Below are 115,343 nucleotides of genomic sequence, written 5' to 3'. Positions count from 1 at the left end.
TAATGTAAGCCCTTTCTTTTATTTGGCCGAAAAAACCTCCGCTTCCACACTTTCCTCGGAACGAAGGCTCGGCCTCAAGCATCCTATAAGTCTTAAGCAGCAGCCGGAGCCTGTTTGCCGCAGCTATGCAAAGTCCGGCATAATCTCCTGAATGCAATCCGGCGACTCGTACGCTTCATTGCCTACCGCATTCGTTACCGGATATGCTCTGAGCTGATACGATTCCAGCGGGTCGAGATGCTTGCGCAGCGAACGGAAATCATGAATGCGCGGATTGAGCCAATCTTCCAGCCCTTCCTCGTCGAGCACGATGGGCACGCGCGGCTGCCAGCCGGATAACGCACCTGAAGAATTAGCCGTAATCATCGTAAATGCGCGTACTTCCTGTCCCTGATAATTTTTCCAGGCATCAAAGAAACCCGCTACTCCAAACAATCGCTGGCTCGGTACCACAATATGCATCGCCCGCGGCTCGCGCTCCTGGCCATATTGCTGCCAGCCAAAGAAGCCGCTGCACGGTACAACACAACGCTGCCTGCGCAGCATCCGCTCGAAAAACGGCTTTTCAGACAAACGCTCGCAATCCGCATTTACGGAATCCTTCGCCCAGAACGGAAACAGGCCCCATCTGGCATCCTGAAGCGTCCGCTCGCCTAAGCGGTCATTCATCACAATCGATACCGACTGGGTCGGCGCTATATTAAACCTTGTCACATCGCAATCAATTACATTCCCAACCTGAAACGAGCGAACCAAATCATCGACACTTGCCTTTACCGAATAACGTTCAATCATCTGTATATCCCCCTCGAAGCTGTGCGGGCAAGCTTTCCGCAACGCTCAAAATATCGTCTTGCCCATTATTTGCATAAGAGGAGGGTTTTTATTCGCTTCTTGGCTTAATTTGTCGTAAAACGCTTGCGGAATTTAAGCGGCGGCATTCCGGTATGGGAGGCAAACAGCCGCGAGAAATGCGGGGTTTGCCGGAAGCCCGTTTCCTCCGCGATGCGGGCGATCGTCCAGTCTGTCTTAATAAGCAGCAGCTTCGCCTGATCCAGCCTATAGTAGAGCAAATATTGCTGCGGCGTACAGCCGAACACCTCGGTCATACAGCGCGTAATATAATTGGTATGCAGCTGCAGCACTTCGCTGAGCATGCCATTGCTGATCGGGCTGCGGTAATTCATTTTCAAGTAGGCAGCTGCACGCTCCGCCACCGATACGCCTGCTCTGGCAGCATCCGAACGCCAGCCTTCATCGAGCATTTGCAGCAAATGCAGAAAACGCTGCTGGCGCTCCCAAAATGCACCATGCGACGAGCTTTGCGCGGCATCATGCAGCTGTCCGAAAATGAGCTTCGCTTCGTCTGGATAGGACAGATGGATTTTTTTCGGCAGCCGAATAGCATACGTATAATAATCTCCCCGCAACGAGCCCGATTGACTCCCCTCTGTTTCTTCCCATGCACCCACCGTTTGAAAATGTACCCAGTCAAACACGGTCGTCTCCTGGCAGGGCTGATACGAATAATGATAGCTGTCCGGCCTTAAAATAAGCACATCCCCAGGGCCCAGCAGCCATTTACGCTCCCCTTCCGAAAGATGCAAAGCGCCTTCATGGACAAACAGCATATCGAATACGCCAATATTGGTCCGGTTCGGAAGTTCCTCACCCGCTTGATACGTCCTGCGGTTTGATTCTATAAAAAAGGGCAGCGGCGGCGAACGAAACGTTAGCAGCAGTTCCTCTGACACGACAATCTCTCCTTGTGCAACTATGTAAGTTAGTATTTATGTATTGCCCCATGTTACATAACTAACAATCGTTTGTCTACCTTTGCCGCCGGATGCGTCATAAGGGAGCAGGCGGCTTGCACGGCAAAAAAGCTTGACGGACATCGTTGTCCCGCCAAGCTGGCTCTCGCCTTATTTTTCCATCGGTTATTGAAGCGCCTGAAGGCCGCCTTTATCGTAAAAAAAAGGGCCTTTGGACCAAGCTGAGGCCAAATGCATCAGCAGCTCCGTCTTAAGACGCTCCCGAGTGGCCGCATGTTGGTCATCACTATATAAATTATGCCATTCTCCTGCGTCGTTCGCCAAATGATACAGCTCGCCCTTCGTTTCGTCTACGCGCGCCGCTGCATCCCGCACCGAACCATCGATGTAGAGGATCAGCTTCCATTCCTTCGTTCGCCACATATAGACGGGCGCCGAATGCGGTGCGGTTACCCCCTTGCCGTGAAATTCGCAGAAGCTTCCCCGCCGCACCGTCTCACCGAGCAGATCGAAGCCCGGCAGCATCGGATTGCGCTCAAGCCCTGCAGCCGCAGTCAATGTAGGCACCAGATCAATTAATTCGGCTGGCCGCTCATCCTCAGTGCCCCACTTATGCTGCTGAATATAGGAGCCCGACAAAATCATCGGCACCCGCACGCTGCTGTCATACAGATTATATTTATTGAAGCGGTAGCGCCGTTCGCCCAGCATTTCGCCATGATCAGAGACGAATACAATGAGTGCATTTTCGAGCCGGCCCTGCTGCTCCAGCTTGTCCAAAGCAAGGCCAAAATAATGGTCAAGCCACGAGCAATTGGCCCAATACCGCAGCGTTGTCCGTCTCTGCTCAAGTGGACTCATCTGCTCCCAAATGCGCTTTTTCTCCAAATAAACCTCTTTGCTGTTCGCATTTAAATCATCGGTTGCCTGTAGATGCGTGTTCTCTTCCACCTCCCAAGGCGGCTGCGGAATATCGGGAATTTGCTCCAGATCATACAAATCCTCAAATTCCTTCGGCACATTCAAGCCCGCATGCGGTTTGAGAAAAGATAGGTAGAAAAACAAAGGCCGCGAAGCATCCAGCCCTTCATCGATAAAAGCAAGCGCCTGCTCCGCCACCCAGCCGTCGCGATGATGGTTCAGCGGCAGCGTACTGGTTAGGCCAATGTAGCCGTTCGAATTTTCCTCGCCGCCCCCGAAGGAGGCCGTTTCCCGGTGATACGCTTCGAGCGCCTCCGGGTTGACATCGCCCATCATAATCGCGCCTGCCTCATAATGCCCGCTTGTACGGGACAGCCCGACTGCCCGCACCTCAAAGCCTCGCGTATCCGGCTCTTCCACGCCCTGGCCGTGGTTCCAGTGGGTTTTGCCAAAGCCCGCCGTCTGATAGCCGGCCCGCTGCATAATAGCCGGAAGCGGCTCCGCTGGCAGCCGGCTCTCGTCGAACAGGCCGCCGTAATTCGTGCGGACGCCCAGCTGCGAAGGGTAATAGCCCAGCATCATGGAGCTCCGGCTTGGGACGCACATCGGCGACTGGCATACCGCCTGATTGAACGCAATCCCTTTTTCTGCCAGCTTGTCAATGTTTGGCGTATGAATATGGGCATTGTATTTGCCGATACAATCCCATCTCTGCTGGTCGGTCATTAGAAATATAATCGTTGGCTGTTCTTCTGATTGATTGGCCATCGTTCACCTCTTCTTCCTGCTTTTATGGTTACTATATGGTTGCCTTATGATTGCTTTAAAGTTAGGCTCGGGCCTTATTTCCCCTGCCCCAAGCTGTGCAAGCGGGTCGGCTCTCCCGCACTCCGAACGACATCGCGGTAGCGGCTTGGCGTAATGCCCTCGCTTTTTTTGAACGTTCGATTGAAGTAGCTCGGCTGGTAGCCGACCAGCTCCGCGATTTCATTCATTTTCAGGTCGGAATGCAGCAGCAGTTCCTTCGCATGGTTTAAACGAACCTTCGTTAAATAATCGATAAAATTGCAATCAAACGCCTGCTTAAAGGATCGGCTAAGCGTATAGGAATTCATGCCGTAGGCGTCAGCAAGCGCTTCAAGCGACAGGACAGAGGCATATTCATTGTCCACATGCTCCTTCATCTTATAGATGGCCTGCTGAATTTGCTTCTCCTGCTTGCCTGCAACCTCGCGAATAAACACGTCGACCACTTGATGACGGAACCACCATAGCACATCGTGGGTATGGTTCAACTGCTGCAGCTCATCAAGGAGCAGCCTGCCTTCGAACAGCTGTACAGGATTGGCGCCAGCCTGCATCATTGCATGCTGAATCGTTCCAAGCAGCTGCAATAGACGATACCTGAGAGCCTGCTCGCCTGCCGCATCGCCACCTTCCCCAGATGCCTCTGCAGCAGAAGCCTCTCCGGAAGCCAGCTCGCCGATGAAGCGGCTAATGCCTTCCATCGCTTCCTCCCCGCTGCCGCTGCGTATCGCATAGACGATGTCATTTTCGAGCGCAAAAGGATAAGGGCTATCTGCACCGGAGGCTTGCTGCTCCTGCTGCGCTAGATCGATAACCGTTTGCGTGCTCGCAAGCAGACGGTGGCGCAGCGTTTGCTTCGCTTTCTCGAACAGCGTGGGAACTCGGCGCAGCTCAAGCACGGTACCCGCAACTACAACCGTCAGGCGTAGACCAAGCGTCTGCTCCACCTGAGCAGTCAACTCGCTGGCTAAACCGAGCAATTGCGTATGCTGCTCATCGGCATTCGACTCGCTGGCATGCCGTTGACTACCGGATGGCCCAGCTTCGCTCTGTTGATCAGCTGGCTGATCGGCTTCCTGCTCTAGTGCAGCCAAATCGCTAGCCGCATCCAGCTTAGGCAGCGCCAGCAGCACCCCAATCGAGCCATCGTGAAAATGCAGCTGCTCAGCAGCATAACCCTGCCGCACTGCAAGCTCCGCCAGCAGCTCGGATACTTCAAGTGAAGCGATATCGCCTTCACTTTGCCGCGGCGACGACTCGCTGCTTCCGAAGCCGCTACCGAAGGAGCCACCTCGAAACTGCACGACCAGCGCCGCCCAGCTGCCGCCGTCCTGCGCAGCCGCGCCCCCGAGCTGCTCCAGCCGCTCCCGCAGCTCCGCTTCGGCAAGCTCAGGCAGATGGCCCTGCGCCAGCTGCAGCAAGAAGCTCTCGCGGATGACTGGAATATGATGCTCCAGCCTGCTGCGCAGCGTCTCACGCTCCCTTTCCATTCCCCGCCAGCGCCGCTCCAGTGCGCCCAACTCGTCGCGTCCCTCCTCCCGCTGCCTCAAACCGCCGCCGCTGCGCTTGTCCCCGATCAGCCTTGCCAGCAGGCCGGCCACCGGAGAATAGATGCGCAGCGAGCCGATCCATGACAGCGCAAGTGCCAGCAGCAGCCCGCCTGCGCTAACCGCTAATATAAAGCGCGAAATAAGCAGCGATGGCGCAATAACCGCCGTCATGGGCGCAGCGGACACATAAATCCAATCCGTACCGAGGCGGCGAAAGCTGCCGTAAGAGACGGAATATGCCTCATCGCCATATTCCAAGCGCAAGGACTCGCCTGAGCCGCGATGCTGCAAGTAGACTTCGCGCAGCTTTGCCGCAAGCGGCGATGCGGGCTCGCTGCCATTCATGAGCCAATTGCCCTCGCTATCGAGCAGAAAGGTCTCTCCCTCTGTATAAGGCGTGAGCGTATCCAGCAGCCGGTTCAGCTTATTCTCGTCGATCGTCGTCGTCACAATGCCCAGCGGCTTCTCCTCTCCGCCCGGCAGGCGATTGACCAGCATTGGCGCTTTGCCGCCTTCGGATCGGGTCCAATAGGCGCCCACAGACTGACGAAGCAGCGCTTTATATTGCTCGAGTTTGTCCAGATCATCGATAAAATCATAGCGGTCCGGCTTCATGACTAGCGGCTGCGGATACAGCAGAAACAGCTCCGCCTGTTTTACTAATGTATGCGAATTGTTCATAATGAGCAGCGTGCGGTACAGCTCATGCACCTGCTTGTATTTATAGACGAAGTCCAGCTGCCGCAGCCGATTATCGAATACGGGATCGAAAGCCCATTGCGAGAAGGACAGCTCAAGCGCCGACAGCTGCTCATCTATCGTCCGCGCCCGCTGCTCGATCTGCTCATGGTGCAAATGCTGGAGCACCGTTTCCATTTTCACCGTAATCGATTTATGCATGACAATTCCCATCACAAGGCCCGGAATGCAGGCGATGAGCAGCACAAGCGCCAAACTCCGGCGAAAATAAGAGCCGCGCAGCATAGCCGCCGCTTCCGTGCGCCTGCCTTTTCCTAAGCCCTCTGCAAAACGTCTGATTCCCATCGCCATCGCCTGCCTTCCTTCGTTTTTTAAGCCTCAACGCTTATGGCATGCGGCATGCAGCATGTGCCCGTTGCCTACCCTTTCACAGAACCGACCATCGCACCCTTGGCAAAATGCTTTTGCAAAAAAGGGTACACCAGCAAAATCGGCGTTATCGCGATAATAACGGAGGCCATCTTGAGCATTTCTGACGGCGGAGCCTCCACAGCCTGGCCTGGAATGGTCAGGTCGATGGTTGAGGCGCTTTTCAGCATATTTTGCAGCAGCACTTGAATCGGCCATTGCGCCGCATCATTCAAATACAGCAGCGCCGAGAAAAACTGGTTCCAATAGCCGACGGCGAAAAATAGCCCGAATGCCGCCAGCGCCGGCAGCGACAGCGGCAAAATAATGGTCAGCCACGTCCGCACCGCGCCACTGCCATCCATCGCTGCCGATTCGCCAAGCTCGGCGGGCAGGCTGTCGAAGAAACCCTTCATCAGCAGCACCGTCCAGCCGTTCGCAAGCGATGGCAAAATGAGCGACCACAGGCTGTTGATCAGCCCCAGCTCTCTAACGAGCAAATAATGCGGAATGATGCCGGGGCTGAACAATATCGTCAGCAGCACCAGAAGCATCAGCGGCCTGCGCAGCAGCATCCGACGCTGTGACAGCGCATAGGCGAAGGACGAGCTGATCGCAAGGCTGCACAGCGTGCCGATGACGGCCAGAAACGCGCTATTGCCGAGCGAGCGCGGGAAAGCCTTCGTCGAAAGTAAATATTCGTACGCCTCGAGGGACCATTTTTGCGGAAACAAAACGAACTTCTTAAGCAGAAATTCGCTCGGATCGGTGAACGAAACGATAAACACATAATAAATCGGGAATACCGTCACCAACGCCAGCAGCCCGAGAAACAGGCCATTAGCCGCTTGGAACACACGGTCGCCGAAACGTTGCTTCATATTGCATTGCTCCTTTTAGTAGACGCCATCCTCGCCCAGCCGCTTCGCCAGCTTGTTGGCAAGCAGCACCAGAATAAGGCCGATGACAGATTTGAATAGCCCGACGGCCGTACTGTAGCTGAATTGGCCCTGCTGAATGCCGACCCTGTACACATACGTATCGAATACTTCCGCTACCTCGGATACCGCCCCGTTATACATGAGGAAAATCTGCTCGAAGCCCACATCCATAATGTCGCCCAGCCGAAGAATGAGCAAAATTACGATAACGCCGCGGATGCCCGGCAGTGTAATATGCCAAATTTGGCGCAGCCTGCCCGCTCCATCGACACGTGCCGCCTCATAAATTTGCGGATCAATGCCCGCAATCGCCGCCAAAAATACAATCGTGCCCCAGCCGCCTTCCTTCCACACCGCTTGCAGCGTCACGAGCATCCAGAACGAATCCGGGTTCGTTAAAAAATCAATTCGCGGTTGCCCAGCGGCTTCAAGCATCGCATTGACAAGCCCCTCCCCCTTGCCCAGCAGCAAAAAGGTCAGGCCGGCAATGATAACCCATGATAGAAAATGCGGCATATAAATGACCGTCTGCACGATCCGTTTGTACAGCATGCTGCGCAGCTCATTCAAACAAAGGGCCACAATAATGGGCACGGGAAAAAAGAGCAGCAAATTCAGCAGGCTGATCGCCAGCGTATTGCGAAACAGCAAAATAAATTCCGAATGAGCGAAAAAACGGGCAAAGTGGGCAAACCCGACCCACTCGCTGCCTAACATTCCTTTGAACGGAAAATAGTTTTGAAAAGCGATCAGTACGCCCCACATCGGCACATATTTGAAAAGAATGAAAAATAACAGCCCTGGCAAAGCCAGCAAATAAAGCGATTGGTCGCGCCGAAGGCTTGAACGCAGGCTTTTCCAATATTTTTGACTGCCGCTGCTTCCCGCGTTCTGCTTGTTGCCATCAGCCACTGTTATAGCTGCATCGGCATCGGTTGCTATTTTAACTGTCGTTTTAGTTGTCGTTTTAGCTGTGTTCTCCGTCGTCGTGTCATATGAATGTATTGGGCTCATTAAACGCTGCCCCTCCTCACCCTGCCGCACCGCTCCATGAAATGGGTGGGCGCAGCAGGTTGATTTTATATTATTCCTATGCACTTAATTGGTTTTAAGATAATAGCATAGGTGTTTTGCTTTGTAAATCTTGTACATCTACTTCGCGTTTCGATTCAAATACGATTCCGTAATTTCCTCGGTCATTTTCAGCACCTGAGGGTCCTTGCGCGTTGCTTCTACGAACGCCGTCCAAGCGCTGAGCGGCTCGCGTCCGAGGATGATTTTCGCCTTCAAATCCTGGATTTTTTTGTTCAGCTCTGGCAAAATCAGTTGGCCCGTCTCCGATTGCAGCCCCGCGGCAATGTTGGCAGCGTACGTTTTCGCCCGCTCTTCATTGACCTTCTGGAACAGTTCATTTGCTGCCGTCTCTTCTTCCGTTCCAGCTTTCGTATCCCATACGACATCGCTCACGTTCACAATATGGTTGAAGTCGGACGCATTATCGGCCTTCAGCTTCTCGCCATCGACGATTTTTTCGCCATTTTCCACACGATAATGGATACCCTCCAGCCCATCGCGCTGAATGGCATATACATCCTCATTCATCCACGTATCAAGCAGCTCCAAAATCCGTTTCATCTTCTCTTCCGGCACATTCTTCGGAATGGCAAGAATCCCGTTGTAGCCGCCGCCCTTCGGATTGTAGCCGTTCAAATTCGCCAGCGGGTAAAAATCGGTATATTTAAAATCAGGAGCCACCTTCTTAAGCTCATCGGCATAAATATTTTTCATCGTTCCCGTCTTGTCGACGATAATGCCTGCTTTATTCGCCTTGAACAAATCGCGCACCTGCGTCAGCTTAAGCGACAGCAAGTCCTCCGGCATCATTTTATTCGCATAGGCCTCTGTCAAATACGCAAGCGACTGCTCCGTTTCCGGCAGGAACGCGGTAAAGATCATTTGCTTGGTCGCCTCATCCCACTTCCAATTGCCGTTCACTCCTGTAAAAGAGCTCTCGATCGCGCCCAGAACAGGCCCGATATTGCCGCCAAAGCCAAGGTCTGCCGGATCAATGTAGGCAGCAAGTGCCGTCGTATCTGCCACACCGTTGCCGTCCGGGTCATCTTGAACAAATGCCTTCATAACGGTTTTCAGCTCATCCGTCGTTGTTGGCACCTCAAGGCCGACCTTATCCAGCCAGTCTTTGCGAATAATAAAGAACGATTCTCCATCGACCGAGCGTGGACGCGGCACGCCGTAATTGCCGCCATCTGACAGCTTCGTCGTCTCCCAAGCGATATCCGGAATGCGGTTTGCGAGATTCGGGTAATCCTTAATATAATCGGATAAATTCCAGAAAGCGCCTTGCAGCGCCATATTCATAAACGTGCTTGCGAATGGATCATTAACCATAATCAGATCGGGAATTTCGCCCGAGGCGAGCGTTAAATTCAGCTTCTCTCCATATATGTTGTTGGAAATCCACTGAATGCTCATTTTCGAATTCGTCGCCTTTTCAATTGCGCGTTTAATGACATTATCATCGGCAGCTGGCGTTGCGCTTGGCGTAATCGTCATAATGCTTAGCTCAAGCGGCGCTTCTGCGCCTTCATTGCCCGATGAAGCGCTTGGCGAGCTACTGCTGCTCTGCCCTCCTTGGTTCGCACCTGCAGACTCAGAAGCTTTTCCGCAAGCAGATAGCAGCAAGGTCATGACGAGCAGCGCCGCCATCCCTCCGCGAGCCCATCTTTTTTTCCTTATTCCTGAACGTATTGCCATATCCACCTGTCCCCTTCCATTTCCTCAAAATTTTCATTTATCCCATGGGTATAATCGGCTTTAATGCAGCACATTCCCGCCCGCAACCTGTCTTGTACTTTATACAATACGGCAATTTCCTGCAACTTCACTTTTTTGCACAGCCGTATTTCCCCTGTATTTTCGCGGTATAATGCGTATTTCAGCTCATAGTGCTACCTGATAGCAGGCATGAAAAAAGAGCATCATTCGATGAACCATCGAACGATGCTCTAGCTTACATAGTAAGGCTGGCTGACTTTTGCAGGACGGCCTCGGCCGCTGCTTCAGCCGTCTTGGTGAAGCATTCGCTGCGCAGCGGGCAGCTCCGGCATTCCGCCGCATTGTTGCTTTTGCGCAGCCGCTCGGCTTCGGGCAGCATAGTCTGCACGAGCCTCATATAATCCAAGGACTGCGGAATATCTGCGCCGCTTGGATAATAGGAAATCCGCTGGCCGCTCATCACCGACAAGACGTCGATCCGGCTCGGCAGCTTGCCGAAGGCGCTGTTACAAAATACGGCGGTCATGTGCTGGAACGTCAGGATGACATCCTCATCCTCGTCCACAACAAACTTTTGCACAATATAGTCGGTATTCGTCCCGTACGGATCTTCGGCGACAATTTGAAAAATTTGCGTCAGCTCCATATCGAGCGGCTCCACAAAGGTGCGATGCTGCTCGAATCGGATAATCGGCGCCGCCTCTTGCTCCTCCATTAAAAATGCCGTCAAATGTGCAACCGCTTGCAGCTTCGAATCCCAATAATGCTCGGCATTATCGAATTTAGCTACTCGCGCTGTCCACCAGCGCTCTGCCAGCTGCTTCACTACATCGGCTGTACGGGCTTGGGGCGGAAGCTCATAAAAATCATTCACAATATGGCTGACAGCGAATTGCATAAGCTGGCGACCATTCACTTCGCCTGCCCGTTTCTTCGCCGTCTGCCTTTTTATGAACCGATAGGGGCAGCGCAGCAGCTCTTCCAACTTGTAATCCTCAATCAGCTTTACTGCTGCGGATTGCTCCATAATCGGCCACCTTCTCTCTTTCAGGTCTTAACAAAAGAAGCAGCAATAGCTGCCCTGCTTATTATCCAGCTACGGTTACAAGGCCAGCTACTTGCTTGCCTAGGTTTTTGCATTGTTCTTTCTCATCATCGGAAGGGTTGTATTCCACCTTCAAGCTCTCGGATACAATTTCCGCCCCCAGCTCGCGCAGCTTCGCTTCGATGGTATCGACCGCTCCGCAGAATACGGGATAGGAGGAATCGCCCGATCCGAATACAGCTGCTTTGCGACCGCTGAGGTCAAGTCCTTCAAGCTCTTCGTAGAAATCAAGAATTTCGTCTGGAAGCTCGCCGTCTCCCCAAGTATACGCGCCGATAATGATGCCATCGTACTCCAGCAAATCAGCTGCATTTGCATCGAAAGCTTCCTTCGATACCACTTCAACGCCCGCTTCCTGTGCTCCAGCAACAATCGCCTCAGCCATTTCCTCTGTATTTCCCGTCATGCTCGCGTATACCACAATTACCTTTGACACCTTTACATTCCTCCCAAGTGTAAATAGCCGTCGCCATTTTGGACAATCGGCCGCTTCATTTCCCATCAGCTGGCGGAGAGCAACCTATCCTCCGCGCGCCAATGGCTAAATTTATATGAACTAGGCATCCAACATTTGAATACCTTGAAACAACGTTGCCATATACAAATTGTCGCCCTGCAGATCCACATCCGTTACCGGAATACCCAGCTTCACAGACAGCAGCGTCACCTGATTGCGGATATAAGCGAGCTGGAACAAACCTTTATCCGTACATACATAAATATCTTTCCCCTTCGCAACAATGGAGAAAATAAACTGCTTGCTAAAGCGGATGCGGTCGAACCGCCCCTTCTTGTCGCCAATCATCAGCTCGCCGCGATCACTGACGCCAATGAGATGGCCCCGGTATACAGCAAGGCTTGTAACCGCACGGTCCAGCTCAAACTCGGACCATTCATCCATAAAACGGTCGTACAGCGCGACTCCGCTTTCATGGCCAACGACGAGATATTGCGGCAGGTTCATGAAATCATATACCCGCTTGTCGGCGCAGGCTGTCTTTTCCCAGCGGCTTCCCGAATTTGACCACAGCCCATAATCCGTTGCAGCATAGCCCGTGCCGCCAAGCATCCGGTATTGATAGCAAGGAATGGCGAGACCATCATTTACCCATTCGCCATTCGTATATTGATAAAGCCCTTCGCTCGTACAGGCATGAAGCACGCTGCTTTGCAGCTGCAGTCGATTAACCATTGCCGATTGCGGCATCCCTGCGCCAAGCTTCATCCACTGCTCTTCACTGTTAATCTGATAGACGCCATAACCGACAGATGCCACATACAGCGCATCCTCGCCCGCCTTCACTGATGAGAACGGGAACAGCTGCCAATTCCACGGCTTGCCCGTTTCGGCTGGCGCATCATTCATTTGATGCTCCTTGCGATTAAACTCTGCCACGATTAAACCAGCTCCATCAATATATACTATCGTATATTATTTTTCATCATTGTATAGGTAGACAAACTGATAATGATTATCACTTTCGTAGTTTATGATAGCTATTCTCATACCTAATGTCAATCATTATCTATCGGAATTGGAAAATATCCCGGGCCGTCGCCAGCATTCGCCCTTTGTTCATTCTTTTGCCATACTACCTAGCCCTTCCCCTTTAATTCCATGGTTATGCATTGCCTGCGATAATGCTATAATGAGCAACAACAAGCAAGCTGAAAGGTGAAACGGCTGTCGCCGTCCTCTGGCGGCGCAGCGCGTTCGGAAGCTTTCGCAAAATGTTAATCCCGGAAGGTGGCTGCACATGGAATATTTATCATCACATTCGCCTAGAGTTGGGCTTGAAGATATCGTTCATGCTCAAATGCATTTGAAAGACGTCATTCTCCGCACGCCGTTGCAATATAACCGCGTGCTCTCCGAGCGCTACGGCTGCAACGTCCTGCTGAAACGCGAGGACCTGCAAATTGTGCGCTCCTTTAAAATTCGCGGAGCCTACCATCTTATGCGCTCGCTGCCGCCAGAGCGGCTTGCCGCTGGCGTCGTCTGCGCAAGTGCAGGCAATCATGCGCAGGGCGTTGCCTACTCCTGCCATGCGCTCGGCATCCCAGGCAAAATCTATATGCCTAGCACAACGCCGCGCCAGAAGGTGAATCAAGTGTCCTTCTTCGGCGGGGATAGTGTTGAAGTTATTTTGACCGGCGACACGTTTGATGATGCTTATGCAGAAGCCATTAAGGAGAGCGAACGCAGCGGAACGGCTTTTGTTCATCCTTTTGATGATTTGAAAATCATTGCCGGCAATGGCACCGTTGGACAAGAGCTGATGGAAGCGTCGGATACGGTACCGGATTTTGTGTTTGTAACCGTTGGAGGCGGCGGCCTGGCAGCTGGCGTAGCTTCGTATGTAAAAGCCATTTCGCCGGAAACGAAAGTCATTGGCGTTGAGCCGGAAGGCGCACAGTCGCTGCGAGAATCGCTCGATGCCGGGGAAGTCGTTACGCTTGAGCATATCGACAAATTCGTCGATGGCGCTGCCGTGAAGCGGATCGGCAAGCTGACGTTCGCGATCTGCCGCGAATTGCTAGATGATACCGTGCCTGTTCCCGAAGGCAAAATTTGTACGACCATGCTCGATCTCTATAATGAAAATGCGATTGTAGCGGAGCCAGCTGGCGCGCTGCCCATTGCCGCGCTTGATATGTTCAGGGATCAAATCGCCGGAAAAACAGTCGTATGCGTCATTAGCGGAGGAAATAACGATATTGACCGCATGCAGGAAATTAAAGAGCGTTCGCTCATTTATGAGGGATACAAGCATTATTTCATGCTAAATTTCCCGCAGCGCGCGGGTGCGCTGCGAGAATTTCTCGATGATGTGCTCGGTCCGACCGATGACATCACCCGCTTCGAGTATACGAAAAAGCACAATAAGGACAATGGCCCGTCACTCGTCGGCATTGAGCTGAAGCACCGCGAGGACTATGAGCCTTTGATCAGCCGCATGCATATGAAAGGCTACTCCTTCATCGAGCTGAACAAAGACCCTGTGCTGTTCAATTTATTAATTTGATGAACGGCTATTCATTCACCGATTACCAAGCGTAAGCTTTAGGTGCGTCGCCGCCCGGCCCTGGGAAAATCTCATCAATGCGGGCGAGCGTCGCGCTATCAAGCTCCAGTTCAACCGCACGAAGCGAGCGCTCGAATTGCTCCAGCGTACGCACCCCAATAATCGGAGCCGTAACCGCCGGATTCGCCAGCAGCCATGCGAGCGATACGAGATCCTCAGGCTCACCCAGTTCATCACAAAGCTTCGCATATTCATCCAGCTGCGCACGATGCTTGTCCAGACGTTTGGTGTCGCCACTGCGGCGTCCGCCATTATCCCGGCGGTGATTTCCCGCAAGCAGCCCGCCATCCAGTGGACTCCACGGTATAACGCCAAGACCGAGCGCCTTCGATGCAGGAAGCACTTCCAGCTCCGGCAGACGGCACAGCAAATTATATTTGTGCTGCTCGGATACGAGCCCCAAAATCCCTCTAGCCTTTGCCTCGCCCTGTGCTACCGCAATATCCCAGCCAGCAAAGTTGCTGGAGCCGACATACCCGATTTTGCCTTGCGAGACTGCCGTTTCAAAAGCGCTCCACAATTCATTCCAATGTACGTTCCGATCCACATGGTGCATCTGATAAAGCTCAATATGATCCGTCTGCAGACGTCGCAGCGAGCCTTCCAGATGGCGGCGAATTTTATAAGCGGACAAGCCGGCTTCCCGGTTCGGGCCATCATGATTATCACTCATATCGCCATATACTTTGGTTGCCAGCACGGTGCGCTCACGGCGCCCGCCGCCTTGACTAAACCATTTTCCGATAATTTCCTCAGTACGTCCGGCGTTTTCACCCCAGCCATAAATGTTTGCCGTATCAATAAAATTAATGCCCGCATCTAGCGCAGCATCCAAAATCCGGAACGCTTCCTTCTCATCTGTATCCACACCAAAATTCATGGTACCAAGGCATAAGCGGCTAACGCGCAAACCCGACTGACCCAAATAAGTGTATTGCATAAAAGAAAGTCACTCCTTCAATTTTTTTATGATTGCCATACCCTTCCTATTATACATGATCAAAATTCCGCCACCAACCTGCAAGCGCATGCAAAACCAGCTCATCCCCCAATGAAAGCATTTAGATGGATTATGGGTAAAATTTTGATACACAGGCGAAAATAAGCCCGTTATGAGCGACAACGGCAGTTGAATGTCGTTTACAAGAGAGGGTGATGGCATGGCTATATTTTCTTCCATAATAATTTTGCTTGCTTTGATCGGGCTGTCCAATATTATCAATCGCCATCTTCCGGTTGTGCCGGTTCCGCTGATCCAAATTGCGCTTGGCATTGCGATTACCCTTATTCCGTCCGGCGTCCATATGACGCTGGAGCCCGAGCTATTTTTCATATTATTCGTAGCACCGCTGCTGTACAACGATGGCAAGCATACGCCGCGCAATGAATTATGGAGGCTTCGCGCTCCGATTTTTCTGCTCGCCGTCGGCCTTGTGTTCGTCACCGTGTTTCTTATCGGCTATGCGATCCACTTTATGATTCCGTCCATTCCGCTGCCGGCAGCGTTCGGGCTTGCTGCTCTGCTTTCCCCTACCGATGCCGTAGCAGTCAATGCTTTAGCGGGGCGGGTTAATCTGCCCAAGAGCCTGCGGCATTTGCTGGAGGGAGAAGCGCTGATGAACGACGCCTCCGGGCTCGTCGCCTTTAAATTTGCGATGGCAGCTGCGCTAAACGGCACTTTTTCCTTAACGAAAGCAAGCATCAGCTTTGTCGTTATTGCGACTGGCGGCCTTGCGGTCGGCTGCGTGCTGGCCTTCCTGATTACAGGACTTCGCGCTGTTTTGCGCAGGTCAGGTCTGGAAGATCCAACGCTGCATATGCTTATTCATATGCTAACGCCATTTGTCCTTTATTTGACCGGCGAGCATCTTGGCGTATCCGGCATTTTGGCAGCTGTAGCCGGGGGCGTCGTCCATGCCGTCGAACGCGATGAATACGATAAGGCGCGGGCCCGGAACGATGAGATGCCTGATCATACATGGCCGGTTATTTTGTACATATTGAACGGGCTTGTTTTTGTTATTTTAGGACTGCAAATCCCTGTTGTCTTCAGCACCGTTTTCGATAATCCCGCGATTAACTCACTTCGAGTGACGGGTTATGCATGCTTGATTTTCGTTATGCTGCTGCTACTGCGGTTTTTATGGACGTACGCCTTCTCAAGAGGGGGCCGTTTATTCGGCTCTGAGCAGCAGACTGAGAAGCTGTCGTTTAAAATTTTGGCCATGACCTCGCTTTCTGGCGTACGCGGCGCCATTACGCTTGCCGGCGCCTTTTCTATTCCGCTGTTTCTTATCGATGGAAATCCGTTTCCTGAGCGGAATGTCATCATTTTTATTGCGACAGCGGTTATATTGTTATCGCTGCTCGTGGCGAGCACCGTGCTCCCGCTTCTGGCAAGCAGCAGCGATACGGGCAATGAAGCAAAACGGACAGAGAAAGAGCGCCAAGGGCAGCTCAAAATGATGAATGCGGCCATTGAAGCCATCCATCAGGCGGCGAGCAAGGAAAATGAAGCAGAAACCTCTGCCGTCCTTGCCGAATATGAGCGCTGGTTCCGCATGCTGGAGCTTCAGAAGCCCCAGACAAAGAAACGAGCGGATGAGGGAATCATTGATATGCGATTTGAAGCGTTCCGTATCGAACGGGAAGCTGCCCGCCGCATGCTGGCACGGGATGAAATCAGCAAGCCGCAGTTTGAGCTGTTCGAGCAAAGCCTGGAGCAGCTTGAGCAAATGCTGGCAGGGCGCCGAAGCTTTTGGCCGATTATTATGAAGAAGCTGTTGAATTCCCTGCTGGAGATGTTATCCCTCAGAAAAACCAAATCGCATGCCAAGCTGGGGCAATCCGATCGCGAGGCGCTGAGAAGGCTGAAGCTGCGAGCCTGTGATGCGGTTATCGGCTCTTTCGACAAGCAGCTGGACGAGCATGGTTCGGAGGAACGAAGCGAGCTGATCAGCCATTACCATTTTATAAAGGAAAAGCTGCAAAAGCCGAGATCGCCGAAAAAGGATGGAGGCGACGCCGACGTGCAGCGCGATTTGCATTGGGTTGCGATTCAGGCGGAGCGAGTCGAGGTGCAAAGCTTGTATGAGCGCGGGGAAATCAATCGGGACATTGCCAATAAGCTGCGGCAGTTTATCCGCAACCGCGAGGCGTCTATTTTGGAGGAAGGATAACAAGCTGGCTGATCGGTCAGGAGTCCGGGCCTGTTCCTCATGCGAGAGCTTGGCAGCTGCCACTATTTTCTGGTATTGTTTAAGCCATACGATGTCGCTTTGAACGGCTGATATTTTGATCAAGTGAGTGAGGGTGTTAACGTATGGCGTTGCTGCAAAATTGGATAGAACAAATAAAGCATATGGATTTGGAGCATTTGCAGCGAACGCTGGAAAGCTATCGGGAATTCGGACCGCTGCTTGGCATCCTTTTACCCCTGCTGGAAGCCTTTCTGCCTTTTCTGCCTCTGCTGGCGATTGTGGCGGCGAATGCGAATATTTTCGGCCTATGGTTCGGCTTTCTCTTTTCGTGGATTGGCGTTTCCGCTGGGGCCATCGGCGTCTTCTGGGTCGTGCGCAAGCTCGGGAAAAATGTCAAAGCCAAAGTCGAGCGGCGCTTCCCGAAATCCGGCCGCTTCTTCGAATGGATTGAGCATCGCGGTTTTACGCCGCTGTTCCTGCTCGCCTGCTTTCCTTTTTCACCGTCCTCGCTCATTAATATTGTGTCGGGCTTAAGCGCTGTGCCATTTCGCACGTTCATCATCGCCACCTTGCTCGGCAAGGCGGTCATGATTTTATGCGTATCGCTGCTCAGCTTTGATATTGGAAATTTCGCGCATGAGCCTTGGCGCATCGTCGTCGCCTGCATCGTCATTGTGCTGATGTGGTTCGGCGGCAAGCGGCTGGAAAAACGATATATTCATTAGCACTCATATATATTCCCTTTCGAGGCATGCTATAGCAGAATGACCCGCCGTCATGTTGGACGGACTATGCATGCCAGGAAAGGGAGATACGATGAACGAACAGCAGTTGGACCAGGAGCAGCAGCATCAACACAATGAGATGGAGCCGATGTCGGGCGAGCCTGTAGAAGTGGCGGGTGTATACCGCAATGAGTGGAATCGTGAAGAGAAACTGGAGCGCGGCGAGGTGTTTCCAGCCGATCCCCAGATGGGGACGGCAACTTGGCGGCTGGTGGAGCTGGACTTCGACAACCATCATGAAGGGCGGACCGATCCGCGGCTCATTCCCAAAGACGATGACAATGATCCCGAAGCCCATATGCAGCATCCAAGACGCCATAAAGGCAGCAATAAGACCGAATAGCGTATGGATTGAGATTGACTTACAGCAGCTCTGTGAAAAATAGCCATGCAAAAGAAACCGCCTCTTCGTCAAATGATCAATCATTTGAAAAAGAGACGGTTTTTTTGTTACTCCTGGGCGCTGACCTTAGCCTCTCTGCCGCTCGCGTTCGTTTCCGCTTTCCATTCCTCGGTCGACATGCCGCGCTGCTGAACCTGATCCACGAGCTTCTCCAGCCTCCGCAGATGGTAGGCATATTCGAATATAGCCGACGCGACGAACACGAGCCGCTTATGCTCGTCCCGCCCCTCGCGGAAATAATCCGTCAGGTCGGTAATCAGGCGCGCTTCACGTTCCTCCTCCGGCTCGAAGCTCAGGTTCGGCTTCATCTTGCCTTCGATTTTCAGCAATATCGATTCGTGGTATTTCGTCAGCTCCTCGATCTGGTTATCGAAGCGCTGCGCCCATTTCCCCGCACCGGCGGCGGCAAAATAATGCTCCTCTACAACCTCAAGCAGATCAACGCCCTTTTGCAGCGCCTTAATCGTCTGCTTGGAGACGAGCAGCTGTCTGGCATGGCTTTTTTTGGCATGGGCGAGCACCTTGCGCTCTTCCTCAAACAAGGTGTAGCGATCCTCCAGCTTGCGCACAGATACATGCAGCGTTTCCTTCTCCTGCCGGAACACGCTTTCCTTCATCTCGTTCGAAACCGCCGTTCGCAGCAGCAAAGACATTTGCCCATAAGCGAGATGCACCTGCTCGGTAAATTGCTTGCGCGGGCGTGGGGGAAATACGAGCACATTAATCGTAAAAGCGGCCCCCATGCCGGTAAGCACCATTAAAAATCGCTGCAGCGCCACATCTAATCCTTGTCCATGCGCTTCCATAATAGCGATAACCATGACGAGGGTCACTCCGATGGTCGCTTCCATCTTCAGCCGGATACAAATAAGGATAACAGCGATACAGACGAGCCCCACCGCAATCGGCGTATGGCCGAATACCTTCATCGCAGCAAGCGCGATTCCTGCGCCAAGCAGGTTCGTCTGAACCTGATCGAGAATTTGCTGCCAGGAACGGTAGATGGAAGGCTGAATGGTTAAAATAGCAGCTACTGCCGTAATGAGGCTGGACGGAAAGCCGAAAAACTGGCTCAGAAAAATCGCCAGCGTAACGGACAAGCCGGTCTTCAGCACGCGAGCTCCAATATTCATTTGCTGTCCGCCTCCTCCAGCTGCAGCTCCGTCTCCGCTGCCTGCACGCCATTCACCCATAGCGTAATGCGGTGAAGCCCTGGATAATGCTTGCGCGTCGTCAAATCGGCGAAGCGGTGCACACGCGACAGCGCGACTTCCGCTCCTCCCCCATACTCGCGGTCAGACAGCAGGAAACGCTTCTGGGAAGGCTTGCCTGAAGCTTTAATAAAATCAATGCCGTATTCGATCCGCAGCTTGAGTGCGTCTCCATCCCGCAGCTTCATCTCGCAGCTAAACCTCGCCTCTTCGCCAATATGGACGACCGCAGGCACTGCCCGAAGCTCGGCATGCACCGTCAATGGTACGCGCTCCTCGCCCTCTTCGCCTTCTCCAGCTGCATAGCCGAACAGCTCCATCAGCGCCGGATTAGCCTGCTTGACTAGCGTGCGGCAGCCACGCCGAATAATCCAGTCTGTCAGCGGATTGTCGCCCGACCACCGCTGGGCCAGCGCAACGACCACATCGGGATGGTCTTTGGCGATGTCATTGAGATTGTTCGCCACGCTTTTGCGGACGTACAGCGAAGGATCGGCCTTCAGCTTGTCCAGCAGCGGAAGGATCGGCTGTGGATCGCGCTTGAACATCGGCAGCGCCTGCGCCCAAGGCAGACGCGGGCGCGTCCCTTCGCTCGCCAGCCGGCGTACATGCTCATCCTCATCGTCCGCCCATATCAGCATTTGCTGCATCATGCGCTCTGGCTCAGCAAGCAGAAAGGGGCGCACGGCAAACTCCCCCGTCGAATAACGGGTGAACCGTGCCAGCGCCTGCATCGACCGGTCAAAGTGCTCCGGTGCCATTCCGTACACCTCCACAAAATCCGGGAAGAAAATATAAGGCAGGCCGCGGCACTGCGAGTCGATCTGCATCAGCACATCAAGCGCGGCCTCGTAATCACTTGGAAGGAAATCGCCCAGTGCTTCGGTAATTCGGCGCGAGCGCGCCTTGAGCGCCAGCTCCTCCCATTCTCCAGCCCGCACTGCCGCCGCAAAGCCTGCCAAGTCGAAAGTCGGCAAAGCCGAGCGCACCATCGCTCCGAAATTTTCTATAAATAAGCCATCGTATAAGGCTTTTAGCGGTTCTGCCATCGTAAGCTCCTCCAGTATAATCATTCATGCTCCATCTATTATGCCATAACCCGCAACCGGAAGTAATAGCAACTAATCAAACCGCCTAGCCCTGTCTTTCTATTGAAAAAAAGCCTGCCCGCCGCGTCATAAACTCGCGGCGGGCAGGCTGCTGCCTTTTGCTATGGCGCTTCTGGGCTCGGCACCTTTACTTCGGCGCCATTAGGGTGTGTATGCAAACCGGAGTAGCCCTGCTACTCCTTGCCCAGAGCCTAATCGAGGCCAAGCTCATCTGACGCTTCAAGGCTTGAGAAACGAAGCGTGCGATTGTTACTGAGAACACTGTGACGGAGCCGCTTTGGCTGCGACCGCGCAATTCGGGACGCTCGCTCCTTTTTTGGAGGATTGAGGTTCCGCTATTCTTGCTTTTGACCCGATTTCAGGCCATAAGCGGACAGGAAATCCGTTATCGTGCTCATCATCCCTTGAAATTGGCTAAAGGCAGCGCATTAGCGGCTCCTGAGTCCGCCACCTGTGTCTTTCCTGGTGATTCAGTTGAAATAGCGGCTGCTCTGTCCGCCAAGTCTATCTTTGCGCTGGGAGTAACCCCCTGAAACGATGAATAAGAAGCTGACTTTTTCGCTTGTCGGTTAAGCGTGGCGCGCGATTATTTTTTCGAGCTGGCTCGCAATCGCTTGCGTACCAGCTTGCAGATGCTCCTGCGTAAAAGCGACGCGGACGAATGTTTCGTCTGTATTCATCGCTTCAGCGAAGAAGCCGCCCAGACCGCGCGCTTTGCGGTCGATTTGCAGCAGCAGCTCCACCTGATGGGCATCTGGATAGAAAATAACCTCCAGCTCATCAAGCTTGCCGCGGAACGGCCCTCCAGCCGGTACAAATTCCAGCTCTTGTACGAAAGGCAGCGAGCGTCCCAAACGCGAAGCGTATTCGCAATCTGCTTCACGCAGACGGAACCCTAGCTGCTCCACCGCTCCCAGCACCATGCCCATCGCTGCATTAGGCACGACCTCAATGCGATCGTTATCGCCGGGATCGATGGCGCCGCGAATGTCGAGCTCGGTTTTCACCCATATTGGCGTTTTCCCTAATGTGAGCGGAGTTTGGAAAGGCAATTGAAAGGAAAAAGGCACTTCGCGATTTTCACCGGCTTTCAGCTCAAACGGCTGGCTGACCGGATATTTTCCAATGACGCAGTTATGTCTGTGCTTCTGGTCATTGCTCTCGCGGATGTATTCGGTCATTACGGACAGCTCAATCTTCTCAATGCGCTGCTCCACGCTGCCGCCGCGAATTTGCACGACGCCGCGCACTTCTTCACCTGGCGCATAACGGGACTTTTCCAGCAAAGTATCAATTTTTGCCGAGCCAATGCCAATGCTTGCTAATAACCGATTAAACATAAGAACACCTCACCGAATAATTTTTTTCTCGCTATTCGGTTGTACGTCGAGCCGTATCCTCGCGTTGCAAAAATTGTGCTGTTTATTATTCATGCCTTTTCTTCCGGGTCCTTGCGGTAGGGAAACTGAATAATAAAGGTCGTACCTTGCCCCATAATACTGTCCGCCTTGATGCTGCCGAGATGGTTGTCGACGATTTTGTAGGTGACCATTAGGCCAAGCCCCGTCCCTCTATCCTTCGTTGTATAAAATGGCTGGCCAATCTTGGACAGCTGCTCCTTCGCAATGCCAGGACCCTCATCCTGAATGCGGATGATGATTCGCGCCTTCTGCGCAAGCTCAAGCGTAATGCGAATGAGGCCGCCGCTTGCCATCGCCTCGATTGCATTTTTGATGACATTGATAAATACCTGCTTGATTTGATTTTCCACGCCGAAGACGTAAAGCGGCTCCGCAGCCATATTCACCCGGATTTCAATATTGTGCATTATGGCCTGCGTCTCCAGCAGCGTCACCGATTCCGCCATAATCTGGCGCACATCCCGGTAGCACAGCTGATAAGCCTGAGGCTTGGACAGCATCAGCAGCTCGCTCACAATGGATTCGATCCGTATCAGCTCGGATTTCATAATGTCATAATAATTATTGTTGCTGCGCCCAGAGGCAATGAGCTGCAGAAAACCTTTCAGCGAGGTGAGCGGATTGCGAATTTCATGGGCAATTCCCGCAGCCAGCTGGCCTGCAATATACAGCTTCTCAGAATTAATCAGCAGCTCCTCATTCTTTTTGCGCTCCGAAATATCGCGGATAATGACTTGATAAGCAAGGCTGCCCGTGTGGCTTGTGCTCGTTCGAACCAATTCCGTATGCAGCAGCTTGCCATGCACCGTTCTCCACTCCAGCTCGACTGGCTTTTGGCGCAGCAAATCCTCATTTTCCTCCTCGCCTAGCAATTGACGAATTTCCTCATGATGCTTCTCATGAAGAAAATTGTAGATCGACTCGCCGATGATTTCATGCTCGCTGTCTGCCTCAAACATCCGCAGTCCGGAAGGATTGAAATATTGCCACTTCCCCGCTTTGATAATCGCAATCGTATCCAGGGAGTTTTCGACCAGCAGCTTGTAATTCGCATCGACCATGCTGTATTTGCGGCTGATCATCCAGGTGGACAAGCAGAAGCTCAATATGAGCATCGTTGCAATGCCGAGCAAAAACGACATAAGCATCATCGAGTCGTTCATGCTATCGGTCGTGTAGATGTTCCAATACTCCACCTTCATCGCCTGCATGCCAATCGTGTGCATAACAATCATCGACAGCCCCAGAATGAGGCTGCTGATCAGCTTGCCATCCTTGCCCCTGCTTTCATACAAATTAAAGGCGACCAGCGCTCCGAAAAAAGCAACCATGATCGACACCATGAACAAATAGCGATCCAGCTCATAGCTTTTCACCTGACTCCCCAGCAGGTTGAAATAATGCAGCATCGTTGAGCCAACAGCAAGCAGCAGGCTGCTTAACGCCCTTCTAACCGGCCCGGGCCAGACAGATTCGTATACCGATATCGAAACATAGGTAAGAGCCATGCAGCACAATAAAGTGTAAAGCATAGTCCAATCCAGAACTAATGGATAAGTCGAACCGAATATGGCTAGCACATGCATCGCCCAAACCCCTAGCCCAAATACGAAAGAGCTGCCAAACTTGCGGCTAAACGCTACTATTTTTTTGCCTGACGGCGGGTAGCCAATCATGCTGAACAGTGTAAAACAGGCAAAGCAAACAATCATAAATGAAAACAGTGTAAAAAAGGGATTCCCTATAACGAATTGGTGATTCATAAAACTCCTCAAATATCCAGTAATTTACTCACAATACTGAAATTCGACAATATCCAATAAAATCCTCTCTTTTTACATATCTTTTTTCACAAAAAAAGCAGAAAATGATGCAAAATGACGAACAAGAGTCGCTCCCAGACTGGGAAGTCATGGCCTTTTTTCAAAAAAACACATCGTGCCTCTGTCAATACCTGTATTCGGAATGGCAAAGAAAATTGTTATTTTATGTAATTTTAGTATTATCTTTTTATGCCGCTGCTTTAGGAATGGTGTTTCTGGCTTGTTTTATATACAATAAAGAGCAATCAGAGCTTTTGCATGGCTGCGTTTTGCTGCGCTCGCTAATGCGATTTTTCCGGGCAAGCTTATTTTATAAAGGAGAGATTTATGATGAAAATTGTACAGGAATTTAAGGAATTTGCGATTAAGGGCAACGTTATTGACCTGGCCGTCGGTGTCATTATTGGTGGAGCCTTCGGCAAAATTGTCACCTCGCTCGTGAACGACATTATTATGCCGCCGATTGGACGGGTTTTGGGCGGTGTCAATTTCAAGGACTTATTCATTAATCTCGATCCGAAGCATACGGAGCAATTGGAGGCTGCCGGTACTGTTATCCGATCGCTCGACGATGCATCCAAAAACGGCATTGCCGTTATCGCCTATGGTCAGTTTATTAATGTGATGCTGGACTTCTTTATCGTAGCCGTCTGTATTTTCTTCCTCGTTAAAGGCATTAATATGCTGCGCCGCAGCAAAACCGAGGAGGCTCCCGCCGAAGCTGCTCCTACGGAAAAAGACTGCCCTTACTGCTTGTCCAGCATTCCGCTGAAAGCGACTCGCTGCAAGCACTGCACGTCCCAGCTTGAAGCTGTCGATACAGGACGCTCTCACTAAGGAGCTGCGAGGAAATGAGTACCCGCTTTTGTCGACAAATTAGCGGTACTTTATTTCGTCGCAGTCTCTAAACGCGCAAACTGCCCTATCTTTTATACAAAGGAGTTCGTGCAATGACAGAGGAATATTTCGATATTTATGATGAGCAGATGAATCACATCGGTACAGCCACACGCTCGGAGACGCATGCCAAGGGCTACTGGCACCGCTCCTTTCACTGCTGGCTCACACGCAAGGAAGAAGCTCGCCGCTACGTCCGGTTTCAGCTGCGGCAGTCCAGCAAGGATACTTGTCCGGACTGCTATGACATTACCGTCGCTGGACATCTCTCGGCAGGCGAAACGATGCGCGACGCCGCACGCGAGCTGCAGGAGGAGATTGGCGTAACCGCCAGCTTCGACGACCTGATCCCGCTTGGGCAGCTGCGTGAGGATACCGTAGGTACGGCTGGCGGCGCCAGTTTCATCGACCGTGAGGTCAGCGATGTGTTCGGCTTCGTCTGCTCCTTGCCGCTGATGGAATTACAGCTGCAAGCCGAAGAGGTGGCCGGCGTGTACGAGGCCGACCTGGAAGAGCTGCTCCAGCTGTTCGAGCACGAGCGGTCGGAGCTCGTGGTATCAGGGGTAGCTGTAAGCCAGGACGGCGGGCAGACGCCTTCCGTAAGGAGCGTGCGGGTAGAGCAGTTCGTGCCGCGCCAAGCGGAATATTACGCAAGCGTAATGCGCGCCTTGCGCGATTGCACGTAGCCGCTAAAGCAGCGACGCCAGTGGAACGCTGCTGCCGCACAGAGCGGCTTTGATTTTGACTTTGAATCTGGCTGTTCTGGCTTTGGCTCTGGCTTTGCCTTTGGCCTTTCGCGTCAGCGCGTTGGCCCCAAGCATTTTCCCAGTTGCGATACCACTGGTCAATTAACCCGTGAATTTGATAAAACGTCGTATGGCGCGGCGCCAAGTCAAAGTCATTGATTTCCGGCTCGTTCATCAGCTGGGCAGAAATCATATGCATACAGCCATGAATGCCGCTGGATTCGATATAGCTGCCCAGCTCATCCAGCGTAGCAAAGGAGCGCGGATTATTTCGAATGCGATTTTCCGCAGCCGGATTATAGCAAGGAGCGCGGCGTATAGCTTCCGGGATTTCCGGCCACGCCGCAATCAGCCTAGTGTCATAGCCTTGGCTGTTATACCAGCTGTACACACGGTTAATGAAGTCGCGGTGAAAACGCATAAATTGATCACCGAACCCGCGAGGCGGAATGGTGCCGGGTATTACATGATGCGTATGGTGCCATACGGCATGCTCCTGGAGCAGCGGCGCGGGGAAATTCGGGATTAGCGGCATCGTTCGTCCCCTCCATTTATAGTTGTTGTCCATACTCGTTATGTCGGCCTAACCTTGCTGTCCTATCGTATGCTGATTCGCGAAGCGCGGTGACAGATTATCAAGCTATGGAAACACGTTTGAGCCATAGAGCATAGCAAGAACCGCCAAGCCCTCGGAGGGGCTTGGCGGTTCTTGCTTATTTTGGCTTCTGCGTGCGACTAGAAACGGTTGCGGTTTTCTCTTCTGATACAAATGTCAAACGAGATTGTAACCGCGTGGTCTCTACCAAACGAACAGCAGATTCTAACGCAATCGGAACGATCTGTGCAGAAGAAGTGAACGACTCGGCAATCGCAGCCGATAATGTTCTGAACCGCCCGAGCATCGTGACAGCGGATCGCTCTGACCAGCCTCTCAGCAACCTCTTCATGCTCCAGTCTTTTGAAAATTTTGCTTAATTCTTTTCCTGCATCCTGAATTCCTTCAACTGCTGGATCTCTGCGATGACAACCATTACTTCTGTTATCATTTGCTGACTCTTGGCGTTGACAGGAACAAGAAGAAGTGCGAGCCCGTTTCGATTGGCGCGATGCTGATTTAATGTTTTTCACTTGAAACTTCGATTTTACTGACATATTAAATGCCACCTCTCTCATGGTTTCTGCTATATCATATTCAAATAGAGTAAAGAGGTATGGACATGTATTCCCCGACAAACACATATCTGCTATTCCTTAATTTCCGTATAGGCCGGCGATTAGCGGGACATATTAAATGGCATCACTGGAAATGGAGGAAAATTTGTGTTTATCCAAAAAACAATCTGCATCACAACGCTCTGCTTAGCGCTAGGAGGCGCTTCCCTTCCCTTAGCCCATGCCGCTGGAAAAACGGTACCCTCTGAGGAAATCAAGCTCGACCTCATTAATAGCAAAGGAGCCGTCATCGGCAAAGCAACCCTGCAGGAGCAAGCTGACGGTGTACATATCCGCCTTGCGGTGGACCAGCTCGCACCGGGCATGCACGGCATTCATTTTCACGAAACGGGGAAGTGCGAGGCTCCCGAATTTACGACCGCTGGGGCGCATTTCAATCCGCTAAGCAAGCAGCACGGATTCAGCAACCCCAAAGGCTTCCATTCTGGCGATTTGCCGAATATTCAAGTTGACGCGTCTGGAAAAGTAGAGGCCGAAATCATTTCGAAAAATGTGACGCTCGCCAAGGGCGAACCTAACTCGCTAATAAAATCAGGCGGCGCTGCTCTGGTTATTCACGAGAAAGCGGATGATTACGTCACTGATCCTTCCGGCAATTCCGGCGCTCGCATCGCATGCGGTGTGATTAAATAGCGATAATAGGATGCTGGATGAAAAACGGGTTAATACGTTACGATGAAACAAATCATTACACGATACTCCAACCGTATGAAAAAAGCGCGGGCTCTGGGTTTTCAGAGCACCGCGCTTTTTTCATTTACATAACGATGAATAAACTGTTCCATCACGTCCTTCTCTCCATTCATAATTGAAAGGCAGACCCGCATCCTTCTTAAAAACCAGCATCATCCCCGCCCCTCCCGCATATAGCTTAATTTAGGATGAGACTCCCTGCTGGCATGCTGCGGGGCAAAGGAGCGATGTTCATATGTCAGAGCAATCAAAGGCAGCGGAGCAAGCGGCAGCTGTGTTGTACCAGGCAGAGCCTGCACATACAGCTATGGTGCAACAGGTGCAAGAGCAGATTCATCGTCTGTGCCACGGACATATGCATAGGCCTGTGCGCGTGCATACGATGGATGGCCATGTATACGAGGGCTATATTGCACATGTGGACCGCTGCCTGCTGTATTTGCACTGTACCGTGCAAGACCCGCGCGCCTTCATTCCTCCACAAAACGCCATTCTTCCACTCGTTCTCTACGAGCTGCTTGTCATTACCCTGCTTTACACCTAAAACGCTGTTCTTCTCCCGTTCATACCCCCATGCTATAATAGTCACAACTTAGGGGGATGAATATGCAAATTATCGCAATGGTTACGATGCTGCTTGATCATATTGGATTGATCTGGTTCCCCGAAGATGATACATGGCGAATTATTGGCAGGCTTGCTATGCCGCTTTATGCTTATGCGCTTGTCATTGGATATTTCCGCACCAAAAACATAAACCAATACTTATGGCGGATGACGGCCATTGCGGCTTTGTCGCAAATCCCATATTCTCTAGCCTTCGCCACTTGGGAAATTAACACCGTGGGCACTCTGCTCGTTTGTCTCGTGTCCCTGAAGCTTCTGGACCAGTTGAGATCGAGTCCTGCCCTTCAAGTATCACTGGCTGCCTTCCTGCTGCTGCTGCTCGAAGTCATTCCATGCAGCTACGGCGCTTATTTGCTAGTGCTCGTCCTCATCTACCGTTATGTCCCGAAACACGGTATGGCTCCGGCCCACCTGCTGCTCAACCTCTTTTATTTATTCTACATGGGCTGGAGCATTCAGATGTTCAGCGTTGTCGCAACCTTGCTGCTTGCCTACTCGCCAAGCATGCTGCAAGCAGCCGATACCATCAAAATTCCTCGCAGCCTTTGGCGCAGTTTTTACCCGTTGCATCTTGCCATTATTGCAGCACTGCAGTATGTAATCCTAGCTGGAAAGTAGCATTTTCCAGCTGACACAATGTGTTAGAAATATATAAGCAAATTAAACAATATTCTTACGGCTGTTTCATAAGCGGCTAAAACGTTTAGGATAGAATAGGAAAAAACGATCGGAGGTGGACAAGGTCATGATGAAAATCATTACCTTCAAAAGTCGTTCTGTACCTGTTTATTATACTAACGAACAAGCCGCATCAGTTGAGCAGCTTCATCATAAACTGCGTGAAATGGAACTCAATTTCGACTTTCGAAAAAAATGGAAACGGATCTCTAAAGTTGAAGTCGTACGTGAGGTTGCTATTTTTCAATACAGCGATGGTACTAAACTTTATCTGGAAGTTAGCTAAACACCCTCTAGCCCCCACTGGACTAAAAGGAACATCATCCCCAACCTAAACAAGCGTAAACGATTTTTTCGCTTTTTATCGACGAAACCGGTACGCGATGGAACCGAAGCATATACGGATCGCATCACTCATTTATTCCAATCGTTTAGAAAAGCCTCCTACCGCTGCGATAGTGGATTTGGAGGCTTTGTTGCGTTTAGAACCATGATCTTTATTCTAATAAAAAAAAGAGCCTGCCCTATCGCTTTCGCTTGGGCAAGCTCTATCTCAGAAGACTATGCGCCTGTTCGTTCAGGCTTGCGAATCATCGATAAATCCAGCATATCTGGCTGTGCGGGCTGGCCCAGCAAATATCCCTGCATGTAATCGCAGCCCCAGTCTCGCAGCAGCTCATACTGCTTCACATATTCGACTCCTTCAGCAATGACGCTAATGCCCAGCTTATGCAACAGCCCAATCATTGCCTCCACGATATGATGCTCAGCGCCTTCCTTATCGATTTCTCTAACAAAGGAGCGATCCAGCTTCAAAGCATGAATCGGCAGCAGCTGCAAATTGGCCAGCGACGAGTGCATGGAACCGAAATCATCCAGCGCGATCAGCACACCGCTTGCATGCAACCTAGTCAAGGCTTTAATGGATCGCTCGCATTTCGCATAATTATAGCCCTCTTTGATTTCCAGCTGCAAACGATGCGGCGGTATTCCGGTCTCCTCCAGCGTATTTAGCACCATGTCAGCATAGGCGCAGTCTGCCAGCTCTGTCGGCGAAATATTGACGGACATGACCAGTGCAGCTTGGTCCGGCAGGCTGGCCAGCATGCGGCAGGCCTGCTTGATCACCCAGGCGCCAATTGGCAATATCATGCCGTTTTTTTCTGCAAAGGGTATAAATTCAGCTGGTTGAATGTTGCCAAGCTCTGGATGATTCCAGCGCAGCAGCACTTCGAAGCCCCGCAGCTTACCCGTTTTCACTTGATAGATGGGCTGGTAGTTCAAGTGAAACTGCCCTTTGTACAGCGCCGTTCGTATGGCAGCCTCCAGCTCAAAATGCCGATTAATTTGCTCTGTTTCCGCCCGCGAATAATAGGAAATCTGGCCTTCTCCCTTTAAAACACCGCTATACAGTGCTGTTTCCGCATGGCAAATGAGCTGCTCGCTTGTCGTACCATCCTGCGGGAACAGGCTCACGCCAATGCTGGCAGTTAAATGATAACGATCGGAGCCAGAGCCTACGGGCTGCTGCACCATTCGTTTGAAACGTTCTAGCAGGCTATATCCATCCGCTTGATTAGCATCCAGCACCACAGCAACCAAAAAAGTACTGTCGCTCATTTGCCAAATTGCAGCCCGGTCCGCTCCAGCCGCCACCAGCCGCTCTTCAATCTGCTGTATCACCTCGCTACCATAGTCCAATCCTCGAGCTCCGATGATGCGGTAAAAATGGTCAAGCTGCACCAGCACCGCGGCAAGCTTATGGCTTGCATTTTGCACTCGCAGCAGCATGTGGCCCAGCTCGCGGCAGGCATTCAGCTTTGCAGGCCATAATGCAATGACTTGTTCCTTCATATTTCCCATCCTTCGATCCAATAGTAAGTTAAATCTATGTTCTCATACAATAATTAGGAAATTTCAGCAATTACCTTTAGATAGTTGTTAGAATGTCATTTTCCATACAAAAAACCGTCTGCATAAGCCAGACGGTCCCTAAAAAATGCATGCTATTATTTCTCCTGGCTGACTGAGGAATTCTGGGCTGTGTACTTGTAGCCAAAGCCCCAAACCGTTCGAATCAGACGAGGCTCCTTTGGATTTTGCTCGATTTTTTTCCGCAGATTCACAATGTGTACATCAATAGCACGGTCGGTGACAAAGGAATCAAAGCCGCGAATGGCATTGATTAACTCTTCCCTGCTGAATACCTTGCCTGGATACGCCAAAAATAGCTTCATAATTTCATATTCCGAAAATGTTGTTTCTACCAGCATGCCTCTGACAAGCAGCAATCTCCGTTCAAAATCAAGCTGGATCGGATCCCGCTCCTCTTCGCCTTGCTCTTGCTCAACCTCTGCTCCGGCCGGCTTAATATTAGCTCTGCGAATCAAGGCCTCGACTCTCGCCGTCATCTCGTGCATGCTGAATGGCTTGCACATATAATCGTCTGCACCAGACTTCAACGCCAGCACTCGTTCTGACACTTCATTTTTCATGGATAAAATCATAATAGGCACATTCGAACGCTCGCGAATCAATGCACATATCTCCATCCCATCCATATCCGGGAGCATAAGATCCAGCAAAACCAAATCAGGTTCGAATTCCGAAATAATACGCAAGCCGTCATTTGCCAATCCCGCTTGTTTGACAGAATAGCCTTCCTCTGACAAATACATAGACAGCATATCACTCATCATGACGTCATCTTCTATAACTATAACTTTATACACTGGCGTCACCCCTTATTGGGATTGAAGATTTCTGTCGAATTTAGTCTGTCTTCTTACTATACAATATAGCTGTGACAGACTACAATAATTTGTTAGAGAATTGTTAGGGTTTTTTGTCGAACTTTTGTCACTTGTCTTGTTGCAAACATTTGAGCAAATGTGTCAATTCTTCTTCCAGATTTGTCAGCCGCTGGCTCCATTCCTGCTCATCTATTTCCTCCTGATTGAACAGCAGCTCCAGCTCTGTCGCCGCATTCGCCACTTGATAAGCGGATAAATGGCTAGCCGCTCCCCTAAGGGTATGCACGAGACGCTTGGCGGTCACGAGATCCCTCTCTGTCATTGAAGCGATTAATCTGTCGATAAATGAAGGGTAATCGGCTTGAAATTGTTCTAACATATGCATCAAAATCGGAAGCTTGCCATTCACTCTGGCGAGCGCCTCCGGCAAATCTACTCCCGGAATGACCGGCAGCGAGGAATAAGCCGTCTGTTCATATTGCGGCTGCACATGGGGCTCATCCTCCCATAACGTCGATACCGGCAATATACCCGTCTGATTCAACCAGTGCGAGAGTACGGAATGGAGAAAGCCGGCGCTGATCGGCTTCGTTATAATATCATCCATGCCAAGCTGCCTGTACTGCTCATGATCGGCGCGCAGCACATTGGCGGTAACCGCAATAATCGGCAGCCCATCATATTTGGGATTGGCCCGAATAAATCGCGTCGCCTCCATGCCATCCATTTCCGGCATATGAATATCCATGAGAATGAGATGCCATTCCTCCCGCTCCAGCATTTCCAGCACCTCATGACCATTTTCGGCCAGACCTACTTCGTAGCCCCGTTCTTTTAACATTTCCAGAGCGACGATTTGATTGATTTTATTATCTTCGGCAAGCAAAATTTTCGCATTGCGCCCTTCCCGCTGTTCAACGGCCACTTCGCTCATCGCCCGGTTCCAAGGGGGAATAAAGGAACGCTCCGTCAAAACTCCTCTCAGGCCGTTAAGCATAGCTAACCGGGTAACCGGCTTTGTAAGCAGGGCAAGCGGACGATCCTTTTCTGGCATTTGCAGCATTTCGTCCCGCCCGAATGAAGTCGTCAGCACAGCCGTCTTCACGCCTGCCGCCACAGCCTCCTGATGGAACTCAAGCCAAGTTTCCGCCCCGTACATATCAGGCATTTCCATATCGAGCAAAATCAGCTTCGGCATCGCTCCGGCACCGATTCGGCGCAGCCGCTCCCGCGCTGTCTTCCAGGAAGCGAAGGGAACCGGGGCCATTTCGAACGATTCCAGCCTTTCGCACCAATGGTGGCGCATCATTTGGCTGTCCTCCACGATCCACACCGGCTGTCCAATCATCTCCTCGCCTAGCTCCATGCTGTAGGACGGCGCTTCTTCAAGCATAGGGAATGTAATGACGAAGCTGAATTTACTGCCGCGGTCAGCCTTGCTCTCCGCGATGAGATTTCCGCCCATCAACGTGACGAGCTTTTGGGAAATAACAAGGCCAAGCCCTGTGCCCCCATATTTCCTCGTCGTAGATCCATCCGCTTGGCTGAATGGCTGGAACAGCCTATCCAGCTGCTCCTCGCTCATGCCGATGCCTGTATCTTCAACGACAAAACGCAGCTGCACTTCCGCTTCACGAAGCTCTACCACTTCTAATCGAAGGCTGACATGGCCTTTTTTCGTAAATTTAATCGCATTGATGCATAGATTCAACAGCACCTGCTCCAGCCGCAGCAAATCCCCAAGCAGCGTGCTTGGCAGATTGTAAGCCGTATGGATCAAAAATTCGAACTGCTCCTTGCCGCCCATAAAGACGCTGAGCTGATCCGCTACCCGGCCAAGCAGCTCCTCCGGATGGAAAGCTAGCAGTTCAACCTCGATTTTCTCCGCCTCTACTTTGGAGAAATCGAGAATATCATTAATGATTCGCAGCAGTGACTCGGATGACGTACTGATTTTGTCCACATAATCTTTCTGCGAATAGGATAATCCCGTGCGCTTGAGCAGCTGGGTCAGTCCGATGATGCCGTTCAGCGGCGTTCGAATTTCATGGCTCATGAGGGCAAGGAATCTGCCTTTGGCCGCATTCGCCTCCGCCGCATCCTGCGACGCCTGAAGCAGCTCCTCCTGAATGATTTTTTGCTCCGATATGTCCCGTGCAATGCAGGAGAAATAATCCTCTCCTGTTCTGCGATTATGATGGGATACGAGCACGAGCGATACATGCTTCAATTGCTTTTTCTTCGTCAAAATTTCGACATTGCCTTCCCAATACCCGTACTGCTTGGCCAGCTCTGAGCCATTCATGAGATAAAAGAACATTTCACTGCTTAGATGCCCGCTCAGCGAAGAAAGATCCATTTCCTCCTCATGGATGCCGAGCATCTCCTTGCCCGCCTGATTAATGTAGATCATTTCACCCTGGGAATCGACCGAAGCGATCAAATCTTTGGCAGAGCCAACGATATCAAGCAGCCGATTGCGCGATTTTTCCACCTGCAGCTTGTCGGTTATATCCAGAAACATACCAACGGCTCCTGTAAATTTCCCATTTGCATCCCGCAGGCCATTCGTGCTGAGCAGGACGGGAATGCGTTTGCCATTTTTCGCAATAAAGGTCCATTCCCGCTCGTAGGAAAACTCGGCATTGCGCAGCTCCTTGAGCACATCCAGTCCCGGTATCACCTCGCGGCCCAATTTCTCCCTAAGCTCCTCGGCCGTTATCCGGATTTCCTCCATGTCCATGAACAGCAGCGGCGTCGCATGCCCCGACACTTCTTCTGTCTTATAGCCGATCATTTCCTCAGCCTTCTTATTGAGATAGGAAATACGGTAATGCTCGTCGAGGACGACAAAGGAATATTGATTTTGATTAATAATCGCTTCCAGCCGTTCAAACATTCTTCTTAGACGCACAACCATGACGTTCACCGAACGCGACAGCTTGCCTACCTCGTCCCCTGGCATTTCTGACAGATGCTCGGCATCAAACTGGCCAGCGGCTGCCTGTTCGGTGACGATCAATATATTTTTCAACCGATTTACCATATTGGCAAAAAAGAGATAGCACAGCAGCACAATGACAAGCTCTGAGCCAACGAGCGTCAGCAGAATGCTCAGCAGAACGGGCAGCGTCCCAATCTCCAAATCCGACATCGGCATTTCAAGCATAAAATGCCAAGCAGCCACACCATCCACCTTGGAGTGAAATACTGCGTATTCATTCATATTTGAGGAAATGATCTCCATGCCATCCTTATTGGACAGCAGCTTTTCATTCACCTGAATTTCCTGTAAATTCCCGTTCATCATGGCAGTCTGCGGCAATACCCCATCATCCGAACAGAACAATACTACGCCTTCCTCGTTATACAGCCAGAAGGTGGCTGCATCCGGCTTGTCCAATTGCAAATAAGGGATAATCATATCCATATCAATAGCTGCATAGACGATTCCGGCAATTTGATTTTCTTCATTGTAGACCGGAACGGCTATGACAAATTGTTCTTTTGGCGAAAGGCTTGTTTTGAAAGGATCGCTGATCAGCACCTTCCCTTTAATCGACGTCTGGAAGAAGGAATGGTTGCTCAAATCAAACGGCGTGCCATCCGTACGTATGGCCATGCCGTCCTTGCCCACAAAGCCAAGGGAGCGGAAGGCAAAGCCTGCCCGCACAAGCTCACGGTTAAAATAGCTGAGCTTCTCTTCGTCTTTTCCATAACGTACGACATCGGTTCGGCTAATGACCAATACTTCCGCCCGCCTGATTGCAAGCCAAGCAGACAGGTTATTCGCACTGCTGTTTAGTTGGCTTAATGTTTTCTCTGTTGCGGAATCAATCATTCCCTGTCTTAAGCCCATATAGTTAATAATGCCGGCAAACAGCAGCGGAATAAAGGTAATTAATACTATAACCAGAAGTCCCTTGACCCTAAGAGACGTGTTGTTCAAGCGGCTCACTTCCTATCCGACAAAGTTTGTCAGTTGTCCCGTTTATTATACAGCCTTTACGAAAGCGGGAGAAGCAAAAACGCCAAGGCGGAGGGCCCTGGCGTTCAAAAAAGACAATGGTTATTTTAGATGGTGCCTCATTGCTAAATTCGCTTGCCTTAATCTTTTAAAATCGATTCAATACGAGCCAGCTCATCGCTAGAGAAGTCAAGCGAGCTGAGTGCCGCAACGTTATCATCAATTTGCTCCACACGGCTTGCGCCGATCAATGCCGATGTTACCCGGCCGCCGCGCAATACCCATGCGAGCGCCATCTGTGCAAGCGTCTGCCCGCGCTCGGCAGCATGAGCGTTAAGCAGCTTGATTTTCTCAAGCTTGCCTTCCGTAATTTGATCGGATTGCAGAAATAAGCTTGGTCCTGCCGCGCGGGAATCCTGCGGGATGCCGTTCAAATAACGGTTCGTCAAGAGGCCGCCAGCGAGCGGCGAGAACACGATGGAGCCGATGCCTTCCGTATCAAGAACATCCTGCAAGCCATCTTCAATCCAGCGATTGAACATCGAATAAGAAGGCTGGTGAATGAGGCAAGGCGTGCCAAGCCGCTGCAAAATAAGGGAAGCTTCAGCCGTCTGCTCCGCACTGTAGTTGGACAAGCCAACATAGAGCGCCTTGCCTTGGCGAACGATATGGTCAAGCGCAGCCATCGTTTCTTCAAGCGGCGTGTTCGGATCTGGACGATGATGATAAAAAATATCTACGTATTCCAGCCCCATACGCTTAAGACTCTGATCAAGGCTCGCCACCAAATATTTGCGCGAGCCCCACTCGCCGTAAGGGCCTTTCCACATATAATATCCGGCTTTTGTGGAAATAATAAGCTCATCGCGGTAAGCAGCCAAATCCTGCTTGAGCAGTTGGCCGAATGTCTCTTCAGCAGAGCCAGCAGGCGGCCCATAATTGTTAGCAAGGTCAAAATGGGTAATGCCCAAATCGAAAGCGCGGCGAACCATCGCCCGTCCATTTTCCAGACGATCCGTACCGCCAAAATTGTGCCAGAGGCCCAGTGATACTGCCGGAAGCAGAAGTCCGCTGCGGCCGGTACGATTGTATTTCATCCCGTCATAGCGGGAATTTGCAGGCAAATACGTCATCGATTAACATCCTCTCTACTATTAAAATTAAAAGTTGGAAACTTTCATTTTATACTTCAAACCAAATATAAAGCGCTTGCCTCCTTCATTGTACACCGCTAAGACGCATGGCGCAAAAAAGCAGCTCCTGCTGAAATCCCTTTATTTTTATTTAAGATTAAGGTTTTTTAACCTGAGTTTTGTTATAGTAGGTTAGACAAGCGTAAACGGTTACGGTGAGCTGGCCTTGATCACCGCAACGTTTCGCGAAACCATTATAAAAAGCGTGTAAGATGATGAAGGGAGTTTGAAGAATGGATAACCAAGAATCGCAGCGTAAAGAAGAAGAGTTAAAAAATGCTGCGGAGCAAGAAACCAACACACACGAGGACAATCAACATACGACTGAATCAACAATAGCTTCACCGAATGCGGCAGGAGGGGCGCCTTTGGGTGGATCAACTCCCCCGCCACCCCGTAAAAGCGGCAACGGAGCATGGATTGCACTTTCAGCAGTTTTAGCTATTTTGCTAGTAATCGTCGCTATTAAACCGGTATTCGGCGGTGGCAACAATGCAGCCGTTGCAACGGTTAACAAAGTCGACATTACGAAAGAAGACCTTTATGAGGAAATGCTGAAATCAGGCGGTAAAACAACGCTCGACAATCTGATTACACAGCAGTTGATTACGCAAGAAGCTAAAGCTTCCAATGTTACGGTTACAGAAGCAGATATCGATGAAGAAATTAATACGCTGAAAGCAAGCTTCGGCACGGACGAGCAGTTCAACGCCGCGCTGGCACAATACGGCGTAACGCTGGAGAGCCTGCGTAAAGATGCTGAGACGCAAGTGAAAATCCGCAAGCTGCTTGAGCCATCCATTACCATTACCGATGATCAAATTAAAGAAGCTTATGAGCAAAACAAAGCTTCCTACGGCACAGGCGAAGAAATTAAAGCTTCGCACATTCTGGTAGCTACGCAAGAGGAAGCAGACGCTATTTTGAAACAATTGAAAGATGGCGCTGACTTCGCAACGTTGGCGAAAGAAAAATCAACCGATACAGGCACGAAAGACAATGGCGGCGATCTTGGCTTCTTCGGCAAAGGCGTCATGGACCCTGCTTTCGAGGAAGCAGCCTTCGCACTGGAAGTTGATCAAATCAGCGACGTCGTTAAATCGAGCTTCGGTTTCCATATTATTAAGAAAACCGGCTTTAAAGCGGCAACTTCCCCGACTTTTGAAGAGAAGAAGGAAGAAATCCGCAAGCAGCTGCTGAATCAACAAATTCAAGAGAAATCAGCTACTTGGATTCAAGAGATTCGCGACAAAGCAACGATTACGAATACGCTCGAAGAGAAAACAGAAGAAGAAACAGACGCAAGCGCTAATCCAGACGCAGCTGTTTCTCCAGAAGCAAGCGCAGCACAATAAGCCCAACCGAATAAGGTTAACGCGCTTATGAACGTGCTTATGAATTAAAAAAAGATCGCTGTCCGCCAGGCTTAATGCCTTTGGGACAGCGATCTTTTTGGTTTTCAGCCGTTATGATATGGGCCGCTTTGATGCTCTGATGCACAGATGCCCAACACAAACCCTAGCTTAGCTTTGTAGACAAAATCAAGCTGTACAGCCACCCGTTTAGCTTTGCAAGGCAGCCCCTTTGCTCACGGTCACTTCTTTGCCGCTGGCCTTCAGCCGCTCTACCACTTTATTGAGTGCCAGCTGCGCCGTATGATCCCAAATGCGCGACTGGCTAAGGTCGATATGAATTTCGTCAGCTTTGCAGTCCAGCTCGATTAGTTCTTCAAGTCCAGAGGACGAAGCGAAAAACAGCTGTCCATACACCCGATAAGTCCGCTTGCTGCCTTCCCATTCGCTATGGATGTGCAGCTTGCGCGACACCGACACAACGAACCATACGAAGCTGATGAGTACGCCAACCAATACGCCAGCAGCCAAATCATGCGTGAACAGTACAGCAGCAACTGTCGCTACCATAACGACCGTTTCGGCAAGCGGCACACTGCGCGGCTTGAACACCGAGCGCCAATCGAAGATCGCGATACAGACCATAATCATAATGCCGACCAGCGCCGCCATCGGCACCTGCGCCAGCACATCGCCGAACAGAACGGCGAGCAGCAAGAGGAACAAGGCGGAAACGAGCGTAGACAGCCTATGCTTCCCGCCCATTTTTACATTAAGCACCGATTCCGCAACGAGCGCGCAGCCCGCCATACCGCCAAAGAAACCCGCGACAACATTCGCGACGCCTTGTCCGCGCATTTCCTTATTTTTGTCCGTACGCTCTCCGGTCATCTCATCGAGCAAATTATGCGTCAGCATCGTCTCCGTATATCCAACGACAGCTAGCGACAAGGAATAAGGAAAAATGATTGCTAGCGTCTCCCAGCTAAGCGGAATATTCGGCAGCAGAAACGATGGCAGCGAAGCATCAATTGCGCCAACCCGGGTAACACCGCCCATGCCGAACACCCATACGGCGAACGTTAGCACGACGACCGCCACCAGCGGCGATGGAATCGCTTTAAAATAACGCGGGAGAAAATAAATAATCGCCAGCGTCGCCGCGACTAACGCATACATCAGCCACGACTCGCCCTGAAAATAACGCAGCTGCGACAGGAGGATGAGAATCGCCAGCGCATTAATAAATCCGGTCAGCACGCCCTGAGGCACATATCTCATCAGCTTGCCCAGCTTAAATACACCCATTAAATATTGCAAAATTCCGGTCAAAATCGTAGCTGCAAACAAATATTCGATGCCATGCTCCTTTACAAGCGTCAGCATCAGCACCGCCATCGAGCCTGCGGCTGCGGAAATCATGCCGGGACGACCGCCAAGAAACGTCGTAACGAGCAGGATACAGATTGAAGCATAAATTCCGACAACAGGCGGTACTCCCGCCATAAACGAAAAAGCCAGCGAATCCGGCACCAGTGCTAGCGTCGCCGTCATGCCCGCCAGCACATTCACCCGCACATCGGTCATCCACTGTCGTTTCCAAGATAAACTGCTCATACCCTTTTCACCTAATATCCTTCGCCTTTGCCGCCGTTCGCGATGGCGACGCTTGCGCTTGCACCAATGCGGGTGGCGCCAGCAGCAAGCATTTTGAGCGCGGTTTCCAAATCTCGCACGCCTCCGGAAGCTTTAACACCCATGTCTGGCCCAACTGTACGGCGCATTAGCGCAATATCTTCCTCTGTTGCGCCGCCTTTGCCGAAGCCGGTCGACGTTTTGACAAAATCGGCGCCAGCCTCCTTGCAAATTTCGCAAGCCCGCACCTTTTCCGCATTCGTAAGCAAGCCTGTTTCCAAAATGACCTTTACGATCGCCCTGCCCTTGCAAGCAGCCACAACCGCCTCAACATCGCTCTTCACGCCTGCTTCGTCACCTGACTTCAGCAGCCCAATGTTCAGCACCATGTCCACCTCGGTAGCCCCGCAGGCAATCGCATCTTCCGCTTCCGCCGCCTTCGCCTTTGAAGTCGTTGCGCCAAGCGGGAAGCCCGCTACCGTCGTAATGCCTACGCCAGAGCCAGCCAGCTGAGCAGCCGCAAGCGCGACCCAGCCTGCATTCACGCAAACGGTGGCAAAATGATACGTTTTCGCTTCGGCACAAAGCTGAATGATTTCCTCTTTTGTCGCGTCGGCCTTTAGCATTGTGTGATCAATAACTCCAGCTACATTCGCTGCATTCGTACTGCTCATTAATAAATCCCTCCACCTATCGTCTCTCTAGCCCGTCCCGTTCACGCCTCCGGCTTGTAATCCAGCAGATGCTTCGCCGTAATGTGATCGGTAATCAACGTATTCGCATATTGACCAGCAAGCGCACCATACACCGCTTCGACCTTGCTTGGGCCGCCAGCTACCAGCACGGACCATTCCTTGCGCTTCAGCTCGCCCAAATCAATGCCAATCGTGCGCAAGTCCAGCTCCTCACTGACCAATTGCCCGTTGATATCTATGAATCTTGAGCAAATATCCCCTACGCCGCGCGAGAAAATAATGCCCAAATCCTCATCGGAAAAATAATTCGCCCGCATCAGCACCGAATCCTCGGTTGGCGCTCCTACGGTAACAACAGCGATATTCGCTTTTTTGCCCATATCAAGAATTTTGCGTATATGACGATCCGCTTCAATCGCATGCTTCACAACCGCATGGTCAACAATAGCTGGAAGCGGAATCAAATAAGGCGACGTTTGATAAGCTTTAGCGAACAGCTGCGCGATCTCGTGGGCATACGTATCGGTCTCGGAATGGCTGACACCTCCGTTGAGCTGCACCACCTTGACCTTCTTCGCATGCTTGTTCGGCAGACGGGTCGCTACTTCATATAACGTCGTGCCCCAGGTAACGGCTATCGTATCGCCATCCTGCACCGTTTCATTCAGAAACGCAGCGGCAGCTTCTCCAATTACCCGCTTGGCCATCGCATCCTCATACTTAGGTACCGTGGCTACAATTGCGCGCTTCAAGCCGAAGCGCTCCTGCAATTGCCGCTCGCGGTCCGCATTGTCTGCTGCCGGGTCCATAATCTTGATCTGTACGATACCGTCAACCTTCGCCTGCTGCAAAAAACGCGAAACCGTTGGACGTGACACGCCGAGCTTCTTGGCTATTTCCTGCTGATTGTAGTCAAGCTCATAGTACATGCGCGCTGCTTCAATCATTTTCATCTTTTTGTCGCTGAGTTCCTCCATCGGGCATCTCCTTTGGTGAGTCGCTCTTCCACATTTATCTATCTTGAGAATATGTTCAAAGAATTGTAAGCAATATTTCAGTTTCATTATATAAGGAAAAAAGCAAAACAACAACTACAGCTTTTGGACAGGATTTTCATGTCAACATGTGGAATACGTATAAGGCGCGACCATAAACGACATTCTGATGGGAGGTATCACCTGCTATGTTGAACAAGTTTAAGTGGTTCACATCCATTCTTTTGACCGCAGCCCTGCTTCTAGGCGCTGCAAGCGTCTCGGCGGCTGCATCCACCCCAGAGAAGGCCGGCAAGCATATTACGCTGCTGCATACGAACGATATGCATGCCCGGGCGGTAGAATCCGAAAGCAACGGTGAGCTCGGCTTTGCACGGCTGGCCGGAATTATCGACAGCTACAGGGCCAGCAATCCGAACACGCTCCTGCTTGATGGCGGCGATGCCATTCACGGCACTACCTTTGCCACGCTCGTAGAAGGCGAAAGCGTCGTACGCGTCATGAACGCAATGGGCTACGATGCGGCAGTCCCCGGAAATCATGAATTTAATTATGGCTACAACCGCCTCGTCGAGCTAGAACCCCAAATGGAATATCCGCTTCTGAGCGCCAACATTAGAGTAAAGAAAGACGATTCGCCGCTGTTTCATCCTTATGTCATTAAAGAGGTGGACGGCGTGAAAATCGGTATCTTTGGCCTGACCACACCCGAAACCGCCTACAAGACGCATCCGAAAAATGTCGATGGACTTGTGTTCACCGACCCAGCCGAGGAGGCGAAAACGATCGTCGCCGAGCTGAAGGACCAGGTCGACGTCATCGTGGCACTCGGCCATATCGGACAGGATGAGTCGAGCGTCGATACGAGCATTGGCATTGCCAAGGAAGTTGCCGGCATTGATGTTTTTATTGATGGGCACAGCCATACGGTGCTGGAAAAAGGGCTTGAAGCTGGCCATGGCACCCTTATTGCAAGCGCCGGTGAATATACCAAATACATTGGCGTCGTCGATTTATGGATCGATCAAGGCAAAGTAATCAGCAAAGAAGCCAGGCTGATTGATTACAAAGCTGCTGCAGCAATTGCCCCTGATCAAAAAATTGCTGAGCTGGTCGATTCCATCGTCGCTGAGCAGCAGGAAATCCTCTCAACCGAGGTTGGCGAAACCGCTGTGAAGCTTGATGGCGAGCGCGAGCAGGTTCGCGCGGGAGAAACGAATTTAGGCAATTTGATTGCCGACAGCCTGCGCTCAATCACGAAGGCCGACATCGCCCTAACGAATGGCGGCGGTATCCGCGCTTCAATTGATGAAGGAATCATTACGCAGGGCGAGATCATTACGGTGCTGCCTTTCGGCAATCAAATCGTGACGCTTAACGTCACAGGCGCCGATATTAAAGCCGCTTTGGAAAATGGCGTTTCGGATTATCCGAATCCGAAGGGCGCTTTTCCGCAAGTATCCGGCATCGCCTTCAAGATCGATACCGCCAAGGCAAAAGGCTCGCGTGTCCATTCCGTTACGGTAGGCGGCGCTCCGCTCGATGCGAAAAAACAATATTCGCTCGCGACGAATGATTTTATAGCAGCCGGCGGCGATGAATATACGATGTTCGCCAGCTATCCGCAGGCCGGCATGTTTGGCGCACTGGACGAAGCGCTCACGAGCTATTTGCGGGAGCTTGGGACAGCAGCAAATCCAGCTGTTGAAGGACGTATTACGGAGGGAACAACGTCTAGCTCCGCTTCCCCTTCTACCAGCACGAAGCCTAAGCCGGAAGTTATCCAGCCCGGCCCGTCGTCTCCGGCAGGCACCACTCAGGAGGAGCCTGCGAAGGCTGCCGACTATGCCAACTACACGGTGAAAAAAGGCGATACGCTCTGGTCGATTGCGAAGCGCTATAATACGACGTGGCAGGCGATTCGCGACGTAAACCAAATTAAAAATCCCGATCGCATTTACATCGGACAGCAGCTCAAAATTCCGGCATAGCAGCAAAACAGCCCTCCGCCATTTTTAAATGGTGAAGGGCTGTTTCTATTATATCTCTGACATGTCCCGGCTAGGCTTGCATTGACTTGCTGATGGACTTGCTGCTGGAATTGCGGCGCAGCCTGCGTTCAAAGCCTACATACAGCACAATGTACAAGATGAAAAAACCGCCAGACAGCAAATACATTGTCGAATAATTGGTCACAGCCGCTACAGCTCCCAGCAATATTGAACCGCTTCCGATGCCGACGTCAAAAGCATTGTAATAGGTCGCCGTCGCTACGCCTCTGCGCTCTGGCTCTACGAGATCGATAACCCAAGCCTGCAGCGCTGGGAACAGGGCCCCAAAGCCAAAGCCATAAAACAGCCCCGACAGCAGCAGCATCGCGGTAGAATGCGTAAAATAAAGCATGACGCTAGCAATAATGCATAGAATAGCAGCAGGCAGCAGCACCCACATGCGCCCTTTGCGATCAAACAACGGGCCGCTAATAAAGCGGATCAGAAACTCGCTGATGGCCACGACAAGGAAGAAAATGCCGACACTGCCCAGGCCCTGCTCTTTGCCAAACAAAGCGATAAAGCTGAGCACCGTGCCGAAGGGGATGCCGATAATCAGGCCAAGCAGCGAAGGCATAAACGCCTTGCGCTCCACGACGCTGTCCATCCAACTTCCCGTTTCCGCCACAGGAGCGGCTGCGGCTGGCGCCTTCTTCTCCACACGCGGAAAACGGACAAAGCAGGTACTGATCAAGCTAAGCAGCATAACAACTGCCCCGATTAAAAACAGTGCCTTAAAGCCATATTCCGTCATAATCCAAATGCCAAAAAAGGGTCCTAAAGCGAATGAGATCGAATTCCCTGTCGCAAAAAAGCCCATGCCTTCCCCTCTTCGAGAGGCTGGCACTAAATCGGATGCCGCTGTGCCGAACAGCGTCGTTGCAATGCCGAAGCCGACGCCGTGCACGACGCGCAGCACAAGCAGTACGGCAAGGGTCGCAGCTAAATAATAGCCGGTAAGCGCGATAAGACTGATGGCTACTCCAAGAAGCAGCAGCTTCTTCTGGCCCAGCCGCTTTATGCCATAGCCTGTTCCAAGCCGGGAAATGACGGCCGTAAACGTAAATAAGCCCATAATTAGGCCAATTTGTGTTTGGCTGCCTCCCTGCTCCGCGGCAAACACGGGAAGTGTCGGCAGCAGCATCTCAAGCGCCATAAACAGCAGCAGATTAGAGCCCATTAATAAAATGAAATTTTTTGACCATAGCGCCTCGCGCATTTTTCTATCTCCTTTATGATTTCAATCTAAGTATGAGAAGTTCCGATCCCCTTACGATTCGTTCATCATATAGCAGTTTGAATACCCTGTCTACGATGAAAACGACTGTCTTCAATTTTCTATTGCGGTCTTCGGCAAGTGTGATAACCTGTAGGAGAGGTTGTCTTCAGAAATCTCATTTTCCACGCGAAGTGAGGAGCCTGTCTATGAAACAAATGATAAGCGATGAACGGCTCGATGGGATTATTTTCAAAAAATTTATTGTTCAGCTTATCCGTAATTATCTGTTTGGCGGGGCTGTCGCTGTCCTTGGGGTAGGAAGCATCCTCATCTTTTCAACCTTGCAGCTATCCAGCATTGAAATTTTTCGGCTGGCGCTGCTGCTCGTCGTTTCGCTGATCATCATGTTCAGCTGCGAATGGTTGGCTTTCAAACGGCATATTAAGCCTATACGCGATATTTTTTACATAGAAGCTAATTCTGCCCAGCTCCGAGAGGCATATTTGCAAGTACATAACTTTCCGCTTTTATCGGTTAAACGGATCGCCGGTCCCCATTTTCTAGGTTTGGCGATTCCCGTTGGCAGTCTCACTTATATAAGTATAAAGCTGCAATGGATCGTATTTCCTTATTACTATATTGCGATAGGCGCGGCATGTGCGGTGCTGATTGCGGCGATGCATGCCATGCTTGAGTTTTTTCTGACAACCAGGGCGATACCGCCGCTCATTACGCATATACGCGCGATGCATATTAAACGGTTTAACGCTGATTTGACGCTGGAGGGGCAAGTTCTGGTGACAATCAGGCGCAAGTTTCTGCTCAGCGCTTTTATTATCGGAACGCTGCCGATGCTTATGTTCAGCCTGGCGACGCAAATTCGCATAGAGGGGTACGCCAGTACCAGCTCCGCTTCTGCCGCCTACTGGCAATGGGCCGTCCTCATTCTTATTATTGGCATTTTATTTTCCTGGCTTAGCGCATCGCTGCTCTCCAAGGATATTCAGTCGCCGATCGAGACGCTTCAGCAGGCGTTGGTCAGCGTTCAGGAAGGCAATCTCGACCATAAGGCCGAGGATATTTATTCGGATGAGTTTTCCAAGCTTGTGGCCGGATTCAACCATATGGTCGATGGTCTGAAGGAGCGCGAGAAGCGCAACGCCCAACTGCTGCAAAGCTATTTCATTACCCTAGCTGCGGCGCTTGAGGCTCGCGACCTCTACACCGCCGGGCATTCCGAGCGCGTAGCTGAATACGCTGTGCTCATCGGGAAGCTCGCTGGCTGGGACGATTCCGTTCTGGATACGATTCGCAAGTCGGCGCTGCTCCATGATATTGGCAAAATCGGTGTCCGTGACGCCGTGCTGCTGAAGGACGGCAAGCTGACTGACGAGGAGTTCGATCAAATCAAGCAGCATCCGATTTTGGGTGAAAATATTTTGCGGCGCATTGAGCCGGCTGATGCGATGGAGCATCTGCTGCCGGGCGTGCGCTCCCATCATGAACGTTTTGACGGCAAAGGCTATCCCGACGGGCTCGCAGGCGAAAATATTCCGCTGCTCGGCAAAGTCATTGCCATCGCTGATGCCTTCGATGCGATGACCTCTGATCGCCCCTACCGCAAGGGCATGACTGTATGCAAGGCGATCACCATTTTGGAAGAAGGCAAGGGAACCCAGTGGGACCCTGGCCTTGCAGAGCTATTCATCCGCTGGCATAGGGAGCAGGAGCAGCAAGCTTCAGAAGATACGCGTGCAGAGGCGTAAGCGAGCTCTGACTCTCGATGCACGGCATGCAGCATAAAGACCAAAAAAATCCGCCTGCATGAGGCGGATCTTTTTATAAAATCGTTTGAATGTTTGGATTAACGTTTAATTAATTGGAAATCATCATAATGGAAGCCCGGGGAAACAATACAGGAGAACAGCGATGGCTCGTCGCCAATCGGCTGCGACATTTGCCACTCGCCTGCTGGCACTACCGCTTGCGGCTGCTGGCCATTCAGCACATCGCCGCCTACAATAATTTCCTTTCTAAGCGTTGGGTCGTCTGAAGTGCCGCCCAGGGAAAGGGTAATTGGGCCGCCTGAATGCCAAATCCACAGCTCATCAGATAGTACTTTATGCCAATCCGACATCTCATGCGGATGCAATAAAAAATAAATCGAGGACGCTGCGGCACGTGGTCCGGAATAAGCCTCACCCAGCAGCTCCTGCGGAATTTGGAAGGAAGCCTTCCACAATTCTTTATACCAACCGCCCTCTACATGCGGTTGTAAGCCCAATGCTTCAACTAACGGCGAAATCGCCTTGTTCGCTTCACTCATCATTCAATCTCCTTCCAGCTGGAAAAAATGCTTATTTCATTTAATTCCCCCAGTGTATCCAACACTTGGGACAACGTCAATACCTTTCGCAGCAGCCTTGTGACATTCGGCCTACAATCATTTATAATAGTAATAAGAGACAGGGGGTGAATAGATGAACAACAACGTTTTGCAGCAGCCGGCAAGGCAAAGCCGGTTAGTGAAAGGCCTGATCATACTAGCATTGCTGTGTACAGCCATACTATTTGCTTATCAGGCGGAGGACTTGCCCGAGCTGAAATCTCCCTCCGACCAACTGACGATTGCAGCAGGGGACCATCATGGTGTCGCGATCCGATATCAATCCGGTATTTTGAAGCAGCTTTTCCAGATGACGCTTATAGGCATCACCATTATTTTAGGAATACTCGCATGCCGAAAGCAGCGGCTGATTCCACTATCCATTCGCCGTGCCTTTATACCGCAGCAAATAAAGGATTTATTTTTGATGCCTGTTAAATTCACCGGAAGCTTTATATAATCTATTGCCAGCATTATACGTATCCGTCCTATCATGATACCCACACAAACTCACGATATAGGAGCTGGCGAATATGAATATTAGAGAATCGGATTTACCAGGCATTGGACGTAAGTATCAAATGGAGACGAGAGGCGGCGACAAGCTCGTTGTCGTCATCCATGATGACGGAAGAAGAGAAATGTACCATTTTGAATACGATGATCCAGATGACAGCATTTCCATGGTTTCCATGGATGACGAGGAGGCCCGTCAGGTTGCTGCCATTATTGGAGGAATGACCTATACGCCGAAGGCGCTTGAGACGATTGAAGTCGCGCTCGACGATTTGACTATTGAGTGGTATAAAGTCGAAGCCGGAGCAAGCTGCGTAGGCAAAACGATCGGAGACTCGGATATCCGCAAGCGGACGGGGACGACGATTATCGCCGCGATCGACAAGGACGGCAAGCATATTAATCCGGGTCCTGATTATATTTTCAAAGCCGATTCTACACTGATAGTTGCAGGTGAACGCCCGCATCTTAAGACGCTTAAGCAGCTGCTCGTGAATGGGAGCCGTTAATTATGGATCATCTGGTGCTGGAGATTGGTCTCGCCGTCACTTTGATTGCCCTAGTCGGCTTAATAGCAAATAAAGTAAAATTTTCAGTCATTCCGTTTTATATTTTGATCGGGATGGCTGTGGGGCCGCATGCTCCTAAATTCGGCGTTTTCGACTTCCGCTTTATCGAAAGCGCCCCCTTCATTGAATTTCTCGGCCGCTTAGGCGTACTGTTCCTGCTCTTTTATCTCGGTCTGGAATTTTCGGTCGGACGCCTGATGAAATCGGGAAAAAACATCGCCGTCGGCGGTACGATTTATATTATTATCAATTTCACGCTTGGACTTGTCTATGGCTTCTCCCTAGGCTTCCCGCTTGAGGAAACGCTCATTATGGCTGGTATTACAACGATTTCTTCAAGCGCCATCGTTGCGAAGGTGCTCGTGGACTTGAAACGAACCGCGAATCGGGAAACCGAGATGATACTCGGCATTATTATGTTCGAGGATGTTTTCCTCGCTGTGTATATTTCCATCCTCTCCGGTCTTGTACTCAGCGGCTCCAGCTCACTTGGCGGCGTACTCCTCTCCGCATCCTATGCGCTTGGATTTATGCTCCTTGTACTCGTAGTTGGACGCAAGGCTGTTCCTCTGTTGAATAAAATATTAAACATCCGCTCGAACGAATTGTTTCTTCTGCTGATCTTCGGGGCTTTATTCCTCGTCGCAGGCTTCTCCGAAACGATTCACGTCGCTGAGGCAATCGGCGCCCTTCTAGTTGGACTAGTGCTAGCTGAAACCGCTCATATGAAGCGGATCGAGCATCTGATTTTACCTTTCCGCGATTTCTTCGGTGCGATTTTCTTCTTCAGCTTCGGTCTGACGATTGATCCGACGGCGCTTGGAGGCGCAGTATGGCTATCGCTAGGTGCTGTTGCCATTACGCTGTTCGGCAACGTGCTTGCAGGCATGCTGGCGGGGAAAAGCGCAGGACTTTCGCCTAAAGCGTCCGCGAATATCGGTCTGACGATCGTCTCGCGCGGCGAGTTTTCGATTATTATGGCGAATCTCGGCAAAGCCGGAGGATTAATGGAACTGCTTCAGCCATTTGCTGCCTTATATGTCCTGCTGCTTGCGATTTTGGGGCCATTGCTCACCAAGGAATCCAAGCTCATTTACAACGGCATGAACAAAGTTTTCCGCTTTGACCGCAAGAAGGCTAAAGACAAAGAACCCATCAAAGAGCCGGACGTTTCCAATTAAACGACGGGTCTGCCTTTGCAGCCTAAAAATTTAACAAGCCTGCCTCAACCGACGAAATGTTATTTTCGCGGGTCAAGGCAGGCTTGCTTTTTTTATAGTTGGGTTATTTAGCTTGGCGTCCTAGTCGATGCCGTCTTTAAAGTTTTTGTTCCAATTTTTATCGCCTTTGTGAACGTAGTCCTCCACTGTCTTGTGCAAGGTGTTCACAAGCTCTTCCTTGATCTTGGCAATTGTGTCGTAAAAGACAATTTCCTCCGCGCCCGAAATTCTCACTCCGGCTACTGCCTGTGCAGCAGCGAAACGGCGATGCTCTGACTCAAAGTTTTCCAACGCCTGCAAGGCATGCTCTACATAATGGGATAATTCCTGATGTTCCTTCGGAAGTTGAGCTTTAAGCTCTTGAATGCGTGTTTTTAATGGCATTAGAATCACCTCAGCGTTAGTATTTACCTCTGTATAATTACTATAACTGATTTTTATGCTTCGGGCATCCCAAAATATGCTAAATCGGCAATGAAGCGCCTATTCACGACGGATTGACCTGTACCATTACTTGCTTGCCGCTTACTTGAATGCCTGTCTGCGGCTTGCCTTGCTCTGTAAGATCAGCGAGCAGGCGCTCCAGCAGCGTCTTGCCAGCAGCCCCCTGCTTGCCTCCTTGAACGCGCACGACGAGCTGCACCGCATGGCCCGACTCCAGCAGCTTCACAGCCTGGCGCTGCTTAGTGTCGTAATCATGCTGCTCAATATCAATGCCGAGACGCAGCTCCTTTACCTTCGCTGGCTGGCCTTGTGCCTTCTCCTGCCGCTTGGCCTGGCTGGCCTCCTGCTTCGCTGTACCGCGCCCCATCAGCTTGCAGGGAGGCGGACTGCTCATAATGGACAGGCATACGAGATCTGCCTTGTGCTGCTTCGCCAGCGCGAGCGCTTCTGCGCGGGAAACGACACCAAGCGGCTCGCCGTTCAAGCCCGTCAGCTCCACCTCAGAAGCTTTGATTTTCTCATTCATCAGCATCGTAACAACCTTCTTTCTGCTGCTCTGTTCTATTCTCATTACCCAGCTAATCGCACAGCTACTCTTGATGCTGCTGAATCAGGTCCATCTTCATCTGCCACGTTTTCTCGCTTAGATGAATCGGATAAAATTCCGGATTCAGCTTGCGCTTCACTTCCGGCAGGAAGCTGCTTAGCTGCTCCTGATGAAACTGCCTAACCTGCGAAAGGGACGGCAGCTCATAAACGAGACTGCCCTTGTCGAAAATACATTTCAGCAGCGGGACCGCTTCGTAGTTGCTCACGTATTTGTATATATACGGGTGCAGCGGATCAAATAGCTTAAGCCTGCTGCCGTCCGGCTTCTCTTCCTCGCCGCATAACGCAATATAATCAGCCCGCGCCAGTCCCGTATTCAGGTTGCGGATACGGAACACATCCTTGCGGCCCGGCGTCGTCACCTTCTCGGGATTCGCAGACAGCTTGATGACGGGCACGTAACGCCCGTCCTTCCAGCGTGCGGTCAGCTTGTACACGCCGCCAAGCGAAGGCTGGTCCGCAGCGGTAATCAGCTGCGTGCCCACGCCCCAGATATCAATGCGCGCCCCTTGCGCCTTGAGGTTAAAGATCAGCGTCTCATCGAGATCATTCGATGCGACGATCTTCACATGCGGCAGCCCCGCAGCATCCAGCTGCTTGCGCGCCTCCTTGGATAGTAGCGCGAGGTCGCCGCTGTCGAGGCGAATCGCGCTGAGCTGCTTGCCTTGGCTCTCCAGCCAGCGAGCCGTCTTAATTGCATTCGGCACGCCGCTTTCCAGCGTGTCGTACGTATCGACGAGCAGCGTCACTTGATCCGGCAGCGCCTCGGCATATTTCATGAAAGCCTCTTCCTCCGTATCATGTCCCTGCACCCAGGAGTGGGCATGCGTTCCTTTAGCCGGGATGCCGAACAGCATCCCCGCCCGCATATTGGACGAAGCGTGGAAGCCGGCAATATAAGCGGCACGCGCGCCCCACACGGCAGCATCCGCCTCCTGCGCCCGTCTTGTCCCAAACTCCAGCAGCGTATCGCCGTCCGCAACCTGCACAATACGCGACGCTTTCGTCGCAATCAGCGTCTGGTAATTCATGAAGTTCAGCAGCGCCGTCTCAATAAGCTGCGATTCAAATATGGTGCCCTCCACGCGAATGAGCGGCACACCCGCAAAGACGACCGTGCCTTCCTCCATCGCGTACATGCTGCCCTTGAAACGGAACTGCCGCAGCCGTTCGAGAAAAGCGGGCTCGTACTGCTCCTCCTGCTCAGCCAAATACGCAAGCTCCTCTTCCCCGAAGCATAGCTCTTCTATATATTTTACAATGCGTTCAAGTCCCGCAAATACAGCATATCCATTGCCAAAAGGCAGCTTGCGGAAATACGCCTCGAATACCGCTGGCGTATCTGCCGTTCCATTTTTCCAATGCGCATACATCATGTTGATTTGGTATTTATCCGTATGCAGCGTTAAATTTGCGCTATTCACAGACACAAGTCACTCCGTTCTAAATGATGTCTGACAGGGGCTGCGAAGAAGGAGTGTCCATGCCTGATGAACGGCGGCGCTTTCAAGGTGAAACGGCTGTCGTCATCCTTTGGCGGAGCAGCGCGTTACAGTCCGAGAAATATAGGGAAAGGAAGTGAAGATCATATCCAATCCTATATTTTAATTTAACGCGACCTTCCTTTTCTGTATAACAGCTTTACCATTGCCAGCAGAAGCAGGCACACCACAATTCCGATGCACGCTCCTGTAAAATCAACGACCACATCCATACGATTGCCCGTTCGGTTCAGGCTGGTTAATTGGTTTCGCTCATCGAGCGCTGCCAAGGTCACCGCCGCTAAAAGCGACAGCATCGCTGGCGCAAGCATACGTCCCTTCATGACGACGCGCAGCAGCATAAACCAGATTGCTCCTAGCATAGCATAAACGAACAGATGGGCGCTCTTGCGAAAAACAAATTCGACAAAATGATACGGATTCGTTTTGGCCTCAATCGTCTTGCCTAAATACGTGATCGACAAATCAGGCAACAGCCGGATCAGCTGCTCCTTCCCGATCCACGCTTGCAGCTTTGGCCTAATCGTCTGCTGGTCGAAGGACTGCGAGGAGAGATGAAACACAAACAAAATCCAAGCTGCCAAAACAACAAGCCATATTCCTATTATATAACGATTGCTCCTAGTTTCCACCTTGTTCAGCTCCTATCCTTCATTCCGCTCTTTCGAAACAAAACGTTTCATGATTGATCCTAATTGTATCAAATTTTCTTTCCGACCTACAACTTGCGCACGCATAACCTGTTAAAAATAAACGAAAAGCCCCCGACTTTGGATCGGGGACCTTTCATCGACTGGCTATACATCGCTCGAAGCGACCTGCCCGCTTTAGAAGGAGCTTCTTATGGCATTCAGGGCATTACGCCAACGATTCAGCATAGGAAAGCACAGTCGCCAAATCCTTCTCAAATGCGGCGCGGTATTCCGCAATAACAGCTGTGCTGTGGCCGTTAGCCGTCAGCTTGGCTGCCGTATCCGCTAATATCGCTTCGAAATCGCTTTTGATCCGGGCAACCTCCGTCTGGGCCTGCAGCTTCAGCTGCTCCTTCGTTGCTTCATCTCGCGCTGCCACAAACGACATATACAAATTCGTCAGCGTCGAGGTCGCTTCGGTTTTGAGCGTATCAAGCTTGCCCTCTGCCTCGCTTGTAATAACCTCATACGCCACCTTCGGCGTATTGTCGACTGCTCCGCCGCCGCCTGTACCAGGCTGGCTGCTTCCTCCGGTGCCTGGCTGGCTGCCTTCCCCGGTACCTGGCTGCGTGCTGCCGGCTCCCGCCGAGCCTTCGCCGCTCCCTCCACTGCCGCCTGCTTCGGCCTGCTCCTGCTGATAAGCGGCCGTTTCGCCAGTTACAGCGCCTGTCTTGCTATCCCATTTAATTGCAGCGCCGGATGCTTCCGCCATAAAGCGGATCGGCACATAAATCGACCCTTTGTAATAAAAAGCGGACTGATTCGCAGGCAAAGCCTGCTCCTTTCCTTCAAACACGAAGGAAGCCTGCACCTCTGTCAGTCTAATTGATACTGGTGAAGAAGTCGCCGCAGCGGCAGCCTCATCATCCGCAATCACGCCAGCAAGCTGCTTTTTCAATGCCGCCGCTTCTTCCGCCGTTGGTTCAGCTACCGTTACCGTCGCCGTCTCGCTATTCCATTTCACCGTCTTTTGAAGCGCATAAGAGACGAATCTAACTGGAACATAAGTCCGGCTCTTATATTCAAATACGTATTGACCGCTTGGCAACTCCAGCTTCTGTCCATCAAAGGCCAGGCTGACGGGAAGCGGCTGTGCAACAATCGCTTTATTGGAACTGGAATCGCCCTGCGCCGAGGCCGCATGAGGCAGCAGCATGCAAAGCATAAGGCCGAGAAGCATAACAGATTTAATTTTAAATGTTTTCATTGGGTAGTCGTTCACTCCATTCCTCGCCCGGCTCCCTTGCTCCCAGATGGCTTAGCCAGCAGCAAGCAAAATAGAAACCGTGCTTTTCCTAAAATCATCTCTTAAATGGGAAGCAGCAGCAAGGGACTCGGCTCTTATATTCAAAATCGGGTTTTGTCCGCATTCAGTCCGCATTCAGTCCGCATTCAGCCCTCATTCGATTGGATTCGACATTATTCTCGCCACCTATTGCATTTGGCCCCCATTGTCCTAGCTCCTTTCAGCCCACTGCAAGGCATTGCGAAAAAAGGAAAGTCTCTTGCGGCAAATTTTGCGCATGGTACAATAACCTTATAATGTAAGAGACTGCGACGAAATAAAGTACCGCTAATTTCCTCGCAGCTCCTAATCCACATGAAAAGATAAGGCGGGATGTTGTATGTCATATTTATCGCTGAACAGCTGGAGCCTGCATAGACTGCTTGGCCCGCTTCATTGGACGTCCTGGGATGCTGAAACGCAAACCCACCAAACGACTGATCATGAGCAGCCCTTGGAGCTGACACTGCTGGAGCTGCCAGCTGTCGCAGCAGCCAAAGGCTATCAAGCCATCGAGGTATGCCATTTCCATTTCCCATCTACGGAAGCCGCTTATTTGCAGCAGCTAAGAGATTCTTTTTCGGCTGCATGTCTATCCTTTGACACACTGCTCGTCGATTATGGCGATCTAACTTCTCCCGAGGCGGCACGCCGAGAAGCTGACTATCAGCTCATGCAGCAATGGATCGACGTAGCGGCAGCTTGTGGGGCCAAGCAGGTCCGCATTATCGCCGGCGAAGCAGAGCCAACCGATCACGCGGCCATTCGCCAGTCTGCCGAAGCTTTAATTAAGCTGGTGGATTACGGCGCCGCGCGCGGGGTGAAGATCGTAACCGAAAACTTTAAATTGCTTACGAGTGTCGGCGACAGCTGTATGGAGCTGCTGGAACAGGCAGGGGATTCGCTTGATCTCATTACGGATTTCGGAAATTTCAGCGGACCAGCCAAATATGAGGATATTGGCCGCACAGCTGTGCACAGCGTATCCATTCATGTGAAAGCGATAAATAATGAGCATGGATATCCCGATCAGGACGAGCTTCGCCGCTGCCTTGATCAGGTACAAGCTTCCGGTTTTGATGGCGCATACGTGCTCGTCTATGATGGGCCGGGAGATATGTGGGAGGGGCTGGAGCGGGTGAAGGCTGTGGTTCAGCCTTATATCGCTTAGTTATTCATAAGAAAGACAGCTAGCGAATAGGCTAACGGCTACCACTAAGTGGTCTGACGCATTAAATAAATAAGCAATGACGTATTTGTATCATACATAGCGTTGCTGCTCGCATAGGGAAGAAGCCTTTCTCTACCGTTATCCATACGGGAGGGAAAGGCTTCTTCTTGCTTGCATGCAACTTACATGTTATATCCAATACACCCATGGTGAGCCGGAGGCTTCAATCGTTTATGAGCCGGAAGGCTTCATTTTGCGCCACAGCGTCGAGCGGTTAATGCCCAGACGCTTGGCAGCAGCAGATTGGTTCATATCCTCCTGCTCCAGCACTGTGCGAATAATATCATATTCAATCTCATCAAGCGTCTTGCTCAAATCAAGCCCGCCTGCTTCAGAAGAATGCTCGGAGCTTTCATGGCCCCCGGCACCTAAGCCGGAGCCCGCCTGCTTCAGCAGCTCCACTCGCTCCGCTTCCACATATTCGCCGTCGGAGCTTCTGACAAATTGATCAATGATGTTGCGCAGCTCGAACAAATTGCCGCGCCACTCATGTGTGCGCAGCGCCTCCATTACTTCCGGGCGCAGGCCGACAATTTGCTTGCCATAACGCTCGTTGTACATAATGAGGAACGTGCGGATGTATTCGTCCAGATCATCCAGCCGCTCCCGCAGCGGAGGCATGCTGACAATTCGCCCGGCAAACGTATCACAGAGCTTGCCGTCTAGCGCATTGCTGCTTTTCAGTTCCAGTGGACTGCGGTCAAACGATAAAATGATTTTGCCCGGCGCTGCGGCAAGCACTGGCGCCAGCTCGCGCTGATCAGCCAGCGACAGCTGGTCAACACCGCGGATATAAATAATAAGCTCCTCATTGTCCGTTGACAGCAGCTTCCTTAACGCAGCGAGCGCTGCTGCATCATAACGCTTTGTGATCGACAGTTCAATCATTTCACTGCCGCTCTGCGGCATGGAGCTCCAGCGCTTAATCGCAAACAGCCGCTTGCCTGCTCCCGTCTCGCCAAACACAGCAAGCGGATAAGCACGCTCGGAAGGCGACTGCCCAGCAAATTCATGATCGGTCATTACGAGCGGCGGGAAGGCATTATCCTGCTTGCTTGTGTACATCATCGTTATGCCAGAGCCCGGCTGCTCTACAGGGCGAACCTTCAAATAAAACATGCAGTCGCCAGCATCATCATTCATTTTGCCGCCAGATACGGCGACCTGGCGCTGCCCATCCAGCTGCACGAGCAGCTCCAAAGCAACGCCCTTGTCCAAATCAGCCATATAACGGCTGAATACGGGATAATCGGCGTACAGCCCGGTTTGATTTTCAGGCAAGTGGAACCACGCATTAAAAGCTTCATTAGAAAATTGGATAATGCCCTTGTCATTCACAATGGCATAGCCAGTATCCATCGTGTCCAGCAGCCGCTCGAAAGCGAGCTTCTTCTGCTTGTAGCTTTCCGACACTTTATAAATTTGCTTCGCCTGAGCGAACGCTTCAAGCACCGACTCGCGCCCAGACGTAATGAGCACGCCCTGCATGCCATGTTCATTGGCTTTGCGCACCGTAATGTTATCGCCTACTATGACTTTGACGCCCTCAGCCTTCGCAAGCCGCAGCGCCTCGTCCACCTCGCTCTCCTGTTGAACCGAGGCATAAGGAATATCAACCTCCATTAAACCGGATACCGAAATAAAGCCCTCTATAATATTAGGAAAGCCGATCATTTTGATCTTGGCCTGATAGCCCTTCACAACCATTAAAATCCGCATAATATCAAAGCCGGACACCTGAATGTCAATGACGGGCAAATACGAATGCTTGCGCAGCAGTCGAGCCGTTCCGCCCCGGCTAATAATGACATCGTAACCATCCAGATGGATGCGGTTCATGAGCGGCAGCACTTCGGATAAATCGCCCTGCAGCACCTTGATTTCGAATTCCTTCAGCTCTTCCCGCAAGCTTGTTGTCAGCTCCACGAGCCCCGGGTAAGGGGCAACTACTACTATTTTTATTTTCATCCTCATCATCACCGTTGCAGTTTAATACACTCATTATAGCTAAACGCGATCCGAATGAACAGTATTGTGCCCGGCAGGGTGTGGCGCGCTGCCACCCCCTCCTCCTTGCAGCAGGTGCAGCGTGCGGACGAATACATCGCCCGAGCCGAAGCCGCCCGCCTTCGTTACCCCATACACTTCTTTTGCTCCTGAAAATAACCCAATCGGCACGCCCGTCTCCACTTCGCCCTGCAGGCGGAACTTCTCCATACCGGCGAAGCGGCAAAACTGCTTCGCCGTATCGCCTCCCGTCAAGATGAGGCGATTCAAGCCATACGCCTCAACCAGCTGTGCGGCCGTACGGCCAAGCGCTTCCGCAATCCTGTCGCTGACTTCCGTCTGTCCCATGCCCAGCTTGCTTCCAGCTTCCATTGCAAGCTTGATCTCTTCTTGTTCGCCGGAGGAATAGAGCACGACTGGCCTCCCCTGCTGCAAGGCAAGTGCCGCCGCAGCGTATACGCGCTTTAGCTCGGCGTTGCAAGCCGCATCAGGTGCAACCATGACATGCGCCGCCAGCCGAATACCAGCAACCTGCGGCTCAGCAAGCAGCAAGGCGAGCTGCTGGCGCGTCTTAAAATTGACGCTACCGATAACAGCAAGCACTGGGACATCGCTCGTCGCCAGCTCAAGCACCGCTTCATGAACGGTACTGCCAGCTGTTGTCAGGCATCCTGCCAATCCAGCCGAACCTGCCCATATGATGCGATATTCAAGTCCCTCAAACAGCGATACGATCCCGCGCAGCTCCTGCTCGCTTTGCGCATCAAATACGAGATAACGGCATCCTTCAGCAGCCAGTTCAGCAAGCCTTCGCTTCAAATGCGCGTGACCAAGCGCCATATCTGCGCTCGAAATCAGAGCCACTGCACGCTCGGATTGCCTGCGAATAAGCTCAGGAATGCCGGAGATGGTAATCGGCGTCTTCGGATCAAGCGCAAATTCCGTCTCATGCAGCAATTGTCCATTTAAATATAAAGAACCGTCCCTCACCGTACGGTTGTATTCCGGATAGGCAGGCGTACAGACGATAAAATCCGGCTGAAGCACGTCCTGCAGCGCATCGAATTCTGCGCCAAAGTTGCCTCTGAGCGTCGAGTCCACCTTTTTGAAAATCACATCAAATGGCTTCGTCTTCACATATTCAGCCGCCGTCCGCACGCGATCATAAGCCTCTTGAGCACCAAGCGAGCGGCTGTCCGTATCTATAATCACAACGTCGTCATCGAGGGCTGCGGCTGTGTTTTCATCAAAATTAAGCAGAACCGAAGCTTTGAGACCGCTTCTTGCGAACTGAACGCCCGAGTCGTTAGCGCCTGTAAAATCATCTGCGATTATTGCAATTTTCAAGTCATCACCCCGCGTCCAAGATCAGCCTTTGACCGAACCAAGCAGCATTCCTTTCGTGAAAAACCTTTGCGTAAACGGATAGATAAGCAAAATCGGCACAACCGCAAGAAAAATCGAGGCCGCTTGCAGGTTTTGCGGCAGCAGCTGCACGCCGTTTACCGTAATATTTTCAAGCGAAGTACCGCCCTTGCTGGAATTAATAATCATATTGTAGAGAATGACCGTAATCGGCTGCATGCTGCGGTCCTGCAAATAAATCATCGGAATGAGGAACTGATTCCAAATGTAGACGGCATTAAATACACTGATCGTTGCAATAATCGGCTTGCTGAGCGGGAAAAACACCCGCCACATGATTTGCCAATCGTTCGCGCCATCGATAACGGCCGCCTCCTCCAGCTCATAGGGCAGCTCGTCGAGGAAGGATTTTGTAATAATGAGCAGAAAGGTGTTGACCGCCATCGGCAAAATCATGACCAGCCAGGAATTGACCAGCCCCAGCCCGTTATAGACGATATAGTTCGGAATGATTCCCGCCTCGAACACCCAAGTGAATAGAAACAGGAGCATAATCGTGTAGCGCCCAACCAGCCTTTTGCGCGACAGCGGGTAGGCCGTCATGAACGTCACCAGCACCGCCACAAAGCCGCCAACGACCGTATAAAATAAAGAATTCAGCAGCCCTGCCGTTACCCCAAGCCGTTCATTGCCGAGTATATATTTGTAAGCTTCGAGATTGATGCCCTTCGGCAGCAAATATACCGAGCCTGCCACGACCGCTTTGCCGTCGCTTAAGGATGTGGCCATTATGAGCACGAACGGATAGACGCACAGCAAGGCGACAAGGACAAGCAAAGTGTTGTTGATCAGATCAAACCAGCTAAACTTCTTCATCTTGCCGCCTCCTAGAACAACCGGGACTCGGAATATTTTTTCGATACTTTATTCGCCATCATCACGAGCACGAAAGCAATGACAGACTGCATCAGGCCAACAGCCGCGCCAAAGCTGTAATTCGGGAAGCCGTCGCTTGCGAACGCTTGGCGATACACGTAGCTTTGAATGACATCCGCCGTATCGTAAATGCTCGGATTGTACATAAGCAAAATTTTATCCAGATCGACGGTCAAAATTTGGCCGATAGCCAAAATGAACATGACGACAATCGTGCTGGAAATCGAAGGCAGCGTCACATGAATAATTTTCTTAAATCGGTTCGCGCCATCAATGTCCGCCGCTTCATACAGATGCGGGTCGATGCTCGTCATCGCCGCCATATAAATAATGGCGCTGTAGCCGAATAGCTGCCATACGTTAAGCATGACATACAGCGGGCGGAACCAGCCGGGATCAGCCATGAAGAATACGCTTTCAAAACCTGCGAAATTCAGCATTTGGTTCACCAGTCCGCCCTGCGGCGACAGCACTTTATACAAAATCGAAACAATAACCGCTGACGAAATAAAATAGGGGAAGAAGCTGAGCGTTTGCACGAAACGCTTCACCGCCGACAGCCGCACATCGTTAACGAACAAGGCGAAAATAATCGGAATCGGAAACACAAACAGCAAATTGAAAAAAGCGAGCAGCAATGTATTTCTGACCAGCTTCCAGAAATAAGGGTCGCTCATGAACTTGCTGAAATGCTCGAGTCCAATCCATTTGCTGCCCATTATGCCTTTGAAAATGCTGTAATCCTGAAACGCTATGACCAGCCCGAACAGCGGCAGCAGCTTGAATAGAATTAAATGAACCAGACCCGGCAGCAAAATCAAATATAAAATTTTGGCGTCCCACATCCGCTTAAGCAGTCCGCTGTTTTTGGATGTTGCCCGTTTTACGATTGAGCTCATCTCAGCCCACCTCTGGATTCAAATTGAAGGGCAGCCCCTCTCTTCCCCTACGCCGGAGCGAAAGGAGCCACCTAAAGCTTATTTAGACATAGCGTCGTATGCGGCCTGGTCGATTTCGGTCAGCTTGTTGTAGCCTGCCTGCTCCATTTCGCCGAGGAAAGCATCCCACTCCGTCAGGCTGCGCTGGCCGCTGATGAATTTCACAAGCGCCGCATTAAGCGCCTGCTTCACATTCGCGAGAAGCACCGTTCTTTCTTTCAATTGATCCGTTGAATATTTCAGCGAGCTGAATTCCTTGGATGTATATTTATCGAAAAACGTTGTTGCAAAAGACTTCGTCAAATCATCCATCCACTGGTAATACGCTTCATTGTTGACAGGTACCGGGAACGTCAGGCGATCCTGAAGGAAGTTCCATACCGGCGTGCCAATCGGCTTATTGCCCTGCTCCTCGAATTTGACGGTAAATGTCTTCTTGCCGCCTTCCTCCTTATACGACTTGCCTTCTACACCGTAGTCCATCAGCGTTCTGCCCTCATCCGAGAACATGTAATCCATAAATTTGATAATGCCTTCCGCTTTGTCCTCCGCCTTCTCATTAATGACGAAAACCCGGTCCATTCTGTATTTCTCCTCAGTTGGAGGCAGCATCGTCTGATTGCCGTCAGCGTCTTTGAACGGTTCCATTACTTTAATGCTGTATTTCGGATCATTTTCCGGTCCGCCGTTGTTCATGAACCACGATGGACGTGTGAAGAAGTCGCTGCTGATTGCGCCTTGGCCCGTCAGCATTTTCGTCTGCCACGATTCCTCGGTCGCAGTGCCTGCTACCCATTCTGGATCAATGAGCTTATCTTGGTACATTTGCGCATACCACTCGATGAGCGATTTAAAGCCCGGTGAATAAATATCCGATCCTTTGCCATTCTCATAAATGCCTTGCACTTTGCCATCGACGATTTTGTCATTAGCCGCAAAAGCTTCCTGAAACTTCAAAAAGCCGTCTCGCCCTGTGAATGGGTAAAAATTGGCTGTGTCCTTGTACGCTTCCTTCAGCTTTTTCAGTACATCTGTAAACTCCTGAACCGTCGTCGGGTTCGCCGTAATGCCCGCCTTCTCAAACATATCCGCCCGGTAAAAGGTTACATTCGATATCGTCGGATATTCCTGCGCCAAGCCAAAAATTTCGCCATCCTTCGTCGTCATCAGCTTGGCATAATCCGGATTCGCATCCAGATAAGCTTTAATATTGGGCGCGAATTTATCAATATAAGGCTTTAGATCAATGAACAGCCCTTGTCCGCCATATACCTCAGATTGTGCCAGCGAGACGATGCCGGAATCCGGGAACTGGCCGGAGCCGATTTTGAGCTCCAAATTTTTCTTGTAAGCATCATCATCTTCACCGCCATTCACCAGTTCAACCTTCGTATTCGTCTTTTCCTCAAGCACAGGGTACCAATTCAAATCCTGTAGCCAATTCGTATATTTTCCCGCCATCATATAGGAAAAGGTTGTCGTCCCTCCGGCCGATCCCTCATTTGTACCCGTTGAAGCTGACGGAGCCGCCTTATTTCCTCCATTGGAGCAAGCGGTCAATGCAAGAAGCAGTACCATCGACATCGTTGTAACGGATTTCCAATTCCATTTGTTGTTCATTTGAGCATTCTCCCCCAATTGTCATTTGGCTTGCATAAGTAAGCACTAACAATTTGAACATCTCCGCTTCATTGAATGTTGCTTATTACAACACATTCCGGTAAATTGATTGACCTCCTGTGAAATGTAATCGCTTTCTTGTATCTAAATTATCGCAAAATAGAGCAAATTGCAATCATTTTTTCTGAAATTCCGCTTCTGGTGAAGTTTGCCTTTTGGCATTTGCAACAATTAGTAGTGATTTCCTTTCCTTTAGTTGAAGCTCCATCGCTTCAGCTGCCTCATTTTATAATGAAATTAGAGCATTGACTTTAAAAAATAAAGGCTGTAGCATGAAATTAAAGCGCTTACTTATCAAGTTCGCATAGACCCTCCATTTTTTCGTTTCATTTAGCAACAGTATTGCCAATATCTATATGCGGCATATCGAAACGGGCGATCATTATTGCGGGGAACTGAACACCCAATACAACCGGCGTTATGAATACCCGTCTCTCATTCAATCAAAGGACGGAATGATCCATGCCTGCTTTGCATACGGGAACCGAACGCATATTAAATATGTCAGCTTCTCCGAGGACTGGGTACGGGGCGCTCACAAAAATAAATGGCCATGGGACAACTTCCCGATGGAATAGAGCCCTTTTTTGCATGGTAGACATATGGAATGGTAATAGCGTAAAGAAGCCCACTCCTCAAGGTGGGCTTTTTTCGCGTGTGAACGCATTGTAGTGCTGTCACAGGATTATAGAGCTTTCATATACCAGGCATCGCAGGCAAAATGCTCGGTTCCCGCCAAAGGCTGCTCCAATTGCACAAAGCCATGCTTTTTATAAAATTTATTGGCCGCGGCCATGCTCGCAAGCGTCTCTAAATAACATTGCTCATAATGAAGCTGGGCAAAGGCCAAGCAAACGTCCAGCAGCCGAAGAGCAGCACCTGTGCCTCGCGCCTCCGGCAGAGCATACATTTTTTGCAGCTCGCAAATGGCTGGGAAACCTTTAACAGGGCCAATGCCGCAGCCGGCAATGACCTTGTTATTTTTCTCCACCACCCAATATTTCGCACCGTCCTGCTGATACAAACGATAAAAATCGCCTAGCGCAGGGTCGGCCCAGGCTGTACCGGGCTTGTCTGCTCCAAACTCAATCAGGCAGGTCCGGATCAACGACTCCACCTGAGCATTGTCTCGCTCCTCTATTTCTCTTAGCTGCATGGATCGCTCTCCCTTTCTCCAATCATCGTGACCAGGCTTAATAAGGCGCTTGAACCTTTCATGTCTGAGCGAAAAATAAATTCGACAGGCAGGTCCCTATACGCTTCCGGCAGTTGATGAAAGGAGACTATACCTTCCTTTGCCGCCTTGGCGATTGCGGATTTTGGCAGCAGGGAGACACCAAAGCCCGCCGACACTCCTTTGACGATTAAATCCAATGTGCCGAACTCGCGAATTTCATAGGAAGTCCGCCCGCTTTCGTGTAAAAAATGCTCTGCCCTCGTCCGATGCGTACAGCCCACGTCAAAAAACAGCATCGGCTTAGCCAGCAGCTCGGCCATATTATCCTTGCCCGCTTCGGATACGAGTACCAGCTCCTCAGAAAATGCCTGTACACAGCTGATATTCCGTTCCTCAATCGGACCATAAACAAAGGCGCCATCAAGCTCGCCTCTAACAACCTTTTGCACGAGCGAATGGGTTCCGCCTGTAGCTAGAGATAGCTGGACAGCAGGAAACTCAGACTGATAGCGGCTAAATAGCGGAAGCAAATGCGTCAATGCGGCCGTCTCAATAGAGCCAATTCGCAGCGGCCCGACTGGCTGCTCGCCATATTTGGTTGTACGAGCCGCTTCATCCAGCAAGGCCAATATACGGTCAGCGTATTGCAGCAGATTTTCGCCCGCCTCCGTTAAAGCCATCCCTCGATTGGAGCGAACGAATAGCGGGAGCCCCAGCTCCGACTCCAAATATTGAATTCGGGTCGTTACGTTAGACTGCACATAGTTAAGCGCTTCTGCCGCCTTCGTCGCACTGCCCTCGCGGGCAACTGCACGGAATATTCGCAAATCCCCGCTTTCCATCTCGTCCACTCTTTTCTACTATGATTATTTGTGATAGCGACTATCTAATTCAATCATTTTACTTGATGATTTTCGCTGTGTACAATTCGTTTAGCTAAGGCTACATCAACGATTAATGGCAGGAGGAATTTGGATGAAGGCAATTTCACATAGAGGAGCAAGCGGGATTGAAGGACTGCAATACGAGGAAAGTGCCGATCTCAATCCGGGGACTGGCGAGGTGAAAATACGGCTGATGGCGGCTGGAATCAACCATCGGGATTTATTTCTAATGGCGGGGCGAACGGCATCAGACGCTCCGTTCATTCTCGGCTCGGACGGCACAGGAATCGTTGAGGCAGTCGGCAGTCTGGACAGCATTGCCGCTGTTGGCGATGAAGTGATTATTCATCCTTGCATAGGCTGGGAAAAAACAGATGAGGTTCCTCCAGTGCCCACTATATTAGGCGGTCCCTCAAACGGCACATTGGCCCAATATGTTATTGTTCCAGCGGCAAATGTGTTCCCCAAGCCAGCCTATTTAAGCTGGGAGGAAGCTGGTGTGCTTCCCTTATCCGCCTTGACCGCCTACCGGGCGCTGTTCACCAAAGGGCAATTGCGGCGGGGCGAGCATGTTTTGATCCCCGGCATTGGCGGCGGGGTTGCTACCTTCGCCATGCTGATGGCGCTAGCAGCAGGGGCAACGGTAAGTGTAACCTCCCGCAGCAAAACCAAGCAGCAAGCTGCTGTCGAACAAGGAGCGAGCTTCGCTTTGGACAGCCATAGCGACTGGCGCAGCAGCTTGGGGCAGCAGGCCGTCGATCTGATTCTGGACAGCATTGGGCCAGCAACCTTCGGGCAATATTTCGAGGTTATCAAGCCGAACGGACGCATCGTCACCTTCGGCGCAAGCTCCGGGGATGAAATCACGATTCCGATCCGGGCGCTATTTTTCTCTCAAATCAGTATAATCGGCACTTCCATGGGCAGCCGCGAGGAATTTGCCGCTATGCTTGCATTTGTCGAGCAGCACCAACTGCGCCCAGTCATTGACCGCATGTACAAGCTTCCTCAGATCAAAAAGGCCTTTGAACGTATGAACCGCGGCGAGCAGTATGGCAACATCGGAATTAGCATGGCTGAGGGTCCTCATGTTCCTTCTTAAGCTTCATCACATACTTCTCCAGCTGGAAGGTGAGGCTCCTAAGCTCATGCTCCTGCTGGAGCAATCCAAGCAGTGCCTGAATAATGACCGCTTTTGGATGGTCACGTGCAAATTCCTCAGCAAGCGCCTCGGTCGCATCGACGAGTTGGATCCGTCTGGAGCCTGTAATGGCCAGCTCCTTAATGACAGCGAGCAAGGCGTCCAGCAATTGGCTGCGCTTCTCTTCCATCGATATCTGTTTGCTCTTCATTTCTTGGCTTATCATATCGAACATCAACACGTCCGTTAAAATCGGTTTCTCCTGCTTGGCCAAAATATTTGCAGCCATTTCCTCCATCCGCTCTAAAACAAAGAGGGTGATATCCCGGATGCGGATCGGTCTATTTTCAAAAATCATCAGGAAGTTAAACTCTTTGATGATCCCGCCATATACCGTCACCATATCCCAAATATGAGGCTTTATTTGTTCACCAAGCAAGCGGATCAGACTGTTTTTATGAAGGTCGTACATCATCGATCTCATTTGGATGAAAAAGGGCGCCAGCTCCTTTTTCGTTTTAATTAATTCCTTAATTTCCTGCATAATAAACTTATTGATCATAAAAAACTCCAGCGTCACTTCCGTTTCCCGCACAAAAACTTCACGAGGCGTGAGCCCCTCTTCCTTAAGAATCCCTGAAAGCTGATCATCCAGCAGTTGCTGCCGACTTTTATGAACTTCCTTGAATAGTTCTTCCTTCGACGGAAAATATTTATATAAGGAGCCTTTGGCGATTCCGCAATCATCGGAAATATCCTGAATCGATGTCGCCACATAGCCCTTCTCCATAAAATGGCGAACGGCCGACTCAATAATTCTGTCTCTAATCAGGCTCAATAAAATCCCTTCTCTCAAAATCATTTGACTTTCAGCAAAAAATCGATAAAATAAAGCCTAGCGTGACCGATCAGTTTTACAAAGAAACCATGAGTCAATCTTACGAAATCTGCTCCTTCTTCGTCAAGGAGCGGCTCGCTAGCCTGTCTATTTCTTTGAGCTAAGATCGGCATACAAAACCCAAGAGAGGGCGAGGAGCCTACACATGTCTACACCAAATGCTTCACAGTTAGCCTCAGAGCCGGAATTTTCCATCAAATCGATATTGGCGCCGCTTCTTGCCGTCATTATTGGGATGATGATGGTTATTTTGGACAGTACCGTCGTCAATGTTGCCGTTCCTAATTTGCAGCATTATTTCGACAGCTCGCTCAAGACGATCCAATGGACGATCACGGGCTATACCCTTGCTTTATCCGCCGTTATTCCGCTTGCCGGATGGATGACCGATAAATTTGGCGCCAAGCGGATTTTTCTAATTACCATTGCCCTGTTTACACTAGGCTCCGTGCTCTGCGCATTAGCGCAAACACCGGAGCAGCTGATCTTGTTCCGCGTGCTTCAAGGCATTGGCGGCGGCATGGTATCCCCGATCGGGATGGCGATGATTTTCAAAATGGCACCTGCCAACAAACGTGGAGCTGTTATGGGCATGCTCGGCATTCCTATGCTGCTCGCTCCTGCGATTGGCCCGATTTTGTCCGGCTGGCTGATCGGCTTTGCCTCATGGCACTGGATTTTTCTAATCAACCTGCCAATCGGTATTGCCGCATTATTCGTCGGTATGAAATATTTGCCGAAGCTTGAACGTCAAAAAACGCCTGCTCTCGATATTATCGGGATGATCTTGGCCCCTATCGCCTTTTCTATGCTGGCATTCGGCGTTAGCGAAGGTGGTACCGACTGGAGCTCGGCCAGAACGTTGACCGGACTCATCGTAGGCGGATCGGCACTTATTCTATTTATTATCGTTGAGCTGCTTCAGAAGCAGCCTCTGCTGGAGCTGCGTGTTTTCCGCTCGTCCGATTTTACTCGCAGTATTATTTTATCATGGATTTCACAAATTGCCTTGTTCGGTTCGATTCTGATGATTCCGCTGTATTTGCAAACCGTGAGGGATTTCACTCCGCTTGAGAGTGGTCTAACGACGCTGCCGATGGCGATCTGCTCGATGATTTTCATGCCAATCAGCGGACGGCTGTTCGATAAATGGGGAGCTCGCCCGTTAGCTATGGCCGGTTTGTCGGTGATTACGATTGCCCTGTTCTTGTTGTCCCGGATTCATGTGGATACAGCCATTGTTATGGTAATGATTCCACTTGGCATGATGGGTATGGGCATGGGCTTGTCGATGATGCCGCTTAACACCCATGTGCTGAATTCTGCGCCGCGCAGACTCGTCAGCCGCGTAACGCCTCTGACTTCAGCTAGCCAGCAGGTCGTTACTTCCTTTGCAATAGCTGGACTGACCGGCTATTTCTCCTCTCAAGCGACTGCGCATATTACGGAAGCGGGAGCAGGCGGCAACATGCTGGAAAGCACCTCTCTGGCATTTGGCGATACTTTCTTACTCGCAGCAGGCATCGCGATAGCAGGCGTATTATTGAGCACAATTTTGCGCAAGCCGAAGCTCAAGGATGATCATGAGCAAGAGGAAGATGCACCGGACCCTGCGATGATGATGGGCCATTAATTTTAAGAGACATTGTTGTTTAGTAAATGAATAAACAAATGAATAAATAAATGAAGGCTAATTCCTGCACGCTGCAGGAGTCAGCCTTCATTTATTTACATGCAAAATGCAAAAAGGCACCTGCGATCTGAGCGTTCAAATCATAGGTGCCTTTGCTGATGATGCTACTTATAATACCGCTTATTTCATACTCTCTTCTTAGTTAAGAAACCGCCGAATTCTCGAACAGCGAAACATGCAGCTTCACGACCGCCTTGCGTATCGTCATTTCCGCTTCAACGCTGCAGCATGGACGGTGGATATCATGCGGGAAAAAGACGGCAAACATGCCGGGCGTAAGCACGATGTCCGATTCATCGCTTACTTCCTTATACGACAATCGGTCGCGGCTGTCCAGCTCGTCTGCTGTAACGACTGCTTCCCCATTATCGCGGGCGACGCGAATGAGCTCCCGACCTTTCAGCAGCAGCTGAATGTCGATATATTGCTTGTGAGACTCCGCCAGCTGCTCTTCCGCCGGACGGGTCTCCACATGCTGGACGAGCACAAATAAGCGCTCGCCATCGATTTCATATTTTCCAGCCGGTGTATCCTCCGTCACTTCCTGCTCCAGCCAAGCCAGTGCCTGCCGAAATGGCGGCAGCCAGCCCGGCTCCTGCTCCCAGCTGCGCAAATCGCTAATGATCATCCTGGTCCGCTCCTTTATAAATGAATTCATCCCATGTTACGGTCTGAGTATTGTGCCTCCAATATAGCGAACGCCGCCTCTTTGTTGAATGGAATCCTTCGCATCATTGAAATAATAAGTCGCCAAAATTTCTCCGGCGGTCGTCTCGACAGCCCGCGGATAGCCAAGATCATTGCTGCCGCCATCATCACGTAAAATCAGCTCTGGCCCCCAGCTTAGCCCATTATCCTCGCTTACCCTTGCCCGAATGCCAAATGGCGGCCTTCTGAAGCCATAGACGGCAAACAGCCTGCCATCCTCCATCAGCGTCAAATGCACCGTATCGCCATGGTCGTTGATCCGCGAGACGAAGCGCCACGTCAGCCCGCCATCGTCCGAGGCGTAAAGTTCGCACCATGCCGCCACCATCGCCGGCTTGCATCTGACTGCAACCATAATGACGCCATCTTTCATGAGAACGGGGGATGGGCAAATCATCCGATACTCCTCGCTATGTGGCATTAATGACACAAGCGACCAATTGCAGCCATCATCGAACGAAGCGAAGACGACGGGGCGATCATGCGGATTATTCCGCGGCCTTGCCGTCAGAAACAGCAGCACAACGCCGTCTGGCCGTACAATATACGACGGCCTGCCCTGATAGCGGGGAATACCGCAGTCCGGAAGCATCACAGGCTCGCTCCAGGTCGCGCCTGCGTCACGCGACATTTTCACCCAAGCCTGGGCGTGATCAACCGCAGAGTTCGGCGTACACCAGCATTCGAGCAGCGTATTGGGGTCGGAGAAGTCGAAGCCCTCCTCGAACGTATGTGGCTTGCCATACGGGAGCTGATCCAGCAGCTTGTAATTGTCGGCGATTTGCGCGGCCTCCTGCCAGCTGCGGCCGCCATCAAGCGTACGGACAGCAGCAATCCGCCCGAAGGTTTCTACCCGGTCATGATTCAGGTTTCCAGGAATCTGATAGTCACAGTCAATGTTCATAAACGCGAGCAAAATGTTCCCTTCACTTATTTTCCACAAACCACCATTAAAAGGCCAAGAGCAAAACTCATTGTCTTTGCGATAAATTTCAATATGCTGCAGCTGCTGTGGTTTCACTGGCTTCATGTATCGACTCATCTCGTCATCCCCCTTGGGCTGGCGTAAACGCGCTATTTGCGGTGAAGCGAAGGCAAAGGCCCGTTTCGCGGTAAGCATAAGTAAAGCGGCCTTCAAGCGTGCAACCGAGCAACCGAACAACCGAACAACCGAACAAGGCTTATTTTTTCATAAAAGTCCCTGCTGCCGGTACTTCTCAACCATTTGCTTCAAATCGCCATACGCTGCCGGTGTCAGCGGCGCTACCGGACGTCGCGATGGACCGGCGGGCACGCCGATCTCATTCAGCACCGCCTTCAGCACAGAAGGTAGCGTGCCCAAAGAAAAGGCACTCCGCAAATCCCGCAGCACCCGCTGCGCCTCCTCTGCCTCCCTAAAGCGCTCTGCCTGAAAATGCTCATAGATTGCCGCCACCTGCGCCGGGAACACATTAGCCGTTGCCGCAATCGCACCGCTGCCGCCCGCCATAAGTGTCGGCAAGATAAGCGAGTCCGTTCCCGCCATCACCGAGAAGGAATCAGGTGTCTGGTCGATATATTGCAAAATCGTATCAAAGCTGCCGCTGCTGTCCTTAATGCCGACAATATTCGGGATTTGCGCAAGCTCGGCTACCGTTTTGGGCTGCAGCGCATTCCCTGTGCGGGCGGGGATGTTGTACAGCACGACGGGAATCGCAACCGCTGCCGCTACCTGCTCAAAATGATAAATAAGCTCCTGCTGTGTAAACGCAAGGAAATAAGGAGTAATGACCGAGAGCGCATCGACGCCTGCTTCCTGCAGCCGCTTAGCAAGCCGAACCGTTTCCAGTGTGCTCGCACAGCCTGCTCCGGCATAAACCGGCACGCGGCCCTTCGCTTCCCGCACAATGATTTCCGCTATTCGCACCTTCTCCTCGAAAGAAAGCGAGAAAAACTCGCCATTCGTGCCCAGACAAAACAATCCATGGACGCCAGCAGAGATGAACCGCTCCACCATTAGACAAAGCGCCTGCTCGTTCAGCTCCTCCTGCTCATCGAACGGTGTTACCATTGCCGGAATTATACCTTTCGCCAATTCCATCGCTAGTCCTCCTTTTTAAGGTAAGCCCTTACATTTTATTTCGCGCCATATGCCGCCTGCTCGCCTGAACTACGATGCCAAACTGGACACCCCCTCAAATATAATGTATATAAGATTTAAGAAGAAACTGTTGAAAGCGTGGTGCTCCAAAATGGATTTGCCGAAAATTGATAATTCTAACCTGTGGGACAAAACCTACACTCTATTAAAGGAAAAAATCATCCGCCGTGAATTTCTCGGCAATCAGAAGCTGCTCATTCCTGAGCTGGCTGCCCAGCTTGGCGTTAGCCGAACGCCGATTCGCGACGCCTTGAACCGTCTGGAAATGGACGGCCTTGTGAAGACGGTATCCAAGGTCGGCACCTTCGTCAATGCCATTGAAATACAAGACGTAATGAATGCTACCGATACGCGGATGATGCTGGAATTTTGGGTGGTGGACAAGCTAAGCTCCTGCACAAAGCAACAGCTTCATGAAGAAATTAGCAGGCTGGAACACATTGTCGAGCTGTCACTAAGCGAGCTAGAAGCACTTCCGCTCGATCAGTATTTACAGAAAGACTATAATCTGCTGTTCCATTTGGAATTCATGCAGCTTGGCGGGAACAGCCATAATGCAGCCATCTATAAAAGCCTGATGAACTATCGTTTCATCGCTGCAAGCAGCTCGCTCATCAGCAAAGAAATGGTAGCTGCCGCCATTAAGCAGCATCAAAACATCATTGCCGTCCTAAAGCTTGGCGATGCTGAACAAATGCGCGCGGTCATTCGTGAGCATCTGGAGGACTCTAAAAATCGCCTTATCGCTAAAATCACTGCAAATGGCGGCTCCATTTAGCACGAATTTGCATTCGGTCATTCTTTTTTCTTTTTTCTGATTATTGGTTTTGCCGTTTAGCGCTTGATAGCCTTTACAACCTTTAATGATAAATGTTGTATACATCATTTAATGCTTATAATATAGCTTAACCCCTCAGCCTCGTCAATCCTTCTCTTTGCGCCTTGCCCAATTAAATGGCAAGATGACTTTTTGCTCGGAGAAGGGTACAATAAAGGGAAGTAAGCTAATATCTATTATTGATTAACAGACAAAAGGAGTGTTACAAATGACACAATATCGTGAAATAGATTCAACTGAGCAATGGGATGCCGCTTTGGAAGGCTCGAAAGACCGGGCCCTTGTTGTTTTCAAGCATAGTACGACTTGCCCGGTGAGTGCGAACGCGCACCGCGAGTTCACAGCCTATCTGGACGCTAACCCGCGTCAGGATACGGATTATGTCCTTGTTAAGGTTATCGAATCCCGTCCGGTTTCGAACAAAATCGCTGAAGATACGTCGGTTAAGCACGAGTCGCCGCAAATTATTTTTATCCAAAATCAAGAGAAGGTTTGGAGCGCTACGCACTGGGCGATCACGTCCGAGCATATTACAGCGGTTCTTGACTAATCGAATGGTAACTGCAAAATAGCTTTCTTTTGTAAAAGCTTAAAGACCGGGCCGCTTGTTTTCGCAAGCGGCTCGGTCTTTTTAGTATGTGCGAAGGGTCAGGCTTCCTTCTATGCCTGTCGGCAGTAAATGCCTTTCTAAGTGCCTTTCTAAGTGCCTTTCTAACCGCTTCCCGCTGAATAGGGTTCATTTGCAATAAAGCTGTCCCTTTTTTAAAGGCCGGCTTGTCCTTGGGAGGGAAAAAGAGTGTTCGAACGGATTTCTTTTGCGTTCGGATGCAAAAAGACGGTGTTCCAGTCGCTATCGACTTGGAACACCGTCTTCATTTTTGCTGCCTTGCAGGCATTGATGTTATTCGTATAATACTGAAAGCACTTTAGCAATAACGACTGCGGATTGAGCCCGAGTTGCCGTTGCTTGCGGCGCGAAAGCGCCATTGCCCATGCCGGAAATCAGCCCCAGATGCTTAATGGCAGCTACTGCTTCCTGCGCATAATCCGAGATTTGCTCAGCATCCGTGAAGGAGGCTGCTGCGCCCGTAGGTTGCGCCGCCCCTGCATCTGCTGCGAATCCGCTTTGCTTCGCAGCGCGGTACAGCATAACCGCCATCTCTTCTCTTGTAATGGAAGCGTTGATGCCGAAGGAGCCGTCCGCTCTGCCTTTAATAATGCCATTCTGCTCTGCGGCAAGGACAGACTGTTCATACCAGCTTCCAGCCTTGATGTCGCTCAGCTTCGTTGAAGCGCCGTCTTTGCTCGCAAGACCGAACGCCTGAACGAGCATATGCACAAACTGTGCACGGGTAACGCTGCCCGCTGGCTGGAATTTGCCTGCTGCCGTGCCTTGAACGATGCCTTTGGCAGCAAGGCCTTCAATTGCGATCTTTGCCCATGGATACTGTGCGATATCATCGAACGAAACGTCTGCGTAAGCCGCTGCATAACGGCTGAAATGCGCCGCCTGGAATACGATTACTTGATCCTTTTCGCGATAAACACTGCTATGGACAGCTTCCAAACCGCCATTGCTATTCAAATAATAAACGATTGCCTGATGCGGCTGCTCGCCTGCTTTCAGCGTGTACGGCAAGGCAACTTCCACTTGCCCTTCGTTCCACGTTAATTGCTTGCCATCATGGACGAGCAACAAATCGTAAACTTGATGCGCGCCAACCTTCGCGCGTTCCTCCGCTGTAAGGGCAGCCGAGTCTACCTTCTCGGCTGTGAAGGCCAGCATTGCGGCGGTGTTTTGCGCCGCTGCGCTGGCAAGGGCTTCGACGGCGACGCTAATTCGTACGCCGTCCAGCCATACATGCAGCACCGGCACATTGTGATCGGTCAGCTCTTTAATAGCAGCCGCGGGCAGCTGTACGACTGCCTGCTGCGGTGCAGCTGCTGGAACGACGCGAATCGTGACGTCGTTCCCGCTTGCCTGCGTCGCCGCCTTGCTCAGCTCGCTGGCGGCGACTGTCGCGACCAGCTTGCCGGATGCATCCGGCACGCCGTTCGCGATTGTAATCACACCAGCAGCCGATGGCGCTGCTGTTGGCTGCGGGCTCGCCGTCGGAGTAGCCGGCGATGACGTGCCCGGCGCTGGCGTCACCGGAGATGCCGTTGGCGCCGGCGTCGCTGGTGATGGCGTCACCGGAGATACTGTCGGTGTCGGTACCTCTGGCGTTGGTGTTACCGGAGGTACTGTCGGTGTCGGCTCCTCTGGTGTTGGCGTTGGTGTTGGCTCCTCAGTCGCCACCTCCAGCCCTGCAAGCGCAGCTGTCACTGCTGCTGCGCTCGCAGCCACCTGCGCCTGATCAGCTTCCTGATCAGCGCTTGCCCGCTGCGCTGCAGCCAACGCTTCGGCAAGCACGGACCAGCTTGCTGCCGTGTACTGGCTTTGCGTCAAGCCAGCTGCTTCAGCAATTGCGGCATTCAGCTCGGCCTTATCAGCCAGAGCCAGCCCGAATGCCTTGAAGTCCATCATGCCGACCCAGCCTTGGCCTTCGGTAATCGTCACCTTGAGATAACGGCCCGTATTATTGTCCGTCAGCTTATGGCTGTCCGAAGGCATCGCCAGCGTTTGCGTATCCGCTGCTGTACGGAACGTTACGCCATCATCGGAAATTTCCACCTTGTAATGGACGACTCCCGCCCATTTGTTGAGCACCACTTTTTTCACTAGCGAAGCTTGGCCCAGATCGACCATCCACCAGCTGCCAGCCCCTTTATCTGTTCCCCACGAAGTGCCTTCATTTTGATCGACTGCCCCTTCTGGAGCGTTGGTCTTGCCGCCGCCGCTGCCGGCGTTGCTGGAAGAAGTTGCTGCTTTAAACGCTGCAATATCCTGCAAAGGCTTAAGCGCTTGAATCGCGGAGGCAAGTGCTTCCGTCGCAGCCACAACCGCCGTTTGAACAGCCTGGCCATCATTGTTGACCGTCTTCGCATTCGCTAATGCAGCTTGCAGTACAGCCCATCCGGCCGCATAATATTCCGCACCGTCGAGCTGCTCTGCTGATACGATAGTGGTCACAAGCGTGCCTTTGTCCACGTTCGACAAACCATTCAGCGCTGCCTGCAATTCGGCAACTGCATGATTGACGACCGTTTGCGTAGCTCTTGCATCACCAGAAGCCGTCCGTGCAACAGCAAGCGCACTTTGCAGCGCCTGCCAGCTTTTGGCCGACCAGTCCGCCTCTTGCTTTGCTTCTGCATCGGCAATGAGCCCCGTCAGCGCCGCCTTGTCCGCAGGCACCACTTCAAGCCCAGCGACAACGGAAGCCAGCTGCCCCTGTGCCGCATCCACTTCAGCTTGCGTTACCCCTTGAGGCGTATATGCCTGATCGTGAACGAACTGTGCCTGAGCGATAGCAGGTGCAAGCTGCGGCCAGCTCTGCGGCGTAAAATCTGCCCGGGCGAGCGACTTCGCTTCAGCAATTGCGGCCGCCAAATGCTGGCGATCTGCCGGAACTGCCGTCAAGCCATGCTTATAAACGTTCAAGGAATCCAGCGCATAGCCCTTATAGGCGTATCCGCCGTTTGCTGGATATTCATCATAATCAAACATCGCATGGTTTTCCCATGCATCGCCCTCAGACGCAATCCAGCCTACATTCGATGGAATCCATGCCGGCTCCCAATAGAAAAATCCGGCTCCCTTGTTATTTTCCACATTGGAGATCAAATCCATAATCGTTTGAATCGCGTCATATTGGCCTTGAACGGTCGCGTCCCATTTCGCTCCGCCCGTTTTCAGCTTTTGGTCGGAGTTAATAATATTTTCATGGGCATCGCCATTTTTATACGAAAAAGGATACGACGTCTCAGCAATGACCACTTCCTTGCCGTAACGCAGCGCCATATCATCCATATTGATTTTCACCGCTTCCAGCGTACCGTGCCAGAACGGATAATAGGATAAGCCGATAATGTCGTAATCGACTCTGCCATTGATGCCGTCGAAGAAATAACGGAAGGTCGCATTTTTGCCGCCTTCAGCAAGATGAATCATAATTTGAACATCATCGCCGCCAGGCAGGGCGCGAACAGCCGACGAACCGCTGTTCAGCAGCAGCGCTTGATCGTCAAAATTAACCGAGCCGCCTTTGCCCGTGAGCACGCCGCTGTTGATTTCATTGCCGATCTGCACCATGTCAGGCATTGCATTTACTGCCTGCAATTCTGAAATAACCTCGTACGTGTAATCGTATACCGCTTGGCCCAGCTCAGGCATCGTCAGGTTTTTCCACGCCGCAGGTCGAACCTGCTGGCCCGGATGCGCCCAGTCATCCGAATAGTGGAAATCGACGAGCAGCTTAAGCCCCTTCGCCTTCACTCGCTTAGCGAGTCTAAGCACATCTTCCTTATCATTGTAGCCGCCCGAGTTTTGCGGATCATTCCACACCCGCAGCCGGACGTAGTTTACGCCCCGGTCCTTCAAAATGTCCAGCAAGTCGCGTTCCACGCCATTGCTGTCGTAATATTTTCCGCCGTTGTCCTCAATTGCGGTCAGCGTCGAAATATCCACCCCGCGAATAAAATCGTCGCGGTAGCCCAGCACCGTGACCGACGCTTTCGGCTGCACGCTCGCTCCCGTTACCGTTCCTGCTACTTCAAAGCTGCCCCCACCTGTATATTTCTGCGGGTCAACAGCGTCCCATGCGACATTGACAAGCCCAAAGCTGCCGTCCGCATATGCGGCATTCACCTGTGCCGGAAGGCTCGGAGCCGTACCGCTGTAGGTTTCGATATTCACCGCGTCATAGCCGGTAATGTCCGCTGGACTTTTCACCATTTCCTTCTCTGCTACCTTTAATTCTTTAATGCCCGGCCACCAGCCGCTTCCCGCATAAAAAGAAATCGTGACACGCACATAACGCATGCTGTCCGCCTCGAATGCAAGGCTTGCCGTCTGCTGCTTTGCCGCATTAGCCGATTTATCGGCAGCGACCGTCCAGTTCACATCGTCCGGCGATACCTCTACGATATACTTGACGATTTCATCTTCCTTCCAGGTGATTTCCACACCAGAAAGATCATATTCGCTGCCCAAATCCACTTTAAGCCAGTGTGTCGGACTTACAGCGCTTGCTGCGCTCCATGCCGTATCCGGATTGCCATCGACCGCGTATTCCTTCGGCTGGCCCCACTGCGGATCTATATATTCTTGGCTTGCTGTAACGATTTTGCCAAGCGCCAAATTTGCTGCAGTTGCCTTTACCGCCGCTTGCGGCCAGGCCATCTGTGTCATAAATAGCGCTACGACCAGCACGAGGCTGATGTACCCTTTCCCCTTTTTCATGTAAACCTCTCCCTTGATTATATTGTTTCTCCATGCTTCATCTAATTGTAAGCGATTTTATGAAAAGCGATATACATACCAAAAGCAACATTCTAGCATTTTATGCAACCTGTTTGACGCCGCACATTCCGAATTTTGGTAGCGCTATCATTCATAGGGTTTTCATAAGCGAAACCTGCGCAAACAGACACTTCAAATACTATCGATTAGAAAAATCCTGAATTAACGCGCTTAAGCCCCAGCCCGGGGATTAACGAAAATTTCGGCTAATCACTTGTTATACTCAAGCCGATGTTTTATATTGACATAACAGTAGGTCAAAAATTAAAGAGGTGAACGAACGAGATGACTCCACGCACGAAGGAACAAAACGATGAGATCCGGCTGCGGCGTTTGGCGCAAATCCGGAAAGCCGCTGCCGATGTGTTTTTGAATAAAGGGCCTTTACTGGAAATCCGCGATGTGGCCTCGCAAGCGGGACTCGGTTATGGCACGGTATACCATTATTACAGCAATAAGGGCGATTTGCTTCAAGATTTGCTATGGGATGCGTTCGAGCGGGCCGGCGATTGGCTGGTAGCCCCGCTAGAGGCTCCGCTGGAGGTCTCCCGCGCTTCGGCCTCGGGGAAGGCACCGACGGGCAGGCATTTCAGCTTGGCTGCTGAGGCGGACACCGGGAACTCGGCTACCGCGGATTCCCGAAGCGGAAGCAGCGAAACGGCCGCTGCCGCAGAGCTTGGCCCCGTCGCCGCCGCAGGCTTCCGGCTGCTGCAGCTATGGGCGGAGGACCGCGCCCTTTACCTATTGTTTAAGATGGCCGGAGAGGACTTTGCCTCGCTGCCAGAAGCGCGCTCGGCCACGCTTTCGGCCGCCTTTCGTCGTGAGGTGCTGGCGCCGCTTGCCGCGCTGCTGGAAACCGGGCGTGAGCCGGACGGGGCTGCCGCTTCCGGCGAAAACGCGGCGGAGCCGCCGTATCAGCTGCAGCGCGCGGAAATGCTGCTGGCCGCCTTGGTCGGCTGCGCCTCTATTTCGCTTCGCCGCGGAAAACTGCAAGAGGAGGCCGGCGATATCGCCCGTTTTTTAAAATTATAGAATGGATAAGGAGCGAATAATGACAGATGATCATACTAAAATCACCTAGGGAAATCGAAGAGATGAAACCAGCGAGCCAAATCGTTGTGGACTGCTATCGCGAGGTGTCCAAACTGATCGAGCCTGGGATCACCACCCAGGAAATCAATGACTTTGTTGCCCGACACATCACCAAGCTGGGCGGCAAGCAGTTTACGAAAGGATACAACGGTTACCCCGCCGAAACCTGCATTTCGGTCAACGATGTGGTGGCTCACGGCATTCCGTCGAACCAGGTGGTTATGGACGGCGACTTGCTGAAGCTCGACATTGTCGTGGAATACGGCGGATGGTTCGGCGATTCGTGCTGGTGCTATGCGGTGGGCAATATCCGGCCGGAGGCGCAAAAATTAATGAAGGTGGCAAAGGAATGCTTGGACCTGGGGATAGCCCGAGCGCTCCCTGGAGGCCGGCTTGGCGACATCACGTCGGCGATTCAAGAGCATGCGGAAGCGAATGGATTTTCGGTCGTACGCGATCTGCTGGCGCACGGGATCGGGCGGAGCCTGCACGAGGAGCCAAGCTACGAGCATATCGGCGTAGCTGGCAAAGGCATTCGGTTAAAGGAAGGCATGGTGTTTACGATTGAACCGATGATCAACGAAGGTACGTTCCGTATCAAGATCGACGACGATCGGTGGACGGCGAGAACAGCCGACGGCAAGCTGTCGGCGCAATATGAGCATACGATTGCAGTCACGTCCGACGGACCGCTGATTTTAACGGCCCATTAAAAATAGAGGCAAACGGACGGGAATGCGTCATTAAAGGAACTAAGTCGCTAACCCAGCCTGCTTGCCCTGACGAAAGTTCGTAATCCAAAACGACGAATAACCGCGCTGCCGCAAAAACAAGGCTGCTCTCCGTTTCCGGAAAACAGCCTCCTGTACATCCTCTAAAACCCACACGATTACCTTTGTCACACTATTCTTTAACCGAGCCTACGACGAGGCCTTTAACGAAAAACTTTTGCAGAAACGGATAAATTATGAGGACAGGAAGAGCGCCGATAAAAATTTGCGCTGCACTAACCGTCTTCTGCGAGATCAAGGCAAGCGATACGGGATCAAGGCTCATGGAGCTCATGTCGCGTGAAATAATGACCGTTTGCAGAAAGGTTGCCAGCGGATATTGGTGAACGCCTTCTGTGTACAGCAGGCCGTCAAACCACGAATTCCAATGGAACACGATGCTGAACAGGCTGAGCGTTGCAATGGCTGGCTTGGATACCGGCAGAAAGATCGTGAACAGCACCCGGAAGTGGCCTGCTCCATCAATCATAGCTGCTTCCTCCAGCTCCTTCGGAATGCCCCGGAAGAAGTTCATCATCAGAATCGTTAAATAAATATTAACCGCTCCGGGAAGCACCAGTGCCCAGAAGGAGCCCATCAGGTTCAAATTCTGGATCATCATATAGAAGGGAACAAGCCCGCCGTTAAAGACCATCGCGAAAACGAAAATCCAGGAGTAGTAAGAACGTGCCTTGAAGCTCGTGCTTTCTCTGGAAAGCGGGTAGGCTGCCATAAACGCCAGCAGCAGCGTAAGGGCCGTGCCAATGGACGTCCGCATGATAGATATCCAGATCGAGTTTAGAAAGATCGGGTTGTCGATCGTTTTGCGATAAGCCTCCAAAGTGAAATCTACCGGCCACAAATTAACGATATTGGCATCGGCCGCCGACTTCGCGCTGAATGAAATGGCCAATACATGAACAAGCGGGATAATGCACAGGAGCGAGATAAACAGCAGCCCTGTATTATTGAGTATAGAAAATATGCGGTATGACAGTGTTTTGTGGTACATTCTAGGCTCGCTCCATTCTTAGAAAATTCGATAGTTTGCCCATTTATAGGCCATGCGGTATGAGACGAAAATCAAGATCATGCTGATAATGGATTTGAATAATCCGACCGCTGTTCCAAAGCCCATTTCCCCGCTTATAATCGCTGTACGATAAACGAACGTATCAATAATGTCGCCTTTATCGTAGACTAGCGGGTTATACAGGTTGAAAATTTGGTCAAAGCCCGCATTCAAAATGTTGCCGAGTGCCAGTGTACCTACGACAATCGCCATCGGCACCATCGAAGGCATCGTAATGTGAAGCGTCTGCTTCCAGCGGCTTGCGCCGTCCACTTCGGCCGCCTCGTACAGCGAGGGGTTGATGTTCGAGAGAGCTGCCAGAAAGACAATCGTTCCGTAACCAAACTCCTTCCACACCTCGGAAATAATAACCGTAAAGCGGAACCAATTGCCTTCTCCAAGGAAGAAGATCGGTCCGATCCCGACCATGCCCAGAATCCGGTTTACAAAACCGCCATCGCTAGACAATATGTCGATCAAAATACCGCCCAAAATGACCCATGACAGGAAGTGGGGCAGATAGACCATCGTTTGCACATAACGCTTGAAAAGCTCCTTGCGCACCTCATTTAAGAAAAGAGCAAAGATGAATGGAGCTGCGAGGTTAAAAATAATTTTCAAAACCGCAATGACCAGCGTGTTCCAAATAACCTCCAGGCTGTCCTCCCGCTCAAACATGTAGCGAAAATTATCGAGACCGATCCATTCCGAGCCTGTAATGCCCAGCCGGGGCTTAAAGTCTTGGAAGGCCATAACAATGCCCGCCATTGGCAAATAGCTGAACAAAATCAGAAAAACAAGGGATGGAAAAATCATGAGATGGAACGGCCAGTGGCGCTTTAGCTGCCTCATATTGTAGTATCCTCCTGAACGCATTTGTATGAATTACCTCAATTATAGCAACGCCCCAAACCGCCTGAACACATGACGGAACCAACATTGATGGCACTATTGCAACTACTTTTCACAGGAAACTCTCATAAAAAACAAAAGCAGCCTGCCGAGGGCAGACTGCTTTGCTGACTTGCACTATTTTACAGATGCATACCATTCATTTACTTCCTTCGTAATTTGCTCGCCGCCGGATTTATTCCAGCTGGCAACGAATGTATCGAAGGCATCAATCGGCTTTGTGCCGTAAATAATTTCGTTAAACGTTTGAAGCTCGATTTTTTTCAAGTAATCCATTTTCGACTTCATCGTCGGCGTTGTAGGACCCGTAAACATGTTCATAAGCGCAACATCCTTCTGGGACATGAGCACCTTCGCCGCTTCTGGCGTTTGCTTGCCAAAGCTGTTGGCAATGTCTTTCTCCAGCTTCGTCTCCGGCTCCTTGCCATCTGCAAGCGCCAGCAGAGCTGTCATTTGCGCGTCTGGAATACGGGCGCCATCACGAACGAGGAAATAACGAACAATGTTAATATAGCCTCCAGGGATATCATCTTGATAAAGCGTGTTGCCATTGGCATCAACATCATAGTCATAACCTTTGAACATGCCAACCTCAAGCGGGCTGCCCTTCGCAGGGTTTGCGAAGTTGTCAAACATCCAGTTCTCATAAGTGAACAAAGCCTCAGGATGCTTAATATCTTTGTTGATCAAAATAACAGCGCTGGAAAATGGCGTGCCATGGCTTGTCGCTTTGCCGTCAGGACCTTTTGGCAGTGCGATCGGCGTCCATTTTGCGGTTGGCACGTTTTTCGCTGTATCGACAAGCGGCCAGCCGCTCATCCAGTACGGTCCAGGAATAATGCCCGCTGTTCCTGCAACAGCTGGCTCAGCCGTTTTGTTCTCATCCCATAGAGCTGCTTCCTTAGGAATAAAGCCTTTTTTGCTCCATTCCGAAAGCTTCAAGAGGCCCTGCTTCATGCCTGTGTTAATGGAACCATATTCCAGATTTCCGTCAGTTCCAACATTCCATTGCTCTGGCATCGCGCCATAAGCGCCAAAAATCCATGATGGGTCGCCCATCCAGCTGCTCAGCTTCGTTTTGAAGCCAATGCTAAGCGGCGTTACTTTATCAGGAGCCAATCCGTCCGGATTGTTGTTTTTGAAAGCTTCCATCACAGTTTCCAGCTCGGCAATCGTTGTCGGAGCCTTCATATTCAGCTTGTCCAGCCAATCCTGGCGGATCCACAGCAAGTAGTCGTTGTTATAAGCATAATCCAGTACGGGAATACCCATTTTTTTGCCGTCGCGAATATATGGATTCCATACGTTAGGATCAAGCTCCATCGCTTTTTTCCAAGTATCATTTGCGTATTGGTCAAACAGGTCGCCAGCTTCGCGGAAATAGCCGGAATCGACCAGATCAGCTACCAGCTGCGGATCATTATTGCCCACTACCAGCACGTCAGGCATATCCTGTCCCGAGGACATGGCCAGGCGCAGCTTTGTAGCTAAAGCATTGTTCGTATCCGTTACAGACCACAGCGATTTGATCTCGATGCCGAGCTGCTCCTTGGCCCATTTTGTCGCTACGTTGTTCTCAATCGTTTCACCATTTTTATATTTCACCTCAGGAGCTACACCCCATACGGTCGTCAATGTAACAGGCGGATCATATTTCTCTTTATATTCATTTCCTGTTGAAGCTCCTGTGTTCGTGCTCTCGCCCGTTCCTTTGTTGTCCTTGCCGCATGCTGCGAGCAGGCCGACAACGAGAATGAGGCTTAGTACGAGCAGCAGCTGCTTTTTGTAAGCGCTAATCATTTTTGTTTTTCCCCCTCCAACTGTGTGTTGCAATTGTTTATGACTTTATTATAGGAGCATTGCTGGGGAAGTCATAGGACAATAACCGAACATTTCTGCACCTTTGGCAACCTGTTCGCTTTTTGCTATTGGTCGCGGAACTCCTGCGGCGTCATGCCATAATGCTTGCGGAAGATTTTGCTGAAATATTGCGGATTCTGATAGCCCAGCTCCGAAGTAATTTCATAAATTTTCTTATTAGTCTGCTTCAGCAAATAATGCGCCCGCTCCATTCGCATCCGGGTAATATAGTCACTGATGCTCTCGCCGGTCTGGGCTTTATAAATTTTGGACAAATAGACGGGATGCAAAAACACCTTGTCCGCAATCGTCTTCACCGATGTATCATGGCCAAGGCTTGCAGACACAAGCTCCTGCACCTGCTTGACCAGACTGCTCTTGGCGTATTCCTCCGTGCTCGACAGCTCTGTGCGCAAGCGCTCCAGCATATCTGTCGACCAATTCCGCAGCTTGTCCAGCGAATGAATAACGGTGTGGTCGAGCAGCATGTCGAAGCCCGCATGATCAATTTCATAAATAAATTGTCCCTGTTTATGGGCCGTATACATAAAGGCATTCGTAATCGAGAGAAACACTTCATACAGATGCTCCCGCGAAAACTTCACCTGCTCCAAATTGCCGAACACCTCATCGATTTTGAGCAGCGCTGTGTCCCACTGCTTGGACTCCAGCAAATGAATAAGCGTAGGCGGCTTATACAAGGCCTCCATCAGATTCACTCGCGTCTCCGGCTCCGCCTGGTGACTTTCCAAATAGACGGCAATGCCCGATTCATGAATCGCGCTCGATAAATAGACGCTCATCCCCGTCCGGTACGCATTCGCCATGCCGCTCGGGAAGGAGAACCAGTCGGAAATAATGAGCGACACCTCCGAACGGAGAAAATGGGAGATTTGCCGTCTAAAGACGTTCACCGCCTGCTCCAGCATCACCCGCCGCTGTCCTTTGTAATCCGGCGAAAAATCCAGCAGCCGCTGCTGCTCCTCATTTGGCTGCGCGACGAATATGAGGCAATTATGCGGCGCTTTGCCATACCATACGTTCATATGCTCGGCGAACACTTCCTCGCCAATATTGCCGACCGCATATTCCATCAGCTCCATGCTGCTGCGGTTGCTTTCATCATAAGGATTGCTGTATTGAATCAGCAAAATGACAGAAGGAGCATCAAGCCGCAGCGGGATTTCATATTGCGCCAGCTTGGCGTCAATCGTCGTGTCCGACAGCTGGCGGCCGAGCAGCAGATCATGCAGCAGATTGCGCCGCAGCAGCCCGTATTCCGACTTCATATTGTAAACGAGCTGATGGTATTGCTCCGCCTGCTCCCACTCCACCTTCAGCTCCTCGATCGTATTCATCAGGCTGCGCACAAATTCCTTATCGTCCACCGGCTTCAAAATATAATCGGACGCCTGCAATTGCAGCGCTTTTTTCGCATATTGGAAATCGGAGTAGCCAGTCATTAAAATGCAGCGCAAATCCGGCCAGAGCTTCTTCGCCTGTTCGATCAGCTGCAAGCCGTCCATCCCCGGCATCCGAATATCCGTGACCAAAATATCAATGTCACCCGCCTCCATAATAGCAAGCGCCTCGGCAGCAGACTCGGCCCGGTATATTTTGCTGACGCCAAGCTCTTCCCATGGAATGGTCTTCTCTAAGCTCAGCGTCACATAGGCCTCATCATCTACAAGCAGCAGTTCAATCATTATGATGCCCCTCCCTAAGTCAATGTCTGTTCAGTTTGTTTCTCGCGGGTCACATTCCAGCGAATTTGCACCTTTAAGCCGCCTAGCGGCGAAGGCGACAGCACAATGCCTGAGCTTGCCCCGAAACGCAAATGCAAGCGCTGATGGACGTTCCAAAGACCGCAGCCCATCTCCTGCTCCATAGGACGCGTCAATTGGTATTGCAAGGAAAAAAGCCGCTCTGGATCGAGCCCAACGCCATCATCCTCCACCGTAATCGCTGCAAACTCGCCGTCAAATTCACCCGATATGCGAATGCGTCCTGCATCTGGTGATTGCTCAATACCATGGATGACCGCATTTTCCACCAACGGCTGAATGACGAGCGGCGGAATTTGAAAACGCAGCAGATGCTCCGGGATGTCCAGCTCATAAGACAGCCGATTCATCCGCATTTGCTGAATATCCAAGTAGTTGCGGACAAAATCAATTTCCTCCCGCGCATCGACCAAATCCCGCTCCTGCCGTGTCGTATAGCGGTAGTAGTTTGACAGGTTCTGGCTCATCGCAATGACTGACTGATAGTTTTCCAGCTTCGCCATGCTCGATATAAAGGAAAAACAATTATAGAAAAAATGCGGGTTGATTTGCGATTGCAGCTGCTTGAGCTTCGCTTCTCGCACATGGATTTTTTCCAAATAAACATTTTCAAACAGCTCTTGAATTTGCTGAACCATCCGGTTGAAACGGATAAATACGAACTTAAATTCATTGTTGCCGCGCCCTTTCGGTGTAAGCCGGACGCCGTAATCGCCGTTTTTCAGCTTCTGAAAGCTGACTACAAGCTGCTTAATGGGAACCTGCACCTGCGCATAAAGCATATAGGCGATTAAACAGCTCATCAATAGCAGCAAACCAACCGAATAATAAAATAAACGGTTCGTTTGGTTGATGGGCTGGAGCACATCCGATAACGGGATATAATCAATCAAATCCCAGCCTATCGTTTCTGAACGGACAATATTGACCAAATAGCGCTCCCCGTTCACTTGGACGGTATGGCTGCCGCTGGCCAGCAAGCCGCTCTCGTCCAATTGGGCAATGAGCCGATTTCCCAGCTGCTGGTCGGCGGTACGATTGTATATCGTGCCCCATTCCTCGTTGTAGTAGAAGGGGTCGCGCCGTCCATCTCGCTTGAACTGATCGAGCATGCCCTGAATATTCGAGCTGTCAAAGCTAACCTCAATGAGCAGTCCCGTATCCGTAGCCTGGGACAAATTATTGTAAGGCAGCGCCGTCATCAGCGAGAAACGGAAGCCATCACCGCCGAGCGGCTTCACCTGCCAGCCGCGTTTCAGACGGGCGGCCAGCGTCTCTTTATTATAGGGAACAGCATCGTTCACCGTGATGACGCGGGCCAGCGTAGGCGAATAAATCGCCAAATTGCTTTTCCAATTGGAGGAGCTTTCCTGAATGCTCAGCTTGGTCTGAATGCGCTTGACCATCGTAATCGCGGGTAGATCAAGATTGTCAAGGTCGACGTAATAATCGCGCAAATTCGCAATGTCCGGATCTTGAATGAGCAAATTTGGCCATAACCCCAGCAGATTAATCGAGGAATTGACCTGATTTTGAAAAAAAACGAGCTGATTCGTATTCGAGCGGTTGAGCTCGGAATCTAGAACTTCTGTACTAATATGATTGGAATAGGAGTACAGTCCTATGATCGGCAGCAGCATAATAATGAGCAACCCTACGATTTTGGAAAACAAATTTACTTTAGGCATCCGTACACCTGGCTTTCTTCTAATCAAAATGCTGCATTCAGTATAATGTCCCTCTCGAATTGGAGCAATGCCTGACCGGGCTGAAGCAAAGAAAATATTCGGCTGGTCTGTCATTATATGTCGAAAATCTCTTATAAAAATGATAAACTATTTAATAGAATTTCAACGAGAAGAGGTTTAGCATGTACAGCGCAATAAAACGCAAAAAAGGCTTTACCCTGGCATCCATCATCTCCTGCATCGTGCTTTTGTCCGTCCTCATTACCATCGTCATCAATATCATTATCGCTTTCAAATCCCAGAGGGAATCCCTTTATCATAATACACTGGAATTAAACCGCATTACGGCCGGTGATCTTAGCAAAACGACGCAATCATTACTTGTGTCTATGAAGCGCAGCCTTGAAATCGCAGCGAATTATTTATCCGATGCCGACCTTGAAAGCAGCGCTGTGCTGGCGCAGCTTGATTTTTTTATGGGAACCAACCATTACTTTAATTCGATTGCTGTCGTCGATGCTGAAGGCGTTATCGTCTCCAGCTCTCCTAACAATTTGGGCATAATCGGCCACAAGCTGTCAACTGATGAATCAAAGCTGGCGCTTAAAGTCCAGAAGCCGCACATTTCCAAGCCTTATATTTCTTCGACGAATCGGATGATCGTGCTGGTCAGCCAGCCGGTTTTCAGCCGGGAGGGCACCTATCGGGGATATGTGGCCGGAACGATTTATTTGCAGTATGAAAATATTTTCCGAGAAATTCTTGGCGTGCAAAACGAGAACAACAGCGGCTCTTATTTTTACGTCGTCGATGGGGAAGGCAATATGATCTATCACCCGCATATGGAGGATCATCCTGCTAATGTAAGCATGAATCCTGTTGTGCAGCAGCTGATGCAGGGGAAAAGCGGGCAACAGCAGGTGGTCAACAGCCAAGGTATCGAGTTTCTTGCCGGTTATTCCGTCGTACCCGAAACCAACTGGGGAATTGTTTCCCAAACGCCAGTCAGCTACGTGGAAAATAAAAGCTGGGATCTCATTACAGACATGCTGAAGGTATCAGCGCCGTTCGTGCTGCTGCTGCTTTTTCTGACCATGTGGCTGTCGCGCACGCTGTCCTCACCGCTCTACCAGCTGGCTAATTATGCGGCGCAGCTGACCAAGATGGATCAAATCCCGGACACGCTGCCTTCGCGCGTTTACTGGAATTATGAAGCGAACCAGCTAAACACCACCGTTGCGCTAGCTTTTCATGAGATGAAGCGGAAAAATGAAGAGCTGTTCCATGAGTCGCAGACGGACGCCTTGACGGGACTGCCAAACCGCCGAACGCTTAAGCTGATTACCGAGGATTTGGAGCTAAGGCAAATTCCGTTCTCCGTCATTATGCTGGATTTGGACCATTTCAAATCGGTCAATGACGAGTTTGGCCATCCGAAGGGCGATGAGGTGCTGCGCCTGCTTGCTGCCAAGATGCTGGAGCTCAAGCGCGAGGGCGATTATTGCTTCCGTTACGGAGGCGAGGAGTTTACAATCGTGCTGCCGCACACGTCAGAGGAAGAGGCGTTTGACGTAGCAGAGCAGCTGCGAATGCAGATGGAGCAGGCGATTACGCCAATCGGCCGCCAGGTCACCCTGTCGCTCGGCATCGCCTCCAATACAGCTCGATTAAAAGATACCGAAGATTTGTTCAAGCAGGCGGATGATGCGCTGTATGCCGCCAAGCATAGCGGCCGCAATCAAACGATTTTGCATAGTCAAATTTCGGAGTAGCAGTGGATAAAATAAATTAGCAAAATTTTCAGTTTGCAGCATGCAGCACCGCTGCCACTTGGCTTTATCAGCCGTGGCAGCGGTGTTTTTCTTTCCTGTCTAGAGTGTGTGCGCACACCGGAGCTCGCCTGCTGCTGCTTGCAATGCGCTTAGTTGAGGCTGCCAATCTCATCAGATGATTTAGGGCTTAAGGAGCCGCAGCGCGCGATTGCTGCTGCGACTGCTGTTACTGAAAGCCCGTTGCTGAGACTAAGCGGTTCGAGATATTCTCTCCATTTTTGGAGGACACAGATTCCGCTATTCTGGTTTTTTCTTTGATTTTAGACTATAAGCGGACTGTAAAGCCGTTATGGCTCTCATTATCCTGCCAAAATGGCCATTTACAGCGAATTAGCTGCCCCTGAGTCCGCATCCTGTGCCATAACCCGTGATCTTGTTGAAATAGCGGCTGCTGTGTCCATCAAGTCTATCTTTGTGCGACGAGAAATCCCCTATAACGAAGAGCATGATTAGGCTCGCTTCTGTTCGCATAATATGCTCTAGGTTTTGGGATGAGCGAGAATGGCGGATTACTTAATTAGCTCGGCATAGGCTTCCGCGGTCAGCAGCTTGCCGAGCGCCTCCTCCAAGCCTTCCTCGAGCTCAACCTCCACAATCCAGCCGCCATCATAAGGCTCGCTGTTAATTAGCTCAGGCTGGTCAATGAGCGTGCTGTTCACCTTCGTAATCCGGCCAGATACCGGGCTATACAGCTCCGACACCGTCTTAACCGACTCAATGGTGCCGATGCTGTCGCCAGCCGAAACCACCGAACCAACCTCTGGATACTCTACGAATACGATGTCGCCCAATTGGCCTTGCGCATGATCGGTAATGCCGACCAGCAGCTTCCTTCCCTCCGTCTGCAGCACCCATTCATGCTCATCGCTATACCGCAGCTGCTCCCTAATTTCGCTCATTGCCAGCGCCTCGCTTTCTCACTCAAGTTCAAATTCAAGTTCTATTTACCGTTTTAATTCAGCGTCAAGCGTAAACGGCTGTCGCCGTCCTCTGGCGGCAAAGCTGCCGTTTCGAGGGTGATATATAAGAATGTATAAGTGTGAAATTTATATATTCTTATCTTTAAAAAAAGACAGAGAACAGGCGTAATTGCCCATTCTCTGTCCTCGGTACCTGAGAGCTTGAGAGCAAGCCGCAGGCAAAGCCAGACGGCACTCCTTACCCCTTTGGCGGCTATTCGCACTCTCCAGAGCTGCGTCAAATGCCGGTACGTTTACCTGAGAGATTATTCGTTATCCGGCAAGGATAACGGCTTGCTCCTTCGGTGCTGCCGGGTCGGCTATCCATCTGGCCGCAGGCAGTCTCTCCCGATCATCATCCGCATATTCATTTGCCTTGATCCCCCACAAGCATAGCTTATTCCTCAAAATCATGTCAACATTCCTAACAAATAAGTCAAAAAACCGCAAAAAAAGATTGACATCCATATCCAGCTGATGCGTATAATGTTGGCAAAGGCATAAAAGCAGCGACCTAATTAAATACGCGGATGATGGCAGCGGGAGAGATTACTGATGGACAGGTAACGCCGAAGGAGTAAGCCTTTCAGGTGAATCTCTCAGGCAAAAGGACCTTTGTCGGACGCACCTCTGGAGAGCATTCGCCACGAGCGAATCACCCAAGGGGAAACTTACGCATATATGACGTATTTTGTCATGTTTTTCAAGGCGTGGGACAACTCTCAGGTACAAAGGACAGAGCGAAAGGAAAGATGGATGGGCGAAGCAAGCTTCGCGGCGCCCCCCCTTTTTTCCTTTCGCCTGTCCTTTTTCTTATGCCTATTGAAAAATTCCGCGCTTCATTCGAGCCAAATTAGAATTAAATTCAAGCTTAGAACTGCATTCAAGCTGAAGGGGTGATTTTGTTGAGCAGCCTTAAACGTACGCCGCTTTTTCCGTTGTATGCCGATTTCAAGGGTGCCCGCTGCATTGATTTTGGAGGCTGGGAGCTTCCCGTCCAATTTTCAGGTATTCAGCAGGAGCATGCGGCCGTCCGCGAGCAAGCTGGATTGTTCGATGTCTCTCATATGGGGGAGTTTATCGTTAGCGGCGCGGGCTCTGAAGCCTTTCTCCAGCAAATGACGACAAATGATGTGTCGCAGCTACAGGACGGACAGGCGCAATATACGATGATGTGCTACCCCGATGGCGGCGTAGTCGACGATCTGCTCATTTATAAACTGGGAGAGCAGCAGTACATGCTCGTCGTTAACGCTTCGAATATAGATAAGGATTGGCAGTGGCTGGAGACACAGGCCGATGGTGACGTTTCGCTTCGCAATCAATCCGATGGCACAGCGCTGCTGGCGCTGCAAGGCCCGAAGGCTTTGGCTATTTTGTCGAAGGTGACGAATGCGCCTGTCGCGGCACTTCCGGCGTTTCATTTTTTAAATCAGGTTTCCGTATACGGACATGCAGCCTTAGTTTCCCGTACCGGCTATACGGGCGAGGATGGGTTTGAAATTTATTGCAGCAGCAGCATAGCCGCCTCGATCTGGCGAGGACTGCTTGCAGCTGGAGAAGCTTATGGACTTGTGCCCGCCGGGCTTGGCGCCCGCGATACACTGCGTTTCGAAGCCAAGCTGCCGCTTTACGGGCAAGAGCTGTCGGCGGATATTTCGCCGCTGGAGGCTGGACTTGGCTACTTCGTTAAACTGGATAAGGGCCCGTTTATCGGCCGCGAGGAGCTCCAGCGCCAGAAGTCGGAAGGCATTCCCCGCAAGCTCATTGGCTTGGAATTGCTGGAGAGGGGCATTCCGCGTCCCCATTATACCGTCCACAATGCCGAAGGAGAACAGATTGGGGAAGTCACGACGGGAACGCAATCGCCGACTCTGAAGCGCAATTTGGGTCTGGCCCTTGTACAAAGCGCCTATGCATCCATCGGCACGGAGCTATGGCTCGATATCCGCGGCAAGCGGCTGAAAGCTGTCGTCGTCAAAGCTCCATTTTATAAACAGCCCAAAGTCATTCCCGCCCAATCCTGAACATGCTGCATGTACGCTAACCACTACGCCCCCATCAGGGCTTGCAAAGAAAAGGAGCGATCGCCATGTATAAGCACCGATATTTGCCGATGACCGAGCAGGATCAGGCCGAAATGCTCACCGCCGCTCACGCCAGCTCCATTGAGGAGCTATTCTCCGATATTCCTGCCGCTGTGCGCTATGACGGGGTTTTGCCCATGTCCGGGCAGCTCGATGAGCCTGCCTTGCTGCGCCATTTGCGCGAGCTATCGGACAAAAACGCCGACTTCGACCGCTATACGAGCTTTCTCGGTGCAGGGTTGTACGACCATCACATTCCTGTCGTCATCAACCATATGCTGTCCCGCTCGGAATTTTATACCGCCTATACCCCGTATCAGCCGGAAATCAGCCAAGGGGAGCTGCAGGCGATTTTTGAATTCCAATCGTATATTTGCGAGTTGACCGGCATGAAGGTCGCCAATGCCAGCATGTATGACGGGGCTACGGCGCTCGCCGAAGCTGCGGCGCTGGCCAGCGGAGCGACGAAGCGCAAGCAAGTTATTGTGTCCCGCACCGTCCATCCGGAGGCTCGGGAAATTTTGCTGACTTCCGCACACGGACTAAATTTGGAAGTAGTAGAAATCGGCTATCAAAATGGCGTCACCGATGTGGATGCGCTACAAGCAGCCCTTACCGAAAATACAGCTGCCGTTCTCATTCAATCTCCTAATTTCTTCGGCTGCATCGAAAACATTCGCATGATCGAGCCGCTCGTTCATGCCAGTAAAGCGCTGCTCGTCGTCAGCGCCAATCCCATCTCGCTCGGCTTGCTGGAATCGCCGGGCGCGCTTGGCGCCGACATCGTCGTCGGCGATGCGCAGCCGCTGGGCATTCCCGCATCGCTTGGCGGTCCGACCTGCGGCTTCTTCGCGGTGTCGGAGCCGCTTATGCGCCGCATTCCCGGGCGCATCGTCGGGCAAACCGTCGACAAGGACGGCAAACGCGGCTTCGTCCTGACGCTCCAAGCCCGTGAGCAGCATATTCGCCGCGAGAAGGCGACGTCGAATATTTGCTCCAATCAGGCGCTGCTCGCATTATGCGCCTCCATCTATATGTCAGTGCTCGGCAAAGCAGGCATGCAGGAGGTAGGGCTGCTCAATGTGCGTAAAGCCCACTATGCTGCTAGCGTGGCGGCGAATGGGCCGCTGGAGCTAGCTTTCTCGTCTCCCTATTTCAATGAGTTTGTCGTCAAGCTGCCGGATTCAGCCGACCTCGCTGGCGTAAGCGCCAAGCTGCTGCAAGCGGGCTATATAGGCGGCTACGATCTAGGAACCGCCTACCCAGAGCTGAAAAATCATATGCTCATCGCCGTAACTGAACGCCGCACAAAGGAAGAAATCCATGCATTCATTCATGAATTGGAGGCCTGTGTATGAAAGCCGAGAAAGCGTTGATTTTTGAGCTCAGCAAGCCGGGGCGCATCGCCTATTCGCTGCCTGAGTGCGACGTTCCTGCACTTGCAGCCAGTGAACTGCTGCCTGCGGAGCTGCTGCGCCAGCAGCCTGCTGAGCTGCCTGAGGTGTTTGAGGTTGATGTCATTCGCCATTACACCGAGCTGTCACGCCGCAACTTTGGCGTCGACAACGGTTTTTATCCGCTCGGCTCCTGCACGATGAAATATAATCCAAAAATCAATGAGGATACCGCCCGCTTCCCCGGCTTCGCCAAAATCCACCCTTACCAGCCGGAGCAAAGCATTCAAGGCGCTCTTGAGCTGCTTTACACGCTGCAAAACGACCTCGCCGTTTTAACCGGCATGGATCAAGTAACGCTTCAACCGGCAGCGGGGGCGCATGGCGAATGGACCGGCCTTATGCTCATCCGCGCCTATCATGAGAGCCGCGGCGAAGCCCGCACCAAGGTGATCGTGCCGGATTCCTCGCACGGCACGAACCCGGCGAGCGCGACCGTTGCCGGATTCGATACGGTGACGATCAAATCGGATGTGCGCGGCATGGTTGATTTGGACGCGCTTCGAGCTGCCGTCGGCGCAGATACAGCCGCGCTTATGCTGACGAACCCGAGCACGCTTGGCTTGTTCGAGGCGCAAATTGTCGAAATTGCCGCCATCGTCCATGCGGCAGGAGGACTGCTCTATTATGATGGCGCCAATTCGAACGCCATTATGGGCATTGCCCGTCCGGGCGACATGGGCTTCGATGTCGTCCACTTGAATTTGCACAAGACGATGAGCACTCCGCATGGGGGCGGCGGTCCTGGTGCTGGCCCAGTCGGCGTCAAAAGCCTGCTTGTGCCGTTTCTGCCAAAGCCCGTCGTCAGCAAGCGGACCGACGGCACCTATTATTGGGATACCGACCGGCCGGAATCGATTGGCCGCATCAAAGCCTTTTACGGCAACTTCGGCATTCTGGTGAGAGCCTATACGTATATTCGCACTTACGGGCCAGAGGGGCTGCGCCGTGTATCGGAGCTTGCGGTATTGAATGCCAACTACATGATGCACCGCCTCGCACCGTATTACGAGGTCGCTTATCCCGGGCTGTGCAAGCACGAATTCGTGCTGTCTGGCAAAAGGCTTAAAGCGTACGGCGTGCGCACGCTGGACGTCGCCAAGCGGCTGCTGGACTTCGGCTATCACCCGCCAACGATTTATTTTCCGCTAAATGTAGAGGAATGCATCATGATCGAGCCAACCGAAACGGAAAGCAAGGAAACGCTGGATGGCTTTATCGACACGATGATTCAAATTGCGCAAGAGGCAGAGCAGACGCCTGAGCTTGTCCTCAATGCCCCTTATACGACAGTTGTCAATCGTCTGGATGAGACGACAGCGGCCCGCAAGCCCATTCTAAATTGCACCTGCGGATAGCCGCCGCTCCATTCAGGAAATAACTGGAATAGAGTAGTGTTCCATCGAAAATAGGTTTACAATGGAAATAACGATGGAACCTACAGGATGTGATTGCACATGGATTTTTCTTGGAAAAGAAACTTATATGTATTGTGGATTGGCGTGTTTTTTACGAGTACGGCTTTCACCACCTCCATTCCATTTATTCCGCTGTTTCTCTCAACCGAGCTTGGTGTTGAGAAGCATCTGGAGGCTTGGTCCGGCATTTCTTTTGGTATTACCTTTCTCGCAAGCGCGCTTATTGCCCCTTATTGGGGGTCGCTCGCTGACAAATATGGCCGCAGGCCGATGCTCATTCGCTCGGGGTTTAGCCTAGCCGTTCTTTACATGATGACCTACTTTATTTATGATCCTTATTTGTTCGTTGTGCTTCGAATTTTCCAAGGCCTGCTTGCCGGCTTTGTTCCAGCCTCGATCGCACTAGTCGCCACCAACACGCCGGAGCACAAAACAGGCTATGCTCTTGGCATAATGGCGACAGCAGGCGCGACAGGCGGTATTATCGGCCCCGTCATTGGCGGGGTCGTCAGTCATTACATCGGCAATCGCGAAGCTTTCCTGTTCTCAGGAGGCATCGTCCTGATTGCCGCGCTTATTGCCGTCTTTTTCGTGAAGGAAAAAAACTTCAACCGTTCAGGCGCCCGTTCCTCGATCAAAGAGGATTTGAAGCTTGCACTATCCAACCGTTCCTTCACCACACTGCTGATTTTGGCGGCTCTGGCAACGTTCTCCGTAATGATTCTGGAGCCGCTGCTCACCGTCTATGTCATGCAGCTTGGCGTCAGCGGCAGCGAAGCTGCCCTGCAGTCAGGCATCGTTTTCTCGGCCGTCGGGATCGCCACGCTCATTGCAGCACCGCAGTGGGGCAAAATCGGTTCAAGGATCGGTTTTTCCAAGGTGTTGTTCATTGGGCTTGTCGGCGGCGGGATCGGCAATTGCTTGCAATTTTTCGTCAGCGATTACGTAGAATTCGGCGCGCTGCGATTTATCTATGGGCTGTTTTTCGCCAGCGTCTACCCGGCTATTAATGCCTTGATCGTCAAGGTGACGGACAGCAGCTTTAGAGGACGAGCCTTCAGCCTCAATCAGTCGGGGACCATGTTCGCAACGATGCTGGCTCCCGTCATTGGCGGCGTGCTTGGAGGCATCATCCCGATTCGCTGGGTATTCATCATCAACGGGCTGATGCTGATCGCAGCTGCCCTGTTCCTGAAAACCCACGCGCTCGGCGGCTCAGCACAGAATGCAGCAGACACAGGCAAGCAGCCTGCCCGTCCATAGCCAAAAAGCCCCGCTCCCTCTGATAAGGCTAAGCCTTTAATCAGTAGGGGCGGGGCTTTTGTCGTTAAATATCTATATGACCCGGCGTGCGGTTACATACGTTTTGTCCCATGTGCTTCCGGAAAAAGTAGAAATCGTTACGCCGATTCCCTTCCGATACGTATGCAGCAGCTTGCCGTTCCCCATATAAATGGAGACATGGTTAATGACGCCGTCTCTATTCGTATCGGAGAAAATCAGATCGCCAGCCTTCAAATTGCTTCTGGATACATATTTGCCGGCCTTCGATTGGCTCAGCGATGAGCGCGGGAGCGTAATGCCGTTCTTTTTGTAAACATACTGTGTGAAGGATGAGCAGTCAAATGAGCTGGTGCTGCCCGACGTTGCCCCAAATTTATAATCAACGCCCAGAAATTTCTGTCCCGTTGCAATGACGCTGCTGGCTGTGGATGAAGTTGCGGCCTCTACCTTTGCTGCTGGTACAGCCAAAGCGCCGGTCAAAGCAACGGATAGGCTTAACGTGACACTAAGTAACGTTTTGCCTAGCAGGGTTTTGCCCATAAGGGTTTTCTTTGTGCTATTCATGATGTATCCTCCTTTGGTAAAAACAGATGCGGTATAATGCCTGCTAATACCATACCACAGCTATTTACCCCACCAATTACCAATGAGAGGACAACCCCTACATACGCCTTGAACCGATCATTTTCATTAAAAATCCATTTTAATTATGAAAGCACTTTTACTTGACTTTTATTTTCGAGGCGCAATTTGCCAAAAAGCTCATGCTCAGCCTGCTAAACCTTCATCTCAGAATGCTGAATCCGCGACGTTTCTATTTGAATCGTCGTATGCGAAATGCCAAACTGCTGCTCGATTTTCGCAAGCGCCTGCTGCAAAATATGCTGGCTGTCATGACTATCCTCCACTAGCAAATGGCAGCTCAGCGAATCAAGACCCGATGTAATCGTCCATATATGCAAATCATGCACATCTATAACGCCTTCGATTTCCGCAAGCACCCGCTTTACCTTCTCCTGATCAATCGACGGCGGCGTGCCTTCCATGAGGATATGGAGAGTTTGCTTAATAATGTTCCAGGCACTCCGCAAAATAAGCACCGACACGAGCACCGATATAATCGGATCGGCAATATTCCAATCAAACAAGTAGATGAGCAGCCCAGCGAGTACAGCCCCGACCGAGCCAAGCGCATCGCTCAAAACATGCAGATAAGCGCTTCGGACATTCAAGTTGTTATGCACATCGCCTTTACGCATTAAAGCCCAAGCACTGGCCAAATTCGCCAGCAGGCCAACAAGCGCAATGAGCATCATGGAACCACTGGCGACAGCAGGAGGATCGAACAAGCGATGGTAAGCCTCCCATACAATAAACCCGGCTATGACGAACAAGGCAATGCCGTTGAACAGCGCGGCCAATATTTCGAAGCGGTAAAAGCCGTAGGTTTTCGTCTTGGAAGCGGGCTTGCTGGCAAACCAGACGGCAACCAGGCTAAGAATAAGCGCGCTCACATCGCTCAGCATATGGCCGGAATCGGCAAGCAGCGCGAGACTGCTCGTCAGCAAGCCGCCGAAAAATTCAAGAAACATAATGCCGACTGTAATCGACAGCGCAATAATCAAGCCGACCTTATTGCCATTGACATCAAAATGATGATGGCCGCCCGGTACATGGGAATGGTCATGGCCGTGATGATGACCGTGGCTGTTGTCATGATTATGATCATTATTATGATCGTGATCATGGTCGTGATTGTGGTCGTGATCATGGTGATCACCTTCGCTATGGCTGTGCCCATGACCGTGTTGATGCTTTTTCTTCGTGTCCATATTCTCTACCTCCTGCTGCTATTAAAAGCGATACAACTCGCTTTTTTAAATAAAATAACATATGAGCATGTATTCATATATTATATAATGAACCAGCTGGACACATTTGTCAACCAATGCGCTTCCTTATTTTTCTCCACTCGTCCAAAAAGCATTCCTTCCTTCGCCTTCTCCACCCTGCTTCCAAATAAAAAAGCCCGAGTGTGCGCAGCCCAGCTTTTTCAAGCTTAGACGCGCACACTCGGGCTTTCTATTTATTGCAAGGAGACGATGTCGCCTTCCTTCAAGCCTTCAAGCACTTCTACCTTATCTCCCGCTGACATCCCGACCTTGATGTCCTGACGCTCATATTGGCCTGCGCCTTTTTCCAGCATGACATAAGACGAAGCCTGATCGCTCATAATAGCAATGGAAGGCAAAGCAAGTGCACTCTCCTTACGGCTTATCTCAATGTCGCCAGTGAGCGTCAATCCTGCAATCAAATATTCGCTTGGCTCAAGCGAAATAACAACCTCGAATTGCGCAGCTTGATTGAGGCTATTTTGATCCGTGCCGGTTTTCGCGAACTTGGATACGCGCAGCACCTTGCCTTCAAGCAAAACATCCTTCATCGCAGTCATCTTGACCTTGACCAACATATCCTGCTTAATGCGGAATACATCCTGCTCCCCGACAAGAGCGATGAATTGCAGCTTGTTCAGATCAACAATTTTGCCGATCAGCTGGTTGTCGCCAACTGCTTGCAGTTGCTTAGCCGTTTGATCAAACAGAAAAATACCATCGCCTGGTGAGCGATATTGGGATTCATTCAGCTTCAGCCGCTTTTGCGTCAGCGCTTTGCGCCCAATCGATTCCTTCACATCGTTCAGCTCCTGGTTCAAACGGGCAATTTCCTTGGCGGCCAGCGCCTTCTTGCGCTCAACCTCCGTCGCCTCAAGCATGCCCAGCTCATCTTCCGTATTCGTAACAAAAGCTTGCAGCTTTGCCTCCAGATCAGCCTTGTGCAGCTCCGCTTCCTCCTGCGTAATTTGATTTTGCAGCTCGGTCTGGTCAAGCGTGAACAATACCTCGCCCTTCTTCACCTGCTGACCGTCCTTCACTTTCCACTGCGTCACTTTGGAGCTGAAAGGCGCATAGACCGACGTTTCCTGCTCATATAGCGACTTGCCCTTAACCTGAATCGTATTGACGAGCGTCTCCTTGGTCACCTGAAATGTAATGGCCTGTGAATCGCCCGACATATCGACCATCTCCGGCGGCTTCGACATGGAGTACAGCACCACGCTTATTCCGATTAATACAATCCCGATGATGATCCATTTAATCTTTTTCTTCATCTCTTCTTCTCCCCCTGGTTCCTCGCTGGCTCAGACATGCCCTGACCATAGTGCAGGACCCCTCTAGTCTCTCTTGATTGCGGTCAATGCATCGGTACGCGAAGCGCTGACTGCCGGATAAATCCCCGATATAATGCCCGTCATCACGGCAAACGCCAGTCCGACCGGAATAGCAGACAACGGAATGAAGATGGACATATTTTCCTCGCCGGTAGACATCGATAAAATAAGGGCATTAATTCCCCATACGATCCAGTATGAAAATAAAACGCCCAGCAGTCCCCCCAGCAGTCCAAGCAGGGCTGCTTCTACAATGAACATATTTCGAATTTGCGCTAGATTGGCACCAAGCACCTTCATAATGCCGATTTGGCGGCGCCGTTGGTATGTGGACATCGTCATCGCCACAATAATGGAAATCGAGGCGATAATAAGAATGAATACGCCTGCGCCTACCGCAATGCTTTTGAACACAGCGAACTGCTCTTCAAGGGCCTCTTTTTGCAAAAGATTGGATTGGGTGTTCAAGGTGAGCTTCTTGATTTGCTCCTCCACCTGCTTCACATTTTCCTCCGCATCCACCTTGACCGTTACTTGATTGTAGGTGCCGTTAGCCGTCTCTTCACCGCTGCTTTGCATGAGCTGCTCACGCAGACTGTTCGCCGTTTCAATCGATACATAAATTTTGCGGTCATTGGAAAGCTGCATGTCGGAAACACCTTTAGGCTTCTTCAATACCCCTACGACTCGAAGGGCCTCACTGATCCTTTTCTTGTTGTCCTGATCGTAGTTCACCAGCTGAATCTGCTTCTGGTACAAGGCGGAAGGTGTAGTCATCATCGTCATATATTGGTCTTGCAGTGTTGAATCGCCTGGATTTAAATTCATGGCCTCAAACAGCTTATTCTGCTCTTCCTGATTCATTAGTCCAAGCGTCGTACCGTAACTTATTACTACAGAGTTTGGAGCATCCGACGCCGAGCCCTGCCAATACGTATTGCCGAAGGCTTCCAGACTGCTCAAATCCGTTCCAATAATTTCGGCATAGGCCTGCTTATCATCAGTAGTCGTCATTTGCATGTAGCTCAGCTGCTGCATGGCTGCTACAGCCTTTACGTGCTTAATGTTGCGCATGATTTCGACCTTTTGATCAGACAGCTTGCCCCGATTTTTCACTTCATCGCTTGCCGTGCTTTGGCTTCCGGGGCCTGCGGACGCGCCATTATCCGGCATAACCGTAATTTCATCCATTTTCAAATAGCTCGTGAGCTGGGTTTCGACAATTTTCTGCGTAGATTCTCCAATGCTCATCGCCAAAATAATAGCGGCACAACCAATTGACAAGCCAGCTGCACACAGCATGGTGACTACTTTGCGCCGTCTGACCTGATCCCATGACAGCCTCGTAAGATCGCTAACTCTCAATGGACAGCCTCCTCTACCGGATGCTTGTCCAGCTCAACAGCAGGTGACGATTTTTCAAGCAGCCCGTCGCGAAGCGTAATAATATGCTGGGTCTGCTGCGCAACCTCGCGCTCATGGGTGACGATAATAAAGGTCGTGTTCATCGTCTTGTTCAAATGCTTGAGAATGGCCAAAATCTCCTCTTCCGTCTTCGTATCCAAATTTCCCGTAGGCTCATCGGCGAAAATAACCGATGGCTCTGTAATAAGCGAGCGCGCAATACTGACACGCTGCTGCTGTCCGCCCGACAGCTGGGAAGGGAACATTTCCCCTTTATCCGGTATGCCGACCTGCTCCAGCAGCTTCAGCGCCTTCTGCTTGCGAATTGAAGGACGCGTCGATTGAAACACGAGCGGCAGCTCGATATTTTCACGAACCGTCAAGTTCGGAATGAGCTCATAGGCCTGAAAAATAAACCCGATATGCTCACGGCGGAACTCCGCCAGCTTGTTTTCATTCATATTTACGATGTTGTGGCCCGCAATATAAATGCTGCCCTCCGTCGGCTTCATCAGTCCCGCCATCAGATTAAGCAGCGTCGACTTTCCTGAGCCTGAGCTGCCCAGCAAAGCGACCATATCCCCTTTGTTTACGCGAAAATCGATCTGTTGAAGAACCAGCGTCGTCTCATTGCCGTTCTTAAATGCATGGGACAAGCCCTCTACACGAAGCAAATCCTTCACTCCCCTTGTCTCTCTAAATCTTCCCAAGCACAACGGCTGTCGCCGTCCTCTGGCGGCAACTCTCTCTACACAAAATACAGCCAAAGCGCTTGTAGCTTTAACTGTTTTATATTCCATAATTATCCTCGATATTTCAATCGTACTATAACCTCTGTAAAAGAACAATACTGCTGCCATTGCTTCCTAATCTTTAAAAAAGCTACATGAATTTTATTCCTTTCTTCATAAAAAGTAGTTACAAATTAGTTACTTAGACTCGCTAAATGAAGCTTTACACCTTAAAATTTCTATTTTTGACATGCATGCGTACTCTTTTCTGCAAAATAAAAGAAAAGCATCCCCAATTTCCAGCGAAATGGGGATGCTTTGTTGTAGCTGCGCCTGCGTATGATGCCGCCTCGCTGCTCACTGCTCCGATTTCTACAAATCTATACGCAGTAACACGCGGACGGGTTCAAAAAACATCATTATTGCTATTTAATCGCTAATCTGCTGTTTTGCACCGTAGACAGCCACTCGCGGGCGAGCAGCTCATGCCCCGCCGCTGTCGGATGAACGCCATCCCATAGCCAGTAGGCTGCACCAGTCACTTCGCTCGCTTTGTCGAACACATGCTGCACACGTACAAGAACCGCATTATACTCTGCTGCTAGAGCAGCTGTTTTTTCTTGGTATCCCTTAATGATTTGCTGCCATTCATCCCAACGCTCCAACGTCACGCCAGTTTTCAGGATGAAAGGCTCGACAAGGACGAACCTCGTCTGCGGCAGCACTTCGGCTGTCTCCTCCAGCAAATGCCGGTAAGCGCGCTCGAAACGGTCTGTTGCGCCGCTCGCTTCGCCAGACATCGTGCGCCCCGCATCATTGACGCCAATCAAAATACTGAGCACATCCGGCTTCAAGCTGAGCGCATCCTCGTTCCATCTGGCGTACAAATCAGAGACACGATTGCCGCTAATGCCCTTATTAATGAAATGGGGCGCTTTCTCCGCCAATTCATAGCCAAGGCGTGAGGCAATTAAATACGGATAGCTGTGGCCTAAAATATGATTTAAATCATCATTGCGCCCGCGCGCACCATCTGTAATGGAATCCCCTTGAAATAAAACGGTCAATTGCTGCTCGCTCATCTCATCCCAGCTCCTTAATAATGGATAAAATAATGATGCATGTTCGATTGAAAGGCTCTGCTTTATTACCTATTCAAGCCCCGGCTCCTCACGCTGCAGCTCTGCAAAGCAAGCCGCCGTCTCAAGTGCGGCATGGAAATCGCCAACCCCATCTTCGACGCACCATGCTGCGGATAGCACCATATGGCTGAAGCCATAGGCAACAACACGCTCCCGTTTGAGGCATAGGGCATCGCTAAGAATATGGACGCGATTACGCAGCAGTTTGATTCGCTCCGCCCGTGTCTCAGGCAGCTGATTCATCAGCAGCGGAATGACGCCATAAGCCGCTTCGCCGATGACGCCCTTAGGATCAATCGCCAGCCAGCCGGCAGATGCTTCACCCTCTCGCATGGCGGACAAAATATTGCCCTGATGCAGATCGCCATGCAGCAGCAGCTGCGGCTCGCTCTTGCCCGTGGCGAATAGCTGGCCGAACGTCAGCTGAGCCTGCCGGACGAGCGGCTCCGGCAGCGGCCCGGTGCCGCCATCATGGCGCTGGCGCAGCCGCTCCAGCCCGCGCGCCCACTGTAGAGCCGTAGGGAAGCTTACGCCTTCGGCCGCTTCCCCCACAGCCGCTGCGTCCGCTGCTGGCACAGCCAGCTTACGCATCACTTCCGCAGCGATGCGGACGGCCGCCGCATCGTCTGCCACTTCCGAGAGCAGCTGTCCCGGCCTCAGCCGCTCCAGCAGCATAACACCGCGCTCTGCATCCGATGCCAGCAGGCGAACCGCTCCGCGCCCTTCGTACAGCTGAAGCGCGGCCAGCTCGGTTCGGCTTTCTCTGCACGGCACGCCCAGCTTCAGCACAGCCTCGCTTCCGTCCTTCCGCAGCGCCGGAAGCACCAGATTAAAGGTCAGCTCGTACGGCGATCGATCCGCCAGCTGCAGCTCCCACTGCTCCGCGCAGCTTGCCAGCAGCGCATCCAGCTCCGCAAGCCACTGCTCGCCGCGTTCTCCATGTACGCTAATGACAGTCTGCATCCATGCTGATGGCCATCTCATCTCTGCTGACCTCTCCCTCTCTTTTCGCTTCTAGCCGCATTCAAGGCACACTCGCCTCAGCTATTTCCTGCTACACTAATACAGGCTGCACATACACGGGCCCAGATACCGTAACGGAATGTCCGGTATACACAGGCAGCCCTGTTGCCGCATCTACGCGGAATACAGCCAAATTATTCGTGTCGCGGTTAGCCGCGATAATATATTGGCCACCCGGCACAAAAGCAAAATGGCGTGGGTGCTCGCCCTCAATCGGCACATGACCAGCAAGGGTAAGCTTGCCGTCTGCTTCATTAATGGCGTACACTACGAAACTGTCGTGCCCTCGATTCGAGCCGTATACATATTTGCCATCCTCGGAAACGGCAATTTCGGCGCATGTATTTTCACCGTCAAAATCAGCAGGAAGCGTTGGAACAGTTGCCAGCGCCGCAAGCGTACCCGCCTCAGCATCGTAACGGAACGCGGTAACCGTCGAATCTACTTCATTAATGACATACGCGAATTGACCATTGGGGTGAAAAGCCATATGCCTCGGGCCAGCGCCGCCATGAAGCACGGTCTCGCCGTGGAAAACCAGCTTTTGCGCTTGGTCATCAATGCGATAAGCCATAATACGGTCAATGCCCAGATCCGGCGAGAACAGGTAGCGGCCGTCCGGGCTGAATTGTATGCTGTGGGGATGCGGCTGATTTTGCCGCTCCGGGTGCTGGCCTACTCCCGTATGCTGGGCGATATCGAGCAGTTCTCCTACCTCTCCATTGTCCGTCAGCGCAACAAGGCTGATTCTGCCGCCATGGTAGCTCGACAGCAGCAAATAGCGATTGGATGGATCGCGTTGAATATGGCAAGCCGGAGCCGTAATCCCTTCGCTGCGGTTAAGCTCGGTCAATGCTGTTTTGTCCGTGTCGATGGCAAAAGCTACAGCGTCGCCAATTTTGGCGCCTGCTGCGGATACCCCTTCTGCAATGGCATACAGCCGTTTGCTTGGAATATCGACATTCAGAAACGTAGGATTTTTGAGTCCGGATACTTCATCCAGCAGCGACAGCTTGCCTTCCTTTTCATCAAAAGCATACGCATATACGCCGCTCGCCGCAGCCTCTGCATAGGACCCGACAAATACGACAACTCGTTCATTATGTACAGACACGATTATATTCCTCCTTCAAATTAGCGGGACCTGTCCCGCTGCGTGTAAGGGCTGACGTTATGGCAGCGGAGCTCACAGCTTGCCTTGCCAGCTTTCCCGCATTAAAGCTTTCCCTCCTATTGTACTAGCAGTCTGCGCACAAACCAAGTGCTGTTGCTACGGTTTTTATCTCTCCTGAACAAACGGCTGTTATGCTGCACAATGTTGCAACAGGCTGCTGGCTGGTCTATCATAGCGCTAGGGCATACCGCCTTTATAAGGTTTAATTTTAATGGGCAAAGGAGTCTGAGGATGGCGATAAACCGTAAATTGATAACGGATGCGGATTTCGAGGAGGCACTCCAGCGGGAGCTTCGGCTGCGCGTCTTTGAAAATGATTATATTGTGTGCTCCGGCGGAAACATCGTCCGTTTCGACGATACGCAGGTCGTCATTCAGACGAGCGTCAGCGATATCACTTATTTTTCCCGGGAGCAATGCGAGTTTTTTGAAATGAAACGCAAATAGCCGCTTGTCTGCGGCTCGATCATCGCTTGCAGCCGGGAAAGCGCTCGCCTTTCCTTACGTCTGCAACCGTACTATAATTAAGTAATAAGCTTGGAAAAAGCAACAACCCTAGCTTTTCGCAGCATTATGCGGCCGTAGATGCAATCTACTCCCGCATGATGGTGCGAAATTTTGCCGTTAAAGGAGATTGCGCCTGATGGACGCTGGCCCAAACATTTTAATTATGACCCCCGTCACAGCTGAGAAGGATGCGGTTTGTCGAGGCTTGCAAAACAACCCGCGCTTTCATGTGACAGAAGCCGGAGTTGGCCCAGCGGAAGCCGCTGTCCGCACGACACTCGCTCTCACACGGGGCAGCTATGATCTCGTCATTTGCATGGGAATCGCCGGAGGCTTTCCCGGCCGCGCAGCCGTTGGCTCGCTCGTCATAGCCGATGCCATCATTGCCGCCGATCTTGGGGCAGAGACACCGGATGGCTTCAGCAGCCTGGACACCCTTGGCTTCGGTTCTTCTACAATCGAGGCTGGCGCACAAGCCTCCGCTTTAGCCGCAGCACTCGCTCAGGCTGGCCTTGCTGCAGCGCTGGCCCCCATTTTAACGTTGTCGACCGTCACCGGAACTGCCGCCACCGCCCAAGCGCTGAGCGAGCGCTTTCCTCGCGCCGCCGCTGAAGCGATGGAGGGCTTTGGCGTTGCAGCAGCTGCACAAAGCTTTGGCATTCCCGTTCTTGAAATTCGCGCCATTTCGAATGCGATCGGCCCAAGGGACCGCAGCGCATGGCGAATTGGCGAAGCTTTGCAGGCTTTGGAAGCTGCGGGCTCCACACTATTGGAGGTGCTTGTATGAAAATCGCTTTTTCTCCATGTCCGAACGATACTTTCGTCTTCCACGCTTGGGCGCACGGGCTTATCCCGGATGCACCAGAGCTGGAAATTACGTATGCCGATATCGACATTACCAATCGTCTGGCAGCCAGCGGCGACAGCCCGCTTGATGTGCTGAAAGTTTCCTACGCCGCCCTCCCTTGGGTGCTGGAAGATTATGCGCTGCTTCCATGCGGCGGTGCGCTGGGCAGAGGCTGCGGCCCGCTCGTCCTGACAGCTGGAACCCGCACGGATGCGGCAGCATTATCAGGCAAACGCGTAGCAGTGCCAAGCGACCGTTCCACCGCTTACTTGCTGTTCAGGCTTTGGGCGGCGAAGCACGTTCCCGGCGGGGTCGGCGATATCGTCATCATGCCATTCCATGAAATTATGCCTGCCGTTCGCGACGGACATATCGATGCTGGCCTTGTCATTCATGAAGCGCGCTTCACGTATCCAAGCTTTGGCCTATCCATGATGACGGATCTTGGCAGCTGGTGGGAATCGGATACGGGACTGCCTATACCGCTCGGTGCCATCATCGCCCGCCGCTCGCTCGATTTGCCAGCCATCACGAAGTGGATTCAGGCCTCAGTCGCTTATGCATGGGCGAATCCAGAAGCGCCTCGCGATTACGTCATGCAGCATGCCCAAGAGATGGACGCTGCCGTAGCGAAGGCGCACATTGATCTATACGTGAATGACTTTACCGCCAATCTCGGCGATAGCGGATATGAGGCGATAACGACGCTGCTGAATCGCGCTGCGCAGGAAGGGCTCGTGCCAGCCATCGATCCTGAGCTGCTGAAATTTCAGCCTTAGCTTAGGACGGGCTATTGTTACGTGTGATGCTTACTCGTTGTGAAAATATAGGCTCGTCGAATTACGTCCCGATATCCTGATCGGAATCGTCCCATTTTTTCGAATACGCTTTTTTTGTCACCCAAAGTGTCATCCATGTCAGCAATATAACGATTAAGCCTGAAAAAATCCAAACGCCTATAGGCACATTCATTCGCTGCTTCCTCCCTTTCGTCTCTTTTCCTACTATCATACAGGAGAATCGGCGGGGGGAACAGTCCTTACGAAAGAGCTTGACGAATGGCCTTCCTTTTAGTATATTTGGAAATAATTATTTGAATAGCAGCGGCTTACGATGGAAGCACCCGTAAGAGAAGACGCCTCAGGCGTCCTTCTTGCGGGTGCTTTTTTGCGTGCATTCGGGACTATGCCCTTTATCGCTGCCCTTCAACGTCTTTCATTTCCACCATTTTAAAGGAGGGCTCCACTATGTTTATTTTCAAGCCGCTGCATGTATTCACTGCTCTAATCGCATTATCCTTATTTCTGACGCTGCCATCACTCTCCACCGCTGCCACGTCGCTCTTGCCTTTTTCGCCCACCGTTCAGACGGCCTTTGACAAACTGACCACGGGTGCTGACTCTTCATCAGCCTCCCAGCTCAAGAAGCAATATGACAGCCTGCTGTCTGCCCAGCAGCAGGAAGACGCTTGGGAAGGCAAAATTACCGCCAGCCATTATCGCAATGAAGAGGCGCTTGTTGCCATTCGGCAGCGCATCAAGCAATTGAATGAGGAGAAGCTTGCCAAGCTGGCAGCTGACGTTAAGCAGACGAAGGAGCATTATCAGCCGCTATTTGAGCTGTACGCTTCGCTGAGGAAGCAGCAGGAAGCCGCCAAGCTGCTGCAAAGCAAGGAGCTGAATGCCGTGATGAAGGCGCAGCTGGAGCAAACAAAGCAAGCCGTCCAGCTCGCCAAGCTGGATATTAAAAATAAGAGCGAGGCCTACAGCAAGCTTAAAGCCGCCACTGTGTTGAAAGCGAAGCAGACGCGCGCCTTATTGGAGACTGCTTCCTCGCAGCGCATCAAAATCCGCTCCGCCAAAAGCAGCATATCCAGCAGCCGCAAGCTTATTACGGCCGAAGGCAAGCTATTGACCCAAGCTGTGAAGAAAGGCGATGCCGCAGCCGCTTCGCGCTCCTTCGCTAAGCTGCTGACGCTGCAGCAAAGCATTCTGGATAAAAAGCAGGCGATCTACAGCAGCGAGGAACAGATTGCCGCTATTATTACAAAGGCGAATGCACTGCTCGCTTCATAAGGCACCGTCCATCTATTTTTATCCATAGCAAACACCCCTTAGAATATCATCGAACTAACCAGCTGGTTATCCCATGTTTATTCTAGGGGGTGAATGGGGTGAATTTCATCCTATTTATTGTTTAATGAGACGCTTAAATAAATGGTCTGCGGTCCAATACCAATTGCAGGGGCCGATCCGTAAGGACAAGCTCTGGAACCAGCTGTTGAATGACTGCAAGGCCGCTTACAGCGCCGCAGAGCGAATGCAAATCTTCGAACGGCTCTGCTGGCGATTGTTCGCCCAGCTTCTCGATATAGGCAAGGAAAGGTGCTGCCGATTCCCGAACAACAGCGAGCACTTCCTCGCGGCGATAGGACGTTTGCTTCAGGCAGCAGCCCAGCACGTAAACCCAATCGATTTCGAAAAAGGAAAGCTGCTCCTTCGGCTGCTCCCACCGCTCGCTGCGGAACAAGGCGATGCAAGTATCGACCAATGCCTCCACATAAGGAATAGGCTGCTCGCGATAAGCCATATTAAACAGGTAATGAAAGCTGCCAGCCAAATGGTGGAAGAGCGGCGCACCGCGCAGCTCGCCATCTCCATCAACCATGCAGCCTTTGCGCCATAAGCCCGTTGCCGGATCGGCCTGCTCCTTCAACCAGTCGAAGTACCAGGCTTCCCACGCAGCGTCTACTTCCTGCGCGAGCACCAGACTTGCGAAGACGCCGGAGCCCTTCTGCGATTCTCCCCAAGGCTGCTGTACCCAATCCAGCTGCTCCAGCAATTCGTAAAGCCCTTCTTTGCTTCTATAGGCTGCAAATTGCTGAAGCGGATATAGTGGCTTTCCATCAAAAAGCTCCAAAGCCGATATTGCGAACGCCGCGCTATGCAGCTCATTATGGTAAAGCCCGCGGAACATGCCGCTGCCTTGCTCCTGAAAGCTTTGCAGCGCCTGCTGCCATGCGGATTTTTCCGCTTCTGCCTCCGGCAGCCCGTTCACCGTGTATAGCAGATTGGCGGCATCCGCCGTCCCATACACATCGCTCCGGCCTGCCTGCTTGTCCGCATGAAGGAAGCGTTCGTAGAACATCCCATTCGCATCCTTGGCGAGGTGAGCATCAAGCGTCAGCAGCACCCGATTGATGAATGGTTGCGCCTTTATAGCCATTGCCTCATCCCCCTCCTTTGCCTATAGCAAGATCTGATCGATCAGCGTCAGCTCTTCATCGGTGAAATGAGCAACAGCAAGCGCCTGTACGGCATCTTCAATCTGGCTGACTTTGCTGGCACCAATAAGCGCGGAAGTCACTCGTCCGCCACGCAGCACCCATGCCAGCGCCATTTGCGACAGCTTCTGGCCGCGGCCGGCTGCCATTTCGTTCAACTTGCGCAGCTTAACGATAAGCTCATCGGTAATTTCCTCTGGACGCAGAAACACGCTTGGGCCAGCCGCACGCGAATCTGGAGCAATGCCATTCAAATAGCGATCGCTCAACATCCCTTTCGCAAGCGGGGAAAATACGATGGAGCCAATCCCCTCTTCTTCCAGCACGTCCAGCAAGCCATCCTCAACGTGGCGATTAATCATCGAGTAGCTCGGCTGGTGAATCAGACAAGGCGTACCCAGCTGCTTCAAAATGCGCGATGCCTCACGCGTCTGCTCCGGCTTATAGTTGGACAAGCCAACATACAGCGCTTTGCCTTGGCGCACAATCAGATCAAGCGCAGCCATCGTTTCTTCCAGCGGCGTATTTGGATCTGGACGGTGATGATAGAAAATATCGACATAATCGAGTCCCATGCGCTTCAAGCTTTGGTCAAGGCTCGACACCAAATATTTTTTGGAGCCAAAATCGCCGTAAGGCCCTTCCCACATGCCGTAACCGGCTTTTGTCGAAATGATCAATTCGTCGCGGTAAGCCCCAAAGTCGGCTTTCAAAATGCTGCCGAACGTTTGCTCAGCAGAGCCCGGAGGCGGTCCGTAGTTATTCGCCAGGTCGAAATGCGTTATACCAAGGTCGAATGCCCGTTTAACCATTTCTCTGCCTTTCTCTACGGAATCAATACCGCCAAAATTATGCCACAGCCCTAACGAAATAGCAGGCAGCTTCAATCCGCTTCTCCCACTGCGGTTATATGTCATAGTGTCATATCGATTATGACTTGCCAAATAGCTCATTCATTTGTTCCTCCTCAGGTTTAATATAAACCTATTGTACCGAGAAACGACTATGAATCCTATGTCAGCAAGGATGATGTTTATGGAATAATGTCCTTTTTTAAAACATAGGAAGTATATGATTTTTCCATCCATTCTCTATATTTCTACACAAAACAGCAGCTTTGCCACCAGAGGGCGGCTTCAGCCGTTTACGCTTGTAAAATAACTATTCAAAATTGCGCGGAGGTGTTCCCTTTACCTTTTTGAACATTTTAGAAAAAAGCAGCGCATCTTGATACCCTACGGAACGCGCCACCTCACTGATGCTGTAGATGCCCTTCCCTAACAGCTCACAAGCTTTATTCATCCGATAGTTAAGCAAATACTGCTGCGGCGGCATGCCCACAGCCTCTTTAAACAGAAAAGACAAATATTTGCGATCCAGGCCGAGTACGTCAGCGAGCTGCTCCATCGTAATTCGTTCACTGTAATGGGCGTGCAGAAATTCCATGCTTCGGTGAATGTAGGCTTCCTGCTTGCGCGCGGCATTGCTGCTATTGCTTTCCGTTAAAGGAACCAACTCGACAAGCAGCGATAAAAACTCATATAAAATGGCTTGAAGGCGCAAATCACTGCTGGCTTGGTGGGATACAGCTTCCGTCAACTGGTCATACAACGTCGGCATCAGCTTCATATCCATGGGAAATACGGGGTTTTCTGGCGTAATCGATGTCCGGGCGATGATTTGGGCAGCCTGCTCTCCAAAAAAACCGATCCAGGAGTACGTCCACGGGTCCTTCTCGTCCGATTCATAAGAAATAAGCACCTGCGGATAAATGAGGAAGGCTTGTCCGGCTGTAAGCGTGTAGGTTTTGCCCGCTACCTTCACAGTCCCTTTTCCTTTATGAATGAAATGCAGTTTAAAGTTTTCCCTTACGATTGGCCCTATGAGATGACAAGGCTTGCATGCCTCTTTGCCCCAATAAAGCAAATACATATCCGGGCCATCACGAAAGGGACGCTCCGGATTATACTGAAACACTGCCATGATGACCTTCATCCCTCTCTACGCTATCTTGCATCGTGATGTGGCGAACGACTGCTGCAACAAGGCAATACCACTCATGATTTCTCTATATAAAAACAGCCCCTACTGGGGGCGCTGCTTTTTGGATGCTTTCCGATAATAATAGCACAGTTTTCAAACATCTGACACAATTAAACGGATGCAATTTTTTAATAATAAATGCCCTTTTCAGCCTTAGCTTTTCACATGATTGAATGAATTTACACCGTATTAAACAATGTTTGATTATAAAAATATCATTTTTATTCGATTTCAATTGAATTCACTAAAAAAAGCAGGGTGAGGTTTTCCTCTCCCTGCTTTTATGATTTTCTTACTGTGCAATTTTACTCAGCTTTGCTGACCCAGAGCATTCCTTATTCGTGACCTTCGAATAAAGCGGCTAATTTCTCAATCGCCTGATCCTCGTCCGGACCTTCAGCCGTGAGCTTGATCGGCGTACCCTTCATAATATCGAGCGCCATTAAGCCCAAAATGCTTTTGCCATCGGAAATAATGTTTTTCGCTTGCCAAATGACGCGGATCTCGGATTCGAAGGAAGAAGCAAGCGTCGTAAATTCTTTTGCAAACAACACATTAAAGCCGTTTTGCTTCGTTAACGTATCATGCGATTTCATCTTTGTCAGCACCTTTCATTCAGAGTATGTGTTTGCAGCTTTGTATTAAGCTTTTTTAACAGCTTTCAATTCAGCTACAATTTGCGGATACAATTTATCCAGCTTGTGGAAATACAAAATGACCATCTGCAAAATCCCTAAAATAATCGGCAAGTAAATAAACATGAAGTGAATCGCGCTGCTTGCGGAAGAGCTGATTGTCTCTTGTCCTCCGATATAACCGCCAATCGCCAGACCCCAGCCAATAATAGCTGCGCCCAGACCGCTGCCCGCTTTCGTACCAAAGCTTCCTGCGCTGTATACGAGTCCTTCTGTACGCACACCTGTTTTCCATTCGCCATATTCTACGGTATCGGCCAGCATGGCGAAAATCGTACCCAGAATTGGCGTCATGCCAAGCGCCTTGACCACCAAGCCAATGATTACAAATGTAACATTCGTTGGATCAATCAATATAACCAGCGAGCCTAAAATCATAATAAAGCTGCCGACAAGCGCCACATTCCGTTTGCCATACTTCTTGATAAGTGGAGCAATCAAGAACAAACCGACCGCAATAGGAATCAATCCGGCAAAGCTGAGAAGGCCCAGCAGTTCGGCATCATTCAACATGTACTGTGCGTAATAAATATTCAAACCATTCATGCCGTAGTTTGTGTAAACAGTGACAGCGAATAGCAGCATAATCGCCCAATATTTATTGCGGAATAGCGCTCCCAAGCCTTGCTTGAACGGAATTTCTTTTTGCGACACGGAAGGCTTTACGCGCTCACGCGTCGATTTAAAGGTAATGAAGAACATAATGAGAGATAAAACGCCATAAATCGTGAAGGTCAATATCCAGCCTTTTTCGCCGCCGCCAAATACTTTAACAAGCGGTTGCGTCGCGAAGCTGACGCCGATTGCCCCTGCAAGCGCACCAAGCATACGAACGATATTGAGCACCGAACGCTGATAGCCGTCCTGCGTAACAAGCGAGTTCAACACCCCATATGGAATGTTAATGAACGAATAAATAAAATTCATGAGCAAATAAGTAACATAGGCATACACGAGCGCTCCGCCCGGTCCGACATCAGGGAACGTAAAGAGCAATACGCCTGAAGCGGCGAATGGAATCATCATCCATAGCAGCCATGGACGAGCTTTGCCATGCTTATTTTTCGTTTTGTCTACCAATGCCCCTACTCCGACGTCAAGGAAGGCATCCAATATGCGGGCAATCAGCATCATCGTTCCGATTGCGCCTGCGGCAAGTCCCATTACGTCCGTATAATAATACGTTAGAAACGTAGCCGCCCCTGTAAAGATAAGGTTGCTGGCTGCATCACCAAAACCATAACCAATTCGTTCCGACCATCTTACTTTATGGTACGCGTCGTCTTGAACGCCACTTGCTGTCTGATTCGCACTCATCGCACATTCTCCTCTTGTACCTAGCTTTAAACGCTAATTTATAAGCTGTTCAGCTCTTTAATTAATTGGTCAAGCATGTCTTTGGTGAAGCCATCGCCGCCGAATGCCATCAGGTTGCGAAGCGGCATGTATTGCATCATTTTGACCATCATTTCCGCATGGGCATCGTCTTCATCAACGCCGCCGAGCGGGCTGTTCTCTTGGAATTTCTTCATATATGGCTGCAAAATGACAGTCGCTTCTTCATTGTTATACAAGTCGCCCAGTGTCGTATTTTGCGTATAATGCTTTTTCAATTTAACGGTAGATTCAACTGCAAGCGTCGCTTCAAGAACGATTTCCTGCGAGGAATGCCCAATCAAAATAGCGAATTCGCCGCTTTCCACATGCCAATCCTTAATATCCACATTGTAGTAGGCGAAAGAACGTTTATTGAGCACGAAGCTCACCGTTTTTGTCTCGCCCGGCGCGAGCGCAACCTTTTTAAAGCCCTTCAGCTCTTTCTCTGGGCGAATTACGGTGCTTGCTACATCCTTCACATAAAGCTGCACCACTTCTTTGCCTGCTACACTGCCTGTATTGGTCACATTGACCGTTACTTCTACCTCGTCTGTATCCTTGATGCTCGCTGCGCTTAGCTTTAAGTCGCTGTAAGCAAATGTCGTGTAGCTCAGGCCATAGCCAAACGGGAACAGAACATCTAGTTCCTTTTTGTCATAATAACGGTAGCCTACGAAGATGCCCTCTTTGTATTCAACGCGGTCGCCTTCGCCCGGGAAGTTCAGGAATGAAGGGTTGTCGCTAAGCTTCAGCGGGAACGTCTCTGCCAGCTTGCCGGAAGGATTCACTTCTCCAAACAATAAATCTGCAACGGCTCCGCCAACGGCCTGTCCACCCAAATAACCTTCAAGCACAGCATCGACTTGATCCAGCCACGGCAGCAGCACCGCTGATCCATTGAGCAGCACAACAACGACGCGGCCTTGAACGCTGGCAACGGCCTCGATCAGCTTGTTTTGATTTTCAGGCAGGTTAAGATGCTCACGGTCATACCCTTCTGATTCATAACGGTCAGGCAAGCCTGCAAAAATGACAGCAACCTCCGCCTCGCTTGCAGCGCGCTTCGCTTCTTCGATCAACGCTTCATCAATGGCATCATCACCTGCGTGATAGCCTTGCGCATAAACAACTGCCGATGCATCGCTAACGAGCGCCTTAATTTCTTCAACTGGGTTATCCAGCTTTGTCGGTACAATATGCGAGCTGCCGCCGCCTTGGAATCTTGGCTTCTCGGCAAAAGCGCCGATAACTGCTACGCGGCTGTTTCTCGCAAGTGGAAGCAAACCGCCTTTATTCTTAAGCAATACCATGCTCTCGCTGGCAACGGTTCTTGCCAATTGGTGATGCGCGTTTTTGTCATACGTAGCATCCTTAACTTTCTCATCTACCGATTTGAAAATAATGCGAAGCAGACGCGTTACCGCGCGATCCAAAGCTTCCTGCGTCAATGTGCCATTGCTGATCGCATCAAGAACCTTCTTCTCGCCTACGCCATTGCTTGCCGGCATTTCCAGCTCCATGCCTGCCGCAAGCGACAGATCGCGCTCATTAACTGCGCCCCAGTCAGAGACGACAAAGCCTTCATGGCCCCACTCATCCTTCAAAATATCGGTAAGCAGCTTTACATTCTCGGAAGCAAATACGCCATTCACTTGATTGTACGAGCACATAACCGTCCAAGGCTGCGCTTTTTTCACCGCGCCCTCGAAGCTTGCCAAATAAATTTCGCGAAGCGTACGCTCGTCAACAACTGCATCCGTCGACATGCGGCGATGCTCCTGATTGTTTACGGCGAAATGCTTCAGCGACGTTCCGACGCCTTGGCTTTGCACACCGTTGATATGGCCTGCTGCCATCTCGGAGGACAAATAAGGATCTTCGGAAAAATATTCGAAGTTGCGTCCGCAAAGCGGGGAGCGTTTAATGTTCACGCCTGGCCCAAGCAAGACGGCAACATCTTCTGCCTGGCATTCTTCACCAAGCGCAACGCCGACTTTGCCAATCAGCTCTTCATCCCATGAGCAGGCAAGTCCAGCTGCAGAAGGGAAGCAGGTTGCCGGCACACTGTCGAAAATGCCCAGATGATCCGCACCCGTTTGCTGTTTGCGCAAGCCGTGTGGTCCATCCGTTACCATAATGGAAGGCACGCCTAGACGTTCGACACCTTTCAAATGCCAAAAATCAAGCCCCGAGCATAGTCCGGCTTTTTCCTCCAGCGTCATTTGAGCTACGATATCCTGAATGTTTCTCGTCAATGTAAAAACCTCCAATTCGATATAGGTGATGATGAGTTCCTGTTCTACCCTACAGAAAAAAATGGATGACTACGAAGTATAACTTGCTCCTATCCCCATTTCTTTATCAACTAATTTAAGTATAGTGCGTTTGTTTAGCGCTTTCCTTCCCTCGTTTCACTGAAAACAATGTCACTTTTTATGATTATCTTTTTGCCTCTTTCTTACTCTTTCAAAAAGAAAATAAAAAAGGCCATATGGCCGCCGCCTTCTGCAAAAAAAAAAGACCTCCGCCGATTAAAATGTACCCTATAAGATGGACACTTTAAAAAGGTCATCTTGTAGGGTCTTTTTTGTGTACAATAAATAAAAAACGAGCGGTGGTCGAAGCGGATGTCTAAAAAATGC

Annotated in this window: 96 protein-coding genes and 3 riboswitches; of the genes, 34 read left to right on the top strand and 62 right to left on the bottom strand. The window is 51.1% G+C overall.

The genetic code is table 11. The features are described from left to right. Positions 1–123 precede the first annotated feature (123 nt). The 10 genes from AC6B99_RS24355 to AC6B99_RS24310 form a co-directional block, all read right to left on the bottom strand. Complete coding sequence (locus tag AC6B99_RS24355) at positions 124–795, bottom strand: SOS response-associated peptidase (RefSeq protein WP_056031760.1); 672 nt, start codon at positions 793–795, stop codon at positions 124–126. Between the two features lie 104 nt (positions 796–899). Then, positions 900–1,754 carry a helix-turn-helix transcriptional regulator gene (locus tag AC6B99_RS24350; RefSeq protein WP_496664425.1) on the bottom strand — a complete coding sequence of 285 codons (855 nt, stop codon included), beginning with the start codon at positions 1,752–1,754 and terminating at the stop codon, positions 900–902. Positions 1,755–1,940: 186 nt separating this feature from the next. Beyond that, complete coding sequence (locus AC6B99_RS24345; RefSeq protein ID WP_496664424.1) at positions 1,941–3,464, bottom strand: sulfatase family protein; 1,524 nt, start codon at positions 3,462–3,464, stop codon at positions 1,941–1,943. A 74-nt stretch (positions 3,465–3,538) separates the two neighbouring features. Beyond that, entirely contained in the window at positions 3,539–6,103 is a 2,565-nt protein-coding gene (locus AC6B99_RS24340; RefSeq protein WP_496664423.1) for a helix-turn-helix domain-containing protein, read from the bottom strand. A gap of 68 nt (positions 6,104–6,171) precedes the next feature. Continuing rightward, positions 6,172–7,041, bottom strand: a complete 870-nt coding sequence (locus AC6B99_RS24335; protein WP_056031773.1) for a carbohydrate ABC transporter permease — start codon at positions 7,039–7,041, stop codon at positions 6,172–6,174. 15 nt (positions 7,042–7,056) lie between these two features. Continuing rightward, positions 7,057–8,115 carry an ABC transporter permease subunit gene (locus AC6B99_RS24330; RefSeq protein WP_494879017.1) on the bottom strand — a complete coding sequence of 353 codons (1,059 nt, stop codon included), beginning with the start codon at positions 8,113–8,115 and terminating at the stop codon, positions 7,057–7,059. Positions 8,116–8,253: 138 nt separating this feature from the next. Next, the gene (locus AC6B99_RS24325; protein ID WP_494879018.1) at positions 8,254–9,876 is read right to left on the bottom strand and encodes an extracellular solute-binding protein; all 1,623 of its coding nucleotides are present in this window, start codon (positions 9,874–9,876) and stop codon (positions 8,254–8,256) included. A gap of 256 nt (positions 9,877–10,132) precedes the next feature. Next, a complete protein-coding gene (locus AC6B99_RS24320) occupies positions 10,133–10,924 on the bottom strand; it encodes a hypothetical protein (RefSeq protein ID WP_494863865.1) in 792 nt (263 codons plus the stop codon). Between the two features lie 61 nt (positions 10,925–10,985). Beyond that, positions 10,986–11,438, bottom strand: a complete 453-nt coding sequence (locus tag AC6B99_RS24315) for a flavodoxin (protein WP_056031783.1) — start codon at positions 11,436–11,438, stop codon at positions 10,986–10,988. A 120-nt stretch (positions 11,439–11,558) separates the two neighbouring features. Beyond that, positions 11,559–12,398, bottom strand: coding sequence for a hypothetical protein (locus tag AC6B99_RS24310; RefSeq protein WP_235533076.1), 840 nt, complete (start codon positions 12,396–12,398; stop codon positions 11,559–11,561). Positions 12,399–12,759: 361 nt separating this feature from the next. On the opposite strand from AC6B99_RS24310, the gene ilvA reads away from it, so the two are divergent. Continuing rightward, entirely contained in the window at positions 12,760–14,028 is a 1,269-nt protein-coding gene (gene ilvA, locus AC6B99_RS24305) for a threonine ammonia-lyase IlvA (protein ID WP_081418665.1), read from the top strand. A gap of 22 nt (positions 14,029–14,050) precedes the next feature. Here the strand turns inward: ilvA and AC6B99_RS24300 are convergent, their stop codons facing one another. Then, the gene (locus AC6B99_RS24300) at positions 14,051–15,028 is read right to left on the bottom strand and encodes an aldo/keto reductase (protein ID WP_099517456.1); all 978 of its coding nucleotides are present in this window, start codon (positions 15,026–15,028) and stop codon (positions 14,051–14,053) included. Between the two features lie 220 nt (positions 15,029–15,248). On the opposite strand from AC6B99_RS24300, the gene AC6B99_RS24295 reads away from it, so the two are divergent. The 3 genes from AC6B99_RS24295 to AC6B99_RS24285 all read left to right on the top strand — a co-directional run bounded on the left by AC6B99_RS24295 (position 15,249) and on the right by AC6B99_RS24285 (position 18,416). Continuing rightward, positions 15,249–17,267 (top strand): Na+/H+ antiporter, encoded by a 2,019-nt coding sequence (locus tag AC6B99_RS24295; RefSeq protein WP_496664422.1) that lies wholly within the window; start codon positions 15,249–15,251, stop codon positions 17,265–17,267. 143 nt (positions 17,268–17,410) lie between these two features. Then, the gene (locus AC6B99_RS24290) at positions 17,411–18,013 is read left to right on the top strand and encodes a TVP38/TMEM64 family protein (protein ID WP_056031795.1); all 603 of its coding nucleotides are present in this window, start codon (positions 17,411–17,413) and stop codon (positions 18,011–18,013) included. Positions 18,014–18,083: 70 nt separating this feature from the next. Beyond that, a complete protein-coding gene (locus AC6B99_RS24285; protein WP_442952506.1) occupies positions 18,084–18,416 on the top strand; it encodes a transposase in 333 nt (110 codons plus the stop codon). Between the two features lie 107 nt (positions 18,417–18,523). On the opposite strand, the gene AC6B99_RS24280 is transcribed toward AC6B99_RS24285, so the two are convergent. The 4 genes from AC6B99_RS24280 to AC6B99_RS24265 form a co-directional block, all read right to left on the bottom strand. Next, positions 18,524–19,609, bottom strand: a complete 1,086-nt coding sequence (locus AC6B99_RS24280; RefSeq protein WP_494879020.1) for an aromatic acid exporter family protein — start codon at positions 19,607–19,609, stop codon at positions 18,524–18,526. After that, on the bottom strand, positions 19,606–20,736 hold the full coding sequence (locus tag AC6B99_RS24275) for a DNA alkylation repair protein (protein ID WP_056032994.1): 1,131 nt from the start codon (positions 20,734–20,736) through the stop codon (positions 19,606–19,608). The genes AC6B99_RS24280 and AC6B99_RS24275 overlap by 4 nt, the downstream gene beginning before the upstream one ends. Before the next feature lie 629 nt (positions 20,737–21,365). Then, the gene (locus AC6B99_RS24270; protein ID WP_056031802.1) at positions 21,366–22,136 is read right to left on the bottom strand and encodes a sporulation protein; all 771 of its coding nucleotides are present in this window, start codon (positions 22,134–22,136) and stop codon (positions 21,366–21,368) included. An 89-nt stretch (positions 22,137–22,225) separates the two neighbouring features. Then, entirely contained in the window at positions 22,226–23,980 is a 1,755-nt protein-coding gene (locus tag AC6B99_RS24265) for an ATP-binding protein (RefSeq protein WP_056031805.1), read from the bottom strand. Between the two features lie 387 nt (positions 23,981–24,367). Between AC6B99_RS24265 and mscL the strand changes: the two genes are divergently transcribed. The 8 genes from mscL (at position 24,368) to AC6B99_RS24225 (ending at position 29,200) form a co-directional block, all read left to right on the top strand. Beyond that, a complete protein-coding gene (gene mscL, locus AC6B99_RS24260; RefSeq protein WP_496664421.1) occupies positions 24,368–24,877 on the top strand; it encodes a large conductance mechanosensitive channel protein MscL in 510 nt (169 codons plus the stop codon). Between the two features lie 113 nt (positions 24,878–24,990). Beyond that, a complete protein-coding gene (locus AC6B99_RS24255; RefSeq protein ID WP_496664420.1) occupies positions 24,991–25,623 on the top strand; it encodes an NUDIX hydrolase in 633 nt (210 codons plus the stop codon). Between the two features lie 169 nt (positions 25,624–25,792). Continuing rightward, entirely contained in the window at positions 25,793–26,212 is a 420-nt protein-coding gene (locus tag AC6B99_RS24250; RefSeq protein WP_494879025.1) for a hypothetical protein, read from the top strand. A gap of 170 nt (positions 26,213–26,382) precedes the next feature. Then, a complete protein-coding gene (locus AC6B99_RS24245) occupies positions 26,383–26,658 on the top strand; it encodes a hypothetical protein (protein ID WP_056031823.1) in 276 nt (91 codons plus the stop codon). Positions 26,659–27,009: 351 nt separating this feature from the next. After that, a complete protein-coding gene (locus tag AC6B99_RS24240; protein WP_081418713.1) occupies positions 27,010–27,549 on the top strand; it encodes a superoxide dismutase family protein in 540 nt (179 codons plus the stop codon). A gap of 295 nt (positions 27,550–27,844) precedes the next feature. Then, positions 27,845–28,153 carry a hypothetical protein gene (locus tag AC6B99_RS24235; RefSeq protein ID WP_056031828.1) on the top strand — a complete coding sequence of 103 codons (309 nt, stop codon included), beginning with the start codon at positions 27,845–27,847 and terminating at the stop codon, positions 28,151–28,153. Between the two features lie 62 nt (positions 28,154–28,215). Next, positions 28,216–28,854 carry a TraX family protein gene (locus tag AC6B99_RS24230; RefSeq protein ID WP_496664419.1) on the top strand — a complete coding sequence of 213 codons (639 nt, stop codon included), beginning with the start codon at positions 28,216–28,218 and terminating at the stop codon, positions 28,852–28,854. 127 nt (positions 28,855–28,981) lie between these two features. Then, the gene (locus AC6B99_RS24225; RefSeq protein WP_046229519.1) at positions 28,982–29,200 is read left to right on the top strand and encodes a hypothetical protein; all 219 of its coding nucleotides are present in this window, start codon (positions 28,982–28,984) and stop codon (positions 29,198–29,200) included. A 275-nt stretch (positions 29,201–29,475) separates the two neighbouring features. On the opposite strand, the gene AC6B99_RS24220 is transcribed toward AC6B99_RS24225, so the two are convergent. From AC6B99_RS24220 to mgrA, 4 genes are all read right to left on the bottom strand, one after another. Further along, positions 29,476–30,768, bottom strand: coding sequence for a putative bifunctional diguanylate cyclase/phosphodiesterase (locus AC6B99_RS24220; RefSeq protein WP_056031837.1), 1,293 nt, complete (start codon positions 30,766–30,768; stop codon positions 29,476–29,478). Between the two features lie 155 nt (positions 30,769–30,923). Then, the gene (locus tag AC6B99_RS24215; RefSeq protein ID WP_081418667.1) at positions 30,924–31,646 is read right to left on the bottom strand and encodes a response regulator transcription factor; all 723 of its coding nucleotides are present in this window, start codon (positions 31,644–31,646) and stop codon (positions 30,924–30,926) included. 127 nt (positions 31,647–31,773) lie between these two features. Next, positions 31,774–35,616 carry a response regulator gene (locus tag AC6B99_RS24210; RefSeq protein WP_056031846.1) on the bottom strand — a complete coding sequence of 1,281 codons (3,843 nt, stop codon included), beginning with the start codon at positions 35,614–35,616 and terminating at the stop codon, positions 31,774–31,776. Positions 35,617–35,774: 158 nt separating this feature from the next. After that, positions 35,775–36,767 (bottom strand): L-glyceraldehyde 3-phosphate reductase, encoded by a 993-nt coding sequence (gene mgrA / locus AC6B99_RS24205; protein WP_056031849.1) that lies wholly within the window; start codon positions 36,765–36,767, stop codon positions 35,775–35,777. A gap of 293 nt (positions 36,768–37,060) precedes the next feature. On the opposite strand from mgrA, the gene AC6B99_RS24200 reads away from it, so the two are divergent. Beyond that, entirely contained in the window at positions 37,061–38,182 is a 1,122-nt protein-coding gene (locus tag AC6B99_RS24200) for a foldase protein PrsA (protein ID WP_056031852.1), read from the top strand. Between the two features lie 207 nt (positions 38,183–38,389). Here the strand turns inward: AC6B99_RS24200 and AC6B99_RS24195 are convergent, their stop codons facing one another. From AC6B99_RS24195 to deoR, 3 genes are read right to left on the bottom strand one after another with little or no spacing between them, the layout of a single operon-like run. Further along, the gene (locus AC6B99_RS24195; RefSeq protein ID WP_496664418.1) at positions 38,390–39,796 is read right to left on the bottom strand and encodes a SulP family inorganic anion transporter; all 1,407 of its coding nucleotides are present in this window, start codon (positions 39,794–39,796) and stop codon (positions 38,390–38,392) included. Positions 39,797–39,807: 11 nt separating this feature from the next. After that, the gene (gene deoC / locus AC6B99_RS24190; RefSeq protein ID WP_056031857.1) at positions 39,808–40,488 is read right to left on the bottom strand and encodes a deoxyribose-phosphate aldolase; all 681 of its coding nucleotides are present in this window, start codon (positions 40,486–40,488) and stop codon (positions 39,808–39,810) included. A gap of 41 nt (positions 40,489–40,529) precedes the next feature. Continuing rightward, on the bottom strand, positions 40,530–41,486 hold the full coding sequence (gene deoR, locus AC6B99_RS24185) for a DNA-binding transcriptional repressor DeoR (protein WP_056031859.1): 957 nt from the start codon (positions 41,484–41,486) through the stop codon (positions 40,530–40,532). A 209-nt stretch (positions 41,487–41,695) separates the two neighbouring features. Between deoR and AC6B99_RS24180 the strand changes: the two genes are divergently transcribed. Next, entirely contained in the window at positions 41,696–43,495 is a 1,800-nt protein-coding gene (locus AC6B99_RS24180) for a 5'-nucleotidase C-terminal domain-containing protein (protein WP_494879073.1), read from the top strand. A gap of 70 nt (positions 43,496–43,565) precedes the next feature. Here AC6B99_RS24180 and AC6B99_RS24175 read toward each other — a convergent pair whose 3' ends face one another. Beyond that, positions 43,566–44,774, bottom strand: a complete 1,209-nt coding sequence (locus tag AC6B99_RS24175) for an MFS transporter (RefSeq protein WP_496664417.1) — start codon at positions 44,772–44,774, stop codon at positions 43,566–43,568. 206 nt (positions 44,775–44,980) lie between these two features. Here AC6B99_RS24175 and AC6B99_RS24170 point away from each other — a divergent pair, with 206 nt between their 5' ends. Further along, a complete protein-coding gene (locus AC6B99_RS24170; RefSeq protein WP_496664416.1) occupies positions 44,981–46,540 on the top strand; it encodes an HD-GYP domain-containing protein in 1,560 nt (519 codons plus the stop codon). Between the two features lie 98 nt (positions 46,541–46,638). Here the strand turns inward: AC6B99_RS24170 and AC6B99_RS24165 are convergent, their stop codons facing one another. Further along, positions 46,639–47,100 carry a cupin domain-containing protein gene (locus AC6B99_RS24165; protein ID WP_200931603.1) on the bottom strand — a complete coding sequence of 154 codons (462 nt, stop codon included), beginning with the start codon at positions 47,098–47,100 and terminating at the stop codon, positions 46,639–46,641. A gap of 154 nt (positions 47,101–47,254) precedes the next feature. Here AC6B99_RS24165 and AC6B99_RS24160 point away from each other — a divergent pair, with 154 nt between their 5' ends. The 3 genes from AC6B99_RS24160 to AC6B99_RS24150 all read left to right on the top strand — a co-directional run bounded on the left by AC6B99_RS24160 (position 47,255) and on the right by AC6B99_RS24150 (position 49,426). Further along, positions 47,255–47,620 carry a hypothetical protein gene (locus tag AC6B99_RS24160; protein WP_056031868.1) on the top strand — a complete coding sequence of 122 codons (366 nt, stop codon included), beginning with the start codon at positions 47,255–47,257 and terminating at the stop codon, positions 47,618–47,620. 73 nt (positions 47,621–47,693) lie between these two features. Further along, positions 47,694–48,185, top strand: a complete 492-nt coding sequence (locus AC6B99_RS24155; RefSeq protein ID WP_056031871.1) for a cation:proton antiporter regulatory subunit — start codon at positions 47,694–47,696, stop codon at positions 48,183–48,185. A gap of 2 nt (positions 48,186–48,187) precedes the next feature. Next, positions 48,188–49,426 carry a cation:proton antiporter gene (locus AC6B99_RS24150; RefSeq protein ID WP_056031874.1) on the top strand — a complete coding sequence of 413 codons (1,239 nt, stop codon included), beginning with the start codon at positions 48,188–48,190 and terminating at the stop codon, positions 49,424–49,426. A gap of 120 nt (positions 49,427–49,546) precedes the next feature. On the opposite strand, the gene AC6B99_RS24145 is transcribed toward AC6B99_RS24150, so the two are convergent. The 5 genes from AC6B99_RS24145 to AC6B99_RS24125 form a co-directional block, all read right to left on the bottom strand. Continuing rightward, positions 49,547–49,849, bottom strand: a complete 303-nt coding sequence (locus AC6B99_RS24145) for a hypothetical protein (RefSeq protein WP_494863834.1) — start codon at positions 49,847–49,849, stop codon at positions 49,547–49,549. A gap of 103 nt (positions 49,850–49,952) precedes the next feature. Next, positions 49,953–50,441: a translation initiation factor IF-3 gene (gene infC, locus AC6B99_RS24140; protein ID WP_056031879.1), complete on the bottom strand. Its 489-nt coding sequence runs from the start codon at positions 50,439–50,441 to the stop codon at positions 49,953–49,955. A 58-nt stretch (positions 50,442–50,499) separates the two neighbouring features. Further along, a complete protein-coding gene (locus AC6B99_RS24135) occupies positions 50,500–51,942 on the bottom strand; it encodes a nicotinate phosphoribosyltransferase (protein WP_494863832.1) in 1,443 nt (480 codons plus the stop codon). A 185-nt stretch (positions 51,943–52,127) separates the two neighbouring features. Further along, positions 52,128–52,652, bottom strand: coding sequence for a VanZ family protein (locus tag AC6B99_RS24130; protein WP_056031882.1), 525 nt, complete (start codon positions 52,650–52,652; stop codon positions 52,128–52,130). 226 nt (positions 52,653–52,878) lie between these two features. Further along, positions 52,879–53,919, bottom strand: coding sequence for a copper amine oxidase N-terminal domain-containing protein (locus AC6B99_RS24125; protein WP_496664415.1), 1,041 nt, complete (start codon positions 53,917–53,919; stop codon positions 52,879–52,881). A gap of 418 nt (positions 53,920–54,337) precedes the next feature. Here AC6B99_RS24125 and AC6B99_RS24120 point away from each other — a divergent pair, with 418 nt between their 5' ends. Then, the gene (locus tag AC6B99_RS24120) at positions 54,338–55,168 is read left to right on the top strand and encodes a TIM barrel protein (RefSeq protein WP_494879033.1); all 831 of its coding nucleotides are present in this window, start codon (positions 54,338–54,340) and stop codon (positions 55,166–55,168) included. Positions 55,169–55,399: 231 nt separating this feature from the next. Here AC6B99_RS24120 and AC6B99_RS24115 read toward each other — a convergent pair whose 3' ends face one another. The 7 genes from AC6B99_RS24115 to AC6B99_RS24085 form a co-directional block, all read right to left on the bottom strand. Further along, positions 55,400–57,196 (bottom strand): PrpR N-terminal domain-containing protein, encoded by a 1,797-nt coding sequence (locus AC6B99_RS24115; protein ID WP_496664414.1) that lies wholly within the window; start codon positions 57,194–57,196, stop codon positions 55,400–55,402. Between the two features lie 39 nt (positions 57,197–57,235). Beyond that, positions 57,236–58,582, bottom strand: a complete 1,347-nt coding sequence (locus tag AC6B99_RS24110; RefSeq protein WP_496664413.1) for a four-carbon acid sugar kinase family protein — start codon at positions 58,580–58,582, stop codon at positions 57,236–57,238. A 21-nt stretch (positions 58,583–58,603) separates the two neighbouring features. Next, on the bottom strand, positions 58,604–59,476 hold the full coding sequence (locus tag AC6B99_RS24105; RefSeq protein WP_056031898.1) for a carbohydrate ABC transporter permease: 873 nt from the start codon (positions 59,474–59,476) through the stop codon (positions 58,604–58,606). Positions 59,477–59,487: 11 nt separating this feature from the next. Continuing rightward, complete coding sequence (locus AC6B99_RS24100; protein WP_496664412.1) at positions 59,488–60,435, bottom strand: ABC transporter permease; 948 nt, start codon at positions 60,433–60,435, stop codon at positions 59,488–59,490. A gap of 78 nt (positions 60,436–60,513) precedes the next feature. After that, complete coding sequence (locus tag AC6B99_RS24095) at positions 60,514–62,094, bottom strand: extracellular solute-binding protein (RefSeq protein ID WP_056031903.1); 1,581 nt, start codon at positions 62,092–62,094, stop codon at positions 60,514–60,516. 745 nt (positions 62,095–62,839) lie between these two features. Then, positions 62,840–63,310 (bottom strand): GNAT family N-acetyltransferase, encoded by a 471-nt coding sequence (locus AC6B99_RS24090; RefSeq protein WP_494863821.1) that lies wholly within the window; start codon positions 63,308–63,310, stop codon positions 62,840–62,842. Then, the gene (locus tag AC6B99_RS24085) at positions 63,301–64,173 is read right to left on the bottom strand and encodes a LysR family transcriptional regulator (RefSeq protein WP_056031908.1); all 873 of its coding nucleotides are present in this window, start codon (positions 64,171–64,173) and stop codon (positions 63,301–63,303) included. The genes AC6B99_RS24090 and AC6B99_RS24085 overlap by 10 nt, the downstream gene beginning before the upstream one ends. 133 nt (positions 64,174–64,306) lie before the next feature. Between AC6B99_RS24085 and AC6B99_RS24080 the strand changes: the two genes are divergently transcribed. Then, the gene (locus tag AC6B99_RS24080; protein ID WP_496664411.1) at positions 64,307–65,317 is read left to right on the top strand and encodes a zinc-binding dehydrogenase; all 1,011 of its coding nucleotides are present in this window, start codon (positions 64,307–64,309) and stop codon (positions 65,315–65,317) included. On the opposite strand, the gene AC6B99_RS24075 is transcribed toward AC6B99_RS24080, so the two are convergent. Beyond that, positions 65,283–66,194 carry a TetR/AcrR family transcriptional regulator gene (locus AC6B99_RS24075; RefSeq protein ID WP_056031914.1) on the bottom strand — a complete coding sequence of 304 codons (912 nt, stop codon included), beginning with the start codon at positions 66,192–66,194 and terminating at the stop codon, positions 65,283–65,285. The two genes, AC6B99_RS24080 and AC6B99_RS24075, sit on opposite strands and share 35 nt — an antisense overlap. A gap of 205 nt (positions 66,195–66,399) precedes the next feature. On the opposite strand from AC6B99_RS24075, the gene AC6B99_RS24070 reads away from it, so the two are divergent. Then, positions 66,400–67,887, top strand: a complete 1,488-nt coding sequence (locus AC6B99_RS24070) for an MDR family MFS transporter (protein WP_056031917.1) — start codon at positions 66,400–66,402, stop codon at positions 67,885–67,887. Between the two features lie 202 nt (positions 67,888–68,089). On the opposite strand, the gene AC6B99_RS24065 is transcribed toward AC6B99_RS24070, so the two are convergent. From AC6B99_RS24065 to dapA, 3 genes are all read right to left on the bottom strand, one after another. Continuing rightward, complete coding sequence (locus tag AC6B99_RS24065; protein ID WP_494879043.1) at positions 68,090–68,575, bottom strand: YhcH/YjgK/YiaL family protein; 486 nt, start codon at positions 68,573–68,575, stop codon at positions 68,090–68,092. 36 nt (positions 68,576–68,611) lie between these two features. Next, on the bottom strand, positions 68,612–69,697 hold the full coding sequence (locus AC6B99_RS24060; RefSeq protein ID WP_496664410.1) for a sialidase family protein: 1,086 nt from the start codon (positions 69,695–69,697) through the stop codon (positions 68,612–68,614). A gap of 147 nt (positions 69,698–69,844) precedes the next feature. Continuing rightward, the gene (dapA, locus tag AC6B99_RS24055) at positions 69,845–70,735 is read right to left on the bottom strand and encodes a 4-hydroxy-tetrahydrodipicolinate synthase (protein ID WP_496664409.1); all 891 of its coding nucleotides are present in this window, start codon (positions 70,733–70,735) and stop codon (positions 69,845–69,847) included. A 151-nt stretch (positions 70,736–70,886) separates the two neighbouring features. Here dapA and AC6B99_RS24050 point away from each other — a divergent pair, with 151 nt between their 5' ends. Next, positions 70,887–71,573 carry a GntR family transcriptional regulator gene (locus AC6B99_RS24050; protein WP_494879046.1) on the top strand — a complete coding sequence of 229 codons (687 nt, stop codon included), beginning with the start codon at positions 70,887–70,889 and terminating at the stop codon, positions 71,571–71,573. Between the two features lie 268 nt (positions 71,574–71,841). Next, positions 71,842–72,183 carry a bacillithiol system redox-active protein YtxJ gene (gene ytxJ, locus AC6B99_RS24045; protein WP_056031932.1) on the top strand — a complete coding sequence of 114 codons (342 nt, stop codon included), beginning with the start codon at positions 71,842–71,844 and terminating at the stop codon, positions 72,181–72,183. A gap of 351 nt (positions 72,184–72,534) precedes the next feature. On the opposite strand, the gene AC6B99_RS24040 is transcribed toward ytxJ, so the two are convergent. Continuing rightward, positions 72,535–76,974: a glycosyl hydrolase 53 family protein gene (locus AC6B99_RS24040; protein WP_496664408.1), complete on the bottom strand. Its 4,440-nt coding sequence runs from the start codon at positions 76,972–76,974 to the stop codon at positions 72,535–72,537. Between the two features lie 345 nt (positions 76,975–77,319). Between AC6B99_RS24040 and AC6B99_RS24035 the strand changes: the two genes are divergently transcribed. Both AC6B99_RS24035 and map read left to right on the top strand, forming a co-directional pair. Further along, positions 77,320–78,066, top strand: a complete 747-nt coding sequence (locus AC6B99_RS24035; protein WP_496664407.1) for a TetR/AcrR family transcriptional regulator — start codon at positions 77,320–77,322, stop codon at positions 78,064–78,066. A 26-nt stretch (positions 78,067–78,092) separates the two neighbouring features. Further along, positions 78,093–78,839 carry a type I methionyl aminopeptidase gene (map, locus tag AC6B99_RS24030; RefSeq protein ID WP_496664406.1) on the top strand — a complete coding sequence of 249 codons (747 nt, stop codon included), beginning with the start codon at positions 78,093–78,095 and terminating at the stop codon, positions 78,837–78,839. Between the two features lie 190 nt (positions 78,840–79,029). Here map and AC6B99_RS24025 read toward each other — a convergent pair whose 3' ends face one another. The 5 genes from AC6B99_RS24025 to AC6B99_RS24005 form a co-directional block, all read right to left on the bottom strand. After that, positions 79,030–79,908 carry a carbohydrate ABC transporter permease gene (locus tag AC6B99_RS24025; protein WP_046231688.1) on the bottom strand — a complete coding sequence of 293 codons (879 nt, stop codon included), beginning with the start codon at positions 79,906–79,908 and terminating at the stop codon, positions 79,030–79,032. Positions 79,909–79,926: 18 nt separating this feature from the next. Next, complete coding sequence (locus tag AC6B99_RS24020; protein ID WP_496664405.1) at positions 79,927–80,820, bottom strand: ABC transporter permease; 894 nt, start codon at positions 80,818–80,820, stop codon at positions 79,927–79,929. A gap of 177 nt (positions 80,821–80,997) precedes the next feature. Then, positions 80,998–82,680, bottom strand: coding sequence for a type 2 periplasmic-binding domain-containing protein (locus AC6B99_RS24015; protein ID WP_056031949.1), 1,683 nt, complete (start codon positions 82,678–82,680; stop codon positions 80,998–81,000). Between the two features lie 125 nt (positions 82,681–82,805). Beyond that, a complete protein-coding gene (locus tag AC6B99_RS24010) occupies positions 82,806–84,446 on the bottom strand; it encodes a response regulator (RefSeq protein WP_056031952.1) in 1,641 nt (546 codons plus the stop codon). Positions 84,447–84,460: 14 nt separating this feature from the next. Then, positions 84,461–86,212 (bottom strand): histidine kinase, encoded by a 1,752-nt coding sequence (locus tag AC6B99_RS24005; RefSeq protein ID WP_494879051.1) that lies wholly within the window; start codon positions 86,210–86,212, stop codon positions 84,461–84,463. A gap of 182 nt (positions 86,213–86,394) precedes the next feature. Here AC6B99_RS24005 and AC6B99_RS24000 point away from each other — a divergent pair, with 182 nt between their 5' ends. Continuing rightward, positions 86,395–87,984, top strand: a complete 1,590-nt coding sequence (locus tag AC6B99_RS24000; RefSeq protein ID WP_056031955.1) for a sensor domain-containing diguanylate cyclase — start codon at positions 86,395–86,397, stop codon at positions 87,982–87,984. A 569-nt stretch (positions 87,985–88,553) separates the two neighbouring features. Here AC6B99_RS24000 and gcvH read toward each other — a convergent pair. Next, positions 88,554–88,943, bottom strand: coding sequence for a glycine cleavage system protein GcvH (gene gcvH / locus AC6B99_RS23995; protein ID WP_496664404.1), 390 nt, complete (start codon positions 88,941–88,943; stop codon positions 88,554–88,556). A gap of 296 nt (positions 88,944–89,239) precedes the next feature. Then, a riboswitch (glycine riboswitch) is annotated at positions 89,240–89,364 on the bottom strand. Between the two features lie 169 nt (positions 89,365–89,533). Then, positions 89,534–89,628: riboswitch (glycine riboswitch) on the top strand. 3 nt (positions 89,629–89,631) lie between these two features. Beyond that, positions 89,632–89,744: riboswitch (glycine riboswitch) on the top strand. Positions 89,745–89,908: 164 nt separating this feature from the next. Here gcvH and gcvT point away from each other — a divergent pair. From gcvT to AC6B99_RS23975, 4 genes are all read left to right on the top strand, one after another. Next, positions 89,909–91,030 carry a glycine cleavage system aminomethyltransferase GcvT gene (gene gcvT, locus AC6B99_RS23990; protein ID WP_496664403.1) on the top strand — a complete coding sequence of 374 codons (1,122 nt, stop codon included), beginning with the start codon at positions 89,909–89,911 and terminating at the stop codon, positions 91,028–91,030. A 65-nt stretch (positions 91,031–91,095) separates the two neighbouring features. Further along, entirely contained in the window at positions 91,096–92,448 is a 1,353-nt protein-coding gene (gcvPA, locus tag AC6B99_RS23985) for an aminomethyl-transferring glycine dehydrogenase subunit GcvPA (protein WP_056031967.1), read from the top strand. Further along, positions 92,445–93,902, top strand: a complete 1,458-nt coding sequence (gcvPB, locus tag AC6B99_RS23980; protein WP_494863795.1) for an aminomethyl-transferring glycine dehydrogenase subunit GcvPB — start codon at positions 92,445–92,447, stop codon at positions 93,900–93,902. The genes gcvPA and gcvPB overlap by 4 nt, the downstream gene beginning before the upstream one ends. A gap of 99 nt (positions 93,903–94,001) precedes the next feature. Then, positions 94,002–95,225 carry an MFS transporter gene (locus tag AC6B99_RS23975; protein WP_494879052.1) on the top strand — a complete coding sequence of 408 codons (1,224 nt, stop codon included), beginning with the start codon at positions 94,002–94,004 and terminating at the stop codon, positions 95,223–95,225. Between the two features lie 72 nt (positions 95,226–95,297). On the opposite strand, the gene AC6B99_RS23970 is transcribed toward AC6B99_RS23975, so the two are convergent. From AC6B99_RS23970 to AC6B99_RS23935, 8 genes are all read right to left on the bottom strand, one after another. Beyond that, complete coding sequence (locus AC6B99_RS23970) at positions 95,298–95,810, bottom strand: NlpC/P60 family protein (protein ID WP_494863793.1); 513 nt, start codon at positions 95,808–95,810, stop codon at positions 95,298–95,300. A 212-nt stretch (positions 95,811–96,022) separates the two neighbouring features. Beyond that, on the bottom strand, positions 96,023–97,078 hold the full coding sequence (locus AC6B99_RS23965; protein WP_496664402.1) for a cation diffusion facilitator family transporter: 1,056 nt from the start codon (positions 97,076–97,078) through the stop codon (positions 96,023–96,025). 254 nt (positions 97,079–97,332) lie between these two features. After that, positions 97,333–98,415 carry an efflux RND transporter periplasmic adaptor subunit gene (locus tag AC6B99_RS23960; RefSeq protein ID WP_494863785.1) on the bottom strand — a complete coding sequence of 361 codons (1,083 nt, stop codon included), beginning with the start codon at positions 98,413–98,415 and terminating at the stop codon, positions 97,333–97,335. 63 nt (positions 98,416–98,478) lie between these two features. Then, on the bottom strand, positions 98,479–99,840 hold the full coding sequence (locus AC6B99_RS23955; protein ID WP_056031981.1) for an ABC transporter permease: 1,362 nt from the start codon (positions 99,838–99,840) through the stop codon (positions 98,479–98,481). Then, entirely contained in the window at positions 99,837–100,553 is a 717-nt protein-coding gene (locus tag AC6B99_RS23950) for an ABC transporter ATP-binding protein (RefSeq protein ID WP_056033019.1), read from the bottom strand. The genes AC6B99_RS23955 and AC6B99_RS23950 overlap by 4 nt, the downstream gene beginning before the upstream one ends. 482 nt (positions 100,554–101,035) lie before the next feature. Beyond that, positions 101,036–101,692 (bottom strand): SGNH/GDSL hydrolase family protein, encoded by a 657-nt coding sequence (locus AC6B99_RS23945; RefSeq protein ID WP_056031984.1) that lies wholly within the window; start codon positions 101,690–101,692, stop codon positions 101,036–101,038. 69 nt (positions 101,693–101,761) lie between these two features. Continuing rightward, positions 101,762–102,736, bottom strand: a complete 975-nt coding sequence (locus AC6B99_RS23940) for an aminoglycoside phosphotransferase family protein (protein ID WP_494879055.1) — start codon at positions 102,734–102,736, stop codon at positions 101,762–101,764. A gap of 70 nt (positions 102,737–102,806) precedes the next feature. Further along, positions 102,807–103,889 (bottom strand): beta-propeller fold lactonase family protein, encoded by a 1,083-nt coding sequence (locus AC6B99_RS23935; protein WP_494863774.1) that lies wholly within the window; start codon positions 103,887–103,889, stop codon positions 102,807–102,809. Between the two features lie 291 nt (positions 103,890–104,180). Between AC6B99_RS23935 and AC6B99_RS23930 the strand changes: the two genes are divergently transcribed. From AC6B99_RS23930 to AC6B99_RS23920, 3 genes are all read left to right on the top strand, one after another. Further along, positions 104,181–104,396, top strand: a complete 216-nt coding sequence (locus tag AC6B99_RS23930) for a hypothetical protein (protein WP_341280655.1) — start codon at positions 104,181–104,183, stop codon at positions 104,394–104,396. 196 nt (positions 104,397–104,592) lie between these two features. Then, positions 104,593–105,243, top strand: coding sequence for a futalosine hydrolase (locus AC6B99_RS23925; RefSeq protein ID WP_496664401.1), 651 nt, complete (start codon positions 104,593–104,595; stop codon positions 105,241–105,243). Beyond that, positions 105,240–106,082 (top strand): 1,4-dihydroxy-6-naphtoate synthase, encoded by an 843-nt coding sequence (locus AC6B99_RS23920; protein ID WP_056031998.1) that lies wholly within the window; start codon positions 105,240–105,242, stop codon positions 106,080–106,082. Before AC6B99_RS23925 ends, AC6B99_RS23920 begins: the two co-directional genes overlap by 4 nt. Positions 106,083–106,143: 61 nt before the next feature. Here AC6B99_RS23920 and AC6B99_RS23915 read toward each other — a convergent pair whose 3' ends face one another. Beyond that, positions 106,144–106,275, bottom strand: coding sequence for a hypothetical protein (locus AC6B99_RS23915; protein WP_257790767.1), 132 nt, complete (start codon positions 106,273–106,275; stop codon positions 106,144–106,146). Positions 106,276–106,550: 275 nt separating this feature from the next. Here AC6B99_RS23915 and AC6B99_RS23910 point away from each other — a divergent pair, with 275 nt between their 5' ends. Continuing rightward, positions 106,551–107,378, top strand: coding sequence for a hypothetical protein (locus tag AC6B99_RS23910; protein WP_494863767.1), 828 nt, complete (start codon positions 106,551–106,553; stop codon positions 107,376–107,378). A 133-nt stretch (positions 107,379–107,511) separates the two neighbouring features. On the opposite strand, the gene AC6B99_RS23905 is transcribed toward AC6B99_RS23910, so the two are convergent. The 6 genes from AC6B99_RS23905 to AC6B99_RS23880 all read right to left on the bottom strand — a co-directional run bounded on the left by AC6B99_RS23905 (position 107,512) and on the right by AC6B99_RS23880 (position 114,956). Next, complete coding sequence (locus AC6B99_RS23905) at positions 107,512–108,528, bottom strand: hypothetical protein (RefSeq protein ID WP_494863765.1); 1,017 nt, start codon at positions 108,526–108,528, stop codon at positions 107,512–107,514. A 21-nt stretch (positions 108,529–108,549) separates the two neighbouring features. Continuing rightward, complete coding sequence (locus tag AC6B99_RS23900) at positions 108,550–109,539, bottom strand: aldo/keto reductase (RefSeq protein ID WP_056032007.1); 990 nt, start codon at positions 109,537–109,539, stop codon at positions 108,550–108,552. 208 nt (positions 109,540–109,747) lie between these two features. Beyond that, positions 109,748–110,569, bottom strand: a complete 822-nt coding sequence (locus AC6B99_RS23895; RefSeq protein ID WP_099517520.1) for an AraC family transcriptional regulator — start codon at positions 110,567–110,569, stop codon at positions 109,748–109,750. 395 nt (positions 110,570–110,964) lie between these two features. Next, complete coding sequence (locus tag AC6B99_RS23890) at positions 110,965–111,225, bottom strand: HPr family phosphocarrier protein (protein WP_056032013.1); 261 nt, start codon at positions 111,223–111,225, stop codon at positions 110,965–110,967. A 45-nt stretch (positions 111,226–111,270) separates the two neighbouring features. Further along, the gene (locus AC6B99_RS23885; protein WP_494879056.1) at positions 111,271–112,641 is read right to left on the bottom strand and encodes a glycoside-pentoside-hexuronide (GPH):cation symporter; all 1,371 of its coding nucleotides are present in this window, start codon (positions 112,639–112,641) and stop codon (positions 111,271–111,273) included. Positions 112,642–112,679: 38 nt separating this feature from the next. Next, positions 112,680–114,956, bottom strand: a complete 2,277-nt coding sequence (locus AC6B99_RS23880; RefSeq protein WP_496664400.1) for a glycoside hydrolase family 3 C-terminal domain-containing protein — start codon at positions 114,954–114,956, stop codon at positions 112,680–112,682. Positions 114,957–115,343: the final 387 nt, after the last annotated feature.

Source organism: Paenibacillus liaoningensis (assembly GCF_059609455.1).
Note: the sequence above shows the minus strand (reverse complement) of the source record. Positions and strands in the feature narration are given on the sequence as shown.

Excerpts from the sequence above, each read along its gene's own strand:
- AC6B99_RS24355 (WP_056031760.1), bottom strand. The coding sequence starts at position 795 with ATGATTGAACGTTATTCGGTAAAGGCAAGTGTCGATGATTTGGTTCGC.
- AC6B99_RS24345 (WP_496664424.1), bottom strand. The coding sequence starts at position 3,464 with ATGGCCAATCAATCAGAAGAACAGCCAACGATTATATTTCTAATGACC.
- AC6B99_RS24340 (WP_496664423.1), bottom strand. The coding sequence starts at position 6,103 with ATGGCGATGGGAATCAGACGTTTTGCAGAGGGCTTAGGAAAAGGCAGG.
- AC6B99_RS24335 (WP_056031773.1), bottom strand. The coding sequence starts at position 7,041 with ATGAAGCAACGTTTCGGCGACCGTGTGTTCCAAGCGGCTAATGGCCTG.
- AC6B99_RS24330 (WP_494879017.1), bottom strand. The coding sequence starts at position 8,115 with ATGAGCCCAATACATTCATATGACACGACGACGGAGAACACAGCTAAA.
- AC6B99_RS24325 (WP_494879018.1), bottom strand. The coding sequence starts at position 9,876 with ATGGCAATACGTTCAGGAATAAGGAAAAAAAGATGGGCTCGCGGAGGG.
- AC6B99_RS24320 (WP_494863865.1), bottom strand. The coding sequence starts at position 10,924 with ATGGAGCAATCCGCAGCAGTAAAGCTGATTGAGGATTACAAGTTGGAA.
- ilvA (WP_081418665.1), top strand. The coding sequence starts at position 12,760 with ATGGAATATTTATCATCACATTCGCCTAGAGTTGGGCTTGAAGATATC.
- AC6B99_RS24300 (WP_099517456.1), bottom strand. The coding sequence starts at position 15,028 with ATGCAATACACTTATTTGGGTCAGTCGGGTTTGCGCGTTAGCCGCTTA.
- AC6B99_RS24295 (WP_496664422.1), top strand. The coding sequence starts at position 15,249 with ATGGCTATATTTTCTTCCATAATAATTTTGCTTGCTTTGATCGGGCTG.
- AC6B99_RS24290 (WP_056031795.1), top strand. The coding sequence starts at position 17,411 with ATGGCGTTGCTGCAAAATTGGATAGAACAAATAAAGCATATGGATTTG.
- AC6B99_RS24285 (WP_442952506.1), top strand. The coding sequence starts at position 18,084 with ATGCCAGGAAAGGGAGATACGATGAACGAACAGCAGTTGGACCAGGAG.
- AC6B99_RS24280 (WP_494879020.1), bottom strand. The coding sequence starts at position 19,609 with ATGAATATTGGAGCTCGCGTGCTGAAGACCGGCTTGTCCGTTACGCTG.
- AC6B99_RS24275 (WP_056032994.1), bottom strand. The coding sequence starts at position 20,736 with ATGGCAGAACCGCTAAAAGCCTTATACGATGGCTTATTTATAGAAAAT.
- AC6B99_RS24270 (WP_056031802.1), bottom strand. The coding sequence starts at position 22,136 with ATGTTTAATCGGTTATTAGCAAGCATTGGCATTGGCTCGGCAAAAATT.
- AC6B99_RS24265 (WP_056031805.1), bottom strand. The coding sequence starts at position 23,980 with ATGAATCACCAATTCGTTATAGGGAATCCCTTTTTTACACTGTTTTCA.
- mscL (WP_496664421.1), top strand. The coding sequence starts at position 24,368 with ATGATGAAAATTGTACAGGAATTTAAGGAATTTGCGATTAAGGGCAAC.
- AC6B99_RS24255 (WP_496664420.1), top strand. The coding sequence starts at position 24,991 with ATGACAGAGGAATATTTCGATATTTATGATGAGCAGATGAATCACATC.
- AC6B99_RS24235 (WP_056031828.1), top strand. The coding sequence starts at position 27,845 with ATGTCAGAGCAATCAAAGGCAGCGGAGCAAGCGGCAGCTGTGTTGTAC.
- AC6B99_RS24230 (WP_496664419.1), top strand. The coding sequence starts at position 28,216 with ATGCAAATTATCGCAATGGTTACGATGCTGCTTGATCATATTGGATTG.
- AC6B99_RS24225 (WP_046229519.1), top strand. The coding sequence starts at position 28,982 with ATGATGAAAATCATTACCTTCAAAAGTCGTTCTGTACCTGTTTATTAT.
- AC6B99_RS24220 (WP_056031837.1), bottom strand. The coding sequence starts at position 30,768 with ATGAAGGAACAAGTCATTGCATTATGGCCTGCAAAGCTGAATGCCTGC.
- mgrA (WP_056031849.1), bottom strand. The coding sequence starts at position 36,767 with ATGACGTATTTGCCTGCAAATTCCCGCTATGACGGGATGAAATACAAT.
- AC6B99_RS24200 (WP_056031852.1), top strand. The coding sequence starts at position 37,061 with ATGGATAACCAAGAATCGCAGCGTAAAGAAGAAGAGTTAAAAAATGCT.
- AC6B99_RS24195 (WP_496664418.1), bottom strand. The coding sequence starts at position 39,796 with ATGAGCAGTTTATCTTGGAAACGACAGTGGATGACCGATGTGCGGGTG.
- deoC (WP_056031857.1), bottom strand. The coding sequence starts at position 40,488 with ATGAGCAGTACGAATGCAGCGAATGTAGCTGGAGTTATTGATCACACA.
- deoR (WP_056031859.1), bottom strand. The coding sequence starts at position 41,486 with ATGGAGGAACTCAGCGACAAAAAGATGAAAATGATTGAAGCAGCGCGC.
- AC6B99_RS24175 (WP_496664417.1), bottom strand. The coding sequence starts at position 44,774 with ATGCGCGAGGCGCTATGGTCAAAAAATTTCATTTTATTAATGGGCTCT.
- AC6B99_RS24170 (WP_496664416.1), top strand. The coding sequence starts at position 44,981 with ATGAAACAAATGATAAGCGATGAACGGCTCGATGGGATTATTTTCAAA.
- AC6B99_RS24165 (WP_200931603.1), bottom strand. The coding sequence starts at position 47,100 with ATGAGTGAAGCGAACAAGGCGATTTCGCCGTTAGTTGAAGCATTGGGC.
- AC6B99_RS24160 (WP_056031868.1), top strand. The coding sequence starts at position 47,255 with ATGAACAACAACGTTTTGCAGCAGCCGGCAAGGCAAAGCCGGTTAGTG.
- AC6B99_RS24155 (WP_056031871.1), top strand. The coding sequence starts at position 47,694 with ATGAATATTAGAGAATCGGATTTACCAGGCATTGGACGTAAGTATCAA.
- AC6B99_RS24150 (WP_056031874.1), top strand. The coding sequence starts at position 48,188 with ATGGATCATCTGGTGCTGGAGATTGGTCTCGCCGTCACTTTGATTGCC.
- AC6B99_RS24145 (WP_494863834.1), bottom strand. The coding sequence starts at position 49,849 with ATGCCATTAAAAACACGCATTCAAGAGCTTAAAGCTCAACTTCCGAAG.
- infC (WP_056031879.1), bottom strand. The coding sequence starts at position 50,441 with ATGCTGATGAATGAGAAAATCAAAGCTTCTGAGGTGGAGCTGACGGGC.
- AC6B99_RS24125 (WP_496664415.1), bottom strand. The coding sequence starts at position 53,919 with ATGAAAACATTTAAAATTAAATCTGTTATGCTTCTCGGCCTTATGCTT.
- AC6B99_RS24120 (WP_494879033.1), top strand. The coding sequence starts at position 54,338 with ATGTCATATTTATCGCTGAACAGCTGGAGCCTGCATAGACTGCTTGGC.
- AC6B99_RS24115 (WP_496664414.1), bottom strand. The coding sequence starts at position 57,196 with ATGAAAATAAAAATAGTAGTAGTTGCCCCTTACCCGGGGCTCGTGGAG.
- AC6B99_RS24105 (WP_056031898.1), bottom strand. The coding sequence starts at position 59,476 with ATGAAGAAGTTTAGCTGGTTTGATCTGATCAACAACACTTTGCTTGTC.
- AC6B99_RS24100 (WP_496664412.1), bottom strand. The coding sequence starts at position 60,435 with ATGAGCTCAATCGTAAAACGGGCAACATCCAAAAACAGCGGACTGCTT.
- AC6B99_RS24095 (WP_056031903.1), bottom strand. The coding sequence starts at position 62,094 with ATGAACAACAAATGGAATTGGAAATCCGTTACAACGATGTCGATGGTA.
- AC6B99_RS24090 (WP_494863821.1), bottom strand. The coding sequence starts at position 63,310 with ATGCAGCTAAGAGAAATAGAGGAGCGAGACAATGCTCAGGTGGAGTCG.
- AC6B99_RS24085 (WP_056031908.1), bottom strand. The coding sequence starts at position 64,173 with ATGGAAAGCGGGGATTTGCGAATATTCCGTGCAGTTGCCCGCGAGGGC.
- AC6B99_RS24080 (WP_496664411.1), top strand. The coding sequence starts at position 64,307 with ATGAAGGCAATTTCACATAGAGGAGCAAGCGGGATTGAAGGACTGCAA.
- AC6B99_RS24070 (WP_056031917.1), top strand. The coding sequence starts at position 66,400 with ATGTCTACACCAAATGCTTCACAGTTAGCCTCAGAGCCGGAATTTTCC.
- AC6B99_RS24065 (WP_494879043.1), bottom strand. The coding sequence starts at position 68,575 with ATGATCATTAGCGATTTGCGCAGCTGGGAGCAGGAGCCGGGCTGGCTG.
- AC6B99_RS24060 (WP_496664410.1), bottom strand. The coding sequence starts at position 69,697 with ATGAGTCGATACATGAAGCCAGTGAAACCACAGCAGCTGCAGCATATT.
- dapA (WP_496664409.1), bottom strand. The coding sequence starts at position 70,735 with ATGGAATTGGCGAAAGGTATAATTCCGGCAATGGTAACACCGTTCGAT.
- AC6B99_RS24050 (WP_494879046.1), top strand. The coding sequence starts at position 70,887 with ATGGATTTGCCGAAAATTGATAATTCTAACCTGTGGGACAAAACCTAC.
- ytxJ (WP_056031932.1), top strand. The coding sequence starts at position 71,842 with ATGACACAATATCGTGAAATAGATTCAACTGAGCAATGGGATGCCGCT.
- AC6B99_RS24040 (WP_496664408.1), bottom strand. The coding sequence starts at position 76,974 with ATGAAAAAGGGGAAAGGGTACATCAGCCTCGTGCTGGTCGTAGCGCTA.
- AC6B99_RS24035 (WP_496664407.1), top strand. The coding sequence starts at position 77,320 with ATGACTCCACGCACGAAGGAACAAAACGATGAGATCCGGCTGCGGCGT.
- map (WP_496664406.1), top strand. The coding sequence starts at position 78,093 with ATGATCATACTAAAATCACCTAGGGAAATCGAAGAGATGAAACCAGCG.
- AC6B99_RS24025 (WP_046231688.1), bottom strand. The coding sequence starts at position 79,908 with ATGTACCACAAAACACTGTCATACCGCATATTTTCTATACTCAATAAT.
- AC6B99_RS24020 (WP_496664405.1), bottom strand. The coding sequence starts at position 80,820 with ATGAGGCAGCTAAAGCGCCACTGGCCGTTCCATCTCATGATTTTTCCA.
- AC6B99_RS24015 (WP_056031949.1), bottom strand. The coding sequence starts at position 82,680 with ATGATTAGCGCTTACAAAAAGCAGCTGCTGCTCGTACTAAGCCTCATT.
- AC6B99_RS24010 (WP_056031952.1), bottom strand. The coding sequence starts at position 84,446 with ATGATTGAACTGCTGCTTGTAGATGATGAGGCCTATGTGACGCTGAGC.
- AC6B99_RS24005 (WP_494879051.1), bottom strand. The coding sequence starts at position 86,212 with ATGCCTAAAGTAAATTTGTTTTCCAAAATCGTAGGGTTGCTCATTATT.
- AC6B99_RS24000 (WP_056031955.1), top strand. The coding sequence starts at position 86,395 with ATGTACAGCGCAATAAAACGCAAAAAAGGCTTTACCCTGGCATCCATC.
- gcvH (WP_496664404.1), bottom strand. The coding sequence starts at position 88,943 with ATGAGCGAAATTAGGGAGCAGCTGCGGTATAGCGATGAGCATGAATGG.
- gcvPA (WP_056031967.1), top strand. The coding sequence starts at position 91,096 with ATGTATAAGCACCGATATTTGCCGATGACCGAGCAGGATCAGGCCGAA.
- gcvPB (WP_494863795.1), top strand. The coding sequence starts at position 92,445 with ATGAAAGCCGAGAAAGCGTTGATTTTTGAGCTCAGCAAGCCGGGGCGC.
- AC6B99_RS23975 (WP_494879052.1), top strand. The coding sequence starts at position 94,002 with ATGGATTTTTCTTGGAAAAGAAACTTATATGTATTGTGGATTGGCGTG.
- AC6B99_RS23970 (WP_494863793.1), bottom strand. The coding sequence starts at position 95,810 with ATGAATAGCACAAAGAAAACCCTTATGGGCAAAACCCTGCTAGGCAAA.
- AC6B99_RS23965 (WP_496664402.1), bottom strand. The coding sequence starts at position 97,078 with ATGGACACGAAGAAAAAGCATCAACACGGTCATGGGCACAGCCATAGC.
- AC6B99_RS23960 (WP_494863785.1), bottom strand. The coding sequence starts at position 98,415 with ATGAAGAAAAAGATTAAATGGATCATCATCGGGATTGTATTAATCGGA.
- AC6B99_RS23945 (WP_056031984.1), bottom strand. The coding sequence starts at position 101,692 with ATGAGCGAGCAGCAATTGACCGTTTTATTTCAAGGGGATTCCATTACA.
- AC6B99_RS23940 (WP_494879055.1), bottom strand. The coding sequence starts at position 102,736 with ATGAGATGGCCATCAGCATGGATGCAGACTGTCATTAGCGTACATGGA.
- AC6B99_RS23930 (WP_341280655.1), top strand. The coding sequence starts at position 104,181 with ATGGCGATAAACCGTAAATTGATAACGGATGCGGATTTCGAGGAGGCA.
- AC6B99_RS23925 (WP_496664401.1), top strand. The coding sequence starts at position 104,593 with ATGGACGCTGGCCCAAACATTTTAATTATGACCCCCGTCACAGCTGAG.
- AC6B99_RS23920 (WP_056031998.1), top strand. The coding sequence starts at position 105,240 with ATGAAAATCGCTTTTTCTCCATGTCCGAACGATACTTTCGTCTTCCAC.
- AC6B99_RS23915 (WP_257790767.1), bottom strand. The coding sequence starts at position 106,275 with ATGAATGTGCCTATAGGCGTTTGGATTTTTTCAGGCTTAATCGTTATA.
- AC6B99_RS23910 (WP_494863767.1), top strand. The coding sequence starts at position 106,551 with ATGTTTATTTTCAAGCCGCTGCATGTATTCACTGCTCTAATCGCATTA.
- AC6B99_RS23905 (WP_494863765.1), bottom strand. The coding sequence starts at position 108,528 with ATGGCTATAAAGGCGCAACCATTCATCAATCGGGTGCTGCTGACGCTT.
- AC6B99_RS23900 (WP_056032007.1), bottom strand. The coding sequence starts at position 109,539 with ATGAGCTATTTGGCAAGTCATAATCGATATGACACTATGACATATAAC.
- AC6B99_RS23895 (WP_099517520.1), bottom strand. The coding sequence starts at position 110,569 with ATGGCAGTGTTTCAGTATAATCCGGAGCGTCCCTTTCGTGATGGCCCG.
- AC6B99_RS23890 (WP_056032013.1), bottom strand. The coding sequence starts at position 111,225 with ATGAAATCGCATGATACGTTAACGAAGCAAAACGGCTTTAATGTGTTG.
- AC6B99_RS23885 (WP_494879056.1), bottom strand. The coding sequence starts at position 112,641 with ATGAGTGCGAATCAGACAGCAAGTGGCGTTCAAGACGACGCGTACCAT.